Annotated in this window: 99 protein-coding genes and 8 pseudogenes (2 of these 107 cut by a window edge); 68 read left to right on the top strand and 39 right to left on the bottom strand. The window is 54.6% G+C overall.

Annotation, left to right across the window (positions count from 1 at the left end):
- Together K1718_RS00820 and K1718_RS00815 are read left to right on the top strand one after the other, a co-directional pair.
- Positions 1-746 carry the 3' portion of an asparagine synthetase B family protein gene (locus tag K1718_RS00820; RefSeq protein WP_265680059.1) on the top strand. 655 nt of this gene lie to the left of the window's left edge, so the window shows 746 of its 1,401 coding nt (coding positions 656-1,401); the start codon falls outside the window, past its left edge; it ends in the stop codon at positions 744-746.
- Positions 747-909: 163 nt separating this feature from the next.
- On the top strand, positions 910-1,734 hold the full coding sequence (locus tag K1718_RS00815) for an FkbM family methyltransferase (RefSeq protein ID WP_265680060.1): 825 nt from the start codon (positions 910-912) through the stop codon (positions 1,732-1,734).
- Between the two features lie 32 nt (positions 1,735-1,766).
- On the opposite strand, the gene K1718_RS00810 is transcribed toward K1718_RS00815, so the two are convergent.
- The 3 genes from K1718_RS00810 to K1718_RS00800 all read right to left on the bottom strand — a co-directional run bounded on the left by K1718_RS00810 (position 1,767) and on the right by K1718_RS00800 (position 5,762).
- Entirely contained in the window at positions 1,767-2,921 is a 1,155-nt protein-coding gene (locus K1718_RS00810; RefSeq protein WP_265680061.1) for a glycosyltransferase, read from the bottom strand.
- An 836-nt stretch (positions 2,922-3,757) separates the two neighbouring features.
- Positions 3,758-4,825 carry a glycosyltransferase gene (locus K1718_RS00805; protein WP_265680062.1) on the bottom strand — a complete coding sequence of 356 codons (1,068 nt, stop codon included), beginning with the start codon at positions 4,823-4,825 and terminating at the stop codon, positions 3,758-3,760.
- Positions 4,815-5,762, bottom strand: coding sequence for a glycosyltransferase family 2 protein (locus K1718_RS00800; protein ID WP_265680063.1), 948 nt, complete (start codon positions 5,760-5,762; stop codon positions 4,815-4,817). The genes K1718_RS00805 and K1718_RS00800 overlap by 11 nt, the downstream gene beginning before the upstream one ends.
- A 183-nt stretch (positions 5,763-5,945) precedes the next feature.
- Here K1718_RS00800 and K1718_RS00795 point away from each other — a divergent pair, with 183 nt between their 5' ends.
- The 6 genes from K1718_RS00795 to K1718_RS00770 are packed head-to-tail and all read left to right on the top strand — an operon-like array spanning position 5,946 to position 12,155.
- A complete protein-coding gene (locus K1718_RS00795; protein ID WP_265680064.1) occupies positions 5,946-7,568 on the top strand; it encodes a long-chain fatty acid--CoA ligase in 1,623 nt (540 codons plus the stop codon).
- Positions 7,565-8,386 (top strand): SDR family oxidoreductase, encoded by an 822-nt coding sequence (locus K1718_RS00790; RefSeq protein WP_265680065.1) that lies wholly within the window; start codon positions 7,565-7,567, stop codon positions 8,384-8,386. Before K1718_RS00795 ends, K1718_RS00790 begins: the two co-directional genes overlap by 4 nt.
- 5 nt (positions 8,387-8,391) lie before the next feature.
- A complete protein-coding gene (locus K1718_RS00785; RefSeq protein WP_265682437.1) occupies positions 8,392-8,883 on the top strand; it encodes a MaoC family dehydratase in 492 nt (163 codons plus the stop codon).
- A complete protein-coding gene (locus K1718_RS00780) occupies positions 8,877-9,863 on the top strand; it encodes an NAD(P)H-dependent flavin oxidoreductase (protein ID WP_265680066.1) in 987 nt (328 codons plus the stop codon). The genes K1718_RS00785 and K1718_RS00780 overlap by 7 nt, the downstream gene beginning before the upstream one ends.
- Positions 9,864-9,884: 21 nt before the next feature.
- Positions 9,885-11,120 (top strand): acyl-CoA dehydrogenase family protein, encoded by a 1,236-nt coding sequence (locus tag K1718_RS00775; RefSeq protein WP_265682439.1) that lies wholly within the window; start codon positions 9,885-9,887, stop codon positions 11,118-11,120.
- A gap of 3 nt (positions 11,121-11,123) precedes the next feature.
- On the top strand, positions 11,124-12,155 hold the full coding sequence (locus K1718_RS00770) for a phosphotransferase family protein (protein ID WP_265680067.1): 1,032 nt from the start codon (positions 11,124-11,126) through the stop codon (positions 12,153-12,155).
- 20 nt (positions 12,156-12,175) lie between these two features.
- Here the strand turns inward: K1718_RS00770 and K1718_RS00765 are convergent, their stop codons facing one another.
- The 3 genes from K1718_RS00765 to K1718_RS00755 all read right to left on the bottom strand — a co-directional run bounded on the left by K1718_RS00765 (position 12,176) and on the right by K1718_RS00755 (position 15,743).
- A complete protein-coding gene (locus K1718_RS00765) occupies positions 12,176-14,281 on the bottom strand; it encodes a 3-hydroxyacyl-CoA dehydrogenase NAD-binding domain-containing protein (RefSeq protein WP_265680068.1) in 2,106 nt (701 codons plus the stop codon).
- A gap of 89 nt (positions 14,282-14,370) precedes the next feature.
- The gene (tsaA, locus tag K1718_RS00760) at positions 14,371-14,844 is read right to left on the bottom strand and encodes a tRNA (N6-threonylcarbamoyladenosine(37)-N6)-methyltransferase TrmO (protein ID WP_152498939.1); all 474 of its coding nucleotides are present in this window, start codon (positions 14,842-14,844) and stop codon (positions 14,371-14,373) included.
- A gap of 17 nt (positions 14,845-14,861) precedes the next feature.
- Positions 14,862-15,743 (bottom strand): substrate-binding domain-containing protein, encoded by an 882-nt coding sequence (locus tag K1718_RS00755; RefSeq protein ID WP_265680069.1) that lies wholly within the window; start codon positions 15,741-15,743, stop codon positions 14,862-14,864.
- Positions 15,744-16,057: 314 nt separating this feature from the next.
- Here K1718_RS00755 and K1718_RS00750 point away from each other — a divergent pair, with 314 nt between their 5' ends.
- From K1718_RS00750 to K1718_RS00700, 11 genes are all read left to right on the top strand, one after another.
- Positions 16,058-16,993, top strand: a complete 936-nt coding sequence (locus K1718_RS00750; protein ID WP_265680070.1) for an ABC transporter permease subunit — start codon at positions 16,058-16,060, stop codon at positions 16,991-16,993.
- A gap of 3 nt (positions 16,994-16,996) precedes the next feature.
- Positions 16,997-18,331, top strand: a complete 1,335-nt coding sequence (gene livM / locus K1718_RS00745; RefSeq protein WP_152498936.1) for a high-affinity branched-chain amino acid ABC transporter permease LivM — start codon at positions 16,997-16,999, stop codon at positions 18,329-18,331.
- Complete coding sequence (locus tag K1718_RS00740) at positions 18,328-19,173, top strand: ABC transporter ATP-binding protein (RefSeq protein WP_152498935.1); 846 nt, start codon at positions 18,328-18,330, stop codon at positions 19,171-19,173. Before livM ends, K1718_RS00740 begins: the two co-directional genes overlap by 4 nt.
- Entirely contained in the window at positions 19,170-19,901 is a 732-nt protein-coding gene (locus K1718_RS00735) for an ABC transporter ATP-binding protein (RefSeq protein WP_265680071.1), read from the top strand. The genes K1718_RS00740 and K1718_RS00735 overlap by 4 nt, the downstream gene beginning before the upstream one ends.
- A 10-nt stretch (positions 19,902-19,911) precedes the next feature.
- Positions 19,912-20,280, top strand: a complete 369-nt coding sequence (locus K1718_RS00730) for a DUF6867 family protein (RefSeq protein ID WP_152498933.1) — start codon at positions 19,912-19,914, stop codon at positions 20,278-20,280.
- Between the two features lie 165 nt (positions 20,281-20,445).
- A complete protein-coding gene (locus K1718_RS00725) occupies positions 20,446-21,546 on the top strand; it encodes a branched-chain amino acid ABC transporter substrate-binding protein (RefSeq protein ID WP_152504044.1) in 1,101 nt (366 codons plus the stop codon).
- 323 nt (positions 21,547-21,869) lie between these two features.
- Positions 21,870-22,391 carry a ubiquinone biosynthesis methyltransferase UbiE gene (locus K1718_RS00720; RefSeq protein ID WP_152498932.1) on the top strand — a complete coding sequence of 174 codons (522 nt, stop codon included), beginning with the start codon at positions 21,870-21,872 and terminating at the stop codon, positions 22,389-22,391.
- Positions 22,388-23,566: a class I SAM-dependent methyltransferase gene (locus K1718_RS00715; RefSeq protein ID WP_265680072.1), complete on the top strand. Its 1,179-nt coding sequence runs from the start codon at positions 22,388-22,390 to the stop codon at positions 23,564-23,566. Before K1718_RS00720 ends, K1718_RS00715 begins: the two co-directional genes overlap by 4 nt.
- Positions 23,563-25,971, top strand: a complete 2,409-nt coding sequence (locus K1718_RS00710; RefSeq protein WP_265680073.1) for a SpoIIE family protein phosphatase — start codon at positions 23,563-23,565, stop codon at positions 25,969-25,971. The genes K1718_RS00715 and K1718_RS00710 overlap by 4 nt, the downstream gene beginning before the upstream one ends.
- 3 nt (positions 25,972-25,974) lie before the next feature.
- Entirely contained in the window at positions 25,975-26,520 is a 546-nt protein-coding gene (locus K1718_RS00705; RefSeq protein ID WP_152498929.1) for a slr1658 superfamily regulator, read from the top strand.
- A 31-nt stretch (positions 26,521-26,551) separates the two neighbouring features.
- A complete protein-coding gene (locus tag K1718_RS00700; protein WP_152498928.1) occupies positions 26,552-26,890 on the top strand; it encodes a slr1659 superfamily regulator in 339 nt (112 codons plus the stop codon).
- Positions 26,891-26,962: 72 nt separating this feature from the next.
- On the opposite strand, the gene K1718_RS00695 is transcribed toward K1718_RS00700, so the two are convergent.
- The 11 genes from K1718_RS00695 to K1718_RS00645 all read right to left on the bottom strand — a co-directional run bounded on the left by K1718_RS00695 (position 26,963) and on the right by K1718_RS00645 (position 43,460).
- Positions 26,963-27,370: a hypothetical protein gene (locus K1718_RS00695; RefSeq protein ID WP_265680074.1), complete on the bottom strand. Its 408-nt coding sequence runs from the start codon at positions 27,368-27,370 to the stop codon at positions 26,963-26,965.
- Positions 27,371-27,569: 199 nt separating this feature from the next.
- Positions 27,570-28,043 (bottom strand): hypothetical protein, encoded by a 474-nt coding sequence (locus K1718_RS00690; protein WP_152498926.1) that lies wholly within the window; start codon positions 28,041-28,043, stop codon positions 27,570-27,572.
- A gap of 41 nt (positions 28,044-28,084) precedes the next feature.
- Positions 28,085-29,293 carry a gluzincin family metallopeptidase gene (locus K1718_RS00685; protein WP_265680075.1) on the bottom strand — a complete coding sequence of 403 codons (1,209 nt, stop codon included), beginning with the start codon at positions 29,291-29,293 and terminating at the stop codon, positions 28,085-28,087.
- A gap of 168 nt (positions 29,294-29,461) precedes the next feature.
- Positions 29,462-30,223 (bottom strand): TfuA-like protein, encoded by a 762-nt coding sequence (locus K1718_RS00680; protein ID WP_285806054.1) that lies wholly within the window; start codon positions 30,221-30,223, stop codon positions 29,462-29,464.
- Positions 30,220-31,413 (bottom strand): YcaO-like family protein, encoded by a 1,194-nt coding sequence (locus K1718_RS00675; protein WP_265680077.1) that lies wholly within the window; start codon positions 31,411-31,413, stop codon positions 30,220-30,222. The genes K1718_RS00680 and K1718_RS00675 overlap by 4 nt, the downstream gene beginning before the upstream one ends.
- Before the next feature lie 4 nt (positions 31,414-31,417).
- Positions 31,418-34,549, bottom strand: coding sequence for an AAA family ATPase (locus K1718_RS00670; protein WP_265680078.1), 3,132 nt, complete (start codon positions 34,547-34,549; stop codon positions 31,418-31,420).
- Positions 34,550-34,872: 323 nt separating this feature from the next.
- Positions 34,873-36,660: a hypothetical protein gene (locus K1718_RS00665; RefSeq protein ID WP_265680079.1), complete on the bottom strand. Its 1,788-nt coding sequence runs from the start codon at positions 36,658-36,660 to the stop codon at positions 34,873-34,875.
- The gene (locus K1718_RS00660; protein ID WP_173005822.1) at positions 36,639-37,736 is read right to left on the bottom strand and encodes a family 8 glycosyl hydrolase; all 1,098 of its coding nucleotides are present in this window, start codon (positions 37,734-37,736) and stop codon (positions 36,639-36,641) included. Before K1718_RS00660 ends, K1718_RS00665 begins: the two co-directional genes overlap by 22 nt.
- Position 37,737: 1 nt before the next feature.
- Positions 37,738-40,023 carry a cellulose biosynthesis cyclic di-GMP-binding regulatory protein BcsB gene (locus K1718_RS00655; protein WP_265680080.1) on the bottom strand — a complete coding sequence of 762 codons (2,286 nt, stop codon included), beginning with the start codon at positions 40,021-40,023 and terminating at the stop codon, positions 37,738-37,740.
- A gap of 8 nt (positions 40,024-40,031) precedes the next feature.
- The gene (gene bcsA, locus K1718_RS00650) at positions 40,032-42,287 is read right to left on the bottom strand and encodes a UDP-forming cellulose synthase catalytic subunit (RefSeq protein WP_265680081.1); all 2,256 of its coding nucleotides are present in this window, start codon (positions 42,285-42,287) and stop codon (positions 40,032-40,034) included.
- An 18-nt stretch (positions 42,288-42,305) separates the two neighbouring features.
- The gene (locus K1718_RS00645; RefSeq protein ID WP_265680082.1) at positions 42,306-43,460 is read right to left on the bottom strand and encodes a helix-turn-helix transcriptional regulator; all 1,155 of its coding nucleotides are present in this window, start codon (positions 43,458-43,460) and stop codon (positions 42,306-42,308) included.
- A 988-nt stretch (positions 43,461-44,448) separates the two neighbouring features.
- Here K1718_RS00645 and K1718_RS00640 point away from each other — a divergent pair.
- Positions 44,449-45,792: a tyrosine-type recombinase/integrase gene (locus tag K1718_RS00640; RefSeq protein WP_265680083.1), complete on the top strand. Its 1,344-nt coding sequence runs from the start codon at positions 44,449-44,451 to the stop codon at positions 45,790-45,792.
- Between the two features lie 1,231 nt (positions 45,793-47,023).
- On the opposite strand, the pseudogene K1718_RS00635 reads toward K1718_RS00640, so the two are convergent.
- Positions 47,024-47,765 (bottom strand): annotated as a pseudogene (locus tag K1718_RS00635) (IS110 family transposase); the annotation flags it as partial.
- Positions 47,766-47,930: 165 nt separating this feature from the next.
- Positions 47,931-51,422 carry a bifunctional proline dehydrogenase/L-glutamate gamma-semialdehyde dehydrogenase PutA gene (gene putA, locus K1718_RS00630; RefSeq protein ID WP_265680084.1) on the bottom strand — a complete coding sequence of 1,164 codons (3,492 nt, stop codon included), beginning with the start codon at positions 51,420-51,422 and terminating at the stop codon, positions 47,931-47,933.
- 116 nt (positions 51,423-51,538) lie between these two features.
- Here putA and K1718_RS00625 point away from each other — a divergent pair, with 116 nt between their 5' ends.
- Positions 51,539-52,021, top strand: a complete 483-nt coding sequence (locus K1718_RS00625; RefSeq protein WP_265680085.1) for an Lrp/AsnC ligand binding domain-containing protein — start codon at positions 51,539-51,541, stop codon at positions 52,019-52,021.
- Between the two features lie 47 nt (positions 52,022-52,068).
- Here K1718_RS00625 and K1718_RS00620 read toward each other — a convergent pair whose 3' ends face one another.
- The 5 genes from K1718_RS00620 to K1718_RS00600 are packed head-to-tail and all read right to left on the bottom strand — an operon-like array spanning position 52,069 to position 57,369.
- On the bottom strand, positions 52,069-53,010 hold the full coding sequence (locus tag K1718_RS00620) for an oligopeptide/dipeptide ABC transporter ATP-binding protein (protein WP_265680086.1): 942 nt from the start codon (positions 53,008-53,010) through the stop codon (positions 52,069-52,071).
- The gene (locus K1718_RS00615) at positions 53,007-54,005 is read right to left on the bottom strand and encodes an ABC transporter ATP-binding protein (protein WP_265680087.1); all 999 of its coding nucleotides are present in this window, start codon (positions 54,003-54,005) and stop codon (positions 53,007-53,009) included. Before K1718_RS00615 ends, K1718_RS00620 begins: the two co-directional genes overlap by 4 nt.
- On the bottom strand, positions 54,002-54,874 hold the full coding sequence (locus K1718_RS00610; RefSeq protein WP_265680088.1) for an ABC transporter permease: 873 nt from the start codon (positions 54,872-54,874) through the stop codon (positions 54,002-54,004). The genes K1718_RS00615 and K1718_RS00610 overlap by 4 nt, the downstream gene beginning before the upstream one ends.
- Positions 54,874-55,794 carry an ABC transporter permease gene (locus K1718_RS00605; RefSeq protein WP_265680089.1) on the bottom strand — a complete coding sequence of 307 codons (921 nt, stop codon included), beginning with the start codon at positions 55,792-55,794 and terminating at the stop codon, positions 54,874-54,876. The genes K1718_RS00610 and K1718_RS00605 overlap by 1 nt, the downstream gene beginning before the upstream one ends.
- 54 nt (positions 55,795-55,848) lie before the next feature.
- Positions 55,849-57,369 carry an ABC transporter substrate-binding protein gene (locus K1718_RS00600; RefSeq protein ID WP_265680090.1) on the bottom strand — a complete coding sequence of 507 codons (1,521 nt, stop codon included), beginning with the start codon at positions 57,367-57,369 and terminating at the stop codon, positions 55,849-55,851.
- Between the two features lie 513 nt (positions 57,370-57,882).
- On the opposite strand from K1718_RS00600, the gene K1718_RS00595 reads away from it, so the two are divergent.
- The 5 genes and pseudogenes from K1718_RS00595 to K1718_RS00575 all read left to right on the top strand — a co-directional run.
- The gene (locus K1718_RS00595; RefSeq protein WP_265680091.1) at positions 57,883-58,860 is read left to right on the top strand and encodes a TRAP transporter substrate-binding protein; all 978 of its coding nucleotides are present in this window, start codon (positions 57,883-57,885) and stop codon (positions 58,858-58,860) included.
- Complete coding sequence (locus K1718_RS00590) at positions 58,857-59,237, top strand: cupin domain-containing protein (protein WP_265680092.1); 381 nt, start codon at positions 58,857-58,859, stop codon at positions 59,235-59,237. Before K1718_RS00595 ends, K1718_RS00590 begins: the two co-directional genes overlap by 4 nt.
- Positions 59,230-59,703, top strand: coding sequence for a TRAP transporter small permease (locus K1718_RS00585; protein ID WP_265680093.1), 474 nt, complete (start codon positions 59,230-59,232; stop codon positions 59,701-59,703). Before K1718_RS00590 ends, K1718_RS00585 begins: the two co-directional genes overlap by 8 nt.
- The gene (locus K1718_RS00580; protein WP_265680094.1) at positions 59,700-60,983 is read left to right on the top strand and encodes a TRAP transporter large permease; all 1,284 of its coding nucleotides are present in this window, start codon (positions 59,700-59,702) and stop codon (positions 60,981-60,983) included. The genes K1718_RS00585 and K1718_RS00580 overlap by 4 nt, the downstream gene beginning before the upstream one ends.
- A gap of 184 nt (positions 60,984-61,167) precedes the next feature.
- A pseudogene (locus K1718_RS00575) lies at positions 61,168-62,077 on the top strand (IS3 family transposase); the annotation flags it as partial.
- 252 nt (positions 62,078-62,329) lie between these two features.
- Here K1718_RS00575 and K1718_RS00570 read toward each other — a convergent pair.
- On the bottom strand, positions 62,330-63,418 hold the full coding sequence (locus K1718_RS00570; RefSeq protein WP_265680095.1) for a TRAP transporter substrate-binding protein: 1,089 nt from the start codon (positions 63,416-63,418) through the stop codon (positions 62,330-62,332).
- A gap of 198 nt (positions 63,419-63,616) precedes the next feature.
- Positions 63,617-64,114 (bottom strand): GntR family transcriptional regulator, encoded by a 498-nt coding sequence (locus K1718_RS00565; protein ID WP_285806053.1) that lies wholly within the window; start codon positions 64,112-64,114, stop codon positions 63,617-63,619.
- Between the two features lie 472 nt (positions 64,115-64,586).
- Between K1718_RS00565 and K1718_RS00560 the strand changes: the two are divergent.
- Positions 64,587-64,703 (top strand): annotated as a pseudogene (locus tag K1718_RS00560) (transposase); the annotation flags it as partial.
- 233 nt (positions 64,704-64,936) lie between these two features.
- On the opposite strand, the gene K1718_RS00555 reads toward K1718_RS00560, so the two are convergent.
- Positions 64,937-65,953, bottom strand: a complete 1,017-nt coding sequence (locus tag K1718_RS00555; RefSeq protein ID WP_265680096.1) for an IS110 family RNA-guided transposase — start codon at positions 65,951-65,953, stop codon at positions 64,937-64,939.
- A gap of 66 nt (positions 65,954-66,019) precedes the next feature.
- Between K1718_RS00555 and K1718_RS00550 the strand changes: the two are divergent.
- Positions 66,020-66,885 (top strand): annotated as a pseudogene (locus tag K1718_RS00550) (IS3 family transposase); the annotation flags it as partial.
- A gap of 77 nt (positions 66,886-66,962) precedes the next feature.
- Here the strand turns inward: K1718_RS00550 and K1718_RS00545 are convergent.
- A pseudogene (locus K1718_RS00545) lies at positions 66,963-67,247 on the bottom strand (helix-turn-helix domain-containing protein); the annotation flags it as partial.
- Positions 67,248-67,323: 76 nt separating this feature from the next.
- Here K1718_RS00545 and K1718_RS00540 point away from each other — a divergent pair.
- The 5 genes and pseudogenes from K1718_RS00540 to K1718_RS00520 all read left to right on the top strand — a co-directional run.
- Positions 67,324-67,641 (top strand): annotated as a pseudogene (locus K1718_RS00540) (ABC transporter permease subunit); the annotation flags it as partial.
- A 1-nt stretch (position 67,642) separates the two neighbouring features.
- Positions 67,643-68,647: a LacI family DNA-binding transcriptional regulator gene (locus tag K1718_RS00535; protein ID WP_265680097.1), complete on the top strand. Its 1,005-nt coding sequence runs from the start codon at positions 67,643-67,645 to the stop codon at positions 68,645-68,647.
- 133 nt (positions 68,648-68,780) lie between these two features.
- Positions 68,781-70,022: a Gfo/Idh/MocA family protein gene (locus K1718_RS00530; protein ID WP_265680098.1), complete on the top strand. Its 1,242-nt coding sequence runs from the start codon at positions 68,781-68,783 to the stop codon at positions 70,020-70,022.
- A 78-nt stretch (positions 70,023-70,100) separates the two neighbouring features.
- Positions 70,101-71,120, top strand: coding sequence for an SIS domain-containing protein (locus K1718_RS00525; protein ID WP_265680099.1), 1,020 nt, complete (start codon positions 70,101-70,103; stop codon positions 71,118-71,120).
- Complete coding sequence (locus K1718_RS00520; RefSeq protein WP_265680100.1) at positions 71,117-72,073, top strand: glucokinase; 957 nt, start codon at positions 71,117-71,119, stop codon at positions 72,071-72,073. The genes K1718_RS00525 and K1718_RS00520 overlap by 4 nt, the downstream gene beginning before the upstream one ends.
- Before the next feature lie 207 nt (positions 72,074-72,280).
- Here K1718_RS00520 and K1718_RS00515 read toward each other — a convergent pair whose 3' ends face one another.
- The 7 genes from K1718_RS00515 to K1718_RS00485 all read right to left on the bottom strand — a co-directional run bounded on the left by K1718_RS00515 (position 72,281) and on the right by K1718_RS00485 (position 79,348).
- Entirely contained in the window at positions 72,281-73,243 is a 963-nt protein-coding gene (locus K1718_RS00515) for an aldose epimerase family protein (RefSeq protein WP_265680101.1), read from the bottom strand.
- Positions 73,244-73,247: 4 nt separating this feature from the next.
- Positions 73,248-74,327: an ABC transporter ATP-binding protein gene (locus K1718_RS00510; RefSeq protein WP_265680102.1), complete on the bottom strand. Its 1,080-nt coding sequence runs from the start codon at positions 74,325-74,327 to the stop codon at positions 73,248-73,250.
- A 27-nt stretch (positions 74,328-74,354) separates the two neighbouring features.
- Positions 74,355-75,428: a hypothetical protein gene (locus K1718_RS00505; RefSeq protein ID WP_265680103.1), complete on the bottom strand. Its 1,074-nt coding sequence runs from the start codon at positions 75,426-75,428 to the stop codon at positions 74,355-74,357.
- 10 nt (positions 75,429-75,438) lie between these two features.
- Positions 75,439-76,329, bottom strand: a complete 891-nt coding sequence (locus tag K1718_RS00500; protein WP_265680104.1) for a carbohydrate ABC transporter permease — start codon at positions 76,327-76,329, stop codon at positions 75,439-75,441.
- Positions 76,326-77,225, bottom strand: coding sequence for a carbohydrate ABC transporter permease (locus tag K1718_RS00495; protein WP_265680105.1), 900 nt, complete (start codon positions 77,223-77,225; stop codon positions 76,326-76,328). The genes K1718_RS00500 and K1718_RS00495 overlap by 4 nt, the downstream gene beginning before the upstream one ends.
- A gap of 128 nt (positions 77,226-77,353) precedes the next feature.
- A complete protein-coding gene (locus K1718_RS00490; RefSeq protein ID WP_265680106.1) occupies positions 77,354-78,634 on the bottom strand; it encodes an ABC transporter substrate-binding protein in 1,281 nt (426 codons plus the stop codon).
- 54 nt (positions 78,635-78,688) lie between these two features.
- A complete protein-coding gene (locus K1718_RS00485; RefSeq protein ID WP_265680107.1) occupies positions 78,689-79,348 on the bottom strand; it encodes a GntR family transcriptional regulator in 660 nt (219 codons plus the stop codon).
- A gap of 238 nt (positions 79,349-79,586) precedes the next feature.
- Here K1718_RS00485 and K1718_RS00480 point away from each other — a divergent pair, with 238 nt between their 5' ends.
- Positions 79,587-80,522 carry a Kelch repeat-containing protein gene (locus tag K1718_RS00480; RefSeq protein WP_265680108.1) on the top strand — a complete coding sequence of 312 codons (936 nt, stop codon included), beginning with the start codon at positions 79,587-79,589 and terminating at the stop codon, positions 80,520-80,522.
- Positions 80,523-81,184: 662 nt separating this feature from the next.
- On the opposite strand, the gene K1718_RS00475 is transcribed toward K1718_RS00480, so the two are convergent.
- Complete coding sequence (locus K1718_RS00475; RefSeq protein ID WP_265680109.1) at positions 81,185-82,060, bottom strand: HD-GYP domain-containing protein; 876 nt, start codon at positions 82,058-82,060, stop codon at positions 81,185-81,187.
- Positions 82,061-82,333: 273 nt separating this feature from the next.
- Here K1718_RS00475 and K1718_RS00470 point away from each other — a divergent pair, with 273 nt between their 5' ends.
- The 14 genes and pseudogenes from K1718_RS00470 to lhpI all read left to right on the top strand — a co-directional run bounded on the left by K1718_RS00470 (position 82,334) and on the right by lhpI (position 95,448).
- Complete coding sequence (locus tag K1718_RS00470; RefSeq protein ID WP_265680110.1) at positions 82,334-82,945, top strand: methyltransferase type 11; 612 nt, start codon at positions 82,334-82,336, stop codon at positions 82,943-82,945.
- A 735-nt stretch (positions 82,946-83,680) separates the two neighbouring features.
- A complete protein-coding gene (locus K1718_RS00465; protein WP_265680111.1) occupies positions 83,681-83,911 on the top strand; it encodes a hypothetical protein in 231 nt (76 codons plus the stop codon).
- 108 nt (positions 83,912-84,019) lie between these two features.
- A pseudogene (locus K1718_RS00460) lies at positions 84,020-85,117 on the top strand (Tn3 family transposase); the annotation flags it as partial.
- 284 nt (positions 85,118-85,401) lie between these two features.
- Positions 85,402-86,118 carry a GntR family transcriptional regulator gene (locus K1718_RS00455; RefSeq protein ID WP_265680112.1) on the top strand — a complete coding sequence of 239 codons (717 nt, stop codon included), beginning with the start codon at positions 85,402-85,404 and terminating at the stop codon, positions 86,116-86,118.
- A 22-nt stretch (positions 86,119-86,140) separates the two neighbouring features.
- Complete coding sequence (locus K1718_RS00450) at positions 86,141-87,121, top strand: TRAP transporter substrate-binding protein (protein ID WP_265680113.1); 981 nt, start codon at positions 86,141-86,143, stop codon at positions 87,119-87,121.
- Between the two features lie 14 nt (positions 87,122-87,135).
- Positions 87,136-87,660, top strand: a complete 525-nt coding sequence (locus tag K1718_RS00445; RefSeq protein WP_265680114.1) for a TRAP transporter small permease — start codon at positions 87,136-87,138, stop codon at positions 87,658-87,660.
- Positions 87,657-88,946 (top strand): TRAP transporter large permease, encoded by a 1,290-nt coding sequence (locus K1718_RS00440; RefSeq protein ID WP_265680115.1) that lies wholly within the window; start codon positions 87,657-87,659, stop codon positions 88,944-88,946. The genes K1718_RS00445 and K1718_RS00440 overlap by 4 nt, the downstream gene beginning before the upstream one ends.
- 36 nt (positions 88,947-88,982) lie before the next feature.
- Positions 88,983-89,942 (top strand): sugar phosphate isomerase/epimerase family protein, encoded by a 960-nt coding sequence (locus tag K1718_RS00435; protein ID WP_265680116.1) that lies wholly within the window; start codon positions 88,983-88,985, stop codon positions 89,940-89,942.
- Positions 89,943-89,949: 7 nt separating this feature from the next.
- Positions 89,950-90,771: a sugar phosphate isomerase/epimerase family protein gene (locus K1718_RS00430; protein ID WP_265680117.1), complete on the top strand. Its 822-nt coding sequence runs from the start codon at positions 89,950-89,952 to the stop codon at positions 90,769-90,771.
- A gap of 516 nt (positions 90,772-91,287) precedes the next feature.
- The gene (locus tag K1718_RS00425) at positions 91,288-91,524 is read left to right on the top strand and encodes a hypothetical protein (RefSeq protein WP_265680118.1); all 237 of its coding nucleotides are present in this window, start codon (positions 91,288-91,290) and stop codon (positions 91,522-91,524) included.
- The gene (locus K1718_RS00420; protein ID WP_265680119.1) at positions 91,514-92,614 is read left to right on the top strand and encodes an amino acid ABC transporter permease; all 1,101 of its coding nucleotides are present in this window, start codon (positions 91,514-91,516) and stop codon (positions 92,612-92,614) included. Before K1718_RS00425 ends, K1718_RS00420 begins: the two co-directional genes overlap by 11 nt.
- Before the next feature lie 99 nt (positions 92,615-92,713).
- Positions 92,714-93,103: a Rid family hydrolase gene (locus K1718_RS00415; RefSeq protein WP_265680120.1), complete on the top strand. Its 390-nt coding sequence runs from the start codon at positions 92,714-92,716 to the stop codon at positions 93,101-93,103.
- A gap of 133 nt (positions 93,104-93,236) precedes the next feature.
- Positions 93,237-94,484 carry a Zn-dependent hydrolase gene (locus K1718_RS00410; RefSeq protein ID WP_265680121.1) on the top strand — a complete coding sequence of 416 codons (1,248 nt, stop codon included), beginning with the start codon at positions 93,237-93,239 and terminating at the stop codon, positions 94,482-94,484.
- The gene (lhpI, locus tag K1718_RS00405) at positions 94,477-95,448 is read left to right on the top strand and encodes a bifunctional Delta(1)-pyrroline-2-carboxylate/Delta(1)-piperideine-2-carboxylate reductase (RefSeq protein WP_265680122.1); all 972 of its coding nucleotides are present in this window, start codon (positions 94,477-94,479) and stop codon (positions 95,446-95,448) included. The genes K1718_RS00410 and lhpI overlap by 8 nt, the downstream gene beginning before the upstream one ends.
- Positions 95,449-95,460: 12 nt before the next feature.
- On the opposite strand, the gene K1718_RS00400 is transcribed toward lhpI, so the two are convergent.
- Entirely contained in the window at positions 95,461-96,390 is a 930-nt protein-coding gene (locus K1718_RS00400) for a LysR family transcriptional regulator (protein WP_265680123.1), read from the bottom strand.
- A 167-nt stretch (positions 96,391-96,557) separates the two neighbouring features.
- Here K1718_RS00400 and K1718_RS00395 point away from each other — a divergent pair, with 167 nt between their 5' ends.
- The 3 genes and pseudogenes from K1718_RS00395 to K1718_RS00385 all read left to right on the top strand — a co-directional run bounded on the left by K1718_RS00395 (position 96,558) and on the right by K1718_RS00385 (position 97,977).
- Positions 96,558-96,845 (top strand): RidA family protein, encoded by a 288-nt coding sequence (locus tag K1718_RS00395; RefSeq protein ID WP_265680124.1) that lies wholly within the window; start codon positions 96,558-96,560, stop codon positions 96,843-96,845.
- A gap of 393 nt (positions 96,846-97,238) precedes the next feature.
- Positions 97,239-97,583 (top strand): annotated as a pseudogene (locus tag K1718_RS00390) (JAB domain-containing protein); the annotation flags it as partial.
- Positions 97,584-97,752: 169 nt separating this feature from the next.
- Entirely contained in the window at positions 97,753-97,977 is a 225-nt protein-coding gene (locus K1718_RS00385; RefSeq protein ID WP_265680125.1) for a hypothetical protein, read from the top strand.
- An 85-nt stretch (positions 97,978-98,062) separates the two neighbouring features.
- Here K1718_RS00385 and K1718_RS00380 read toward each other — a convergent pair whose 3' ends face one another.
- On the bottom strand, positions 98,063-98,311 hold the full coding sequence (locus tag K1718_RS00380; protein WP_265680126.1) for a helix-turn-helix domain-containing protein: 249 nt from the start codon (positions 98,309-98,311) through the stop codon (positions 98,063-98,065).
- Positions 98,312-98,587: 276 nt separating this feature from the next.
- Here K1718_RS00380 and K1718_RS00375 point away from each other — a divergent pair, with 276 nt between their 5' ends.
- The 12 genes from K1718_RS00375 (at position 98,588) to K1718_RS00320 (ending at position 107,940) form a co-directional block, all read left to right on the top strand.
- Positions 98,588-98,854, top strand: a complete 267-nt coding sequence (locus K1718_RS00375; RefSeq protein ID WP_265680127.1) for a DNA -binding domain-containing protein — start codon at positions 98,588-98,590, stop codon at positions 98,852-98,854.
- Positions 98,855-98,976: 122 nt separating this feature from the next.
- Entirely contained in the window at positions 98,977-99,204 is a 228-nt protein-coding gene (locus K1718_RS00370; protein WP_265680128.1) for a transcriptional regulator domain-containing protein, read from the top strand.
- Positions 99,205-99,469: 265 nt separating this feature from the next.
- Positions 99,470-99,745 (top strand): DUF2285 domain-containing protein, encoded by a 276-nt coding sequence (locus K1718_RS00365; protein WP_285806052.1) that lies wholly within the window; start codon positions 99,470-99,472, stop codon positions 99,743-99,745.
- 137 nt (positions 99,746-99,882) lie between these two features.
- A complete protein-coding gene (locus K1718_RS00360) occupies positions 99,883-100,164 on the top strand; it encodes a helix-turn-helix transcriptional regulator (RefSeq protein WP_077291139.1) in 282 nt (93 codons plus the stop codon).
- A gap of 11 nt (positions 100,165-100,175) precedes the next feature.
- Positions 100,176-101,057 (top strand): replication initiator protein A, encoded by an 882-nt coding sequence (locus K1718_RS00355; protein WP_265682445.1) that lies wholly within the window; start codon positions 100,176-100,178, stop codon positions 101,055-101,057.
- A 211-nt stretch (positions 101,058-101,268) separates the two neighbouring features.
- Positions 101,269-101,922 (top strand): ParA family partition ATPase, encoded by a 654-nt coding sequence (gene parA / locus K1718_RS00350; protein ID WP_265680129.1) that lies wholly within the window; start codon positions 101,269-101,271, stop codon positions 101,920-101,922.
- The gene (locus K1718_RS00345; protein ID WP_265680130.1) at positions 101,919-102,170 is read left to right on the top strand and encodes a hypothetical protein; all 252 of its coding nucleotides are present in this window, start codon (positions 101,919-101,921) and stop codon (positions 102,168-102,170) included. Before parA ends, K1718_RS00345 begins: the two co-directional genes overlap by 4 nt.
- Entirely contained in the window at positions 102,167-102,682 is a 516-nt protein-coding gene (locus K1718_RS00340; RefSeq protein ID WP_418068103.1) for a DUF2840 domain-containing protein, read from the top strand. Before K1718_RS00345 ends, K1718_RS00340 begins: the two co-directional genes overlap by 4 nt.
- Positions 102,682-103,512 carry a S26 family signal peptidase gene (locus K1718_RS00335; protein WP_265682448.1) on the top strand — a complete coding sequence of 277 codons (831 nt, stop codon included), beginning with the start codon at positions 102,682-102,684 and terminating at the stop codon, positions 103,510-103,512. Before K1718_RS00340 ends, K1718_RS00335 begins: the two co-directional genes overlap by 1 nt.
- Positions 103,513-103,755: 243 nt before the next feature.
- On the top strand, positions 103,756-105,495 hold the full coding sequence (locus K1718_RS00330) for a relaxase/mobilization nuclease domain-containing protein (protein WP_265680131.1): 1,740 nt from the start codon (positions 103,756-103,758) through the stop codon (positions 105,493-105,495).
- A gap of 25 nt (positions 105,496-105,520) precedes the next feature.
- Positions 105,521-107,506 (top strand): conjugal transfer protein TraG, encoded by a 1,986-nt coding sequence (locus tag K1718_RS00325; RefSeq protein WP_265680132.1) that lies wholly within the window; start codon positions 105,521-105,523, stop codon positions 107,504-107,506.
- Between the two features lie 5 nt (positions 107,507-107,511).
- Positions 107,512-107,940 (top strand): CopG family transcriptional regulator, encoded by a 429-nt coding sequence (locus K1718_RS00320; protein WP_265680133.1) that lies wholly within the window; start codon positions 107,512-107,514, stop codon positions 107,938-107,940.
- A 303-nt stretch (positions 107,941-108,243) separates the two neighbouring features.
- Here the strand turns inward: K1718_RS00320 and K1718_RS00315 are convergent, their stop codons facing one another.
- On the bottom strand, positions 108,244-110,454 hold the full coding sequence (locus K1718_RS00315) for a KAP family P-loop NTPase fold protein (protein ID WP_265680134.1): 2,211 nt from the start codon (positions 110,452-110,454) through the stop codon (positions 108,244-108,246).
- 428 nt (positions 110,455-110,882) lie between these two features.
- Between K1718_RS00315 and trbB the strand changes: the two genes are divergently transcribed.
- The 5 genes in view from trbB to trbJ are tightly spaced (at most 15 nt apart) and all read left to right on the top strand, a layout consistent with a single transcriptional unit that may run on beyond the window.
- A complete protein-coding gene (trbB, locus tag K1718_RS00310) occupies positions 110,883-111,875 on the top strand; it encodes a P-type conjugative transfer ATPase TrbB (protein ID WP_265680135.1) in 993 nt (330 codons plus the stop codon).
- Positions 111,872-112,204: a TrbC/VirB2 family type IV secretion system protein gene (locus K1718_RS00305; protein WP_265680136.1), complete on the top strand. Its 333-nt coding sequence runs from the start codon at positions 111,872-111,874 to the stop codon at positions 112,202-112,204. Before trbB ends, K1718_RS00305 begins: the two co-directional genes overlap by 4 nt.
- Positions 112,204-112,485: a VirB3 family type IV secretion system protein gene (locus tag K1718_RS00300; protein WP_265680137.1), complete on the top strand. Its 282-nt coding sequence runs from the start codon at positions 112,204-112,206 to the stop codon at positions 112,483-112,485. The genes K1718_RS00305 and K1718_RS00300 overlap by 1 nt, the downstream gene beginning before the upstream one ends.
- A gap of 15 nt (positions 112,486-112,500) precedes the next feature.
- Positions 112,501-114,933: a conjugal transfer protein TrbE gene (trbE, locus tag K1718_RS00295; RefSeq protein WP_265680138.1), complete on the top strand. Its 2,433-nt coding sequence runs from the start codon at positions 112,501-112,503 to the stop codon at positions 114,931-114,933.
- On the top strand, positions 114,930-115,343 hold the 5' portion of the coding sequence (trbJ, locus tag K1718_RS00290) for a P-type conjugative transfer protein TrbJ (protein WP_265680139.1). It continues 342 nt past the right edge of the window; only the first 414 of its 756 coding nucleotides appear in the window; its start codon is at positions 114,930-114,932; the stop codon falls past the right edge of the window. Before trbE ends, trbJ begins: the two co-directional genes overlap by 4 nt.

Raw genomic sequence — 115,343 nt, 5'->3', positions numbered from 1 at the left:
GCGGTGCAATTGCTGCTTCACTGATTTTTCAAAACAAGGACTTTATCAGCGTCACCGTTGAAGGACGTGAAGACAACGACGTTGTCCGCGATCGCCTAGCCAGCGTACGTAATTCAGGAAACACCGCGATTACAATCCCCGATGACAGCTTGAACATCGATGACCTGAGGACTTGGTTCAATGAGAATGTTGAAGATCAACCATATTTCATCATCAACGACGCGGGAGAAAGGGTTGAGATTGGCAAGAGCGTGCATAGAGACAATGCGGCGTTAATCTTGGCGGGTGTCTGCGCCCGGGCGAAGGAAGAAGGAGCACTTGTATATCTTTCCGGTAGTGGAGCTGATGAAATAGTATCGGACTATGGCTTTGGCGGGCAAAAGTACTTTGCTCACAGTAACTTCGGTGGCATGTTTCCAAATAATCTGCTGGGTCGATTTCCATGGGCGTCATTCTTCGGCAGCACGCAGGCCGCCTACTTGGCGAAAGAAGAAATGGTGGCAGGCTCGTTCGGAATGGAGGCCCGCTACCCTTTTCTGGATGTTGACGTTGTTCAGGAGTTCTTGAGCTTGAGCGCTGATGTAAAGAACAAAGTCTATAAATCGGTCATCAGCGACTATCTTGATCGACGACATTTTTCAGTCAAGAAAAATGAAAAGATCGGGTTTGGTTTCAAGAAGAAGACTAAGAAAAAGTCTGTCCTGAGACGCTTTGTTAGGAAGTTGCGTTTTTGGAAACAGCGATAGTCATTGTGAGTAGTTTCTGGAATTCGGCCCGAGCCTCAGCGTCCTCCACGCGTCCGCGTTCAGTTTAGCACTTTGGAAGAATGATCGACAATTCAGCAAATGATTGTGTTATTTAGACCAAGAATTCAAAGACCCAACTAGTCGCAACCAAGATGGTGACGCATTGGAAATTCTTGAAAAACTTAAAGCCCGCCGATTGAGGCAGAGCAAGAGAGCCCTGCGAAGATCAACAGGCGCCGCTTATGCGCAATTATTCAATGAAACCTCAAAGTTACGCGGCACCTCCGCCCGAGTGGTGTGGGACGGCAGTGTTTATATTGTTTCCGACCCTGAAATGCCCCGTCGTGAATACGTTTTTCGACATGAAAAACAAGGGCTTCTGGCCTATTCCGATGGGTTGGTCGCACGGGCAGAAAATTTAGGGTCAGCCTACTTTTTGGAGAACGTGAATTTTCAAGACGGTGACATTGTTTTTGACTGTGGAGCCAATCTTGGTGATCTGTTTCTTTGGTTTGATCACAAAAATTTGGAAATCGAATATATAGGGTTTGAGCCCAGTCCGGTGGAATTCAAATGCGCCGAACAAAATGTTGCTCCGCATCTCGTTTACAATCTTGGACTTTGGAATCGCGACGATGAGCTTCAATTCTATGTTAGTTCTCAAGGCGCGGATTCCAGCCTGATCGAGCCCTCTCAATTCGACGAAGTAATTACAGTTCAAACAAAACGTCTTGATGCTCTAATCGAAAATGAGATCAAATTCCTCAAACTTGAAGCAGAAGGGGCGGAACCGGAAATTCTCGAGGGAATTGGTGATAAACTCGACCAAATTGAATACATTTCCGCAGACCTCGGATTCGAACGTGGTAAAAAGTCTGAAAGCACGTTAGTACCCGTGATGAACTATTTGCTTCGAAATGGTTTCGAATTGGAAAGCATTCGGCACGACAGGATCTGTGCTCTCTTCAGGAACAGGGCCTTTTCGTGAGAGTTCCCGATTCGGTGCCAGTCCTTAGTGATTCAGTTCCCGTTTTTTGTGTCCGTAGCTGTAAGGATGCTTTCAACATGTTCGATGAGCATTCGATTGTCCAGGTTAGTTACAGCGTGGTCCCGCGCAGCTTGAGCAATTTTGTCTGAATTTATTTCACCTGATAGCGCTGATTTGATGTGTTTGCGATAGTCTTCCATTGCCAGTTCATCGATCAGATAGCCAGTTTTACCTTCTTCGATCAGGTCAGGGATTCCTGCATGTCTGGTTGCAATGACGACGCAACCGCAGGCCATAGCTTCCTGAATGGAAGTCGGTGCACCTTCAGCGTCCCCACTAGGACTTGTAACTGAGTGTTGCAGGAAAAACTCTGCTTCTCGTACATATTTCAAGACCACATCGTGATGCTGCTCTCCGTGTAGTTTTACCTGGTTTTCCATTCCAGCTTCGTGCACGATTTTTCCGCACATATCCAGCATTGGACCGCCACCCAAAACATTTAGCACAGCTTCTGGAAAGAATTTCGCTTCTTGGCAAAATGCCCGTACGGTTAAGTCGGGTCTCTTTTTTTCAATGAGACGGCCAACGGCCACAAAGCTCCTCTCAGATTTTTCTGCGGGGCAGAATTTCTGGGTGTTGACACCACTCGGGACGACATAACTATTGGGATGTTCTAGGCCAAGCGCTGACAAATTGTCTTTTAAAAAACCCGAGACAAAAAAGACGCCGGCCATTTTGGGTAGCGTTTTCCTGATGAGGTTTTGCTGCCTCCTTGAGCGAATACGCATCGTAGCATCATAGCCTCGATAATAGGTGTAAATCGGTATTCCATAGTCTGAAATTGCTTCAGTGATGTCCACGCCGACGCAACCGAATTCACAAAGTATGACGTCAACCTTCTCGCGTCGTAGGAATTCAAGAATTTCTTTGCGCTCCGTGCCGAATATAGACTTGGCAGGCAGTTTTCGGGCCTTATTCGACATTTTTTTCAAGGGGCCAAGAAGCCGGTCCTTGATGCCGAGCTTAATTTCATTGCGCACCAGAATTGGTCTTTGAACTGTTTGATAGTCCGTTTCATTTTCAACGCAAACACACGAGTTTCCATCGAAAAGATTCTCGATGTGAAAATTCACCATCGTATGATGCTTGTGCATAAACGAATAAGTGAAAATGCACACTTTTTTCATATCTGCTCCAACAAAGAAGTTTGCTTTCCATCCAATGGAGAACGGCTCACGTGTGTAGCTTCGTGGGTTGGCTCACACTCATCGGAAGCTATAGCTTCCGCAGATCAAAATTGCGAATGATTCTCGATCTGGCAGACGAGATAGCTAGGGCAAAAAATGTCAAAAACCGATTTGATCTCAAAAGGGATCCGAACAAAGACATTCTTGGAAATTTGCCAAGGGTATGACATTTTACTTCATTCTTAACACCGTGCCTTCTCAAATATTTGGCACGATAGAAGAAAAAAATCTACTATGGTCTATAGAGAGTGACTACACTTTCTGGTCAACGTTAGACGTTATGCAGTTGAAAATGAATTTCTAGTTGAGAACACTGCATGTGGCATCTGGGAGTAAGGCCGCATAGGAGCGACAGTCTTCACTTTGGTTGCATTAGGTAAAAGCAACAATGCTATTTGTTCGATACTTCTAGAGGCAGGTTGTTGTCTGTGCATAGATACACAAACAAGCGGGTTGAGGATAACTCTAAGAGCCTAGAATTGACCTTGCAAACATTCAATAAGTAAAAAATGAAGTAGAAAAAATTGCGAGATCTGCAGTTAGACTCGCTGGTAACGATTCGAAGACTTGGCACAGACTGGTAAGCTTCTGACAAGGCTTGTAGGGACTTTCTTTCGGCGGGTAACGTTTTGCTTACTTGTGATTCCGGCACTTGGCAGGCATGTAGAAGTAGCCGATGGATACTTCTGAAAATGCGTCGTATCCATACGCCTTCATATGACAGTGCTAGGAAGCGTCGCAAATCGTTTCGATGAATAGCTAGGATGAGCGAAAAACTAAGTGGCGTTGTCACCTAGCAGTTCAACGTAGCGCCGCGAAATAGTACTTTCTAGATGTTGCTGAACTAGAGTTTTTTTTCCCTTGTTCACCAGCGTTACTCCTAAGTTTGGAGATCGTGAGATTTGACTGATTGCATCTGTCAATCCATCCACATCCCCACACGGACTGAGCAGTCCCGTCTTCCCATGTTCAATCAACCAGCTCGGGCCGGGTGACGTGGTGGCAACGACGGGTAAGCCGGCGTTCCAGCCTTCTAGGACGACGTTGCCGAGGGGTTCTTCGTCCGTGGGACAGAGAAGAATATCGGCGGCCTTCAAGAAAGAGGCCGGATCGCGTTGCCAACCAAGGAAATGGACCCGATCTGTGACGCCGCGCTTTTTGGCGAGTTCCTTCATGTCGTCCAAAAGCTCACCATCGCCGATCAGCCAGGCGTGGACAGTCTCTGGAAGTCTCGCGACAGCCTCAATGGCAAGGTCGAACCGCTTGCGTTGCACGAAGCGGCCCAGATGGATCAGCACGGTCGCATTGTTCGGCGTGTTGTAATCCGCCCGGTTCACGGGCTGGAGGTTTTCCGGCAGCGGATCGACAAAGTTGCTGATCACGTGTGCCCGTTCCTCGGGCCAGCCCATTTCTACAGCCTGGCGGACGATCTCAGGCGTGTTGCCAATGAGTTGCTCCACATTGCCGTATGTGTGAAAGCCGTCCGGCCAGTCGCCAAGACGCAGGAACGTGCGCATGTCTGGGCCGGGCTTCGGCAGCCATTTGCTGGCGGGGCTCATCCAGCCCATGGTCACGCGCGCTCCGAAGCCTTTGATCTGACGCGCGATGTTCCAGCGAATGACATGGCGCTTGATGTGTGATCGGCTGAAAGTCATCTCGCGCACCTGGCAGTGTTCTGCGAGCTCGTCCCGCCAGGGCCGATCCTTGCGAATGAAGGCGATCTGTTCGACACCCCGTTTGGCAAATGCCCGCGTAAGGCGCACGAAAAACCTCTCCGCACCGCCGTCAACGCCAAGGTGAATATGGGCAAGCTTCTTCAGTTGCAGCGGCGCATCAGTGGCCATCGATCACATCATAATAGTTGTGGGCACGGCCAAGCAGGCCACGCAAATTGCCGGACCCTTTCATCAACCGGATCAGGCCATAATAGTAAAGTTTTTCACCACGCTTCTTGGCAAAGGGTTTCAATGTGAAGCCAACAACTGTTGCCAGCGACCCAAGGAACATGCGTCTGAAGCTTTTGGGGATGAAATGCAGCGCTGCTTTCAGCCGTCCTTCGCGCAAAACTATGTTGAATGCGCCGGAGGTTGCAGCCATGTGCATGCGGCTGAGAAGCCGCCCGGTGGTGACACGTGAGGCTGGAATGTCTTCTTCCACAAAGGCATCGTCCACCCAGATCATTTTGACACCAGCTGCGTGTGTGCGGCGAAAAAAGTCGATGTCCTCGCTGCCGAATGTCAGGCGTTCGTCAAAGCGAAGGCCAAGGCCGCTGTTGGCGACAATGCGAGCGCTCATCAATATGTTGTTGGTCGGCGCCTCTGTTATTTCCGTACCGGTCGGCCGTGGCTTGAGCAGCTGCGACTTCCACCAGTGCGGCGCAGGTTTTTCGTAGATCCGGCGAACCGGACCATTGGCGACCTCAGCATCAAACGCCGTGCAAGCGGAAAGCAGTTTCTCGATCCAGTCCGGTTCGGCACGTTCATCGTCATCGATGAGGGCAATCCAGTCTGGTTCCTGCTCAAGTGCAGCTTCCAGGGCGCTGTTGCGCGCGAACGGAATGCCTTTGCGTTTCTCGGCAGAAAAATGGACAGGCACGCTAAGTTTTTCCCGCACTTCTTCTGCCGTGTTGCCGGTAAAATGCGGCTTGGTTTCGTTTTCAACGACAACCACCGACAATTCGGTCCCCGCCGGCCTGACCAGCCTTTCAAGGCTTTCAAGGCAGGACATCAGCATCTTGGGCCGCTGCGCGGTGCAAACGGCAATGACCAGTTTCTGGGTCATGAGAAAAGCGCGATCATTCCATCAGGGTTGGATGTGTTCGGGCAGGGTTTGGCGTAACTGGTGACCGCTGTCAAAGGGTTTCCGGTCTTCGCCCCTTTCTATGTGCTCCAAGCCGCGCTAGGTTTCATGTCTAACCCTTTAAAAGCACCGCGAAAATCGTGGGCGTGTTCTGGGAGGAAACACATGAAGGGCATGATGATGCACCGTCCGCTGAAAATCGCGGACCTCATCACGTTCGCAGCGGAAAATCACCCGTCTGCAGAGCTCGTTTCCGTGCGGACCGAAGGTGATATCCATCGGACGACCTACCGGGAAACTGCCGGCCGGATTGCACAGCTTGCGCATGCTTTGAAAGCGCTTGGTGTGACAGAAGGAGACCGGGTGGCAACGCTCGCCTGGAACGGTTATCGGCATTTTGAGCTTTACTACGCCATATCCGGATCAGGTGCTGTTTGCCACACCATAAATCCGCGGCTGTCGGCCGAACAGATGACCTACATTGTCGGTCATGCCCAGGATCGGGTTCTCTTTGTGGACCTGACCTTTGTGCCGATTGTTGAAAAGCTGCGCGCGCATCTGCCGGACAATCTGCAAATCGTCGTGATGACAGACCGGGCGCACATGCCTGAGACAACACTTCAAGGCGCGCTATGCTATGAAGAGCTTCTGGACGGACAACCGCAGGAAATCGACTGGCCGGACTTTCCAGAAGATCAGGCTGCCGGTCTTTGTTATACCTCCGGCACAACGGGAAACCCAAAAGGCACGCTGTTTTCGCACCGTTCAACGGTCTTGCATGCGTTAAGTCTGTGCGTGACGATCCCCAAGGTCTTGCGCGAAGGCGTTCGTATTCTGCCTGTCGTTCCCCTGTTTCATGTCAATGCCTGGGGGCTTCCCTATGCAGCGCCTCTGGCAGGCGCCAGCCTTATTTTTCCAGGAGGGGCGCTCGATGGCAAAAGCCTGTTCGATCTGATGGATGGTGAAAAGGTTGTGTCGGCCTGGGGTGTGCCGACGGTTTGGCTCGGGCTCTTGAACGAGATCAACCAGCGCGGTCACTTACCGGACGGGTTCTCGGATATTGTGGTGGGCGGGTCCGCCGCCTCCCGGTCCTTGATTGAGGCCTTCGAACAGAAAAACGTCAACGTCTGTCATGCCTGGGGAATGACGGAGATGAGTCCGCTTGGCACGCAGTGCAATCTGCCTCCGTCCATGGATGAAATGCCGCTTGATCGGCGCGTCGACCGAAAACAGTCTCAGGGCAGGCGTGTGTTCGGGGTTGATCTCAAAATCGTTGACGACAATGGCAATCGTCTGCCGCATGACGGCTCAACTCCCGGCCATCTTTATGTGAGGGGCAACACGATCACCTCCGGATATTTTGAAAACGAGGAAGCGTCCAAGCCTGTTTTTGACGCCGAAGGCTGGTTTTGCACTGGCGACATTGCATCCATTAATCCCGATGGTTTCTTGCAGATTACCGATCGTTCCAAGGATTTGATCAAGTCGGGCGGTGAATGGATCAGTTCGCTGGATCTTGAAAACATCGTCATGTCGCATCCTGGCATCGCCAACTGTGCCGTTATTGCTGTGCCCGACCCGAAATGGGATGAGCGCCCGCTGCTTATTGTGCAAGCCCGTGAGGACGCGCAGCCTCAAAAACAGGATATCTTGGACCGGCTCGCCGAACGTGTCGCCAAATGGCAGCTGCCGGACGATGTCGTATTTGTGGATTCACTTCCGCTAACCGCAACAGGCAAGGTCTCAAAACTCACGTTGAGAAAACACTATTCTGAGGAGACGTCATGAGGCCTGACAGCGTGTTCGGCCTGGAAGGACGGATTGCTCTTGTTACCGGTGGGGCAACAGGCATCGGCAGAATGGCTGCCGAAGGATTGATGGCCGCCGGTGCAAAGGTTTTTATCGCCAGCCGCAAGGAAGAAGCGTGCACGGCGGCAGCCGATGCTTTGAATGCGCTGGGGTATTCAGGAAAGGCAATCGGATTTGGTGGAGATGTCTCGAGCGAAGAAGGCATTGACGCACTTGTAAAACTGCTCGACGACAGAACGGACAGGCTGAACATTTTGATGAATAATGCGGGCACCAGTTGGGGCACGCCGCTGGGAGCGTTCCCCTATCACGCCTGGGACCGGGTGATGCGGGTCAATGTCACCGGCCTTTTCCATCTAACGCAATCGATGCTTCCGCTGCTGGAAGCCTCGGCAAGCGACGACGACCCTGCGCGCGTTGTCAATGTGGGTTCTGTGATGGGCGAAACGGCACACGGAGACAGGGCCTACAGCTACGCGGCTTCCAAGGCGGCTGTACATCATTTGACGCGTATCCTGGCCAAGGAGCTTGCCGAAAAGCGCATCACGGTGAATGCGCTGGCGCCCGGTCCTTTCATCAGCAACATGACAGCATTCGCCACTGCGGACGAGGAAATCCGCAACCGGGTCGGGGCGCAGGTCCCGCTGGGCCGTGTCGGGCGGCCGGAGGATATTGCCGCGGCATTGCAGTATCTGTGCGGGCCAGGCGGCTCTTACGTGACCGGGGCTATTCTGCCAATCAGCGGCGGCATCAATGTCGAAACGGGACCGGACCTTTTCCAGGAGGCGTATGAGTGACTGGAATGTTGTCCACTCAGGCACTCACGGTCGAGGAACTGGAAGAGAAGATCGGTCAGGAAGTCGGTGTTTCCAACTGGCAGCAGATCGATCAAGCGACGATTGATGCTTTCGCAAGTGTCACGAACGATCACCAGTTCATCCATGTCGATCCGGAAAGAGCGGAGAAAACACCCTTTGGTGGAACAATTGCGCATGGCTTTCTCACGCTCTCGCTGCTCTCCTCAATGGCGCAGGAAGCGCAACCGAAAATCATCGGTTCGCAGATCGGCATTAACTACGGATTCGACAAGGTCCGCTTTCTGACACCAGTTCGTAGTGGAGACAGCGTGCGCGGACGGTTTGTGCTTGCCGGATTGTCACGGCCAAAGACCGGCGAAATCGATGTTGTGTGGGATGCTACAGTGGAGATTGCAAACGCCCGGCGCCCGGCGCTGGTCGCGAGTTGGCTCAATCGGTTCTACCTCACGAAGGATCCGGAGGTCGCAGCATGCTGAAGGACCGGCGATTGCCAGCTGTGCTGCAAAACTTGCGATTGCCTGCAGTGGCAGCCCCTCTTTTCATTGTGTCCTGTCCCGAGTTGGTTGTTGCACAATGCACATCGGGCATTGTCGGTAGCTTCCCGGCTTTGAATGCACGGGATGAGCCGGGAGGGCCGGTGATGCTCGAGGTCTGGCTTCAAAAGATCACCGAAGCACTGGACCGACACAATCAGGCGAACCCCGACCGTCCCGCAGCGCCATTTGCAGTCAACCAGATTGTTCACCGGTCCAATGAACGATTGGCAAGAGATGTTGAAATCTGTGCGCGCTGGAAGGTGCCGATCTGGATCACCTCCATGGGCGCGCGTGTGGAGGTTAACGACGCTGCCCATTCTTGTGGTGGCATTGCCTTGCACGACGTTATCAACAACACCTACGCGCGCAAGGCAGTCGACAAAGGAGCCGATGGTCTGATCGCGGTTTGCGCGGGTGCCGGCGGTCATGGCGGGCCTCAATCGCCATTTGCGCTCGTGCGGGAAATTCGAGAGTGGTTCGACGGCCCGTTGCTCTTGGGCGGCGCTGTCTCGACCGGCGAAGCGCTTTTGGCGGCAAAGGTCCTGGGTGCTGATTTGGGTTACGTCGGATCGCCGTTTGTGGCGACAGACGAAGCCAATGCCGAACAGGACTACAAGGACATGATGGTGTCCGGCGGCGCAGAAGACGTAATGACGTCAAAGCTCTTCACCGGGCATCCTGCAAACTACCTGAAAGAGTCCATTCGGAAAGTGGGGCTCGATCCGGAAGCGCTTCCCGGATCCTGGGAAGTCAGCGTGATGCCCGATGACAGCGAGCTGCCCAAAGCCTGGCGCGAGATCTGGGGTGCGGGACAGGGCATCGGCTCGATAAAGTCCGTCGGTCCTGCGTCTGAAGTGGTCGACAGGCTGGAGACGGAGTTTCGCGCCGCCCTGGCCCGGTTGCGTGCAGATTTGATGTGAGGGAGAGAGATATTGACCAACATGGATCTGGGTATCTCTGACCGGGTGCGCCCGTTGATCGAAAACGTTCGGCTAATGGTTGAAACCGAAATTGCGCCACTCGATCAGGAATATCATGAAGAGGTCGGTCGCCATCCGAGCGGCAACCGTTTTTTGATGACAGAGCGGCAACTGGAAATCCTCGACCATCTGAAAGCTTTGGCGAAACAACGTGGACTTTGGAATTTCTGGCTCACCGACAGCGAGCGAGGTTTCGGGCTGACGACGGTGGAATATGCCTATCTGGCAGAAGAGATGGGAAAAGCCGGAATCGCGGCAGAAGTATTCAACTGCAACGCACCCGATACCGGCAACATGGAGGTTCTGGAACGATATGGTTCCGACGCTCACAAACAGCGTTGGCTGAAGCCGCTGCTGGAAGGGGAGATACGGTCGGCTTATCTGATGACGGAACCAAACGTCGCTTCCTCCGACGCCGTCAATGTGGCGCTTGAGGCGGTGCACGACGGTGAAGCGTGGGTGCTCAATGGCGAAAAATGGTGGGCGACGGGCGCAGGCGACCCGCGATGCAGCCTCTATATCGTGATGGCCAAAACTGATCAGGAAGCACAAAAGCACTCCCGTCATTCCATGTTTCTTGTGCCCGCTGATGCAGCGGGCATTGAAATCCTGCGCCCCATGCGGGTTTTTGGGGCGGACGACGCCCCTCACGGCCATATGCATATTCGTTTTACCGATGTGCGGGTGCCTGAAACCGATCTGGTCCTGGGACAGGGGCGCGGCTTTGAAGTGGCGCAGGGGCGTCTAGGTCCGGGCCGAATTCATCATTGCATGCGGGCGATTGGCCAAGCAGAAAAGGCTCTGGAACTTTTGTGCAAACGTGCCTTGGGACGCGAAGCCTTTGGCAAGAAACTGGTCGATCTGGGCGCGAATTACGACATCATCGCCAATGCGCGCATGGAAATCGAAATGGCCAGACTTTTGTGCCTGAAGGCGGCCTGGAAGATGGATACGGAAGGCACCCGTGCGGCCCAACCCTGGATCAGTCAGATCAAGGTTGTCGCGCCCCTGATGGCACTCAAAGTTGTCGATGAAGCCATGCAGATGCACGGCGCTGCCGGCATCAGCCAGGATTTTCCGCTCGCCGGCATGTGGACCAATCTGAGGACATTGCGATTTGCCGACGGTCCGGATGCTATTCATCGCCGTCAGGTTGCCCGAGCGGAATTGAAGAAACACACCAACAGCAAGGTGTGACCGGTGTCAGGCAAGGAAAGTGACCTGGATATCGATGCAGCTGCCCTCTGGCTGGAGCAGCATTTGCCAGGCTTTGCGGGTCCGGTCCAGGCAGAAAAGTTCAATCGCGGGCAATCCAATCCGACGTTTCACCTCAAAGCGTCGTCTGGACACTATGTCTTGCGCCGAAAACCTCCAGGTGAGCTGCTCAAGTCGGCACATGCTGTTGATCGTGAATTCAGGGTCCAAAGAGCGCTTGCCGGATCGGATGTGCCGGTCGCGAACATGCATATTCTGTGCGAGGATCGCGACATTATCGGCTCAGCTTTCTACGTGATGGAATGTGTCAGGGGGCGAAATTTCGACGATCCGCGTTTGCCAGAGCTGGATCGTGAAACCCGGGCTGGTATTTATGGTGAGATGAATCGGGTTCTGGCCGCCATACACACAATTGATTTGTCGGCGCGCGGCCTTTCGGACTTCGGCCCTGAAGGAAACTATTACCGTCGGCAGATCGACCGGTGGAGCAAGCAGTATCGTGCCAGCGAGACAGAACCCATTGCCGCGATGGACGCGTTGATGAGCTGGTTGGACAACAACGTTCCGGACGACGATGGAATCCGGACGCTGGTCCATGGCGACTATCGCATCGACAATCTGTTGTTTGATGAAAATGGTTCTGCCTGTGTTGCAGTTCTTGATTGGGAGCTCTCGACGATCGGGCACCCGTTTGCCGATCTGGCGGCATTGATCATGCAATGGCAGCGTCCGCCCGGTGTGGAAGGGCGCGGTCTTGAAGGCGTTGACAGGTCAGCATTGGGCCTGCCGGAGGATCAGGCCTTCATCGACAGGTATTGCGAACGCATGGGATTGCCTGGCATCCCCGGTTTTGGCTTCTACCTTGCCTTCTGCTTTTTCCGGATGGGGGCCATCTTGCAAGGTGTCAAGAAACGGGCGTTGGACGGCAACGCCTCCAACCCGGCACTTGGCCTGAAACTCGGGGCCAGTGTCCCGGATTATGCGTCTGGCGGTCTTGCAGCTGCTCGGACTGTCTGAGGGAGGGGGAGCCCGCCTCCTCAGGCCTTGCCGTTCATCTCCGCGAAAGTGCCGCCGTCTATTGCCAGTTTGCGGAGAAGCTCCGGTACCTGCCAATAATAGCTGTCTTCCAGCGCATAGGCCTCAATCCGTTTGACGATTTCTGCCGCTCCTATCTGGTCTGCCGTGTGCATTGGGCCGCCGCGGAAACGCGGAAAGCCATATCCGAACAGAAACACGGCATCAATGTCGATAGGGCGCAGGGCGATTCCTTCTTCCAAAACCCGGTTTGCTTCCAGGATCATCGCGGTCATGAAGCGGTCGGTGATTTCCTCAGCCGCAAACGGGCGTGGCGTCACACCGGCCTTGCCGCGTTCCGCGTCAATGATTGCAAGCGCATCCGGGTTGGGGTGTGGACCTTCGGGCCCGTAGAGATAGAAACCCTTTCCGGTTTTTCGGCCAAACCACCCTTTTTCGCAAAGACTGTCGGCAATCGGGATGTATCTTTCCTCGGATGGACGTGTTGCCGCGCGACGTTTGTTGGCTGCCCAGCTGATATCAAGGCCGGCAAGATCGGCAACCTGGTAGGGGCCCATGGCAAACCCGAAACCGGTCATGGCCTTGTCGATTGCGTCAGGTGCAGCGCCATCCATCATCATGTAATCGGCCGCTTTCTTGTAAAACGTCATGATGCGGTTGCCGATAAAGCCGTCACAAACACCCGAACGTACGGCGATTTTCTTGAGTTTCTTGGCAAGGGAGAAACCCGTCGCAGCCGTTTCGGCACTTGTCTTGTCGGCGACGACGATTTCCATCAGTCGCATGATGTGGGCCGGTGAAAAGAAATGCAGTCCGAGAACGCTTTCAGGTCGCCGGGTCGCGGCAGCAATCTGGTTGATATCGAGATAGGAGGTGTTGGAGGCCAGAACGGCCCCAGGTTTTGCGACGTCGTCGAGCCTTCCGAATATGTCCTGCTTTACGCTCATGTCTTCAAACGCGGCTTCAATGACCATATCGGCATTGCTGAGGGCTGCGTAGTCGGTGTCGGTTTTAAGTTTCTCCGCAAAGATCTTGTCTCGTGCCTCGGCTGAAAGCTTGCCGCGTTTGACCGCGCCTTCAAGATTTCCGGCAATCGTCGTTCTGGCTCGCTCGAGCCCGGCTCCATCTCGTTCTGTCAGTGTGACCGGAAACCCTGCAAGCAGCGCGGCGGTCGCAATACCTGAGCCCATGGTGCCACCACCAATCACGCCAATTTCGGTGATCTCTGATGGTGTCGCAGCGGCTTCCGGAACCTTTGCGACGGCGCGTTCTGCGAAAAAGGCATGGATGAGCCCGGCGCGTTGGGGACTGTCCATGCATTGATTGTAAAGCCGTCGCTCTTCCTTGAGCCCCTGTTCAATTGGCAGCAGGCAAGCGGCGATGGCATCGACGCATTTGTGCGGCGAAAACAAGTGAGGCTGTCGTTTGCGAAGGGTTTCGCGCATGTCATCAAGAGCCCTGTCGTCTGCTTCAACGGCCAACGTTCCTGTTTTCCTGGTTTTGAGAATATTGCCGACAATCTCTTCAGCAGCTTGCATAGCAACTTCGTGCGGATCTCCGTCCTGAATTCGGTCGATGAGCCCGATTTCGAGAGCTTCATCGGCTGAAATGGGTTTGCCGCTGGTCACAAGGTTTAAGGCCGCGCCGATACCGGCCAGACGAGGGGCGCGTTGGGTGCCCCCTGCGCCTGGCAGGATGCCGAGATTGACCTCCGGAAAGCCAACCCTTGTCCCTTTCAGCGCAACGCGCGCATGACAGGAAAGCGCGACTTCCAGGCCGCCACCCAGAGTGGTTCCATGGAGAATACAGGCGATCGGCACCGGACTGTTTTCGAGAATGTTGCAGACTTCGGGCAGCCAGGGGTCTTGAGGCGGTTTGCCGAACTCTCTGATGTCAGCACCTGCGATGAAAGTCCGGCCCCGGCCGTAAATGGCGATCGCTTTTATGTCCGGCTCGTTTTGAAGCGTTGCAAGTGCTTGACAAAGACCTGACCTCACGGCGTGCGAGGCCGCGTTTACCGGTGGATTGTGGATGGCAATCAGAGCGGTCTGTCCATGCCGCTCGATTGAAACAACGTCATTCACACCGGTCTGCGAACCTGACTGCATAAATACCTCCCGTCGCCGCTCACCCGAACGGCTTTTGGCGGGATTGTCGGTCCCGCGTGAAACTTGTCAAGTTGACCAAAGGGAATCGCTTAAGTTGCTGCAGGCTTTGGCGAAGCTTTGGGTGAGAAGGCGCATCGGTCCGGTTTCAGATCCAGCAATGGTGTGCCGTCGAGACAATCAAGACCCCGCACAACCAAGGTTGCTCCGTCAACTGATACGAGTTTCGCCAGGACCGTACCTATCGGATTGGGTCTTACTGGAGATCTGAGGGCAAACGTGCCGAAAACACTGTCACTATGGCCCGGATTCTGTACCACGAGGTCACGCCGCGCCTTGTCGAGCCAATAAAGGATTTCGATCCGGTCGTAGTCCTCAATGCCTTTCAGTGCCGGAACCCAAGGCTCAAAGATCTCGATCCGGCATTCCGGTCCATCGATCTTTCCCTGCCTTGGACAGTCCTTGCGATCGCTCCAGGGTGTGTGGATTTTACCGATGAAACGAAGTCGGGCATCATCGGGGGCGGTCGTGGGAACCATGATTTCGTGGGGACGGACGTCGCTCATCTTGTATTGCCTGTTTGTTATGCCGACAGCCAGCGCACGGTACCCGTCTCTTCAAGGGAATACCCGCCAAGCGCTTCAGCCTTGTCTTGAAAGTCCTGCGAGCGTGCAAATGCGAAAAGCGTCTGAACAGGCGCGGTGAAAAAAGAGCGCCTGTCGATGAGAAGATCAAATCGTTCGTCGATCAGCGGTATGAAAGCAAGCTTGAATTGCCGAGCCATGGACTGGAGCCCAAGGGCGGCGTCTGCCTCCCCGGCAGCCACCATGGCCGCAGCCTCGTTTTCCGTGTGAGCGTAATCCTTGCTGCAGGCAAGGTCGTTTTCACTCAGTCCTTCATCGTCAAGAAGTCTGGAGAACAGCAATGCAGCGCCTGCCCCTGGTTGCCGCATGGCAAATCGCTTGCCCCTTAAGCTGGCGATGGACGGAACACTGGCTTCGTCGTCGGTCGAAACAAGAAGACCACGTTTTCGTACAGCCCAGGCGATCAGAACGGTGTCGGAAACGCCAAGTGTCTCCACCGAAGCAATGTTCCAGCCATTCTCTTCCGGCAGATGAATGCCTGCGAGCGCGGCTGTGCCGGCCTCGAATTTTATCAGGCCGTCTCGGCTTCCGTTGCACAGCGTTGCCAAACCGCATCCGCAGGCCCGGATTGCCCAATCCAAAAGGGGGTCATGAGATCCTGCCAGCACATCGGGCCGCACAGCAGGCTTGATTTCGCCGGATCCTTCGATCCAGGCATGAAGTTCGACAGATGGAAACAAAAGTTTCCCGGTGATCCGCCGGTGGGGAATTTCATCTGCAGCTGCAAGATCATAGACCTTGCGCTCTTTGACCCGCAACAGGTCGGCCACTTCCTTGGTGGTCAAGAACTGGGGGGCGGAGGGTTCGTTTTCCGGCAACATCTGTCCTGCTTTTTGTCGGAACACTAACGGTCAATCAGCGCATCGCACAAGCCTAACAGCGAAGGCAGCCTGTGTTGTGAGGTTGCGCAGCTCAGACCTTGCGCGGCACCGAGCTGGGCTTTTAAAGGCAAGAATGGGTCTTTGCCGAGAAAATTTTCCTGATTTGCGCAAAAAACGGAGAAATGTGTTTTTCTCAAGCGGTTATCGCGAGAGGAATTGTCACGCCAAATTGGTCTTGGTAATGATTTCTTCATGAAGGCAAAAAAGGCCTCGCTAAAAAAGCGGCAATAGCCTCCGGGGGTAACAAGAACAATATGGAATACTTTCTTCAGCAGCTGATCAATGGCGTGACGCTGGGTTCGATCTATGGCCTGATCGCCATCGGTTACACGATGGTGTACGGCATCATCGGAATGATCAACTTTGCTCATGGTGATATCTTCATGGTCGGCGCGTTTATCGCGCTGATTTTTATTGTAACCCTCGGCATTACGGCATCCTTGCCCGTGGCGCTTTTGATTCTGGCACTGATCGGTGTCCTGATCGTATCCATGGCGCTGACGGCTGCCTGGGGCTGGACGGTTGAACGCATTGCCTATCGGCCCTTGCGCGGCTCGTTCCGCCTGGCGCCGCTAATCACCGCGATCGGTGCGTCCATTGCCCTGCAAAACTTCGTCCAGATCTCTCAAGGCGCACGCAACAAGCCGTTGCAGCCGTTGATTTCCGGCGGTTTCACACTGACTGATGGCGGTGCCGACGGATCCGGTTTTATTGTTCAGCTGTCTTATACCCAGATCCTGATCATTGTTGTCACCGTGGCTCTGATGATCGGTTTCACGCTGCTCATCAACAAAACGTCTCTCGGGCGCGCGCAGCGGGCTTGCGAACAGGACCGCAAAATGGCGTCCTTGCTTGGTATCAATGTTGACCGCACGATTTCGCTGACCTTCGTCATGGGGGCTGGCCTCGCCTCGGTCGCCGGCTTGATGTTCCTGCTCTACTACGGTGTGATCGACTTCTACATTGGCTTTCTTGCAGGCGTTAAAGCCTTCACCGCAGCGGTGCTTGGCGGGATCGGATCGCTTCCTGGTGCAATGCTGGGCGGTTTGTTGATTGGCCTGATCGAAACGTTCTGGTCCGGCTACTTCTCGGTCGAATACAAGGACGTCGCCGCTTTCTCCATCCTTGCAATCGTTCTGATCTTCATGCCCGAAGGTCTGCTCGGCAAGCCGGAAGTGGAGAAGGTCTGATCCATGTCAGTGAAATCCGATAACTTCTTCATGGATTCGGTGAAGGATGCAGCGGCGGGTGGTTTGATTGCGCTCGCACTCTTTGCAGTCCTCATCGGCATGAAGGCTGAAGTCGCCAGCGGCCTTGGGGGTCAGCTCGGCATCGTCTACCGCTGGGGAGCTGTTGCAGTTGCGGTGGCCATCGTTTTTGGCGGTCGTCTGCTTCTGAACCTCTTCGTCTGGAAAGCGGAAACACCCGTGACTCAGACGGCCGGCAGCCTGATGCCGAATTTGCAGTCGCTTGCGCCGCTCGGCAAATACGCCATGCCGATCTTCCTGGTGCTGGCGGTGGTTCTGCCGTTCCTGCTGATGTCCGCTTATGGCGCACGCGGCTCAAGGCAATATCTCGACCTCGCCATTCTGGTGACAACTTATGTCATGCTTGGCTGGGGATTGAATATCGTCGTCGGACTGGCCGGGTTGCTCGACCTTGGTTACGTCGCATTCTACGCAGTCGGAGCTTATTCGTATGCGTTGTTGGCGGAGTACTTTGGCTTCTCCTTCTGGATCTGCCTCCCGCTCGCCGGCATTCTGGCGGCATTCTGGGGCATCATTCTCGGGTTTCCGGTGTTGCGATTGCGCGGTGATTATCTCGCTATCGTAACCTTGGCATTCGGTGAAATTATTCGGGTCGTGCTGCTCAACTGGTATGAGTTCACCGGTGGTCCTGACGGCATCTCCGGCATCCCGCGCCCGAGCTTCTTCGGCATCGAATTCACACGAGGGGAAGGCGGGTTCGCGGACACGTTCGGACTGGAATTCAGCTCGATCCACCGCATCATCTTCCTTTATTACCTCATCCTGCTGATGGCGCTGATCACGAACTTCGTGACGATGCGGCTTCGCAAACTGCCGGTTGGACGCGCCTGGGAAGCTTTGCGCGAAGATGAAATTGCCTGTCGCTCGCTCGGCATCAACACCACCAACACCAAGCTGACCGCATTTGCTCTCGGTGCGATGTTCGGTGGTTTTGCCGGATCTTTCTTTGCGACACGCCAGGGGTTCATTTCCCCGGAGAGTTTCACCTTCATCGAATCGGCGGTGATCCTCGCAATCGTCGTGCTGGGCGGCCTTGGCAGCCAGATCGGCGTTGTCATTGCCGCGATCGTGATGATTGGCGGGTTTGAGTTTTTCCGCGGCCTGGAAGAATACCGCATGCTCGTTTTCGGTCTCTTGATGGTCATCATCATGGTCTGGAAACCTCGCGGCCTGATCTCCACCCGTAATCCTTCGATCACGTTGAGTGGCAAGAAAGGCAAGGGGATCAGTTCCGATCTGGTGCAGGAGGGTCACGGATGAGCTCCTGGGACAACAACCCCGTCCTGACAATCGAGCACCTGACCATGCGCTTCGGTGGATTGGTTGCGGTGGACGATCTGTCCTTCAATGTCGGCCGTGGGGATATCACGGCCCTGATCGGACCGAACGGCGCCGGCAAGACGACGGTGTTCAACTGCGTCACGGGCTTTTACAAGCCGACGGAAGGCCGGGTGGTGATGAACCGTTCCAACGGGGAGCACTATCTCCTGGAGCGCATGCCCGATTTTCAGATCTCCGCGCGTGCAAAGGTTGCCCGGACGTTCCAGAACATTCGCCTATTCGGCGGGATGACGTTGCTGGAAAACCTGATGGTGGCACAGCACAATCCACTCATGGTGGCTTCGGGGTATTCGGTGGCGGGCATCTTCGGCCTGTCATCGTTCCGGAGCGCTGAACGCGAGGCTGTCGACAAGGCTCGCTACTGGCTGGAAAAAACAGCTCTGATTGATCGTGCCGACGCGCCTGCAGCTGATTTGCCCTACGGTGATCAACGCCGTCTTGAGATCGCAAGGGCCATGTGTTCCGGTCCGGAACTACTTTGCCTTGACGAGCCGGCCGCCGGCCTGAACCCCAAGGAAAGTGCTGAACTGAATTCCTTGCTTCAGTATATCCGAAAGGAGCACGACACCTCGATCCTCCTGATCGAGCATGACATGAGCGTTGTCATGGAAATTTCCGATCACGTCGTGGTGCTGGATTACGGTGAAAAGATTTCTGATGGCACAGCGCCAGAAGTGAAGGATGATCCCAAGGTGATTGCCGCCTACCTCGGCGTTCCGGATGAAGAAGTAGATGCAGTGGAAGAGGAGGTCGGCATATGACAGCTCCGAGCCATTTGCTTGAAGTCCGCAATGTTGAAACCCATTACGGCAAGATTATCGCTCTGCGCGGTGTCGACCTGACGGTTGACAATGGAGAGATCGTCTCCCTGATCGGAGCCAACGGGGCGGGCAAGTCCACCCTGATGATGACCATTTGCGGAACGCCTCATGCCTCGTCAGGCGAGGTTCTTTATGACGGCGAAAACATTACACACATGCCGACGCATGAAATCATGCGAAAGTCCATTGCGCAGTCACCTGAAGGCCGCAGGATTTTCCCGCGCATGAGTGTGATGGAGAATCTTGTCATGGGTGCGGAAATGGCCGGCAACGAGGACGTTGACGGCAGCCTGGACCGGGCATTTGACCTGTTTCCACGCCTGAAGGAAAGACGCAACCAGCGCGGCGGCACACTATCGGGTGGTGAGCAGCAGATGCTCGCCATTGCGCGGGCACTCATGTCCAAGCCGCGTTTGCTTCTGCTCGATGAGCCTTCCCTGGGTCTGGCACCGATCATTGTGAAGCAGATTTTCGATGCGATCAGGGATCTCAACCAGAGCGACGGTCTGACGGTGTTTCTGGTGGAACAGAATGCCTATCATGCCTTGAAACTGGCGCACCGTGGATATGTGATGGTGAACGGCAAGATCACCATGTCCGGAACCGGCAAGGAACTGCTGGCGCGTGAAGACGTGCAGGCAGCTTACCTTGAAGGCGGGAGGCACTAGGAGGCGCGACATGGGTATTCTCTACGAAACGAACATAGGCGTCTTTTTGATCCTGCTGTGCGGGCTCGGAGGCGGTGCGGCCTGGATGACGGGACGTGCCTGCGCCAACACCTGGCGTCCGATTTTGGTGTTGTTGTGGTTCCTGTTCCTGTTGACGCTGGCAATCAGGTTCCTGACCTTTGCCCTTTTTGAAGGCTCGCTGTTGTCCGTGCACTATTTGATTGTGGACTATCTGGTTGTGCTTGCCTTCGGTCTCGGGGGCTGGCGCTATACGCGGACTAACCAAATGACAACACAGTATGTTTGGCTTTACCAAAAAACAGGTCCGTTCACTTGGCGGTTGCGTGAAGGACAATCTGACCGCTACGCTGAGGGCTGAAGAATTCCAGGGGCGCATATTGTGTGCCCATGGGGAACCGGCTGGGTTTTGGGCGAAATAAGATAAGAATCGTTCTGACCGCGGCCAAAATTGAAGCAGGCGTTTTGGGAAGCGCAGGCTTCGTGTCCAAAATGGTCCAGAAAACTGGAACCAGGGGAGTTAATGATGAAAAAATATCTATTGGCGAGTGTTGCTGCTGTTGCCGGTGTGGCCATGTCCACTGCCGCTATTGCGGACATCGTGATTGCAACAGCCGGTCCGATGACCGGTCAGTACGCGTCCTTTGGTGCGCAGATGAAAGCTGGTGCCGAGCAAGCAGTTGCTGACATCAATGCCGCCGGTGGCGTCAATGGCGAAATGCTCGTTCTGGAAGTGGGCGACGATGCCTGCGATCCGAAACAGGCCGTTGCTGTTGCAAACCAGATGGTCGGCAAGGGTGTCGTGTTCATGGCGGGTCACTTCTGCTCTGGTTCGTCCATCCCGGCGTCCGCTGTCTATGCTGAAGAGGGGATCATTCAGATTTCTCCGGCATCTACCAACCCGAAATTCACCGATGAGCGTCCTGGTCCGGGTGTCTATCGCGTGTGCGGTCGTGACGACCAGCAGGGTCAGGTCGCAGGTACTTATCTGGCTGAGGAATTCGGCGACAAGAACATTGCCGTTGTTCACGACAAGACTGCCTACGGCAAGGGCCTGGCCGACGCAACCAAAGGTGTGATGAACAGCCTTGGTAAAGACGAAACTCTTTACGAAGCCTACACCGCTGGTGAAAAGGACTACACCGCGCTGGTCTCCAAGCTGAAGCAGGAAAACATCGACGTTCTTTATGTCGGCGGCTATCACACGGAAGCAGGCCTGATGAAGCGTCAGATGGTTGACCAGGGTATGGACACCATCCTCGTTTCCGGCGATGCACTCGTCACCGACGAGTATTGGTCAATCACCGGCCCGGCCGGCGAAGGCACATTGATGACCTTCTCTCCGGACCCACGCAAGAACCCGATTGCGGCACCCGTCGTGAAATCGCTTGAAGATGCCGGCAAAACCGCAGAAGGCTACTCTCTGTACACCTATGCGGCGATCCAGGCATGGGCGGCTGCTGCAACGACTGCAAAGTCCACGGACTATGATGCTGTCGTTGGTGCTCTGAACGCCGGTGATTTCGCAACCGTTCTCGGCGACCTGTCCTTCGACGACAAGGGCGACGTCTCTCTGCCTGGTTATGTCTGGTATGAGTGGAAAGACGGTCAGTACGACTACAAGTAAGTTGCTGACACACTGTTCGGGGTGACCCGATTGAGCCCGTCCGGATATTTCCGGGCGGGTTTTCTTGTTTTCGGGTTTGATGATGACAGGCGAAGCAGCAACTTGGAACCTTGGGAGAAAACCAAAAAGGCTTAACCTCGTGATTTCATGAAACCTTCCACGCGATTGCTGTTGCTATATCGCCGACAATGAGCGAAACCCTATTATTAAATAAGTGAATTACTGATGACACACGTGTCACCAGAGCGTTTTTCCGTGCAAAGTGTAAAACAGCGAACACTCCGCATAAGGGTGCAAGGGACTATGCCAACGGGGGAATAGAAATGCAGGCGACTTCTGAAGGCATGTCATTGAATTCCGACGTGCCGCAGATGCTCCATATGGATTTGGATATCAAGGATTTTTGCTCTGACTGGGCGCATTGCGATCTGATGTCGGGGTATCTGGCTCGAATGGTCAGCCACAATCGGCTGGATTCTCTGCTTTTTTCAAATCTTTATTCATCCGCGTTGAACGAACTCCTGGAAACTGTATTTCGCGTTCATGGAGAAGACGGCAAGCTTGAATGCGCCGTGCACCGCCAGGGCAACCACGACCGGATAGAGCTGACCTTTCCTGCAGATCAACCAACATTCGAGACTTACCGGAAGGCTATCGAAAAGGTGCAGGCCTCTGATGCGGAAGCCCTTTATCTGGAAGCTTTGTTCACAGAAGACGAACCGGATGCTGGCCTGGGGCTGCTGGAGCTGGGCGTCGACTACGGTGCGCGTTTGACAATCGACAGGCTTGAAAATGGTCGCATGTGTCTGGTCGCTGAATTGGCGCTTGAGGACGAAACAGAATGATTGCTGACAGTATTTCGCAAGGGTTTCAGTGGAACTTCAACGAAAACGACCAGGAATTTTCATTGCACGGCAGCTTGAGGCCGCAGCGCAGCGAGGAAATGAACAGCTGCATTTCCGCGCTTGAAAGCTCCGTTTCCAGCGTCAGTGGGCGCTTCTATGTCAATGTTCGCCGCTTGGTGCGCATGAACAATGTCGCTTTTCATGCCTTCGCCGGCAAGATTCTGGACCTGGTGCGCGGGCGCAGCGATCTGAAAGTTCACGTGACAACCTCGAGCGTGGTCGGTTGGGCCACCCGCAAATTCGCGGTGCTTGAGACCATGTCCGAAAATATCACCGTCGGGGAATACGATAACGAGTTTTATCCAGGCCAGACATTCCTTGAAGAGGGTGGCTTTATCCCGATTTTGCGCACGCAGACCAAACTGACATGGCGCCATGAACGGGCCATCTTGCAGCGCCATGGCCTGGAACCCGGATTGCAGGTGGCAGACATCTGCTGCGGTATCGGGGATTTCGCGGTTCTCTTGCAAAAGGAATTTCAGCCCGATCGGCTGGTGGCTCTGGATCACAGTCGGTCCAGTCTCGACTATGCGCGCAAGGTCGCGACGGATTTCGGCATTCGCGGCATCGACTATGTGTTTGGTGATGCGTCCGAAATGCTGTTGGAAAGCGACCAGTTCGACTTCGTCACCTGCCGCCATTCCCTTCAGGTGTTCGATCGGCCTGAACTGATCCTTCAGGAGCTGCTGCGTATCTGCAAGCCGGGCGGCCGCATCTACATCACCAACGAGAAAAACTCCCATTGTCTGGGTGAGCCGAGGTCGGAATCAATCCAGCGCACCTACAATGAAGTTGCGCGGCTTTGGGCCCATTTCAACATGGATATCGAGCTTGGCCCCAAGAGCCGGCGATACCTGATCGATGCAGGCCTTGAAGACATTCAGATGGAATCGTTCATGGTGACCAACCTGGACGGCGATCCCCAGGATTTCGCCGATATTATCCAGTCCTGGGAAGATGTCTACGCCGGCAAGATGGCTGTCGAGCGTGGTGACAGTGAAGAGCAGATCCGCGAATTCAGGCAGGGTTTCCAGGACCATATCTTCGCGGCCAAGCATCCACGGGGATATGCAGGCTGGCCGATTTGGGTCGCTTCGGGACGGAAACCAAAATGAGTGTCACGCATGTAGGGACCGAAACTCCGGAGCCGCAGGACGGGCAGTCAGTTGGCCGGTTTTCGAGGCACAGTTTTCGGGCCAAATTCATTGCGGTCGTCGGCGCGGCGGTTCTGTTCGATCTCATGCTGGCCGGCGGCGTTGCCATCTGGAATGTGCAACGTTTGTCCAACGACGCGACCGAGAAGGTCGCGACCGGTCTCACCAGCGCCACGGAAGAGTACCTGAGGACATATATCGACACGACGGCGCTCAGAACCGATCTGCTGCTCGATCAGGTATTTTCCGAAGTTGAAGCGCTTGGCGGTGCCATGCAGACTTTGATTGACAATCCTCAGACCGGCACCAATGTCGGCAGGACTGTCGAAGCAGACCCCAAGCTTGGCGACAAACTTGTTTTTAATCCGCAAGCTGGCTGGTCACAGAATTCACCGGGAGAATCCGTTGTCAGTGTCTGGGGGTATCTGCTGGATGACGACGGCAATCCGCTGCCTGAGGTCGAGGCACAGATTTCTGACAGCTCCGCTTTCAACCTGATTGCACCCGGTATCCTCAAGACCGGGTCGCCGAAACTGCAGATGTATTATGTCGGCCCAAAAGACAAGCCGATCATGCGCACGACGCCTTATACGGATCAGGCGCAGACATTCGACAAGCTTTATCCCGGCCACAACGAAGACAACTTCTGGGATTTCTTCTTTCCTGGCGTCTATGAAGGCTGGCAAAGCTGGATCAAGGACCCGGCCAATCGGCCGGTTGACCGCGATATCGTTGGCACGGATCCATATATCGATGCAATCACCGGCGCTCGCATAGTCAGCTTCTTTTACCCGCTCTGGACAGCTGACCGTTCGGATGTCGCAGGCATGGCGGCTGTCGACATCACGCTCGATCAGCTCTCCAATCTGGTTGAGAATGTAAAGATCGCTGAGACCGGGTTCGGCTTTCTTACGTCGTCGGCAGGAAACGTCATTGCCGTGAGTGAGGCCGGTGCCGAAACGCTTGGTCTTGTCTCTGTAGGTGGTGAAGGTCAGGGTGTGACCGGGATCGATCGGCTCCTCGGGAAGAGCCGTTTCCCCGAGGTCGCAAATCTTGAACTGCCGCACAATACAGGCACAGTAATCGATTCCATAACGCTCGGCGGCGATGGCGATTTCAACGAAGAAACGGGTGAAGGATATATCGTTGTTCTGAAGGAACTTTCGCCCATCAATCTTTGGAATGGCGAAACGATTGTCTCTGAAAATCTGACCCTTGGTTTCATGGTTGCCAAGGACGAAATCTATGCACCGTTGACGGCTGTACAGCATGAATTGTCCGAGGCGACGGAGCGGATCGTTTATTGGCAGATCGCGGCGCTTCTGATCAGTCTGGTAATCGTGACTGTTGCCGTTTACGCCATTTCCGGTCGGATCACCAAAGGCCTGTCACAGCTGGCCGGCGCAGCACGTGCGCTGCAGAACAAGGACTATTCCGTCCGGGTTGATATCCCGACCCGCGATGAGGTGGCAGCTGCCGGTCTTGCGTTCAACCGCATGGCCGAAGAAATCAGTTTCCATACCGAAAACCTTGAGAACCTGGTCGAGGAGCGAACGAAAAAGCTCGAAACCGCGAACAAGGAAATTGGTGCGCTTAACAAGCGGCTCAAGTCGGAGAATGTGCGTCTGGGCGCAGAACTGGATGTCGCCAAACGCATTCAGGAGATGGTGCTGCCACGTCGCAGCGAGCTCGAGATCATTCCGCAAATCGAGATTGCCGCCTTCATGGAACCGGCCGATGAGGTGGGCGGCGATTACTACGATGTTCTCTTTGATGGTGAACACATCAAGGTGGGTATCGGCGATGTGACCGGCCACGGCTTGGAGAGTGGCGTGCTGATGCTGATGGTTCAGTCAGTTGCCCGCGCCTTGCAGGAAAAGGGTGACAAGGACCCGATCGCGTTTCTGGATGTGCTCAACCGGGCCGTCTACAAGAACATCACGCGGACCAAATCCGACAAACATCTGACCCTTGCATTTGTCGACTACGTTGATGGCAAGGTGACGTTGTCCGGTCAGCATGAAGAAGTGCTGATCATCCGATCAACCGGCGAGACCGAACGCATCGACACTATGGATCTCGGGTTCCCGGTCGGTTTGGAAGCAGATATCTCCGCATTTGTCGCAACATTGGATTTGAGTTTCGGTCCGGACGATATTCTGATCCTTCACACCGATGGTATCACGGAAGCTGAAAACGCGGCCGGAAACATGTTTGGCCTGGACCGGTTGAGCGACAGTGCCCACAGCAATCGCCACAAATCGGCCAAGGGCATCGCTGAAGCCGTCATCGATGACGTCAAGATGCATATCGGGGAATACAAGGTGTTTGACGATATCACGCTCGTGGTTTTGAAGCACAGGTAGGTCATGGCTGAAGATTTTGGACATACTCACTCTTCAAACGGTGGCGACGCGACGCGGTTTTGCCTGACGCTGATGGCCGAGCCATTGGAACTCAGCTGGCATCATTGCGGCGTGACATCGGATTTCATTGGCGAGTATTTCAGCCGGGCATGCCCCGGAGAAGTTGATCCGGTGGATGCACGCCACAGCATCAGCTACATGATCAACGAGATCCTCGAGAACGCGGTCAAATTTCGATATGGCGGTGACATTGCCATCGACAGCAGCCTCCAGGGTGAAACGTTTGAGATTCAAATTATCAACAAGATCGACAAAGAAACCGCGTCTCGTTTCCAGGAGCTTCTGCGCGAACTTCTGGAGCGCGAACCCGGTGAGCTCTTGTTGGAGAAAATCGAAGAAAATGCCCTTAATCCCGACTCGACCGGCTCAGGCCTGGGCCTGCTTACGCTCATGAGCGATTACGAAGCCAAATTGGGCTGGTCTTTCCACCGCGAGCATGTAAGTGAAGGCGTAAAGCTGACTACGTTTGCCTCATTGCGACTTTCCTGATCGCTGACTTATTCCAAAGGAAGATACCAACATGGAAATCAGCACCAACGATTACCGCGTTTGGACTGAAGGTGCGTCCATCCACTATGAAGGCACCATGCGGCTTTCAGGCACGGAAGCCTATGCGCCGATACTTGAAATCATGAACTCCGTACTCGGGTCCAAACCCGATCTCATCACGCTTGACCTGACCGGACTTGAGTTCTTGAACAGCTCCGGCATCAACCTCTTTGCGAAATTCACCATCGAGATCCGGAAACAACCGGAAGTCGGCGTCCGCGTTCTTGGCTCCAAGAGCATCCCCTGGCAATCCAAGTCCCTCCGCAACCTTCAACGCCTGCACCCCGCGCTCGAACTGACGATTTCCTGACAGCAGTCCGGCATTTGACCGACGGAGCGCAATGCAACACCGGTCAGTTTCCGTCCGCCCTGGTGAGCGTTCTTACCCCTCGCTGCCTTTTTCGCAATGGAAACGGACGTAAAGACGGCCTGGGGCTAGAGACAACTTATCCGCACGCATCTTGACGGACATTTCGAAAGCGTCTTCGACTGTGAAGGCTGCTTTGACGTCTTCAGTTGCCCAATAGCTGGTGTCGCTTTGTAAGAGCAGCTTCAGGTCCTCGATATGAACGATCCTGTCACCTGAGCTGTTGAAGGTCGCAAACTCCTCGATGGAAACGTCGAGAGCGGTTTCGTCAGGGGTGTTGGGTACATAGGAGAATTCAGCCGACGTCACGGTCATCTCGCCTGGCACAACGCCTTTGGCAAGGCTTTCCTGGCCGTCGAGTGCCGTGATCCTGATCTGACCGACTTCATAGGTTCCGCAAAAAGGCTTTTTGTCATCGGACATCGCGACTTGATCCTCCTCGTCCTCAATGCTTCTGGGCCGGTGCGGGCGGTAGTGTCAGCGTCAAAGAGCACACGCACTTACCAGAAGACGTTTTTGGCATTGCTATCTTGTTTGCCGAACAGCCATCGGTAGCCATGCCCTTTGGGCTTTCTGCGATGACCTCAGCGCGATTTGGCAATTCGTGTCTACAGGGCAGGGCTTATGACGTCAGCCTTCCAGATTTATGCGCCATTTGCATGTTGGCGGCATAGGAATTTGGCGACCTTCGACCAGGCATGTTGGCTTCCAGAACAAGTGTTTCAAGCAATCCGTCTTCTACCGAGATTTCCGTCGTTCTGTTGAGCTTGTTCATACGCCAGAACTGAAGCTTGCGGTTTTTGGGAACGTAGTCGCCTGGGATATCGGTTGCGTCACCCGTGACCACCATGATCTTAGGCTTCGGCAACTCGTAATAGTTGCCTTCATAAACATAGGCCCGTATCAATGCGATCTGCTGATCAGCGCCCGTGTCCATCAACTGGATGGTCAGCCGACTATCCGGGCTGCCGCCGGACTCGATCTTGACCTCGGCCACCGTCTTGCTGCCGCTGCCGGCAATGTTGCTTCCAATGAGAATAATTTCCGCAGGATCATACGGCGGTATGGATAGGATGGTCGGCAGTTGATCGCTCATTTATCTTCCCCCCTTTGGGAATTCAGGTTGTCGACGGCATGTCAGGTTCTCACCAGAATTTCCCGCCATGCCAGGTTTTCCATCAAGATGTCCCCGGCAGCAGAATTGCCAAGCGCATCCAACTGGTCGGCAATTGCAGCGCCGGCCAGTGCATAGTTGAGTGTGTCGGGATTGAGTGCGCTCCAGGATCGTGCGATTGCGGATCCCATGAGGTCTCGCGCATTTGCAAGCGCGGATTTCAGCAAAAATTCACGTGCGTTGAAGGCATCGGCAAACCGGTGTCCAATCAGCTCGATTTCATGATGGCCGAGCTCGAACAGCCGGTCATGCGAAATACTTTCCGGAAGATCGACCAAGTTTCCGTCTACGGCATTGTGGTGATAGATCTCTACAAGGGTATCGAATATCGCGCCGGTAAAGGGCTTAGACAGATCGTGCACGGCGTCTGTGACGGTGCTCATTTTCCGGTCGTTGCTGGCAGTCCGAATCTGTCGGTCACCGGACAACTCCGCTATCCGGTTTAGTTCGTTCATGGTCAGAAGGTTGCCGCGGGTCGAGCGCAGCAGCCGGTCGAGCACGCTGTCGAAATGAAGAAGCGAAATGAGTGCGATCAGGTCCGATACGCTCTCGTGATAACCGAAATATTCACGGTTGGCGTTCCCGCCGACGGGTGTCCCCATTTCCGCAAAAATGAGCGCATGACCGAATTCATGCGCGATGACATCGAAGTTCAAGGCATATGGATAGACCGTTTCCCGGTCACTCAACTCGGTACCGAACTCCATGTAGCCATATCCCGACTGGGCATTATTCCAACTTACGAATGGAATGATCTCAAGCCGTTCATAGGTTTGCGAGAAATGCCAGACAACCTCATGCCCGAGATAGCTTTCCCAGATGTCGAGCACGCGTCTGAGTGAAGCAAACACATGGGCGCAGACAAATTGGCGGCTTGATGGGTCCAGATGATCGAAATGTCCGTCTGGCCCCGCTTCTGCCGGCGGGTGTTGTTCGCCCGTAAAAGGAGGCTGGAAGGGATACTCGTAAACAGGCTTTTCAAAAAGCGGATCTGCCACATACATGCGGCGGTCAGCCGGTCCTGGCTGAATCTCGTTCGGCGACGTGCTGATCCAGACGGTTTCCGGTTTTTCATAACCGGCCAGGTGCGGCACCTGCGGATACAGAAGAAACCGGGTGCCGAGACGGCCCGTTTCAGGTGAGATGGTTTCCTGGTCGAGATAGATACTCAATTCAACCTCTGAAATCCGGTATTTTTACAACCGGCCTGGAAACCGGTGTTGGTCACAATCTCTTGTTGCGCGCGCGCCTAAATTGTTTCTCCACTTCCCGCACAGCATCAAAAAAGATGTTTTTGCCGTACTGTTTGAACCTTCCGCAGGGGAATTATTAAAAGACTATCAAGCACCTGAGAAGCTGTCCAATGAAAATCCCGCGTCTGCGAGATCCTGCAGAAACGCGTCTGTTGGCACGAACGCCGCTCCAGGTGTGGGAAGAGGCCAGAGGCCGGATTTCTGGCGATCAGTAAGTTCATCTAGTAGAAGTTGCGCATCAAGTTGCTTCTGAGTGCAATCGGGCTTCGCCAGATCTGAAATCGTAATGTTCGCCCCATTATCCCGAGCGGTAGCCAACACGGCTTTCAGGTGCCGTTCCGTGTAGTGAAGCTGAAAAGCCGCAGTCACCAGAGCGCTTTCCTGACACGCTGTGATTTGGCCTTCCTTTCGCGATTGCTTGAAACGAATGCGCAAATCGACAAGGGAATCGGTGATCGCGACCGCACCGAGTTCTTCTGGCGTGTGAAGGACCGCGACCGCGTCATCTGGTGCAAGGGCATTTCGCCGGAACCACCGATAGATGAGCCCTCGCCCGTGCATCCCAAAGCTCGATAATTCAGCGGCTCTGAGAGCGCCCATGCTGGCCGCACCAAAAATGGTGGCGCCGCGATCGATCGCCCAGAGGATCTCCTTGTGCCTGACGGCCGGAGCTCCTTGAAAGACACCGTCGATCAGAGCAATGACGCAGTCCTTTGCCTCAAGCGATACGGCAGCAATGTCTCCCTGGGCTGCCGGTGGCCGTACATCGGCCTGGAGTGCCTCAGGAAGGCCTTCGGGGGGTAAACTCGGGCCGATGAAAACGACGAGAGGACGCTTAGCCTGCATCATGCCCTCCAACGCTGGCCGACCAGCGGCACCACCCGGACGATGAACAGCGGAACGTCTTCAAGAGCAAGGACGGGCACAATAGCCGAGGTCAAACCTGCCTCTGCCAGCGCTTCGGTAAAATCCTTCACACTCACTGCTGAATTGTTCCCGGCAAATGATGGACTATTGGCAGGCGTCTTACTCATTTGCCGCCGTTCGAAGGCGATCAGTTGATCATCGTGATTTCTTGGATAGGAACGGCGGGTTATGTCTTCGCGGGAGCCTGATATCACTGACGCGCGTGTCTGAATGCTTTCCAAAAGCGCTGCTCGCAGTGCTCCGCTAAAGGTGGGGCGGCAGGCAAAACCGTCCGCGGCAAATGGAAGAGAAGTTGCTGAAGCACGCTCATCGAGAAGTCTGACCCAGACGACGGGAAAGCGCCCAACCGGTGGGCACTCATAGGCAGCAAACAACAGACCGGCATCTTGAACCTGCATTATGAGCTCGTCTGTGCAGGCGTCGACATTCGTGTCGGGCGCAATGCGGTTTTTCTCAAAGAACCCATGCGTTGTCATGGCCTTTTCGGTGCTTATCCGCTCCAGAACCTCGAGGAACCCATGCTGAATTGCTTCCTCCAGACTTCCGCCACCCCCCAGTCCGGTCGTGGTGCGGACGAAAGGCGACACTGCATGAGATGAGGATGGCGTATAATCCGTACTGATCAGGGCAGCGGGCACGCTGACGATATCCTGCGACATCGGTTCAATTCCGCGCATAAACGCAATTGGGTTCTCCATCCACTCTTCAGCCATCTCTGGCGGTAAGTGACAGGAAAGCTTGTGGATTGCCGCGTGCCCATAAATCTCGTTTGGAGATGCTCTGCCACCGATTTGATCAGGCGATTCGCAGGCAAAGGTTTCAAGAGCTTCGATGATTGCGCTGACGGCAGCCTCCGAAAGGGTCAAACCTTTGCCCTGGTTGACGGCGTTCGATCGCGCCAACGGTCGGACGGCCTGGACAACCGGAACACCAATACGATCAAGACCGGTGACGTCTGCCAGCCGCGAAATGCCGAAGGACGTCAGATGAGGCTTTAAACGGGAGAGATACTCGTCAGCGCTAAAGCGCCGCGAGAGCTTCGAAGTCGGCGAATTGCGGCATATCGCGCTGATTTCGTCAAACAGTTCCAGATTTGGGCTGACTTCATCCATCCCATCAGCTCAGGCGGCTCGCCAAAAGGGCTGATATGCGAGCTTTTTCGCTACCTTGTTCCAATTCCTGCAGAATGCGCCGCGCCCGCTCCAAATGTCCTGGTGTTGCTTTGTCAGGCTGCAGCATCACCAAGTCTGCCAAGGCCCGTAAGACCAGTACTTTTGCATTCTGGTTCAAGGCGACATCTTCGGCCTTGGCGAGGTCTGTCAGAATCTGGTCTGCTCCCGATCCGGCTCTGGCGCCAAGGCGGGCGCGGCGCCTGTAGAGTTCTGCAAGCCAGAAGGCATGGCCCGTTGCTTCAGCGCGTTCAATCGCGGAGCTCAAAACGGCCAAGCCGTTGTCAAACCGGCCCAGCATTGCGTCGAGTTCGCCTGCCATCTCAAGATAAACGGGAAAATCTTCTTCCGTGCCGATTTCCTGTTGTATGGACAAACCTTCTGTCAGGTTGGCGCGACCACGTTCGGGGTCTCCCGACATTCCCTGTGACCAGCCTGCAAAGATCAGGCTCTTGGCCTCCAGTGATTTGAGGTCGTGCTCCACGGCTGCTGTTTTCATACGCCTTGCAAGACTTGCCACCCGGTCGACATCACCCCTGTAACGATGAAGCATGATGCCGATATCAAGCGCGTGACAGTTGCTGCCGACATGGTCAATGTGCCTGGCCCAGGCGTCCGATTGTTCCATATGAGAAACGGCAGATTCCGTTTGCCCAATGAACCAGGAGGACAAGGCTTTTTCGCCGAGACCACAAACTCGGGCATCGTGGCCACCATATCGGGTTCTGTGTTCCAGCGCTTCATCTTCGCTATAAAGATCAAGCCCTTTGGATATGGCCTCCAGGCAATCATTGTGATTGCCAAGATTGAACGCGGTAGCCCATCGGCAATGGTGGGCCTGTAGCTCGATTTCCTTGTCGTTGACACCCGTCAGATCGCTCAGAATGGTTTCAGCCCGTTCGCGTTGTTCCTTGAAATTTGCGGCTGTGAACCACCAACCCCAATAGAGCGGAAACCCGGTCGCACGATGGGTCTCGGGCGTTTCATGCAAAAGCTCCACGCCGCGTTGGTAGAGAGCTGATGCTTCCTCCGAACCGGTTCCATCCATCGTGGCAACAACTGGACCGAGCAGTTTGACGATTTCCAGCTCAAGCTCAGCGGCAACGGCCTTGTCACTGATCTTTTCCGCAATTGAGCGGGCACGGGTCAAATGTGTTCGCGCTTCCTTGAGTGCAGACTGGGAAGATGCAGAGCGGGCGGCGTCAATGTAGTGCCGGGCCGCCGCGACAGGCATTCTGGCTTGCTCTGCGTGAACCGCAAGCTCAGCACTGGTAAACGGTTGCCCGCTGGCTTCGTTACCTGTCGCAATTCTGTAGAGCGCTGTGTGCAATGTGCGTCGGTTCGCGCGCAACAGTCCGGCATATGCGGCCTGCTGCAGCAACATGTGCCGGAAACGGTATGCCGGTTCCGCCTCGTTTGAATGCTTTTCGATGAAACCGCCCGCCATGAGCTGGTTGAGGCTTTCGTCCGCAGAAGCCGGTGTGCCGGTAGATGCCAGCAGAGCAACAAGCGTCAGAATATTGAAACTTCTGCCGATCACGCTTGCGGCCTGGGCGACGATCTTGGCTTTGCCCAACGCTGCTAGCCGCGCAGCCAGCAGATCTTGAAGGCTGGCGGTCTCTTCTGAATCAAAGAGGGACTCCCAGGCACTCTCGTCCGACATTTTTTCCGCGCCGCGGTCTACCACGAAGCGCGTCAGTTCTTCGGCAAACAAGGGTACGCCCTCACAACGCGCAGCAATGGCGTGGGCCAGGCGCGGTGACAATGCTGCAGCCCCTGCAACGTTTCCGATCAATTCAATGATGCTGTCTTCACCCAGTCGCGACAGGCGCAGCTTGGAAAAGTGAGGAAGTTCGGTCCACTTGGTTTCGGGCCGCTCGCGCGATGTCACCACGATGAAGACCGGAGCTGATGCAATCCGGTCGAGGAGGTGTTCCAGCACCTCAATCGTCTGGCTGTCGGCCCAGTGCAGGTCTTCAAGTTTGATGACACAGGGCTTTGCACTGGCAATGGCCATAACTGCATCAACCAGCGTGTCGACAGAAGAGGCAGGATGCGGGTCAGCATCATCTTGCTGAGGTGAAGGCGACAGCAGAAACGCAAGTGCTTTATAAAACTCTGGCGACTGATTTCCTGGAAGGGACAGAACGTCTGCAATGGCCTCAGCTGAAGGCGTTTCAAAATCAAATGAAGGGTCGTACCTTCTGATTTCGGCACGCAGACTTTTGACAAAGGGCGAAAACGGAATGTCACGGCACTCAGGTTCGCACTGGAAATCCAGAAGATGTGCTCCTTCATCCCGGGCCTGCTGTGCAACCTGAAACGACAGCCGGGACTTTCCAATCCCGGGTTCGCCATGAACGTAGAGCACCTGGCCCTCGCCGTGGGAAGCTTGTTGCCACCGGTCGGTCGCTTCCTCCAGCTCATCTCGTCTTGCCAGAAATGGTTGTCCGGCGTCCCGAAGTTTCTCAAACCGGTCAACTGTCTCGCGGCGCCCAAGAGGTTGCCAGAGGCTTTGCGGTTGATCGAACCCCTTCAGGGAATGGGCACCGAGACTTTCATAATGGTAGATGCGCCGCGTTGCCCGGTAGGTGGCGTTTGAAACGGCTACGGTCCCAACTTGTGCGATGCCTTGAATGCGGGCGGCAAGCGTGGGCGCAATGCCGATGATTTCCTCCCGGTCCGCCAGCGCCCCGCTTCCCGCGGGTCCTGAAACAGCTGGTCCCGTGGCGACACCAACCCTGACCTGAATATCGCAATCAAAGCGTTTTTGGATGTCGGCACGCTCTTTCAGGATCGCGAGACCCGCAGCCACGGCGCGTTGAGGGGCGTCTTCGTCTGCAATCGGATAGCCGAAATAGGCCGATCCGCCATCGCCCATCAAAAGATCGAGATGGCCGCCATGCCCTGCGATGGCATGGTGGGCAGCCTGGTGCAGCGCCTGCTGCACTTCCCGGTAGTCTTCCAGGTCCATATTCGTGACCATGGAGGTCGAACCGACCAGATCATAGAAGAGGGCAGTGAGCTGGCGGCGCTCCCCCTTTTGTATCCCAAGATCCCCTGCGTTGTTCTGGGTCATGATCTGCCTTTGACCGGCCCCTGCTGTTTGACCGATAGAACGCTTTCGGTTCCACTATGATGGAAGGGTTGCACCGACCTTTGCCATAAAGCAAGCAACCTATTTCTTTTTAATGTAAACCGAATGATAGGCAATCAACAACTTGTTGAACTTAAGGGCAGATTGAAGAACCGCCTGAAAATTGCGCGGACATTATTGTGCGCGATCAGTGTTGCATCGAAGATGCCGCAGAAGAGTTTTTGAAAAGCGCTTCCTTGAAGTAGAAAGTCCCCGGGTAACAGTACCCGGGGAGGAATTGGCAGGCGCAGGGAAGCAGTCGCTACCTACTGGTACTTGTACATCTTCTTTTCGGAGAACCATTTGCCTTGCCGTGTCTCTTTTGTGGACCGAGCCTTGTCTGCCTCAGCAAAGAGCCTGTGAGCTTCCTTGCTCTTGCCGGTGTGATATAGCGACCAGGCCCGCATGAGCTTTGCCTTGCGGCTTTCCCTGCCGCCGGCTGCGTTTCTTTCAAGATAGGTGAGCGCACCGCGCCAATCACCATCACCCATTTCACGTTCCGCAGAACGGATAGCAGAGTTTGAACGGGACGCCGTTGGCCGTTTCTTTCGGCTGGTTACTACGGTTGATTTACTGCTTTTGGTGGCAACTGTTCTGAGTGCAGGAAAGTCACCCGACCATTCAGCAACAAGCTGCCGTTCACGGATTTTTTGCTTCGTGCGCTGGGCGACGACAACAAGGCCAAGCACCGCTGCTTCATTGGGCTGGTACTGCATCGACTTGTCGAACCAGATTTCCGCTTCTTCGAATTCGTGCATCTCATAGAAGTGCCAACCGAGAACCTGTGCGGCAATTGGCGATTCAGCATCCTGGATAACGTTGGCAAAGCGTGAAAGCCGCTTGAATTCCATTTCCTCGCCGTATCCCTCGATAAGCGCAATCGCAACCACTTCAAGGTAGGCCTTGAGGATGAGAGGATCTCTCCTGCGGTTTTTGTAGGCCAACTCTTCCGCTTCCTCGTAGCTCCCAGCCTCCTTGAGAGAAACCACTATTCCTTCAATGGATTTGACCGTGGGCTTCATCTTGTGGGCGGTGCGGAACCAGGTTTCGGCGACTTTGTAGTCTTCTCTTGAATAGAAGTACCAGCCGAGAAGTTCAGCATCTTCCGGGTTCTTGAGCGATTTGGCCGCGCGGCCGAGCGCCTCCAGGTCAGAGGTGTCAACGAGCGCAGTGATGTCTGCTGCTCCGTTGCCAATTTCTCCGCGCAAAATGTTCAGATAAACCTGATTGAACTCCGATTGCCCATCCAGTCGGGTTCTGCCCATCTGTACCAGTTGCTCGACGGCATTGCGCGGCAACAGTTCAGCTGCCTTTTGAACTGTTGCGATGCGTTCTTGTTCATCGCTGCAATTGGCCAGAATGTACTTGTAGGCCTCAAGGGCCTTCAGCTCCTGACCGGCGTTCAACAGCGCTTTGGCGGTCCGCCAGATGACATCGATCTCGCGGCATACGAGCAGGTCAGGGTTCTCCACTGCAAGTCTGATCACTTCTCCATTGTTTTCGTTGTTTGACGCCTGAATCAGCGACTTGCGCACCTCTGCGTTGACAATTTGTCGGCGCAGTTCAGGGGAGGGTCCATAACCAGGATACAGCTTTATGTACTCTCGGATCTTGGCATAAAGCGCCTGCGTTTTTTTGGCAGCAAACAGATCCCAAAGAGGTTGCTCGTTTACTTCGATCCGATTGGTGTCGAAGATATTCTCCGGTGGTTCCCATTCAGGGTGAAGGCTCTTGAGCCTCTTGATTTCCGCCGAGACACGTCCGATTTCACCATTCTTGGCATAGTAGCGTAGCGCGGACTCATCCACCTCCGGCTCAGCGGTGACGATGGCCTGCCCGTTCGAAGGCACAGAGGCCTGGTCAACTGTGAGTGAAAAGGGTGAAACGCTCGCCGATTTCACTGTAGGTTGATTGTCGCTTTGCAGATTGAGCGTTAGGGGAAGGCTTCCGGGCGTTTGGCTCGGCGCGGCTTCCCATGGGGCGGATTGCGCATCGACGCCCTTTGTGGCGAGCGTTAGCGCAAGGGTAGCAATCACCATTCTGGAGAAAGACATTTTGGGTTCCTCTCTGCAAGTGCGAGAACTGTAAAAATTTGAAGTGTTGAGGAGTAATAAGAGTCTGATCCGAACTGCAGCAGTGAGGTCGGAAAAGGTTCAGAGGTGTCGATACAGCGCGACAATGCGGCGATGGATCGAAATCCGGTCTCACTCATTGTCGACTGTATCGCGCCGGTCACAACATGAGTGACCGCCGGCCCTTCTGGATTGCTGAAACCGTGCAGTGTTGAAAAATCGGCTGCTTTCTTCTCGCGAAATGCATTGTTGGAAAACGCGAGATAAAGCGGAATGCGAACGGCATTGTACCCGAACTCCGGCGGGAATTTGTCAGAAGGCACGAGTTTGAAACCGCTGATGTCAACCCAGTCTGGCGGAAGGTAGGTGGGGGCCCTTTGGGAAAGATCCAGAATTTCCTCGCCGACAACAGCGATTTCTGCCCAATTGGCCGATCTGTCGAATTGGGCAATGCTCTCCAGGGCGGGAAACACCCAATAGGATGGGTTGACCGTCAAGGTCTTTCCATCCTCGTCAACAAACCCCTTCGCACCGGGCAGAAGAACCGGACCTAGGCCTGTTTCGTGTACGAGAAGAGTGGCAACGTCCCGCAGGATTTTACGTGCCGAGGCTAGGTTTTCAGGATCGTTCCACTGCTTGTAGGCTTCTAAAAGCGCCCAAGCAACGAGCAGATCCCCATCCGTTGCATTGTTCATATCCGCAATGCTGGGACCTTGGTCCGTGTGTTCGACTTTCCAGGCGAAAAGGCTGTCGTTCCGGACCTGAAGCGTTTCAAACGTGTAGTCACGAATGAGCCGAAATGCGTCAAGATCATCAGCCGCAACAGCCAGAACCATACCGTAGCCCTGGCTTTCACTGTGACTGATGCCCTTGTTGGCGTCGTCAATGACAGCACCAGCATCCGTGACGAAGCGGCTCTTGTAGTCACGCCATGCTGAACGCAGCCACAGCGATAGGGCATCTTTCTCGCGAGCACCGTCTCCGAACACCGGTTCGGAGACGGCGCCGCTTGAGACAACAACAAGTGCAAGCAGTGCCGAAATGAGCGTTTTCAACATCTCAACGCCCTGATTTTCTGAGCGCAACATAGTAGCTGAACGCCAGAACGACGCCGAACAGCACCATGAAAACAACAAAGTCGAGCATGTTGTGTGAAATTACACCGGCAACAACCAAGCGGCTGTTTCTGAGTTCGGAAGGATTGGCGAGCGACGCAAAATAGTTCGCTTCAGAGAAACGGTCGGACAAAACGGTGTTGTCAGACGTTTTGTAAAGCGACGTGTCACCGCCGAGCCAGGCCAATCTGCCTTCCCGAAGAAGCGTGTCAACTCCGGACTTGACATCGTCGCCCGTCAATCCTGTCACGACGGTCCAAACGTCCTGCTTCACAGGTGCTCCAAAAAACGCAACCCAACTCTCTTGCGATGAGAGATCGGTGGTGCGCTGTGAGAAGAGAACATCGTTCTTTTCAAGCTTGAAGCTTTGCTGTGCCTGGAATTCAGAACCTAATTTGAAGCCCATGTTGCGCCAGGCCGAGTTGGCATATCTTCTCAGATCAGCCCAAAGGCCCGGCTCATTTGCATCAGGAGTTTCAAGGCCCAAGAAATTTGCGACATGGCCACGAGCGGCGCTGCGACGGGTATCTTGAAGCGTGTCCGTATAAGCTTGCTTTGCCGGGCCGGAAAGACGATTGACAGGTGCCACGATCAAGCCTGGCTGTGAACCGACGTCGCCGGCGCCTAGGACAATTGAGACAGGCTGGACAGTCTGGTTGATTGCTGCTGTCGCGACGGCAAGTTGTGCAGCGGCTTCGAGGCTGCTGCGGTCATTTGACGGCACCTGAATGTAAGTCGGCCGATTATCCGCAGTGCTTTGAGGCAGCAGATTACCCGGTGAGACGCTTGGCGTGACACGCATTCTGGCCAGAGAGTCAAATTCAATCGTGGAGGTGCTTGCCTCGAAGGCCAAACGATCTGGACCGTTGAGCGATGAAACATCGCAAACCTCATCCTCGGAGGTCAAAGAGGACACTTCAATTCGAAGCTCGTTGAAACCCGGCGAAAATCCACCGAGCGGAATGTTCACCGGTGAGCGGGAAGTGATCCCGTCTCGGGTCAACTCCGCTGAAGCAAGCGCAGCGCCATTTGCAAACACCTGAAGCCGGTTCGCATTCGAAAGGTCTGCAAGAGCTTCAATATCAAGGCTCAATGTCGCCTTTCCATAGTCACCAACGAAATAATCTTCCGGCAATTTGATGGAAAAGTCCCTTTGCATGAGACGACCGTCGAAACGTTGGCTGCTGACCCCCAGTTCCGCAAGTGAAACGGGCGTTCCTGGCGTTATCTCGTAGCCAAACTTGTTCGTGAAAACCTGAATCCCGCGCTTCGTGCCGGTGGTTGGCAGCTTTGCCAGTGCCTCTTGCAATTGAGCGATGGCATGATCCAATGCCGGTCGACTGTCTGCGGCGATCAAAAGCGACAGACGACCTGTCTCCGGATTGCGCATGAGCGCAAGCCCTTGAATTCCGGACCGGGTTCGCCCGACTGCATAGCCGGCTTTCGACAGTTCCGCGCGCGTGCCGACAATAATGTCCATCCCGGCATTTGTGCCCGGTTCTGGCCGGATCTCGATATTCGGGTTCTGGTACTTTCCGAAAACCGCGACTGTCTGTGCCACGGCGAGAGACCGATCCAGATTGGACGTGCTCATGTTTGCAGGCTGGACCAGCCGGAAGTTTGTCGACCCAGTCACGTCGTTGGGAATTGCTCTTAGAACCTCAAGACCGGAAACGAGTTTTGGTGCAGTGTCGGGGCCAGGGTCGAAGACAAGCCCAGTGTTGGCCGGATTGAGCACCGTCCAAAGCTCATAGGTTGCCGGGATAGTGCAATCGACCCGGTGCTTGTGTCTTGCAACAAAGCGGACTTCGTTAAATCCCTCGACGATCAGTCCGGGTGGAAGATCGAAGCTACGCAAAGAAGCCTGCTCGCCGGAGGTCAGTTCAATGTCACCAACAAGCTGTCCATTGATCATGACGCTCAGGTTGGAATATTCCGGCGCTGCGGAGACGGCCGTCAGATAGTCGACCTGCAGCTTGCGATAAAGCAGAGCCTCGTCACGTGGCGCATAGAGGGCAAGACGCAATTCTGAGAACTCACCTTCAAGGCGCATCTGGTCTGCCGTGGCGGTGAGTCGGCGTATCGTGCGTCGTTCTTCCTTTTTTGTTTCCAGAACAGACAGATCGAGCTGTTGGGCATTTGCTCCCAAGGGAACTGTGAGTACAGCTGCCGCCAGAAGCGCTGATTTCAGACACATGCTTCCAGTCGACACGATTGAATTCTTCATCATGAGGGACCTCACTCTGCAGGAGTCATAAAGGTTTCGGGAAGGTCGTTCTCAACGCGCGCGGGTTTGCGACGCGCACCGCTGCCAAGGAGCGAAAACATTGCGATCACCGGAATACGTACGCCGTAGTGTACCGACCAGCGCACAAGCCGGAGCATGCCCCCAACAGGCGAGGCTCCGGTTAGTTTCCGGTTGTGCAGTGCTCTTGGAATGGAAAGGTCTGCAAACACCAGATCGCTCGACGCCTGGGCACACTTGGCAACTGTGTCGATGTAACCAGCCCCCACGAGAAGGCCTGTGGAACTTGCCCGTTGAGAAGCAATATTCACGCTGATGCCTTCTTCCGGGCCAAAGTCACCCATGTCTGTCGATGTACTGGTGTTTCGGCCTTGTTTTTGAGCCGGAAGCACCTTCAGGAGCCCCCGTTCGCCTAGCATGTTTCCGCTATGCGGCACCTTGTCGAAATGCATCAGAACACCGTTGGTGTTGGCCTCCACCAAAGTGACGGGAACAGTATCTTCGCCAAGTTTCAAAATGCCTTTGCGTTGAACACGTATACGAGGTGCTGTCCTAACTTCCTTGCGTTCCAGAATGGCTCCCAACGCTGCTCCGGTAACAATCAGGTTGAAGACATGCCAGATGCCCACCACGGACAGGAGAGCTGTTTGGCCAGGGTCATTTTCAAGGCGCCAAAACAGCACACCTGTTGTGGCCAGCATCAGCACAAACACGACGACATAAGGCCATGCCAGGACCGACAGTTGTTCCTTTTCAAGCGTTTCGCCTTTTGTGGTCACGTTGAATTTCGGGCTACGGGGATTGAGCAAAACCGAAATGATTGCCGGGAACAGGAAGATCGACTGGATGTACTCATAGAGTTCGGAGATCCAGGGCCATCTCAGCTTGCCGTAGAGGCCTGACTGGATGGTCACAACTGCCAGTATGTAGGTGAGCGTATAGGCGAGAAATTCCTGAGGCGAGGCAATGTAGATCTTCATGCTGAATAGGATGAAGAGCAAGGGTGCCAGCAGGAAGACGAGTCTCGGAAAGGGAAACAGCCAAAAAAGTGCGCTTGAAACATACGCGACGCGCTGCATGAAGTTCAGGCCCGGCTTGAAAAGCGGGTTCTTGAGAAGGAGTATTTGCAGCATTCCCCGGCACCAGCGCGACCGCTGACCGATGAAGGAAGCAATCGTGTCTGGTTGAAGGCCGGCGATCATTGGACGGTCTACATAAGCGCTCTTCCAGCCACGAGAGTGCAGTTCCAATGCGGTTTCGCAGTCTTCCGTGATCGAGACACCGGAGAACCCGCCGACCTCATTGAGAGCAGACCGGCGCAATACTGCCCCAGATCCGCAGAAGAACGTGGCGTCCCATTTGTCCAGACCCTTCTGGATCATGCCGTAGAACATATCGTTTTCGGACGGCATGAAGTTGAAGGTGCGCAAGTTGCGCTCAACGGGATCGGGATTGAGGAAAAAGTGCGGTGTCTGAACCAGAAAAAGCTTGGGATCGGAGAAATAGGCCACTGTCTCGCGCAGGAATTCACGAGCCGGTGCATGGTCGGCATCAAAGACCACAACCAAATCACCCTCGGAACGTGACAAACCGTAGTTCAGGTTCCCCGCCTTTGCGTGTTCATTCCTTTCACGGGCCAGATAAGTTGCGCCGAGTTCGTCGCAAATGCGTTTCAGTGTTTCCGCCCGATCCCGGGCTTCGCGCGCAGCAGCTGGGTCGTAGGCATTCAGTTTCTGGTCCGTTGCACCGTCATCGAGCAGAAAGACCCTGAATTTGTCCGCCGGATAGTCCATGTTTTTGGCCGCAGCGATCGTGCAGGCCACCAAGCCGGGATCTTCATTGTAACTTGGAATGAAAACATCAACGCTCGGGGCGTCTTCATCCCTTGTCAGAACCTTGCGTGGCCGTTGATAGCGATCCGACACGATAAGCGCGGACAGAAAGAACATGAGAATGCAGAAAAGCTCGGCGGCCAAAAGCAAAACGCCGGGCACGAAGTCTGCCAGATTTTCGATTGGTGGTACCGTTTGAGTAACGCGCCAATAGACGTAGCGGCCAACGATAATGCCGCCCAGGGAGAGAAAAATGACCCTCCCAAGAGTGCCGGGAATAGCCTTTGTAAATTGCATCGCGAGCAGTAGGAACAGCCCGAGAAACAGCTGCACCTCTACGGACAAAGGTAAGGTCGCAATGAAAAACATTGCAATGGTAGCCACAGTGGCGAACAAATACGCCAGAAACTTCAGCATTGTCCTAACTCCATACTTTTATTGTTTAATTTCGAGTTCCGGGGCGATGGAAATTGCCCTTTGAACGACGTTGATCAGCTCAGCCTGTGAACTGACTTCAAGTCTTTGCTGCGCCATTGCGATGTGATTGCGCGCAGTGTTGTAGCGAATGCCGATTTCCTCGGCGGCCTGCCGGACGCTCCTGCCGGCGATCAGTTGCTGTATGAGGCGCGCCTGTTGCAGCGTCACACCGGCGGTTGCCTTGATCAGCAACGGATCCGCGTTGATGGGACTATCAGTCGAGGCAACGAGAATTTTTTTGGTGAAGTAGTTTCGAACCGGGTCGTCGTGTTTGTCTTCATCAGAAAATGAAGGCACCGGCTCTAACAAAAACTGCGTTCCTGTCGCCGTATGCAGAATGTGCCGCTGGGTTGAAGGCGAGCCTCGCAAAAGTCCGCGGACAGCCAATGTGTCGACGCTTGTTGCTGGGGAGAACCGGGCAAGAAGGTCAGCGGGTCCTGAGATCCTTCCATCAATGACCCTCAGGTCTTCACCGCTTTGCAACAAAGCTTCTGCAGCAGAGTTTTTTGTTAGAAGATATCCATTGCCATAGATGACCAATGCAGCATGCTTGATGTGCTTGATCCAATAATCAGAGCTTTTCAGGTCTATCCTGTTGAAGCCGAAAACGAGTTCTTCGGCATAACTGCGAAAGCCCCCGAAAATATCTCCCATATAGGCAATAACACCTTGGAAGAGCTGCTCGGAGAAGCCGCAAGGAATGTGCGCAGTCAAAAAGAGCTGTAACCCGCTACCAAGATCGACGGAAAGGGCCGCAGCCCGATCAGTCTCCAAAACCGATTTTGCCGGGTCTTCGCTGCCATTTTCCTGGATACAGCGCAGTACAACCGGATCGTGATATACCGGTGCGCAGATATCCCGTTTCAATGCAGCCAGTGTTTCTTTTTCTTGTTCAATGAGGAAACTTGCATCCCAGAGCCGTCCCGGGTCGTCTGTCGTAAACTGTGCTTCCACTGATTTTCGCAAGGAGTCGAAAACAAAGACGCTGAAGACGAGATACTCAAATCGTCTGGCGAGCATGTAGGGAAAGTCGAGTTTTTCGCGTGAACGGCGGTCCTGTAAAAAGCCGCCATAGGCAATGTCTTCTCCGAAATGCCGAGAACCGAAATACATTTGGTGCCCCCACCTAAGTAAAGCTGCCGTAGTCTGTTGTCTGTCTAAGTGGTCGCTTCTGTATGGCGACTGATAATTTTTGTTTTTGAATAAGTACGCCCCAGATGCCGGAGCGTTAAAAAAGTATTAACAAACTAATAGATCAAAGCTGCAGCTCTTGTCTTGGTGCAGTTGCATCAAAATTTGGGCATAGATGTATTATGGTTTACAAGTTTGTTTGATTTATTTGCATCAAAAGTGCTGAAATCTTCAGGAAAAGGACTTGTCTAGTTCCCAGTTATCTAAAGAAAATTCGAATACAACCACCACTTAAACTCTGAGCTGCAGGAGGGGGTGTCGAATTTTGCAGTAATGCTGCAGTGCAATGCGAGTGTTATTCTTCCAAATATACGATGGCCCAGTCGAGTGTTCGGCAATGGATGAAATACTTTCGACAACAATTGGTACCGGCTACAAAAATAGTCTTGTGAACAAAAGAAATAAATTCTGCCCAAAAAGCATGCAGGGTTGAGTAAATAAAACACACGCTCCTACTATCGCATAAGTTTAAGTCGCGATTTCGTGATCATTTTTTTGAGAAACCCCGACCCCAGAGTTCAATTTCACCCGATTTCGCACCTTCCGACCAACATTTTGCACCAACTCTGGCAGGAGGCAGTTCAAAAACGTGATGGTTTCAAGTAAGACATGCAACCTGTCAACTCTCGGGAAGGTGGCATTGCCAGACAACGGTGTTTTGAATCTTGGAGATTTGGCGCACCCGACAGGATTCGAACCTGTGACCTCTGCCTTCGGAGCGCGTCTGGGCGGTCTTCGCTGTTGTTTCTAATTGTTCGCCATGGCACGCTAAGTCATTACGTAGATTAGATTTTTCTAGATCTACACACCGAAGTCAGTATCCAGGAACACGTCGCAGTTTCCTTCCGGATGCTTCCGTGGTGCTTCCGAAATAGCGCCTCCGGAACCACTCTTGTTCAGGAGAAATGACGTGCCGAAACTCACCAAGCGCATTGTCGACCAGGCAAAAATGAGCAAAGCCGACTACTTCATTTGGGACGACGACCTCCAAGGCTTTGGCCTCCGGGTCTTCACCTCCGGAAGACGAAGCTATGTCGTTCAGTACCGTGCCAAGGGGCGCACCCGCCGGTTCACCATCGGTCCGCATGGTGTCTGGACACCCGAGACTGCCCGCAAGGAAGCCCGCGTGTTGCTTGGGCGTGTCGCACAGGGCGAGAACCCAGCTGAGGAGCGTGAGCTCGATCACAAGGCGATCTCTGTCAAGGAGCTCTGCCAGCGTTATTTAGAGGATGCTAAGGCTGGGCTCATCCTCGGAAAGAAGCGCCGCCCTAAAAAGGAATCTACGATCTACACCGACGAGGGACGGATCAAACGCCACATTGTCCCTCTGCTTGGATCCCGCAGGGTCAAGGACCTGACATCTGCGGATATCACGCGCTTCATGCGTGACGTTGCTTCCGGGAGGACGAAGATGACCGAGAAAACCAGAAAGCACGGCAAAACGATCGTGCGAGGTGGCGTAGGTACGGGTACGCGCACATTGGGTTTGCTCGGTGCTATCCTTACCTATGCGCGCGAGAATGGCATTATCGACACCAACCCGGCGCATGGAATCCGCAAGGTCGCCGATCAGAAGCTCAACCGCAGGCTTTCTGAAGATGAATACCGGCTTCTTGGTCGATTGCTCAGTGATGCCGACCAGGACGCTCAACTCTCGACCGCAGCTGCAATGGTTCGCGCTCTTGCGCTCACAGGCTGCCGACGTGGGGAGATCATCAATCTCGACTGGAGGGAATTCGATGCCGCCAATAGCTGTTTTTGGCTACGCGACAGCAAGGAGGGAGCGTCTGTTCGTCCAATTGGATTGCCGATTGTTGAACTCCTTGAAGCTCGTCACGGTGATGCGATTGCCGGTGCCGTGTTTGAAGGAACGGTCGAAGGAAAGCCTTTCATTGGCTTCCCCAAGCACTGGCGTAAGATCCTAAGAGACTCGCCACTTGCTGATATCACGCCTCACGTGCTGCGTCACAGCTTTGCCAGCATTGCGAATGATCTCGGATTTACGGAGTCGACCATCGCGGCACTTCTGGGCCACGCGCAGGGCACCATCACTAGCCGCTACATCCACTCGGTCGATACGGCGCTGATCATGGCGGCAGACACGATTGCCGGTTACATTCAGGGCCTTCTAGACGGAGTGCAGTTCACGCGCACAACTTATGCAATGGATCGCCATGCTCGTGCAGCTGCAATGAACAGGATACTGGCGGAACGCCTTGATGGTGGTCAGGAACATAGTTTCAAGGTTTCATAACCGAATCCTCGGCCATAGGAAGCCACTGCTTCGTTAGGGTCGACTTGATTGATCAGTCAATCCTTCCAAGACGGTAGCGGCTTTCGGCTTAATCGCTTGGAAATGAAAGGACTGTCACCCTTTCACTTGCGCTGAAGCCCGCTGGCCCGCTTCTTCAGTTTGCAGTCATGTAAGCGAGTTAAGAAGAACTTGGAAATCTCAGATTTTGGCACTGAGTCATTGTCCAAGCTGTCGCAATGGTGCCGTTTGCCGGGCGCGCGTAAGTGCACTTGCGCGGCGACCACTCTGGAATTCTTACGCTTTCCGTTCAAACGAGGCGCCCGATTGCTGGCCAATGCAAAGATGGTAGCGAAGGAGCGCTGCCGCCGATCCACACATCCACCGGATATACGCTACAGGCTCCGATTGTTCTCTCTGCTGCTGGCAGCATAAGTCGGTGGCTAGTCTGACGGATTTGGGGCCGGAGACAGACCGTCGGTTTCCGTTCGAAAAGTCATTGAAGCGGACGTTCACACAGCACAAGTTCGAAGCTGTTTTCGTCCCAGATCTGCCCTTCACTGATCGGCGAAGATGCTGTAGCCGCAGCTTGCATAGCCGCCGTTCACTGCGGTGGCAAATTCTTCGTTTTGCCGAACTTATAGTTCGGGGGCAAAACCCACTTTTCGTAACACAAATAGACAGGCCCATTTAAGGTGACGCACTTTCGGTCGTTAGGGTTTTGGCAAACAAAAATCTGTCACCAGACAATAGCTTGGAATTGGCTTTGAATGATGCAGGGATTCCTGGGCCAGTTACCGATTCAGTAGCCACGTCCCTTGCTGCCACGGTTTGGTTGAGATCGAGAAGGAACTCTAGCGGATCATCTGACTTCGTCATGCCCTGCGCGTGACGCACGGCTTTGTCGAGTTTCTGGTGCGCATCCTTGAGCGGAGATCCGTTTCGAAGAAATTGGTTCTTGGCGGAAAGTTGTCTTTCGTGACCACGTCGCAAAGAGCGCCACGCCGGGAAGAGTTGTGAACGCGAAATGTAACACTCACCATATCCACGACCGCCGTTGCATCACCTCTGATGCGCTCATTTACGGTGGGAGCGGGGGACTTTAGGTCGCCAAGCCCAACGGGCTTGAAGCTGATCCAAATTTGGCAGCCAGTGGAAACAAGACGATGGACAGAACAATCAAAAACGTCGGCAACAGCATACCGTAGGCAAGGCGAATTTCGCGTTTGGCCACCCTCCGCACGATCGCGGTTGCCCCAACCACCAGCAGTCGTCTGAGATACCCGTCTCCTTGTTTGCTGATGCCGCCAAATCGATCCTTTCCTCCTGAGCTGTTGGGGCGCGGCGTCAGGCCAAGCCAAGTACCGAACTGACGACCCGTCCGGAATTGTCCTGGGTCCGGGTCAGTTGCTGCAATGGCAGAAGCCGTGATCGGTCCGATGCCTGGTATAGTAGCCAATCGGCGGCTGGTGTCATCGGAGCGATGCCAAGCCAGGATTTGCTTCTCAAATCTTTCGATCTCCTCAGCGAGCTTTTCAAGTTGCTCGATGATCGAGAATAGAGCGGTGTACGCATGGGACGGGAGATCGTCCTGCAGCTTGTGCACAAACCGGTAAGTGCTCTGACGCCACCAGGTCCAGTAGCAGTGTCCAAGCCCAATTGGGCCAGATGAGCACGCCCTGTTGCTGTCGGCTTTTGACGGCGACGAACCTCATCGTCGGCCTTGTTACCGTTTCACTGATCGCTTCGGCGAAAGCTGCATCTGTCTTCTCTCGTATCACATTGGGTTTGACCTATACTGGTGGCATCGACCGGACCTTATGGCCGAGAGCAATAACCTCCCGACCCCAGTGGTGTGCACGGGCACAGGTCTCCATCCCGATAAGGCATGGTCGCAGCGCAGAGAAGAAGGGGACGATTTCGCTTCGGCGTAACTTGCGTTTCGCGACGACTTTTCCGTCGGCGCTGAATAGCATGAACCTGAAAAACCCGCTTGGCGAGATCGAGACCGACAACGGTAATATCCTGATGCATGGAAATGCTCCTTAGACCTGGCTCAACGGCCAAATCATCGCACACTGCGCCAATGCGGAGGCCGTCCACAACCTCAGGTCAATATGAAGTCGGACAAAATATGCCTTCTACAACTGAGCTGCGAGAAGCGACGCGTTGCCGCCGGAGGCCGTCGTATCGATGCACAGATGACGCTCCAACACGCAAAAATCAGCCATCGCGTCCGAAGCTATAAGCGGAATTAGAGGCCCTTTCCGCCGCGCAAGCGCCCTGCGGGCTTCGGTCAGATCTGAAAGGTCAGACCAGAGAGCGACTGCATCGAACCCTTCTAGGGTGGCCAGCGCACCGCGGTCCAGAAAGCCAGAAACGCTCAGATCTCCGGAGGCCTCCGGCACAACGACGACCGCCGTACAGCCCACTTCACGGGCGATCCGAGCCTGCTCCAAAGCATCCGCCAAACTTGGTCCGAGGCACAAAACAGTCCCGCGGCCATAGGTTGACCAGCGATTGGATTCTCCTGTCGGACCGGGCATGTCACGGGTTTCCAACGCAATAGGAGGCTCCGCCTGAACAGACGACAACACCGACTGGACAATCTGGAAATCGGCAGTCTCGCCACTTACGACCGCGTTGAGCGGCAAGTTCAGCTTCTTGAACCGTTTTACGTAATGTGGTCCGCCGGCCTTGGGACCTGTCCCTGAAAGCCCCTCGCCTCCGAAGGGTTGAGACCCGACAATTGCGCCGATCTGATTGCGGTTTACATACATATTGCCGACATTCAGCTTGCTGGTGATATGCTGTACACGATCATCGATCCGCGTATGCAGTCCAAAAGTCAAACCATAGTCGCTGGCGTTGATGGACTCGATGATCCGGTCGATTTCATCGGCTTCGAACAAGGCGACATGCAACACCGGACCAAAAATTTCCTTTTCAAGGTCCTGGACACCAGAAACCTCAATCACGGCGGGCCCGACGAAGTACCCCTGACCCGGGTATTTCACCTGCTTAAGCAACTTTCCGTCCCTTGAAGCCGTGTCCACGTGCTCCTGAATTTCCCGGCGCGCTTTTTCTGTGATGATAGGACCGACATCGACGGCAAGGTCCCAGGGATTCCCGAGCCTTAGTTCGTCCATCGCCCCAAAAAGCATTTCCAGAAAGGTATCGGCGATGTCCTTCTGCAGATAGAGCACCCGAAGCGCCGAACAGCGCTGCCCCGCAGACTGGAACGCAGAGTTCACGATGTCCTTGACCGCCTGTTCGGGCAATGCAGTGGAATCGACGATCATGGCGTTCAACCCGCCGGTTTCCGCAATGAAGGTGGCATCCGGTTCCAGCCGCTCTGCAGAGTCCCGGCTGATTTTCTGGGCGACTCCAGTCGAACCGGTGAAACAGATGCCGTTTACCCGAGGGTCGGTGGTTATCCGGGCGCCGACAACCGAGCCCGCTCCAGGAACCAGTTGCAATACAGACAAGGGAACTCCGGCTTTGTGCAACAGCCGAACTCCGATGGACGCAACAATGGGTGTCGGATCGGCCGGTTTTGCCAACACTCCGTTTCCAGCCGCGAGGGCTGCAGCAATTTGGCCGGTAAAGATAGCCAGAGGAAAGTTCCACGGTGAAATACAGGAGATGACACCGCGCTCTTGAAAACCGCCCAGGCGCACCGCCTCTGCACCATAATACCGTAGGAAATCGACAGCCTCCCGGATTTCGGCTATGGCATCTGGCCCGGATTTACCGGCTTCGCGGCTCAGGGCGGCGAAAATCTCACCGGAGGATTTCTCATAAAGATCTGCGGCCCTGTTGAGGGTATCTGAGCGCTCCTGTGCACTGGCACCGGCCCAGCTGCGGGCGCTCTTCAGTGCGGTTTCCACCTGTTCCGGCGTTGTGTGGGAGACATATCCAACAATCTCTGAGGGATCAGAGGGCGAGTGGACCTCCCTTGCCTCCGCGGCCCAGACCTCGCCCGCAATAGTCGGGGTGACCACCCACTGATGTGACTTGAAACGATTACGGGCCGCATGAAAACCATCCAGGTCTGTCCGATGGCGCAAATCCCAGCCTTTGGAGTTCACACGTTCTGGCCTAAAGAGGTCTGGTGGCCGGACAACCGCCTTGTTCTGTGCGGATCCGATCTTTTGAAGTGCAACAAAGGGATCCGAGGCAATAACCTGCGGGCTGATTTCCTTATCGACAATCTGATTGACGAATGAACTGTTCGCGCCGTTTTCCAAGAGCCGTCTGACAAGATAGGCCAATAGATCGCGGTGTGCGCCGACGGGTGCGTAAATGCGGCAGCGTGTGTTTTCTTCATCCTTCACCAGCTGATGCAATGACTCTCCCATACCGTGCAGGCGCTGAAACTCATAAGCCTGACCGTCCCTGGCCATCTCAAGAATGGCGCAGACCGTGTGGGCATTGTGTGTGGCGAACTGCGGATATATCCGATCGCCATAGTTCAGAAGCTTGCGGGCACAGCAGATATAGGAAACGTCGGTTGCCGGTTTATGTGTGAACACAGGAAATCCAGCCGTTCCGTCCACTTGCGCCTGCTTGATCTCCGTGTCCCAGTACGCACCCTTTACAAGACGCACCATAAACGTCCGGTCGAGCTCCTCCGCGAGAGCATAGAGCCAGTCAAGAACCGATGAGGCCCTTTTTCCGTAGGCCTGCACAACAACACCGAAACCGCTCCATCCGGCAAATTCGGGCGACCGGACAACGGCTTCAATCACATCAAGCGAAAGATCGAGTCGGTCGGCCTCTTCCGCATCGATGTTGAGACCCATGCCCGCATTCTTCGCCAAAAGAGCCAGTTCTTTGACACGTGGAACAAGTTCGTCCATGACCCGCGCGCTCTGGCTCACTTCATATCGGGGATGCAACGCCGACAGCTTTATGGAAATTCCGGGATTGTCGCGTGGCTCAGGATGCGTGGCCTCCCTGGCGAGGGTTTGGATCGCATCCGCATAAGAGTTGAAGAAGCCTGCCGCATCCGTAGCCGTCAATGCGGCTTCACCGAGCATGTCGTAGGAATATGTATATCCCTTCCGCTCATTCGCCTTGCCGCGCCTCACAGCTTCCGCGATGGTTTGGCCGAGTACGAACTGGTGGCCCATCTCCTTCATGGCCCGCTTGACCGCTGTCCGGATGACGGGTTCCCCGAGCCGTTTGACTGCTCCGCGTAAAGTATCGGCGAGATTGGTTGTTTCGGGCTGTTTCAGTACCTTGCCTGTCAGCATCAGCGCCCAAGTCGACGCGTTTACAAGCGGCGAGCTAGAGTTTCCTAGATGAGCTCCCCAGGAGGATGGCGCGATCTTGTCTTCAATCAGATCATCAACTGTGGGCGCATCAGGGACCCGTAACAATGCTTCGGCAAGGCACATGAGCGATACGCCCTCGTCGGTCGAAAGTCCGTATTCGGCCAAAAACACGTCCATCAACCCAGGACTTGCTGTGTCTCTTATTTTTTGGACGAGACCAGCCGCTTGCTCAGACACCCGGATCGTTTCGTCATGGCTCAGCCCGTCTTTTGAAACAAGTTTTGACAATACCTCCTGTTCTTCCGCCAGATGCAGGTCGCGGATGTGCCGGCGAAGGGTGGAAAGTTTGGTCATGGTGCAGCTCCAACAAAACAGTTGAGTAATCATACCATTGCCCACAAAGTGACTTTGACTTAAAAATAAAAATTCACAATTGGAAAAAACTAAAAATACCTCCTTCGGCGTGTGAAATGGCGATCAAATTTAAAAAAGATAGTGAATTAGACCGATTCGATCGGAAGATTCTTGAAATTGTTGCCTTGGATGGCCGGATTGCCATAACACAGCTCGCAAAAAAGCTCGGGATGTCAGCAACTCCTTGTACTGTACGGCTTAAACGTCTCATTGAAAGCAACTACATTCTCGGATTTCGTGCGCTGCTCAATCCGCAAAAACTCGATTTGACCCATGTTGCGTTTGTAGAGGTGAAGTTGCACGACACGACCGAAGCCGCACTGAGCAATTTCAACGCCGCGGTGATGACCGTGCCGGAGATTGAACAGGTCCACATGATAGCCGGTCCTTTCGATTATCTGCTCAAAGTGCGAACAACCGATATTCAGTCATACAGAAAGGTCCTTGGAGAACGGATCTCCACACTCCCTCATGTGGCGAGTTCTTCGACCTATGTAAGCATGGAGGCGATCAAAGACGGAGGGATCACAGGCAGCTGATCTGCGGGTAGAAATGCATCGCCGCAGCACCTGCAGGGCCAAAGGGGCTACTGCAGGTGACAGGCAACCATTCCAGACTTCTGCCGCTTCAGTTCTGGTGGTTTGGTTTCGCAGATATCAGATGCATTTGGACAACGGGGGGCAAACGCACAACCCGGTGTTTTCGCAAAGGGGTCCGCCGCCGCGGTGCCAAGCGGAACATCAGGCAGGTTCTGCCGTGAGGTCGGTGACAGCATCGCTGACAAAAGCGATTTCGTATAAGGGTGTTGCGGGCTAGCAAAAAGATCTTCCGTGCCCGCCTCTTCGACTTTCTTGCCCAGATACATCACGGCTGTCCTATCGGCCAGATGCTCGACCACGGACAGGTCATGGGTTACAAAAATCATCGTCAAATCAAGGTCACGTCTAAGATCCAGCAGCAGGTTTATCACCTGTGCTTGCACCGAAACATCCAACGCGGACGTCGGCTCGTCGCAGATCAACACTTTCGGACGAAGGATAAGCGCACGTGCAATTGCGACACGCTGGCGCTGCCCACCGGACAACTCACCCGGATACGCACTCGCTAGACGTGCCGGAAGCCCGACACGTTCCAGCATTTCATCTGCCTTCCTGCCCGCACCGGAGCCTCCGTGAAGTTTCAAAGGCTGCGCGACCAGATCACGTATGGAGCGGACAGGATTGAGTGAGGCGTTCGGGTTTTGAAAAACCGGCTGGATCAGACGGACACGTTTTGAAACATCTATCAGGTCAACATGCTGCCCGGCGATCTGGATGCTACCGCCATCAGCAGGAGAAAGCCCAAGTATCAATTTCAAAGCCGTGCTTTTGCCGCAACCCGATTCACCGACCAACCCGAGTGTTTCGCCCTCGTTAACATGCAGCGTCAGATTGTCGACGGCGACCAACTCTTCCAACGGCTTGAACATTCCGCGGCGCAGATGGAATGACTTGCGTAAATTGTCCACTTCAATCAATGGAGAGGTCACGCCAGGGGTCCTCCTTCAACGCGGTGGCATTCGAAGCTTCGCTCGGATTTACCGATCGACTGAACCCGATGCAGGGGAACCGAACCTCTTTCGCAATCGGCTCCTGCGCTTGAACAGCGCTCGCGAAATGCACATCCCGGCATTTCACCTATCAGGCTGGGAACGCGACCGGGAATGGCTGGCAGGTGGCTGCCGCGAGGAGTGACACCCGGAACCGGAATGGCGCGCATCAGTCCCTGTGTATAGGGGTGAAACGGAAGATCGAACAATGCATCACAATCGGCGTGTTCGACTATGCGACCCGCATACATCACCGAAACCTCATCCGCCACTGCGGCGACCACACCGAGATCATGCGTAATCAGTAAGATGCCCAGGCCCAGTTCATCCTGCAGTTCCTTGAGCAGAACCAGAATTTGCGCCTGAATGGTCACATCCAAGGCTGTTGTCGGTTCATCGGCGATCAACAATCGGGGTTGGCTCATCAAAGCCTGCGCGATCATAACCCGTTGTCGCTGCCCCCCTGAAAACTCATGCGGATATCGTGCAAGGCGCGTTTCTGCCCGCGCAATTCCGACACGCTCCAGCAGATTGATGGCACGCGTGTCGGCTTCTGCATGCGACAGCTTTTCGCGAAGCATGACGGCTTCGGTCAGTTGTTGACCTATGGTGAGCGTCGGATTGAGCGCCGCTGTCGGATCCTGAAAAATCATGGCCATTGCATCGCCGCGCAGGCGTTTCAGAGCCGGCGAATCAACGTCGGTGATGTCATTGCCGCAAACGTTATAGCTGCCCGCTCTCGTCCTTGCGTAGCGTGGTGTCAGGCCCATCAAGGCACTTGCTGTCAGAGACTTTCCACAACCGGATTCTCCGACAAGACACAAGGTCTGCGCAGGTTCAATCTTCAGGTCCACACCGCGCACCGCATGAAGGTCACCTTGTTCAGTGGGCAGGGTGATATGCAGATTGCGCAAATCCAACAGCGTCTCGGTCATCTTCTTTTAGGCCCCGTAATGTCGCGCATACCGTCACCAAACAGGTTCACCGCCAGCACCAGCACACAAAGGAGGCTCCCAGGCAGAGCGATCAGCCACGGATCAAACAAAATGTTATCTCTGCCTTCCGCGATCATAAGACCCCAGGACGGTGTTGGTGGCCGGACGCCAAGCCCTAAAAACGAAAGCGCCGCTTCAAGTAGAATGACATTTGCCACTTCCAGCGTGACCACAACCAATATCGTGCTCTGGATGTTGGGGAGAATCTCAAGGAACAAAATTCGGATACTTCCGGCGCCGATTGCATGGAGTCCCATGATGAATTCCTGATTTCTCAGGCTCTGGGTTGCCGCCCTCGTCACGACAGCGAACCGGTCCCACAGCAAGAGCCCCATGACTGTCACAAGCGTTTGCAGGGAAGCCCCGCCGACGGCAACAGCGGCGAGTGCGACCAGCACGATCGGCAAGGAAAGCCGGGTCGTTATGATAAAGCTGATCACTATATCGACACGCCCACCGAAGTAGCCGCCCAGAAGCCCCAATGTGATGCCGATTGCACTTGCAATAGCGATTACGCCAATCCCCACACCGAGCGAGACCCGAGCGCCGTAGATCAGTCTTGATAGATAGTCGCGACCAAGGTGATCCGTGCCGAGCAGATGCTCCGGCACCGACCTCTCTTGCCAGAAGGGAGGCAAAAAACGGCGGCTCAGGTCCTGGGCGAATGGATCATGCGGAGCAAGCAGAGGTGCAAAGACCGCCATGACGACAAACACCAGAAGTATTGTACCGCCGATGGTTATGCCGGAGTTCCGCAGAGCGCGGCGGCGGAATGCCGTAAAGCTGTTGGGCAAGGCTGCGTCGCTCATCAGGAAGTTCCTCTAAGTCTGGGATCGAGCAGCGCATTGACGATATCGGCGGCTGTGGTGAGGACCACATAAAGCAAGGACAGCAGAAGAATGATCGCCTGAACCACCGGCAAGTCGCTGCGCAAAAGGGATTCCCAGGCAAGGCGTCCCATACCGTTGAGCGCAAAGACACTTTCGATCACGATTGAACCGGATAGCAGCAAGCCAAGCTGAACAGCTGCGAGCGAAACCAGAGGGAGAACCGCGTTGCGCAAGGCGTGTCCCAAAATGACCCGATGCTGCGGCAGCCCTTTTGCAATTGCGGCCCTGACATATTCGCTGCCCAACACGCCGATCATCCCGGAACGCGTGATCCTCATCATCGCGGGAATTGCATAATAACTCAGTACAAGAACCGGAAGGATGTAGCCCTGCCACTTCTGGGCACCTGAAATCGGCACCCAACCGTACCAGACACCAAAGACAACAATCGCCATCAAGCCCAGCCAGAAGCTTGGGATAGCCTGACCGGTCACAGCGATGACAAGCGCCATCCGGTCGATAAGCCCATTGGGCTTCAGCGCGGCGGCAATGCCAAGTGGAACTGCAATCACCAGGGCGACAAGAAACGCGGTAATCCCGAGTTTCAAGGTAACGCCGATGCGGTTGCCAATCACTTCTGAAACAGGAATGTTGAAATAAATGGACTGACCGAAGTCCCCCCGCATCGCCGACCAGACCCAATCCAGATATTGGATCGGAATAGGCCGATCAAAACCATAGGCGATGCGTATTGCTTCGGCATCCTCGGCACGGCCGCCCGATCCGGCGATGGCAATGGCCGGATCACCTGACAAGAACATCAGTGCGAAACTGATAGCTGAGACCGCAACGCAGACGCAGAGCGCTACAAATAGACGTTTCAAAATGAACTGGATCATTTCGGCATGGACTCCATCAGACGGGCAGGAAATCCTGCCCGCCAGTTCCAGAGTTTATTTCCAGCTTGCCTGCCACCAGCGGGCAAACTCATCAGGATGCGGGGTGAAAGACAGGTCTGGTGACAGTCCGTAATTCACATTGAAATTGTACATCGGCATCCAGTAGGCCTGCTCGGCGATACGTTTGACGGCCTTGGCATAGAGATCCTCCCGCTCGGCTCTATCGGATGCGGTGTCGGCCTTGTTCAGCCAGTCCGCAAGCTCTTGATCCTGAACCAAATCATCCGCACCGCCGCCAAAGAAGTTGGACAGGATGAAAACTACATCACCGATGCCATAACTGCCCCAGTTTGAGTAGAAAGAAGGAACCTCCTTCTTGCGCCATTGACCGACGCCGGCAGCGTACTGCTGTTCATTGAGGTTCAGCGTGACACCAACATTTGCCAGGTCGGCCGCAATCGCTTCCGCAGTTGGTCTCGGCATAGCGGCGAAGATCATTTCCAGTTCGAAACCATCACCGTATCCCGCCTCAGCAAGGAGCGACTTTGCTTTTTCCGGATCATAGTCGTAGCTCACGACGTCCTGCGTGCACCCGAATTGCGCCGGATTGCATGGTGTGTTGAGCACCTTGGAGGCCCCGCCAGCAAAAGCCTCTACAATGGCACCGCGATTGGTCGCATGGATCAACGCCTGGCGTACCTTCTGTTGGGCGATCGGGCTTTCTCCACCAAGGGAATCCGGCGCGAACCCGACATAACTGATCCGCATAATGGGAGCGCTGAGGATTTGCGTACGGCCCTCAAGACGCGACGCCTGATCGGGTGGAATACGCCAGATCCAATCCAGATCGCCAGCCATCAATTCGGCATATTGAGTGTTCATCTCCGGGATCGCACGAACGACAATCGTGTCGATGCTTGCGTCACCTTTGGGGCTTTCGGTGTAGTGGTCGGAAAAACGTTCCAAGACGTATCGCACGCCCGGTTCCTGCTCGACCAACTTGTAGGGACCCGTGCCGATCGGGGTGCGAGCTATACCGGCCGAACCCTCGGCTTCAAAGAATTCATGCGGATAAATCGGCAGCGCATCGGCCAGCATCTCCACGGCGCCGGCGAAAGGTTTGGCCATGTTGATGCGGACTTTGAAGTCATCCAGTTTTTCGACGCTTTCAATCCAGTCAACCGAAATGGAATACCGGGTCCCGTATTCCGGGCCGATGACCTTGTTGAGCGTGGAAACGACATCGTCGGCCGTAAAGTCCGCACCATTGTGGAACTTTACCCCCTGACGCAAGTCGAATTCCATGGTGAGTGGGCCTGTGAACTCCCAGCTTTCAGCGAGAGCCGGTTTAAACTCGCCGGTATCGAGGTCTTTGTAGAGCAGACCATCATAGATATGACGCGCCAGTATAAGTCCTTCGCGACCGGCAATTTTGTAAGTGTCGAGGGGTTCAGGTTCAGCCGCAAAGGCGACATTCAATGTGTTCTCTGCCTTGCCGGCAAATGCGGGATCAGCCAAACCAAGAGCAGCAGCGCTCACGAGGGCCACTAGGCCGCTCAGTCTTGTAATTCGCATTGTTTATTTCCTCTGGGTAATCGTATTAAAGCGATCACGCTCCGATATGCTTCGGTTTCAGCGCCCGCTCTACGTAAATGAGAGTGCTCGCAGGTGTTACGGTCAAATAGCTGCTGACTATGGAAGTCATAATTTTGGCGGAATGCTGCCAGGATTTCGAGTATTCTGCCGGTGTCAGTCGCGCGCTGAAACATGGGCTGATGCCTATATGGGCGAACTGCCTTTGATTGAGGCGCTCGAACCGGAGAGCATCTACTGTCAGCAAAGCTTGAAAGTTAGATAGCGTTAACATGACCGATACGGCCAAGAGCTCGGCGGGAAACCATAGTAAAAGAATGTGAAGATAGTCGGCGAAATAGAAAAATAAGATTACAAGCGTGGGCGCAATAGCCTAAAACTGCATCAACAACGTCGAGTATTGCCAGTCGTTCTAAAAGCCATAGCCAAGGCCTATTTGCAGGAGAGGTTCCAAGTGCCTTTTCATTGATCCGCAAATAAATCCGGAGGTTTGAAATGGTAAATACCTTACGTAGCTTCGCTCTGACGGCAGCCGCGCTGGCACTTTCTGCAACAACGTCGATCGCAGATGTCTCGATCCGCCTTGGACACGTGCTGCCGGAGGCGCATAGCTGGCATGAAGCCGCGACAGGCTTCGCGAAGGACGTTGCCGACAAAACAGAAGGCCGCGTCACGATAGAGGTCTTTGCGGACGGACAGCTCGGCAGCGAAAAAAACGTAATCGAGGGTCTCCAATTCGGGTCTGTGCAAGCTGGGGTGATCGGCAGCGGTTCCTTTCAGTCGGTTGAACCCAAGATGGGCATCATTGAAATGCCCTATGCCTGGACGTCCCGCGAGCAGGCATTCACAGCCCTTGATGCAGACTTGGGCGATGCGCTTGAGGCGTTGCTAGAATCGAAAGGTATTGTCGTTCTTTCCTGGTGGGAAACCGGCTTCCGCAACATCACCAACAGCAAACGGCCGATTGAAAAGCCAGCGGACCTTACAGGTCTCAAGATCCGTGTGACACCGGACAAGGTGCGGCTGGCTGCCTTTGAGGGTCTCGGTGCAGAGCCTGCACCGCTGTCCTTCGGCGAACTCTATTCAGCTCTGCAGCAGGGTTTGTTCGATGCACAGGAGAACCCTTTGTCGATCATCGACGCGGCTTCCTTCTATGAAGTGCAGAAATACATTTCGCTCAGTCAGCACATCTTTGGCGCGGCAAGCCTTTCTATCTCCAAATCGACTTGGGACAAAATCTCGGCTGAGGATCAGGCCGTAATCAGGGAAGCAGCGCAGCATTGGGCCGAAGAACAGAGGGCAATGGCGGCTGCCGTTGAGGCTAGACTTGTTGAGGAACTCGAATCCAAAGGCATGCAGTTCAATGAGGTCGACAAGACCGCGTTCGTCGAAGCCGTGGCTCCGGTTTGGGAACAACAAGCCGAGGTGTTTGGTCCGGAGTTGATTACGATTTTGGACAGTTACCGTAAATGAGCCGGCAACGACCAGAGCTGAAACAAGTTGCATCGGTTACACCGATGCAACTTTACGATTTCAGCCAGAAAGTCCTGTTTTCACCGACTGAACGTGGCGAGGGCTTTCTCAAATTAGCTGTAACAACCGGGAAGAAGGGGGCGCGCTCCCGCCCTCACAGTCACCCCAGGGACGAAGTCACGCTCACACTGAAGGGGCAGGCCGTCTTGCGTGCCGATGGCAAGGAATACGTCATGACCGAGGGAACAGCCCTGCGATTGCCGCCCGGACTTGAACATGAAGTTGAGGTGTTGTCTGACGAGTGGGTGGTGGTCGCAGTTTACTGCGACGAATGCATGCTGTGTGGCAAGCTTGACGGTGGATCCGGTAGTGGCTGAGCCTGCAACCGTTTCTATCATACTGCGAAGACTCGACCTTGCAAATCGCTGGATTGGTTCTGTCCTTGTCGCGGCATTTTCCACAATAGTCGTCTACGTGGTTTTTTCGCGCTATCTGCTCGATTCCACACCACGTTGGGCGGAAGAACTGCCACGACTTCTCCTGGTTTGGCTGACTTTTATCGGTTCCGTTTCGGCATTTGTGCGTGGAAGCCATTTTCGCGCAGGGCTCGCTGATCTGGTTTTCGGAGACTCAGGTCTGCGAAAACTTATTCGAGTTCTGGCCGTTTGGGCCACCTCCATTTTTTTGATTGTGCTCGGTTTAAATGGAGCGACGCTGACCCAGCTTACCTGGTCACATAGCACAACAGCACTGTCCCTCCCGGTCGGAATTTTTTATCTCTCGCTTCCGGTCTGCAGCGCTCTTTCACTGCTCGTCCTGGCGCTTGGAGGTTGGCGGAAATGACCTTTACGCTGTTTCTGCTCTTAGCAGTTTTCGTTGTGCTCGTCTTGATCGATGCTCCGATAGCTGTCGCGCTGGGTCTGTCCGCAGTTGTCTATCTGCTTGTGGCAGACACGGCTCCAATGATCGTCGTGGCCCAAAGATCTGTAGCCGGTATCGACAGCTTTACGCTTCTTGCCATTCCTTTGTTCGTGCTTGCCGGGCTTTTGATGGTGCATGGAGGGCTGGCTCCGCGCATCATTGCCCTGTGCTCTGCCATCGTTGGCAAGAGAACGGGAGGCATGGCGATCGTCATGGTTGTTGCCTGTTTGTTATTTGGTTCGTTGTCCGGATCGGGTGTGGCCGACGTCGTTGCTATCGGAACGATGATGGTGCCTGCAATGCGCGAACGCGGTTACGATCCGGGTTTCAGCGCTTCGGCCCTGGGCTGCGCAGGTTCACTCGGGACTGTGATTCCACCTTCCATTGTTTTGATTGTCTATGGTACGGTGACCGGAACGTCGGTCGGCCAGCTTTTCGTGAGCGGTATCGTACCTGGCCTTCTGCTTGGTCTCGGCCTTATGGCTGTGGCATGGCTGCAATCCTATCGAAATGGCTGGAGCGGCGGCGATCCATTTAGCTGGATGCGCCTGAGAAAAACCTTTCGCGAAGCTTTTCTTGCGTTGCTCGCGCCGATCATCATTGTCGGAGGCATCCGCACGGGCCTGTTCACGCCAACAGAGGCGGCGGGCATAGGCGTGGCCTATGCCTTGTTCATCGGCCTTTTTGTATATCGTGCTCTTGACTGGGCGACGGTTGCCAAACTGTTGAGGGAAACCACCGAAATCACCGGCGCCATTCTTCTAGTCATTGCCGCGGCGTCTATTTTTGGATGGGTCCTGGCTGCCGAACGCGTGCCCCAGTTGGCCGTCTCGGGCATTACTCAGGCGACCGACAGCACCACTGTCGCGCTCTTGATTATGATGGGAATTCTGCTGGTGCTTGGAACGTTTATGGAGTCGATTGCGATCATTCTGATCCTCGCACCGGTTTTTCTACCAATCCTAGGCCATTATGGGGTGGATCCGGTCTATTTCGGTATTCTGATGACTGTAAACCTTGCGATCGGAGCAAACACACCACCGCTTGGTATAGACCTGATGGCGGCCTGCCGCGTCGCCCGGATATCGCTCGCCAGCGCATTTGGTCATCTGGTGCCGTTTTTGGCGGTTATGATCGCGGTCCTAGTTCTGATGATCTTGTTTCCCGGTATAGTCACGGGATTACCAAGTATGTTTCAGTAAGATCAGGCTCAAATAATACGGCGGCCAAGACAAATGGATCTTGGCTGCCGCTTCACTCAACGGTCTCTCGTCAAACGGGCGTGTCGCAAAGATTGTCATGTTAACCACACCATGAGATTTGGCTGTTGAAAGCACGCTCCTGTGTTTGGAGTTCCGCTTTCTGGTTCTAAGTGTCATCGTTGAAAAACTGAAACGCCTTGTGGCCGATCTGACGCTGGACAAGACCATGCTTCAGGATGCCTTGAGAAAAAAGTGGTGAAGCCTGTCCGCCGCCCAGAAGTCGTGAGCCACTATCAGGATGTCTTTGAAGTGTCTGAACGACGCGCTTGTGACGCCATGGGCTTTGGGCGGGCTTCCCATCGATATCGTTCCAGGCGAGACCCGGCAGTGGAATTGCGGATGCGCCTGAAGGACTTGGCGGAAAGCCGGGTTCGGTATGGCTATCGCCGTTTGCACATCCTTCTGAAGCGCGAAGGGTGGCATGTAAACCACAAGCGCCTGTATCGGCTGTATTGCGAAGAAGGCCTGTCGATCCGCACCAGAGGCCCAAACGCCGTCGGGCATGCCGATATCGGACAGGTCGCTCCGCCGCAGATGGCATGAACGATGTCTGGGCAATGGACTTTATGTCCGACAAGCTTTTCGACGGAAAACCGTTTCGGATTCTGACCGTTGTCGACTGTTTTACGAGAGAGGCTCTCGCGACTGCTGCGAGGACCAACTTCCGAGCCTATCAGGTCATTGATGAACTGGATCGCCTCGCGCGGGTCCGAGGAAAGCCCCGGAGCATTCGTGTTGACAACGGCCCCGAGTTCGCTTGCCGGCTACTTGACCAGTGGGCCTATCTGAACAAAGTCGAATTGGACTCCTCCAGGCCGGGAAAACCAACGGATAATGCTTACATTGAAGCCTTCAACAGCCGTCTGAGGCAAGAATGCTTGAACGCTTCCTGGTTCCTGTCCATGGCAGATGCACGGGCCCAGATCAATGAATGGAGGATCGACTACAACGAAAACCGGCCGCATTCATCGCTCGGAAACTTGACGCCGAGCGACTTTGCAACCCAACAGACCAAAACCCGAAAAGTTGCATGAAAACCGGACCAGAAGCGGGGTGAGCTCCAGCAGAGCATGCACTAACAATCAAATCGGACCACTCAAGTGGGGCAGGTCAAACCTACAAATGGTTCAGTTCAGCAGATCACGTCGCCAATCGGTCAGAATGCCCAAGGACTTGCTTACGGAAATGGTTGAGTCTTCGAAATAAAAATCGGCGAGCCTTAGACTCGCCGATAAGGTAGGGGCCCGCTGATGACCCCAGGGGAGTTTATCAAAATTACTTAGAGGTTATAGGCCTAATACTCTGTTTCGCTGGTTGGAGTAGGCTATTTCTGCTCCCATCCTAAACGTTCCGAGTTCGGAAAGCGCTGCGCGGTAGTGATCATCAACTTCAGCTACGAGCGCAGATTGGCTTCTCGTCTCTTCAAACACCTCTGCAGCAGCCTCACCAAAGGCGTCCCACGTTTCGTCATTAAACTGCTTGAGAACTGTGCCGTGATCATCAACGAGCTTCTGAAGGTAGAGGCCGTTGTTTGCCAAAAACTCTTCATTCATAGCGGCGTTTTCTTCCATACATGCAGCCTCAATTATGGCCTGCTCCCAGTTGGAGAGGCTACTCCACCAATCTTTGTTCATGCCGAACGCGTTGCCTCCGCCAGGTTCATGCATGCCAGCCATATAGTAGTATTTGGCTGCTTCGTAGAATTTCATGAAGTAGTCGTTGTAGGGCCCGACCCACTCTGCTGCTTCGATCGCCCCGGCGACAAGGTTCTCGTAAATCTGTCCTCCGGGCAGCGACACGACTGAAACGCCGAGTTTGGTCATGACCGTACTGCCGAGTCCTGGGATCCTCATTTTCAGACCCTTGAGATCGTCAACGGACTCGATTTCGACGTTGAACCAGCCGCCCATCTGTGTCCCTGTGCCACCACAGGGCAGAGCCTTCAGGTCAAAATTACCGGAGACTTTATCCCAAAGTTCCTGGCCGCCCTTGAACTTGATCCAGGCGTTCCACTCCGGCATCGTCATGCCGAACGGCACCGAGGTGAAATAGGCAAAGGCAGGGTCTTTGCCGATCCAGTAGTAGTCTGCAGAAATGTAGGCCTGTGCGTTTCCTGACGCGACTTCGTCAAACACGTCGAACGCGCCGATCCTTTCACCGGCGGCAAAATATTCGGTTTGTAGACGTCCGTCCGACAGATCGGTGATCCGTTGCGCAAGCCGCTGCGCAGACATGCCGAGACCCGGAAAGTCTCGGGGAAAACTGGAAACGATTGTCACTGTTTTGCGCTCTTGCGCAATGGCAGGTGTAGCCAAGACTGCCGCGCCCGCAGAGCCAGCGACGCCTGCGCTTTTTAGAAATGAACGGCGATTCATTGTGGTCCCCTCAGTTTATTGAAATTCGGCAGGTCAGGATAGTCTCCTGCCATGCTGCAATATTCCTTTGGGGCAGGCTATGGGGCAAATAGCCCTGATCTATGTCTCCGATAGACAAAAAGGACTTACCCGAATTTTTTACAATAATCGATCTTTCAAAAAAGCCGCAAAACGCTCACATGCAACGCCGATATGGGCTTACATCAAGCGAACTGTCAAATTGACGTCCTTACGTCGATAGGCTTCCAGAATGGCGCGGTGCTCTTCCTGGGTCTCCGCCTCATCCTGGGTCAGGCACATATAGATGTGCGTATACCTGTGAGCGACCGTGTGGGCTCTCGTGATTATCTCCCGCAGTTGCTCCATTCCGGTCGGAGCGTAGAGCGCCAAATGCAGTTTCAGGTACCAGTGGCTCGACACCATCGGATCCGTCAAGGTTTCGAATTCATCGATTATGGCTTCGATTTGTGCCACGTATTCCGGTGTCGAGAGCAGCACCGATTCCCGGACCGCGAAGAGCTCAAGCATCTGACGAAGCTTGAAGCACTCGATCATTTCCGCATAGGACGTTTCTTTGACGACGAAGCCTCTGTTGGGCACGAAATAGACCAGGCCCTGGTCCTCAAGTTCCCGTAGAGCTTCTCTGACCGGGATCTTGCTGGTGTTCAGTTCCCTCGCTATCCGGTCCTGGTTCAAAGCCTTTCCGCTTGAAAAAGCACCTGTGACGATGGCTTCCCGCAGTATTCGGACGACATATTGGGGGGCAGTTACGCGATCGTAAGAAATACGCTCGGCAAAAAAGTCAAAACACCAGATTGCCCCGAAGGTTCAGGTTTTGGGTTTAGCTCAAGCTCTCTTGTCACAGTATATCCCTAGCCAATGGCACCTATAGAGCCGGTCTATTAGTTTGCTTCGATCCGGGCAATCATAGATCTGTTCGATTCTATATCACTACTGCACAATACTTCATCAATTCCAAATTTTATTCGACAGTCTGTTGACAGACCTAAAAAGCTGTGAGGTAATCGGTCTCGTCAGAGCCTATGCGATATACGATTATACAGAAATATCCAATTTTTTGGAGATCCAGATTGGTCTTGACTCTTGAAACTGATCCGAATTGACTGTGAATTTTTGGGTACATTCCTAGTGAGAGAGGAGTGTGCCGATGCCGAAGAAACGGTTTTCAGATGAGCAGTTCGCGTTTGCGTTGAGGCAAGCGGTATCTGGTACGACAATTAGCGAGATTTGTCGGAAGATGGGGATTGCTGAGGCAACGTTCTATCTCTATTGACGGCTCTCCGATTGCAAGTCGATTTTGAACTGATCAGCTTGGCCCGTTGCAAACATCTATCCGGCGTCATCCGATCTTATCGAAGCGCCCAAATGGGGAATCCGCTCGCGCATGCCTCTATAGCTGGTAGGCCTCGAGGGCCTCGATAAAAGTCAGGCTCGTTGCACGCCGGTCCGACCTATGCTTCTCATTTCATCGTCGTCTCGCAAATTCTGGGCAAGTCTTCAGAAAGCTCCGCGGTTTGGTCCGCCAGTGCGCAGCACGGCCCAGGTGATCCGTGCATTCTTGTTGGCGACCGCAACAGTTGCGCGGTTGTAGCCGCGTCGCTCTCGAAGCTGGTTGACCCATTGATTGTGGGGATCTGATTTGTTTAAAGCCGTTCGCACCACGGCCCGGGCTCCGTGTACGAGCAAGCTGCGCAGATGCTGATTGCCACGCTTTGATATGCCCATCAGAACCGTCTTATTAACACTAGAGTGTTGTTTTGGAACAAGACCGACCCAAGCAGCAAGATGACGACCGTTCTTGAACTCGGCCCCATCGCCGATAGCTGCGACGATTGCGGTTGCCGTCTTCGGACCAACACCTTTGATCCTGGCAATGCGCTGGCAAGTCTGGCTCTGGCGGAACACACGGTCGATCTTTTTGTCAAAGTCCGAAATCCGACGATCGAGGTCGCGGAACAGATCATAAAGCTCGGCGATTGCATCACGCGCCATGGGCGTTAGTTCATTGTCCAGATCAGCCAGGACATCGGGGATCAAACGGCGCGCCCTGGTAATGCTTTTGGCCATAGCAAAGCCGCGGTCGAGCAACAGACCGCGTATCTGGCTGACGACGGCTGTGCGATGATTGACCATACGTTGTCTGGCGCGGTGAAGCGCCTGAATATCCTGCTGCTCGATACTCTTCTTCGGCACTAGGGGAATATGCGGCTGGCGCGCTGCAGTACAGATCGCTTCGGCATCGTTGCCGTCATTCTTTTGGCGACGCACGAACGGTTTCGCATACTGTGGGCTGATGATCTTCACCTGATGTCCAATTAACTCGAACTTGCGCGCCCAATAAAACGCGCCGGTGCAGGCTTCTAAAACGACCGTGCAAGGCTCGATCTGGGTCAGGACTTCGATCAATTGATCGCCCATCACACGGCGTTTCAGAACAGGCTTGCCGTTTCGGTTCGCGCCATGCAGCTGAAACACATTCTTAGCGATATCGATGCCGAGGGTATCTACAGTCATAACGGTTCTCCTTCTTGTCACAGGCTTCTAACCTGCGCTGTTGGAAGGAGAGCCGTCCATCCCATTAGGTGGTATGACCGATATCTGACAGGTGGTCCGGAAGCGCTGGAGGATCGCTCTCCAAAGCCATCACGGGTGTGGAACCGCATACCAGATGATGTTCGCAGACGTATTGTTGAGATGGCATTGGCTGAACCCGAGCTATCACCGCGGGAGTTGGCTGTGCGGTTCACCGATACGCAGCAGTACTTCGTGTCCGAAGCCTCGGTGTATCGTCTGCTCAAGGCCCATGACCTCATCACCAGCCCGGCCTTTGTGGTCATCAAGGCTGCGGATGAGTTCCACGACAAGACCACAGCCATTAATCAGATGTGGCAGACAGACTTCACCTACATCAAGATCATTGGCTGGGGCTGGTGTTACCTCTCTACCATTCTGGACGACTTCTCGCGATATGTTGTCGCCTGGAAGCTGTGCACGACAATGACTGCTGGTGAAGTCACCGACACGCTGGAACTGGCCCTTGAAACTTCCGGCTGTGATCAGGTCGATATTCGGCACAAACCACGACTGCTATCGGACAACGGCGCGAGTTACATATCTGGTGAACTGGCTGAATGGCTCAACGACCAAGGCATAGGTCATGTTCGAGGCGCGCCATAACATCCACAAACTCAGGCAAAATCGAACGCTGGCACCAAACCCTGAAGAACCGCATCCTGCTGGAAAATTACTTCCTGCCCGGTGACCTCATCGCCAGCATCGAGCGCTTCGTCTTCCACTACAATCATCACCGATACCATGAGAGCCTCGGCAATCTCACCCCTGCCGATGTCTACTTCGGACGTGGCGAAAACATCCTGCTCGAACGCGAAAGGATCAAACGAAACACAATCAATCAACGGCGTTTGCAAAACCGCAATCAAGCCGCTTATATTCAACAAACAAGATGGGCTAATCTCTCCGCTAAATCACGCGGCTATCTGTTCCAAATACCCTTATGACGGACACGCGCCAGATACCAAACGATGCGCATGGGGCCAAGATGATATTTGCTTCGCAGATGGAGAACTTTCTCCTCGATCTCGATCGGGGTTCTATTGGCATGCCATTTGGCAATAGGTGGGTGGTTCACCAATCCGGCTTCGCCGTGTTTGCGATAGGCTTCACGCCAGCGGTAGAAACTACTGCGACCCAACCCGAAATATCGACAGGTCTTCGCAACATGCCCAATCTCTTCTGCATGTCTCAGAATGCGTAGTTTGCACTGAATCTCGCGTTGATCCTTGCTCATCTGCATCTCCATCGTCCGAAAATTCGGAGGTTAATGGAAATGTCCCGCAAGCACCGACACATCTACAATGAGAAGCATATGTTTGTTTGTATTTTCGGGCATGTTTGCAGCGTTAGCGGGTATTTGCATCTTGGGTTATTCCGGTTCTTCCTTCGCGAATGTCGGGGACCGATACGTTCTTTCATCAATAATTGCGGTGGTTCTGGGGGGGACGGCTCTTGCGGGCGGAAGTGGTGGCTATACTGGAACCATGGCAGGAGCATTTTTGCTGGTTCTAATGCAGTCAATTTTAACCACTCTAAATATGGGAGAAGCGGGACGTCAGGTTGTTTTCGGTGCAACCTTATTGATTTTGCTCCTGTTTTATGGCCGCAGCAAAGCATTGAGAGGGTGAAGTGAGTTCAAAGGTCAAAATCAAAGATATTGCGGTTAAGGCGGGTGTCGCGCCGGCTACTGTTTCTCGAGCCTTAAGTAACTCTGGCTTGGTTGCCGAGCCAAAGCTTTCGCATATTCGAGAAGTTGCAGCCTCATTGGGATATCGCCCAAACGTCGTTGCTCGAAATTTACGCACTCAAAAGACTATGTCAATTTTGGTGGTAGTTCGTGACATAGGCAATCCATTTTATTTGAATGTATTTAAGGGAGCGGAAAGTATCGCACGTGCCGCCGGTTATTCTCTTCTAATGGGTAATACAGAGGACGACCCAAAACGAGAAGAAGAGTACTTTGAAATGCTGAACGACGGTCATGCTGACGGCATGATATTAATGACTGGAAAATTACCGCAAGATTATGAATTGCCCAAGGATATTTCAGACAAGGTCGTCGTCGCACTTGAAATGATCGACGGTTCGAATCTTTCTCACGTCGTCATCGATAATGAAAAGGCCGCATTTGAAGCCGTAAATCATCTAATCTCACTGGGTCATACAAGAATTGGGCACATCACTGGTCCGATTCCAGAAGGTATGAGTGTGAGAAGGTTGGAAGGATATAATAAGGCGATGGCTGCGGCTACCCTGCCGGTTCACCAAGGTTACATTCAAAACGGTGATTTCTCATATCAAAGTGGTGAAGAGGCTACCTACAAGCTATTAGATTTGCCTCATCCACCTTCAGCAATCTTTATTGGAAACGACGAAATGGCATTTGGAGCCATTCGCGCTGCAAGGAATAAAGATATCGGTGTGCCGGAGGACATATCAATCGTCGGATTTGATGACATCTACTTGGGGCAAGCGTTTGTTCCAGCTTTGACCACTGTAAATCAACCATGCTTGGAAATTGGGCGGCAGGCAATGATGCAGCTGCTGGCGCATCTATCTGGTGAAAAGAATTCGACAGAAACCATGATCGTGCCAACACATTTTGTCAGTCGGGAAACTACTGCTCCACCTTAGGGTGATTTTGGCAGTATTTAATAAATACTGCAAATACTGAATAGAATCTCTAAAAATCTTTCAATACCAAGCACTCGAATAAGATTTTCCGGGTGATGGCCAACTATGTCTTGACGAGGGGAAAATATTCGTAATGACTGAAAAAAACGCTCTCAACATCGGTATCGTTGGTACCGGCTTCATTGCTGAGTTTCATCTCAAGTCCATGATTGGTGTCCGGAATGTCCGCATAGCCGGTATTTTTAGCCGGAACGCTGAGAACCGTGAGCGTCTTAAGCTGCTTGCTGACGATTTGGAACTCGGTCCTTGTACGACTTTTGATACGCTAAACCAAATGCTGGAATCCGACGAAATCGATGCAGTTTGGATCCTTTCACCAAACCATACCCGTTTGGATGTGATGAGGCAGATTCACGATGCCGTCGCTGAGAAGCGTAGCAAAGTCTTTGCGGTTGCCTGTGAAAAACCCTTAGCCAAAACAATAGCAGAAGCCAGGGAAATGCTGCGTTTGGCAGAAGATGCGGGGCTAAATCACGGATACCTTGAAAATCAAATTTTTTGCACCCCTGTTCTAAGGGGCAAGGAAATAATTTGGCGCCGTGCAGCTTCAACAACAGGCAGACCATATTTGGCGCGTGCGGCTGAAGAGCACTCCGGCCCTCATGCTGCGTGGTTTTGGCAGGGAGACAAACAGGGGGGAGGAGTTCTTTCCGATATGATGTGCCACTCGGTGGAGGTGTCCCGTCACCTGCTGACAGATCCGAACAAGCCACGGAGCTCGCTAACAGTCAAAGCCGTTAATGGTACCGTGGCCAACCTCAAATGGACGCGCCCAAAGTATGCACAACAACTCTCCGACCGATTTGGCGGGAAAGTAGATTACAAAAATCGACCGTCTGAAGACTTCGCACGGGCCACTATCGTGCTTGAGGATGAAGAAGGTAACGAGCTCATGATTGAAGCCTCGACATCCTGGGCATATGTGGGGGCCGGTCTCCGAATTCAACTTGAACTACTAGGCCCTGAATACTCGATGGAATTTAACTCGCTTTCAACTGGCCTAAAAGTCTTCATGTCACGAGAAGTAATGGGGCAAGAGGGGGAAGACCTAGTCGAAAAGCAGAATGCGGAACAGGGTCTTATGCCGGTTCTGGAAGACGAAGCCGGTGTTTACGGTTACACCGACGAAAACCGTCATATGGTCGATCGTTTTCGCAAAGGTCTTAAGCCGGACGAAACATTTGAAGATGGATTGGCCGTCGTTCAGATGCTCATTGGGTTATATCGATCCGCGGAAATTGGCCAGACGGTAACCTTTCCAGCTGAAGAGCTTGAAAACTACGTTCCCGTCGTCGCGCGCGTGGCATCAGACTAAATCGCAAAAAGCCGAATAGGGTTAGGAAGCCCCATGGGCTGCCGACCAAATTGCCACTGAATAGCGACTGGATTGATCATGACGAAAATGGCCGAGGAGATAGCCTCAATTCCGGAAGTCGTCGCAAGACAATTAGACCGGGCATTGGACCTCTATCTGGAACAAGGAGAGCGACTACGAAAACTGGAACCGAATTGTGTGGTCACTTGTGCCCGAGGCAGTTCCGATCACGCAGCGCTGTATTTTAAGTACATCGTCGAAAGTACATTGGGCGTGCCCGTATGTTCGATGGGGCCCTCAATAGCTTCGATCTATGACAATCAAATACGCACAGAAAATGGAGCCTTAATTGCGGTGTCGCAATCGGGAGGGAGCAAAGACCTTGCCGCTTTGTGCAGCCAAGCCGCTGCCTCTGGCTTGTCTACAGTTGCGCTTGTAAACAATACTGAGTCTTTGTTGGCGCGATCTGCTTATGAAGTTCTCCCGGTTTACGCTGACAGTGAGAAATCCGTCGCTGCCACAAAGAGTTTTGTTTGCTCGTTGGTCGCCTTGGCGTCAATTGTTGCTGCCTGGAAAGAAGATATTGAACTCGTTTCTGCAATCAAGTCGCTTCCAGAAGCGCTCGAAAGGGCATTGAAAATTGACTGGATGCCACAGATCGGACGACTTGTAAAAAACAAAAGGCTCTTTGTCATATCACGTGGTCCGGGTTATGCGATCGCAGAGGAAGCTGCTCTTAAGTTCAAGGAGACTTGCGCTGTACACGCAGAAGCCTTTAGCTCCGCGGAAGTGCGTCATGGGCCAATTGCATTAGCTGTTTCAGAGTTTTCCGCTCTTTGTTTTTTGAGCCGGGACAAGGCCGCGATAGGTATCGAGGATACTGCGTCACACCTGCACCAGGCTGGGGCTTATGTGCTCAAAACAACATTTTCGGAACAGGGCGACAGTAATCTGAGAAGCGTAAAGGCCCCTCACGTCCTTCTGGACCCAATCTGTCAAATCACAACATTCTACCTTGCTATTGAAAAACTATCTTTGTCGCTCGGTTCGAACCCAGACAATCCGGCTCTGCTTTCCAAAGTCACGGTGACCGTATGACCAATGTCTTGTGCGATCTTGGTGGAACCAACTGCCGCTTTGCTCTTTCTGACGTCAACAACATGCAGCCAAAATACATTGCTTGCTACTCGAATCAGAAATACGACACATTTGAGGAAGTTCTCACCGATTACATCCATGAACAACAAATAGCTGAAGTTCAGAGCTTGGTTGTTGCGTTGGCTGCCCCTGTCGAGGGAGACAGCATAAAATTGACTAACCGAGATTGGAAACTCGACAAGTCGATCCTGAAGGAACGCCTAGGCGTCAAGCATATTCACTTCCTGAATGACTTCGAGGCACTTGGGTATTCATTAACGGTTGCTGATGAATTGAGTTTCAACACTGTTTTGAAGCCATCTGTCGTCCAATGCGGGGGACCAAAACTGGTGTTGGGTGCTGGAACCGGGTTCAACTGTGTCCTTCTTACACCAAAAGGAGAAGTTGTTTGTGCCGAGGCTGGACATAGCACTCTTGTTACGGAAACCCCCCTCGATCGTCAGCTGCAAAGAGAGTTCATTGTCAAATATGGGCGGTGCTCCATAGAACGTATCCTTTCCGGGAACGGTATTGTGGAAATATACAACGCCATTTGCAGTAACAATCATCAACGCGCAATCTTTAACACTAGTCACGAGATCGCTGAAGCTGGTTGCAATGAGACTGACATTTTTGCTTTCGAGGCATGCAAGGAGTTTTCGCGGATACTCGGCCGTACAGCCGGAGATCTGGCGCTCCTTACTTTGCCCTATTCCGGAATATTTCTAACAGGGGGCATCACACGTGCGCTGAAGCGGTTCATTGGCGAACCGGGTGGTTCTTTTTCAAGTTCATTTTTCAACAAAGGCAGGATGCGCGAACACATGAGCCAGTTCCCGGTCTTTTTACTAAGCGACGATCATGTTGCTTTGTATGGTTGCGGCGAGTTCCTGAGCTCTCAAAACCAAACCTAATGAACGCACAACGTTTGCGATGTTCCTGGTCAGCATCTTTGAGGCAGATCTGCGAACTTACTAAGATTTTTAACTGCCAGGAAACGACGGGGTGCAGCCACCAGCATTCGTGATGCACGTGATCAAACTTTAAAAGCAAGGTCTTGAAATTGATTATTCCAATCATCGTCACATCCGCCGTTAACAAATCTGACTGCACATTAAAAATTACGCAATGTTTGTGAGCCGAGTTTGAAATCGGTATTCGTTCGTTTGTTCATATCGCTCGCCAGCTGAAAGTAGAGTGGAAGGAAATGAGGCTTCATTCGGACTGTTAGGCCAGCCTTGGGGTTCCAGACAGATGCCAGAGCAAGGTGGGTAGGGTAAGCCAAGATGCCCTATATGGTGGCGATGAAGTTTATAGCCGTTGTATAAATGCAGTCCCGGCTGTGTTGTCCAAAGATCCATAGATATGCCATTGCATGACAGCCGCGCAGCTTTTTCAAAAACTCCCGAATTCCTTTGGTTCAAACAATAGGTATTGTTGTAGGAGATCCTCGACAGTGGGCGTCCTTTCCTAAAGTCGAAAAGCGTTTCTTCGACTGGTGCGATTTTCCCGGTGGGGATCAGCGCATTAGACGAAGGCAAGTAGTGGTGTGCGTTGATCTCTAGTCGGTGCTCGGCAATTGAGTGTGTGCCGGAAAAGTTGAAGTACGGATGGTGGCATATGTTCAGGATCGTATCCTTGTCAGATTCCGCGGAACACGTTAGCCGCAGCGTTGCCGGCGAGACAATTTCGTAAGAAGCAGAAACGGTGAGTCGTCCGGGAAACCCAGCGTCGCCATCCGGACTTTCGAGTTTGAAAGTCACTGACGTTGTTGACTGCTCTGCCAGGTCCCATTCGCGGTTCCAGAACCCGTTGCGACCGCCATGAAGATGTCCCGTCCTGCATTCGTTTTGCTCTACCGTGATCAACTGATCATTAAGTGTGAACTGTCCTCCCGCAATGCGATTGCCATATCGGCCTATCACGGCACCCATAAACTGCCCGTCGAGTGGATAGAGGGCAGGATCATCATACCCAAGCACAAGAGGGGTGGATTTTCTGCTGAGGCGTAAATCGCTAAGGCTCGCACCATAAGGAATAACTCGTGCCATTAAGTTGCTGTTTTGTATGGTTAGCGCCTGCAATGGTTCATCTCTTGTCGTTGAGCCGTTTGCCGGTCGCTGAACTAAAGAAGTGGAAGTCATCGCCAGTCGCTGACAATGGGACAACATCATGAGAGTTGAACACACACCGCGTGCGGTCCAACACATGCATGGGTTGGCTCAGCGCATCCACGAAGAGCAGTGTTTCAGAGCCCGTCGGCTCGACAACACGGATGTGTGCATCTCCGAGTGCAACTCCATCTTGCCCTATAGATATGTGTTCCGGTCGGATACCGAGGACAACATCCTGTCCCCAAGCGTCTTGCGGGGAAAATTTTGCAACATCAATGATCGTTCCTGAGGTTGTCGCGAAGCGACCTTGCGGCAATAGCTTGCCTTCAATCATGTTCATTGCTGGGGAGCCAATGAAGGAGGCAACGAAGCGCGTAAGCGGTTTGTCATACAGCTCCATGGGGGTACCGGTTTGTTCTATATGTCCACTGTTCATTACCACGATCCGGTCCGCCATCGTCATGGCTTCCACTTGATCGTGAGTGACATAAACAGTGGTTGTACTGAGCTGTTGATGCAGCTCCTTGATTTCGGACCGCATCTGCACCCTCAACTTTGCATCCAGGTTCGAAAGTGGTTCGTCGAACAGGAACAGTTTCGGGTTCCGAACAATGGCGCGGCCCATTGCAACCCTTTGACGTTGACCACCGGACAGTTGCCCGGGTTTGCGATCCAAAAGGTGTTTCAGGTCCAGGACCTCAGCGGCCGACAATACTTTTTCGTCAATCTCCCGCTTTGGCACTCCCGCCAGTTTTAATGAAAACCCCATGTTTTTGCTCACGGTCATGTGCGGATAGAGAGCATAGGATTGGAAAACCATCGCAATATCACGTGCGCGGGGTGGCAAATGATTGATGACAGATCCATTAACTGCGACTTGGCCTTCAGAAATGTTCTCGAGGCCAGCAATCATGCGCAGTAAAGTTGACTTTCCGCAGCCCGAAGGTCCGACAAGGATGACAAACTCCCCGTCATCGATATCCAGAGACACACCATGAATTACCTCGAGCGGGCCGTAGGATTTCCGGACATCTTGAATTGCTATGGATGCCATATGTCTTTCTTTCGGTGTTGGATGTGCTTAGCGGCTCTTTGCGCCGGTCACTTCCGCGACCGCGTCAAAAAATGAACGCTTGGATGGTGTGTTAATTGCCCAGTTGACCGGCACTGACTGATAACCGTCACGGTAGTTGTTTTCACCTTGGTCGTAATAACCCCAGGGGGCATATTCCTCCACGGCCGCGAAGAGGTTGGTAACGGCAATGGAATCTTCGTTGATCACAACAGGCATCGGATGAGCCTTGTAGGCCTCTCGCGCTCTGGTGCGACGAACCACTTCGCGCGTATTGGCCATGTTCATTTCATTGGTATGAACCAATGCAAAGTCTGAGGCCGCCAGAACGTCTTCGGTTGGAATGCCGATTTGCAAGCTGTCCATGTCCTGGAGATCAAGCACGCCGTCGTGTCTCATGTGGTAAGCGCCACCGGCAAACGAAGTGCCTGCGAGAAGCCTGCGTCCATTCTTCGATTGCTCTTTGGCCAGGGTGACAAGCTCGTGTACCCGCGCCGGCTTCAATATGTCATGGGTATAATGAGGAATGTCTGCCTCGTTGTTGATCTCAACGAGTATGTTTTGGTAACCGCTTTCCAGTAGCCAGTTGCAGGCATTGACAACGCCCTGTTTCACAGCCGCTTCGTCGGTCAGATACTTGTCCTGCCCAAAGTAATAGAGTCCGACAATGACGATGACACCGGCATCGTCTGCAGCTCTCAAAAGTCTATAAAGACGATCCATATAGCCAGGTTTCAGATTGCCCTCTGGATCAATTGCGGTGTTAAGCCAGGGTTGAACGGTCTCCGTTTTAGTAATTGGCATACCGCCCTGAAGATTGATGGTGACAGCGTCACACCCATGGGCCTTGTAGTTAGGCAGAACTGCGCAGAATTCAGTCAGATTGCGTTCCGGATCCCAAACGCCGGTGTCAGGATAGGCCCACTGATGACGGGTTTCCGGGTTTTCATCGTCAAAGATTGCTTGAACAACCCTGTTGTTGAACAGGAGGCCCTCAACTTTGTGTCCCTTCCAGCTACGGCCTTGATGAGTGGGCCTGCCGTCGATAAGAAACTTTTCGCCCTGAATCGAGATCTTTGTCATTGCAAACTCACTATGATTTGACGGCGCCGGCGGTCAGGCCACCCACCAGCCATCGTTGGACGAAGAAAAACAAAACCAGAGCGGGGATGGTCGAGGCTACGCACGCGGCCATAAAGGCATTCTGATATTGACCGGCTCCGTCCTCAGCGGCAAAGGTGCCGATGCCGACCTGGATCGTCTGATAGTCGCCTGAAGAAAGCAGCAGACTGGCCCACAGGAAGTCATTCCAGGCATTGAGGAAGGTGAATACGGTGACGGCCGCAATGCCGGGCAGGCAGATCGGCAGGATCACTCTCCAAAAGGCGCCGAAATAGGTGCATCCATCCATCATTGCGGCCTGCTCCAATTCTGGAGGGCATGCCGATTGAAAGTAGCCCCTTAGAAGCAGAACTGCATAAGGAATGGAAAAGCCGACATAGGCGAAAATCAGTCCGCCATAGGTGTTGAGCAGCCCCATCTCCTGCATGAGAAAATAGACCGGAAACACACGCGTTATGGGTGGAATGAGCTGCGTTAGGAGCAGTGTCACAAGAATGAGTGTGGCACCTGGAAACCGGAAGCGGGCAAGGACATAGGCTGCCATGCAGGACACAACGCTGGCGATGAGTGCGGCGATCGTGGAAACAAACAAGGAGTTGCCGATAAAACGTAGCAGCGGAATGATTTGGTTTGCGATCCAATAGGGCTCGAATGAGGGATCGTCCGCCCAAAATTTGGGAGGGATGGCATTCACTTCCGCGGTCGTTTGAAGCGAGCTTTTCACCATCCAGAATATCGGCAGAAGAATGAACACCAGCATGGAGGCAAGCGCGACGAAAATCGCTATGCGGGTGATCCAGTCGCCAAACCTGAAAGAGTTGACATGTGTGTGTGGAACCGGAGCGGTGGCGGCAACACTCATGAGCGATTGTCCTTGGATTGGGCCCACAGGTAAAAGACGGATATGATAGAACACATGACCAGAACGATGCCGCCGGCTGCGGCCGCCTTGCCGTATCGCAGGAATTGGAAACCTTCCTGATATGTCCAGACAGCCAGAACATTGGTCAGATTTCTGGGGCCGCCGCCCGTCATGATGTAGTTCATTTCAAAATGCCCAAAGCCGCCCAGAAACAAGAGAGCAAACAGAACCATCAGGACAGGCTGCAGCATTGGCAGGGTCACATAGCGGAATTTCGCCCAGACACCGCCGCCATCCATTTCAGCGGCTTCGTAAAGACTCTTCGGGATCGACTGCAGCCCAGCCAGCAAAAAGATGATGATGATCGGCAGGCCGTTCCAGCAACGCACTGCAACGATTGAAAGCATCGGTATGCTGAATGGTCCGATCGTATCGCTGTCGGTGAGAAATCGGATCTTGCGTTCGATCAGGCCGGCGTCGAGCAGAATGCTGTTAATCGGGCTCGTATTTGTTTCCAAAAGCCACAGCCAGATTGCTGATGCAACGACAGGGGGGACAAACCATGGGCTGAGAATGATCGTCCGAAGCACCGATCGACCGCGAAATTCAGCATTGACAATCTGTGCAAGAAACAGACCCATTGCAACCGAAATACCGACTGCAAGGACAGTGAATATCACGGTCTGAGATATCGTCTGGAGAAACTTTTCGTTTGCCAGGATTTCTCGATAATTGTCCAGGCCAATCCACCTGGTTCCTTCGTTCTGCAGCGTAAGGAGGTCGTAGGATTGGAACGAAATCAGCATTGTGTCTATCATCGGATAAACACCGAGAACGATCGTGATCGCCAGGGCAGGGGCCACCATGACATAGCAAAATATGTTCTTTTCGTTCATGTCGGGCTACAGGGTTTGAATTTGTGGTTGACCGGTTCGCGGTCACACGTTGCAGGCGCAAGTGGATGAGTAAGCGATCTGCCCCCCACTGGAGAGAGGGGGCAGACGCCCGGGAGGGCTGGATCGCTTCAGCGATCCAGCTGGTCCTGCATTAGGTCCTGAGCAGAACTGATGGCTTCATCCATATCTTCCTGCTCGATCACGACGGAATAGATCATGTCATAAAGGATGCCGCCGGGCTCAGAGGTAGAAATGGCCGACCAGGACGGCGCCGGATGCTGGGAGGTGTGTGCATCTTCAAGCGCCTCGGCCACAACAACTTTGTAAGGCCGGTCGCTCCAGAAGTCAGTCGCCATAACAGCAGGCTTGGTCGCGACAGTTCCCGCTGCCTGGGACAGTTTCAGCATGTTATCGTCCTTGGACAGGTAGGCGAGCCAGTCGACACATTGCTCAACTTTTTCAGAACCGCGCAGGACGCCCAAATATCCCGCTCCTGAAAAGCTTGCACGATTGGCCGGACCTGCGGCACTTCGCGCAAAGGACCATTTCCCGTCCATTTCCGGGTTCTCCGTTTCCAGACGGTTGCCCCACGCTTGCTCCGCGCTTCCGATCATCGCGACCTTGCCAGCGACAAATGCGGGTCTAGCTTTGTACCCTTTCTCGAATGCATCCGGATCGGCGACCTTATGAACATTGACCATGTCGTGCATGAAGGTCAGCGCTTTGCGCATTGCGTCATTGTCGATCGTTGCAGTCTTGCCGTCGTCGGTCATGAATTCGCCGCCTGCCTGCCAGTACAGTGGCATCAGCCAATCGACGACCTTGGCCGCGGACCCGAAGCTGTAGCCCCAGGTTTCAACCTCGCCGTTATCACCGCGTTTTGTCATCTTCTTGGCGGCATCAATCACCTCGTCCCAGTTTTCCGGTGCCTGGGTCACGCCGGCTTCGGCCGCTATGTCGGTGCGATAGAGCTGCGCACGAATGTCGCCTCGCCACGGAACTCCATAAAAGTCTCCTCGCCAGGTCGAATCCTGCAAAGCGCCTTCATAAAAGTCTTCAACAGGAAACTTGGACTTGAAATCATTGATCGGCATAGGGCCGAATTTGTCTCCGCCGATAGCGGAAAAGGAATGAAGCCACCACATGTCGGCACAATCAGGCGCTGCGCCTCCTTGGGCGACTGCCAACCAGGTTTTGCGTGAGGAGGACCAAGGCACGATCTCGTGGTTCACCTTGACGCCGGTTTCTGCTTCGTAGGCTTCTGTCAGCTCTTTGATCGCAGCGGTCCATTTGATCTGGTCACCATAAGTTTGCGTCCAGAACTCTATGCTTTCCGCGCCGGCTGGAGCAGTTGTCAGAAAGCTTGCTGATAGCGTCAGTACAGCTGTGGTCAGTTTCAGCTTTTCCATGGTGTCATTCCTCCATTTCACCAGAAAGGCCGCCCACGCAAGTGTGAAGCGCGCCTAGTTCGCCTCTTCGTCGGCAATTCTGAGACGAAGTAATTCAATGGTTTTTCGGATATGCTGGATCATCAGGCGCTCCGCCTGATCAGGGTTCTTGGCTTCCAGTGCGTCGATGATCGCCAAGTGCTCGGGATGAGTTTCCGCTGGTGAGCGCAAAATGCCTTGCGACAAGGACATGCTCATGATGGCATGAACCGAATCCAGCATTTTGATGAGATTTCCCTGGGTGACCAGCTTGGTCAAATAGGTATGAAACTCGACGTCAGCATCACGGTAAGCTTGCGTATCGCCCGTTTCGACAGCTGGCTGTGCGGCCGTGATAACGGAGCGAAGATACAAAATATGTTTCTGTTCTATCGTCGGCGCCAACAAGCGGCAGATCAGGCCTTCCAAGACGGCGCGCACTTCAAACAGGTCTACGATCTGACGCGTTCCGAATTCAGCCACATAAGCCTCGCTGCGTGACGACATCCGAACGAAGTCTTCGCCTTCCAGTTTTGCAATGGCACTGCGAAGGGGCGTGCGGCTGACACCGAGGCGTTCAGACAGGTCTTCCTGAACCAGTTTTTCGCCGGAGACCAATTCTCCGGCCAAGATCATCTCACGCAATTGGAGATAGACCTCATCCTCCAAAGAGGCCGTTTTCGACCTAATGCGCATAAAACACTCCTGAGAAAGTCTGATCTGCTAGCGACAGTCCGGTTCCCTGTGAGTCGTCAAACGGTGCAATCCTTGACTTTGTCACACAGAATTTCGTCACTGTATTTATTGTATACAGTGGACTCAGTATATACATTGTGCAAGTGTTTTTTTGTTGGCGTTCGGGAAAAGTTCAAGGTTTCTCGGATTTAGAATTCAAGAAAGCGACTTTTTTCAATGCATTAGCGAGGTGTGAGGAATGTCAAACTGGACGACAGTCAACTGTAACGGCGAGCCGAGTTGCCGTCATGAAAACGGCTTTGCGGCATTTGAGGGCAAGCTCTATCTTTTTGGCGGTCGCCGAGTTCAGCCCGTGGATATATTTGATCCAGTAAGCGCAACCTGGACGGCTGCTTCTCCGCCGCCAATGGAAATTCACCATTTTCAGCCCGTTATTGTAGGCAAGGAAATATGGCTGCTCGGCACAATGACGGGCGAGTTTCCGCGCGAAACGCCATTAAGCCATGTGCTGGCATACGCACCGGAGACTGATGAATGGCACTTTCGACATGAAATCCCACCCGCACGAAGGCGCGGGGCGGCAGGGTGTGTGCTGCACACCGACGGCTGGATCTATTTGGTCGGTGGCATCGTTGATGGGCACCACTCCGGAACGCAGGCCTGGTTTGACCGGGTTCACCCTGAAACCGGCGACTGGGAGATCTTGCCCGACGCGCCAAACAAGCGGGACCATGCCCCCTGCGCAATCCTAGGTCACAAGTTGTATTTCTTCGGCGGGCGGGAAACCGGCAGGCACAATGGCATGGACTATGACGGGCTCTTTAAAGCGACGATCGCCGATGTTGATGTCTATGACTTCGAAACCTGTGCATGGTCGGTACACCCGGAACCGTTGCCAATTGAGACCGCCGCTGGAGGGGCCGCGTCAATCGGAAAAAGCATCTACTACGTGGGCGGCGAAGCACATCGGCTCGAAGTATTCTCAGAAATGCAAATTTTTAGTGAGGCAAATGAGAAATGGTCACTTGGACCTGCATTGAACCGAGCTAGGCATGGAACCAATTGCTGCGTCCACGATGGCAAAATCTGGATAGCGGCCGGGAGCGGCGCCAGAGGTGGGGAGCCGGAACTAACCAGCCTTGAATGCATAGAGATCCCTTTGGGCTCGCAGTGAAGCTGGATTTTTTTTGGCTATAGGCGTGAAGGAGGCGAAGCGCTTAGCTGTGCGTCATCGCCTCGTCTTGCCAGGAATCGTATTGCCACCTTTTACGGTTTCAAATGCGGCATTTCGTGAAAGACAGAAGTGTTCCGCCCTGTACAGGTTGCGCGAGAAGTGCTGCTCAAATGCTGGAGCCTGGCTCGTCTTGCCAGTTTGAGGGCACAGCGTTGGTCTCCCGCCAAACAACGTTAAGCTGATACAAAGTAGGAACATCTTGCACGAGCCATTTTTCGCTAAAAGTCCCCAGCAATTGGATAATTTTTGCGATGGAAATCGTCGAATGATTTCCGCTAGCGCCTTTCTGGGGCCAGAACAAGGTTTGTAAAAAAGTCTGCGCTTAGATTGAACATATCAAGAACATCTTTTTTACGAATTAATATGCCTTAACTGGCGATTGACACCACCATGAAGCGCATTTCTGGAAATAATTACTTATGGTTCAAATTTGCACCTTAAGTAATGGCCGCACAACCTATGGCATGTCAGTGGTTTTACAGTAAGCTAGTCTTAATTGTTATTTAACGCCGGGTGAGTTTGAGTGAGATCGCGACCTGAATTTGAACTGTTATGTTTATGTCTAGCCGCCCGAAATTGAAACTCGATAGTCTTGCTCGCAATCAGCACTGAGCTGCCTGTGTATAACCGGATCCGTCCAAAATTTCGTGATGCGAGACAGCCATTTCAAATATTTCGGTCGGTACGCCATTGCATTTACGAAGGATGTTCCTGCTATGGATCGGATGCTTGTTGATCAGGTTGCGTTCGCCAGATGACAGCTTAGCCGGTTTGTCCAGGATCGAGAGTGGGATCTTTATCTTTCCTAGATCGTGAACGAGGGCGCCAACGGTGAGAAGAAATTGCTCATCAGAGTCCAGGTCGAGGGCCATCGATAAGTGGGCCGCATGCCCCGCCACCATCATCGTGTGACAGAAGGTGTGACTATGGTGCAGTTCAACGGCGGATAGCCAGGCGTTTAGTCCTTCGGCTTTGATCGCACTTGCCAGTTCTTCCGCGCCATTCTTTAACTTGGCGAAAGGTAGATCCGCTCCGATCAATGCAGCAGTCGAGAGTTGCGCAAATGAAGAGCAAGCGGCCACAACAGCTTTTTCCATCTCGACGGAACATTCGCTCGAAATCTCCGCATGAGAATAATCCCCGAGGAGGGGACGTAATTCCAAGAGAAGGGCGGCAAACGGTTTTGAGCGATCGATGACCTTTTTGCATTCGAGGGATCTTGCTTGAAGGATGTGTTGTCTGTTTTTGGTGTCCAGGACGCCAATCAGTGAGAACTTCGTGCGCGCGCTCAGCAATTTGAGGTGCTGAATGTGTTTCGTTGTAAGCCCAAGGAAGTCGACAATAACAAAGTCTGAGTTCCGCACCTGCGCATCCAAATTATCGACTTGGACAAGTTGCGCCGGATAAGTTGAAGAAATCTCGAAATACAACCGGCTTGGCTTTCTGAATTCCGCCGCCACCAAATAGATCTGCCGCAATTTCAGCTGCCCTGAACGAATATGCAAATAGGGGGCTTGGCCCCCTCGTTTCCCATCCGTCAAGAATGTGAAGATGTGAGGCAAACCCATGCTTAAGAGCCGACTTGACGCTTTCAGAAGCTACGATTTTCCGAATGCCATTATGCGCATTTATCCAAACCGCACCGTGAAGAGGTTCCCGAAATGGTGCCTAATGATCTCAAAAGACATCACCCGCAGCGAAGCCGCAGACTGTTTGCAACAGCTCAGACGCTTCAACAAAGGGCAAGACCAATGAAAAAATCCGTCTATGCCCGCCCCAATAAACCGATGTTCATTCCCGTCCAGTACAGGAGCCCCGGGGCCACGCCCAAACGGACGCAAATCGATGAGCCGCTGATCATCGACAAAGCCAGCGAATGCCATATCACACCCGCCGATGTCGCCCACCGCATGGTGGGCTATCTCGGGCCAACTGGCGACTACAACACTCTGGAACCGAGCGCCGGGACGGGCGCGCTTGTCTCCGCGCTGCTCGCTTCCGGTCATAGCCCGTCCGGAATCACCGCCATTGAGCGCCACCACAAGCTTGCGGCCAAAGTCGCAACCCTCGGTGTGCCGGTCATCCAGTCCTGTTTTCTGGATTATGCAGAAGAGGCGAAAGGCAAGGCTGCGTTTCCCCGTATCCTGATGAACCCACCCTTTTCAGATGTGCGTAAGCATATCCGCGGCGCTCTGTCGCTCCTGGGCCGGAACGCTCACGCGGAACCGGCCACACTTGTTGCGCTGGTCCCCATCACCTACAATCATGAGGAAGCGGACACGCTGGAAACCCTGCCCATTGACACTTTCTCAAGCTGCAGGGTGCACACCAAGATCATTCGGTTTAAGACATCGAAAGACTGATTCAGTTTTGAGCGGCAGAAGCAGCAGCGCCGGTCCAGCGGCGCGACCGGACCAGATAGGCTAGTCCGGCTGCGGCAACAGCCTTGCCGCTCAAACGGAGAGAAATGTGATGTGGTTTTTACCAATTAGCATTTCCCTTAGCATCAAAAAGACCCGCACCACCTGGACAGTGACGTTGCGGGTCTCAATGATCGCTTAAGGAAAGGGGTGGCGGGGAAACCTGCCATCCCACTCCGGAACCAAATATAAGACATTTTCCCGAAATCGCCAAGCCGCGGCCGTTTTTCAGGCGCATCGAACGCCCGAAAAACGGATCGAGGGGCGCCCCCATGCGGCCCCGCCCCTCAATACTCCCCAACCTACGTATGAAGAAGACCACCAGGAGGGCGGCCTCTGCGGTTAGCCGGTTTTGGTCTTTCGTGTTGTGATTGAATCAATATGAGCAAGACGCCGCGCCCGCGAATACCGAAGATCATCGGCAGCCCGATTGAGAAGCCGATACACCTGGGCCCGCAGCCTTTCTTCAGCAGCTTGCTCAGCGGAAGCGGCCGTTCCGTCTGGTCCGTTTTCCGAGGAGAAGACTTTCAGGCATCTCGTTTGTTGAAGACTTTGATGATTTGCGGCGCGAACATACGCGTCTTGCAGACTTCAGCAACCCTAAAGGGTCCTCCACTTCGTTGCGGCCGCAAGCGGTGCATATGTCTGCTATCCGCCGCGTCTGGTTGCTTTGCAATCATGCAAATTCAACAAAACGGAGACACCCATGAAAAAGATCTTCTCTTACCTGAAATGCACCAGCCGCAACGTCTTTGCCTTTTTCAGCAAGCTGCTGAAAAAGGCCGCAACAACGGCCAGGTCAGCATCAGTGTCGCAATCGGACTACCGCCACTGTTCAGCATTCGCTTCGGATCCAGCGTTCCGCAGCAATCCGACAATGACAACACGAAAGACGCCAAAACCGGCTAACAGAAGCAACCCCGTATCCCTTCCGGTGATCTGCCCCATCTAAGTGGTCCGTTTTGATTGATAGTGCATGACTGGGCTTTGGTCCATCCGGACGATGGTTTCTGGTGCCGGTCGTCGGTAGCCAGTCAGGGTGTGACCCGGGACCAACTCATCTGGACGCAGGACGCCTATGTTCGTGAGGACACCTATCGGCAGGCGCTTGCGACCATCATCAACGCACAGCATCGTTTGCCGATTTCCAGCATCTGGGGCGACGGAACGACATCGAGTTCCGACGGGCATTTTTTCCGCGGAGCCAAGCGCGGTGCCTCGGGCGGCGACATCAATGCCCGTTACGGTGTCGATCCCGGCTTCAACTTCTACACCCACGTCTCCGATCAGCATGGGCCTTTTCATATCAAGGTGATAACGGCCGCAACGCATGAAGCACCCTATGTACTGGATGGCCTGCTCCACCATGGCAACAATCTGTCCATCCTGGAGCATTACACCGATACGGGCGGCGTTTCCGATCATGTGTTTGCCCTGTGCGCCATGCTCGGATTCAGGTTCTGTCCGCGATTGCGCGACTTCCAAGATCGGCGCTTGATCCCGATTTCACAACCTTCCAACTACGGCTCACTTGCACCGCTTCTTGGCAAACGCGTCCGCGCCGATATCATCCGGGATCATTGGGACGACGTGGTCCGGCTGGTTGCCTCGCTCAAGTCCGGTCACGTCGCGCCATCGGTGATCTTGCGCAAGCTTGCAGCCTATGAGCGTCAGAACAAGCTGGACATCACGCTTCAGGAAATCGGCAAGATCGAACGGACCCTGTTCATGCTCGACTGGCTTGAAAATCCGCCCCTGCGCCGCCGGTGCCAGGCCGGGCTCAACAAGGGAGAGCAGCGCCATGCACTGGCTCAAGCCATCTACACCTTCCGTCAGGGGCGCGTCATCGACCGTAGCCGGGAAGCCCAACAGTATCGGGCTTCGGGCCTGAACCTCGTTATCGCGGCGATTGTCTACTGGAACTCGACTTATATGGCGGATGCCATCGAACACCTGCGCACCGAAGGTCATCAGATTGATGACAACTATCTGCCCCATACATCACCGGCTGGATGGGAGCACATTGCCTTTTCCGGTGACTTCCTTTGGGACCGGGCCGCCAAAACATCAGGACGGAAACCGCTTACCCTAACTGGAGATCAACGGGTCGCGTAGGATGTTCCACCTTTGTGCCCGCTTAGCGTAGTCTGGCGGGAATTCAACGCTATGCCCTCAGTTTAAATGTCTCGCTTGAACGGGTGCGAGATATTCAAAATAAGTTCGTTTCTTCAATAGATTAAGTTCTTGACACTGATTTTGGGAAGCTCGCTTCCCGTTCTTTACTTCGTGCGTTTACGAAAGCGCCAGACATACCAAAATTAAAAAATCTCAGCTAATATATTAGATGATACTTGACTTAATCTATTATCTAATAAATCCTGAGCGCAGGAGGAGTTGCCGTGCAGAAGATCAAAGCGACGATTGAGGGGAATGCGTCTTTGGCAGATCAGGCTTATGCCGTTTTACGCGACGCGATTCTAAACAACGTGCTAGTGCCAGGCTTTTTTGCCTCGGAACGGGAAGTGTCCGAACGCTTCAAGCTCAGCCGTACTCCCGTCCGGGAGGCATTGCTTCGCTTGCGAGATGAAGGGCTTGTTGAAGTGCAGCCGCGCCGTGGTGTGCGCGTGCTGCCACTAAGTGTCAAAGACGTCCGGGAAATCCACCAAGTTGCGAGAGCCTTGGAGCTGGAAGCAGCTCTTCTGCTATGCGAGCACGGTGATGCCGGAGCGTTGTCTCAACTGCGAGGACATGCTGCTGACATGCAGAAGGCCATCGAGTTGGAAGACCGTGAAGCCTGGGTGAACGCTGATACCAAGTTTCACCTCAGCATCGTCGCGAGTTCCGGAAACGACCGCCTCGTCCAACAATACAACAGCCTTCGGGTCCTGACCGACCGCGCTCGGCTGTTTGTTCTTCATCTGCGGCCCTTGCCCGAAAAGTCGACCAAGGAACACGTTGAAATGCTTGATGCCATCGAGGCGGGGCAGCAGGCAGAGATTGCGAAATTGTATCGCGCTCACTGGGAGCGAACGACCAACGAAATGATTGAAATAATTGAACGTTTAAACAGATCTCGCTCGGGCGACATGCCTGCGAACGAAATCTTGGTGCCTTGAGTAAAATAGAGGGAGGAATAACATGAAACACATTCTGCTTGCGGCTGCTCTTGCCGCGACCACGGCGCTGACTGCCCCCGCTATGGCTGCCGACGTGACGGTGAAGATTGCAACCGTCGTATCGGGAGATCATCCTGAAAATGTCGGAGCACAGGAGATCAAACGCCTGGTTGAGGAGCGCTCAAACGGCGAGATCGAGGTGCGTGTTTTCACAGACGGACAGCTGGGCAATCAACGCGAGCTCGTCGAGCAGCTCCGTAATGGTAGCCTCGAAATGACATGGGTTACCACTGGGTTTTTCGGATCCTGGGAACCCGTTATGAACACGCTGGAAATCGGTTATCTGTTCGATGACCGCGAACATGCTTTTCGCGCCTTTGATGGTGAACTGGGGAAGGAAGTTGCCGCTCTGATCGAAAAACATGACGTCAAACACCTTGGTTTCTACGAAGCCGGTATGCGTCATGTCACCAACTCCGTCCGCCCAATCAACTCGCCCGACGATCTTGAGGGAATGAAGCTTCGCACTCCAAATGCGAAGTATCACTTGACCTCCGTGGAAATGATGGGCGCCAGCCCGACGCCGATGGCATTCGGCGAACTTTACGCTGCAATGGAGCAGAAAGTCGTCGACGGTCAGGAAAACCCTCTGTCGAACATTCATGCAGCCGCCTTCTATGAAGTGAATGATCATTTGGCACTGACAGGACACCTGCATCTCACCCACATGGTCATGTACTCCGAAGACCAATGGACCAAACTTTCCAAAGAACATCAGGACATTATCGAACAGGCGGTGATCGATAGTCAGCAAGTTCAACGCGATAAGGTTGCGGCCGACGATGCGAGCTTGCTGGCGGTGCTTGAAGAAAAGGGCATGCAGGTCACCCGTCCAGATCGCGCGGCACTTGCGGAAAAAGTCGCTCCACTCCGCGAACAGGCGGTTGAAGAATTCGGCGATCAGGCCAACCGCTGGATCGAACTCATCGATCAGACCCGCTGATTTGAGAGCGCAGCATGGCTGAAAACAGTTTCCAAAACGTGCTCGACCGGTTGTCCTTTCTTGAAAGGATCACCTTCGCTGTGCTGCGCTTTTTGCTGATTGCCATAATCGCAACCATGGTGATTGCCGTATTAGCGCAGGTTTTCTCAAGGTATGCACTCGACTTTTCTTTGACGTGGAGTGAAGAGTTGGCTCGTATCTGTATGATCGGCTTGGTTTTTCTCGGTGCGGCCGTATTAAGCCGAAACAACGAACACCTCTCGGTTACGACCATTATAGAGCTGTTTCCTAAACGTGTTTATCACCTGTGCGTCGCCATGGCCCAAGCAGTTGGAATCTACTGTTCATGGTATCTGGCACAAGGAGCCTGGGCGGCTCTCGGCCGGGAGTGGGACCAACTCACTCCTGCCCTTCAGATACCTTTCGGCCTGATCTACTCGACAATCTTTTTCGCAGTTGTGCTGATGATATTCTGGCTTGCCATAAATCTTGTTCGCGAAGTGCTGATTGTTACAGGAAAACAGGACGCGATCAAATGACGGCACTCGCACTTCTAGCGGGCGCATTTTTCGTCCTGTTACTGCTCGGCGTACCCATTGTGTTTGCGCTGATCGCCGCCTGTATCGTGGTTCTCACGCAAGATGGGCTGATGTCTGCGCAGCTCGTGATGCAACGGGTATATGCCGGCATCGACAGCTTTCCTCTGCTTGCCATTCCGTTTTTTCTGCTGGCGGGTAAGCTCATGGAAGCAGGAGGAATTACCCGTCGGCTGATAGGTTTCGCGTTTCATCTGGTCGGCTGGATACGTGGGGGTCTCGCGCACGTGGCAGTCCTGGCAGCGACCATGTTCGCAGGCGTGAGCGGCTCTTCCGTTGCAGATACCGCGGCAATTGGATCAACGATAATCCCGCGAATGAAAGAGCGTGGGTATGACCCGTCCTATTCGGCATCAGTCGTTGCGGCTTCAGGCGTCATCGGATCAACCATTCCCCCCTCCATTCCGCTGGTTTTGTATGGCGTCATCTCTGGAGTTTCCATTGGTGGGCTTTTCATGGGTGGCATTATTCCGGGGGTTTTGATGTGCCTCGGCTTGATGGGATACATCTACTTCAGCGCGAAACCGGCTCCCAGTGACCAAACCGTTTCCGCCACGCAACAACGAAGCAGCTTCGCAAGTGTGTTTCTCCAGTCTTTGCCAGCATTGTTGCTGCCGGGCATTATTGTCGGGGGGATCCGAACCGGTGCATTCAGCGCAACCGAAGCGGCAGCGGTCGCAGTCGCCTATGCGTTTTTGATAGGTGTTGCATATCGCGAACTCCGGCTGTCGCAGGTTCCTGAAATTCTCTATCAGACCGCGCGCGATACGACGCTTGTTATGGCGATTGTCGGGGCAGCTAGCCTCGTTGGCTATGTGTTGACGATTGAACAAATACCCTTTGCGATCGCTGAATGGTTCACGGACAACGTGAACCACGTTCTGGTGCTCCTGCTGCTTGTCAATTTGTTGCTCCTGATCGCCGGTTGTTTTCTCGATGGAGGATCGGCGATTATCGTCTTCACCCCGGTCTTGCTGCCGGTCATCAAGGCATTTGGTATCGATCCGTTGTTTTTCGGTGTCCTCATGTCAATCAACCTGATGATCGGCACGATCACGCCACCTGTCGGACTATCCCTTTATGTCGCCGGCGGGATCGCAAATGTGAAAATCGGCCGGATGATGAGGGCAATTCTCCCGTTCCTGTGCGTCCACTTGGCCTTGCTGTGCATTCTCATGGTGTTTCCGCAACTTGTGACCGCGATCCCAAGCCTTGTTTACAACCGATAGGGGGTGTGCCCCTGAAACCGTAAAGAAAGAAAACTAATGGCTTTCAAGAACTCAATATTGCTCGGCACAATTGGCCGGTACAATGATCGCTTTCATGTCTATCAGAAACATCGCAGTTTAGAAGAGCGGCTCGAACTGGCGCTAAAAATTCCGCGGACCGATGGCGTCGAGCCCGTTTATCCGCAGGATTTGGGACATAACGGTGATTCTGTCGGTCTGGTTAAGAGCAGCGGGTTGGGTGTTTCCGCTGTCAATGTAAACGTCAAGACCGAAGACATGTACCGCAAGGGTTCATTCACCTCTCGAGACAAACGGGTCCGCGATACTGCGATTGAATACCTGAAAACTGCAATGGACATGTCGGCTGAACTCGGCGCGAACATGATATCTGTATGCCCGCTGATTGATGGTTGGGACTACCCGTTTGAGGTGGACTATCAGGACCAGTGGAAATGGCTCGTTGAAGCATTCGAGGCAGCCGCCGTCCATCGTGACGACGTACGCATCTCCATTGAATACAAGGCCTTTGAATCCAAAAACAGAATTATACTTCCAACCATGGCCCGCTCGCTTGTTTTATGCGAGAAAATCGGCGCGCCGAACCTTGGTGTGACCATGGATGTCGGGCATGCACTTATGGCTAATGAAACCCCAGCAGCGGAAGCGGCGCTTGGGCAGGATCTGAACCGTCTCTTCTATGTCCATTTCAATGACAACGACCGTGGCGCCGATTGGGACATGCTGCCTGCGTCTGTGAACCTTTGGGAAACGCTTGAACTTCTCTATTACATTGAACGAATGGGATGGAACGGCTGGTTCGCCTACGACGTTTTCACAAGAAATGGCGACAATGTGGAAGCCATTGCGGCAACATTTGAGATCATGGAGAACCTGGAGAATTTACGCGAAAAAATATCGATGCAGGAACTTGACGCGATGGTGGCGGATGGTGTCCCGGCGCGTAATATCAATAAGTTAATCGCGTCGCTTCTGTGAGGTTGCTGTGCTTGGTCTTGGTAGTTTTTCTTATCGCTGGTCATGCGGGTTTAAGGACAGAATCCCCGAAAAGCCACTAGGTCTGCTCGATCTGCTTGACCGAGCTGAACTAGCAAACCTTTCTCTGGTTCAATTTGCTGACAACATCCCGCTTCACGAGCGTGATAATGGCGAAATCGCGGAGTTGGCCACCGAGTCGAAAGCAAAAGGAATATCGGTAGAGCTAGGGTTAGCCGGAGCGACAGACACAGCAAGTCTGACGACATATTTAGGGTATGCAAACCAGCTTGACTGCGAACTGATCCGGGTATCGCTGGACGCAACCGATCTTCAGAAAGGGCAGTGCCAACTAGTTGCTGAGCTAAAGGAAATAGAGCAATCCCTCGTTGACCAGAGTGTGCGGATTGCATTTGAAAACCACTTCGCAATCTCCTCACCCGAATTGGCGTCTCTTGTGCAGAGACTGGACTCTGACCGATTTGGAGTATGCCTTGATGTGGCAAACTCGATCTGTGCAGGAGAATGGCCGCTGGAGACAGTAAATATACTGGCCCCATTTGCGATCAATCTTCACCTCAAAGACTGTCGATTTGTACCAGATCCATATGGTGTTGGTTTCAAAGTTGAAGGTGTGCCGCTGGGAAAAGGCATCGTCGACATTGGTGCGGTGTTTGATCGGTTGAGACCAGATGAACGCGGGATCAACATCATTTTGGAACACTGGTTGCCATGGGAGTGCGATCAGGCAGCTCTCAGCAAGCGAGAAGACGAATGGGTGCTCGAGAGCGCTTTGATAGCGAGGCGAGTGTTGGAAACATTTAATCCCTAAACCCGAGAAAGCTGCCCCATATTCAAACGATAGGAAAATGGAAGTTCATTCCATCGCCATTCTGATGCATTCTGCATCGGGGGTGTGGTGCCAGGACCCTTAGACGTAGTTGGTGAAGACTCAACAAGGGGTCGACCCAATGGAAATCGCCCACGGTGAACAATGCCAAGATCACTGTGGAGTTGGTCTTTCTCGTCTCACGTGTGAAGGAGCTTACTGTCATAGACGGGTCTACCGCAGAAACCATTGCTGCGATGGGGCTATTCCCCAGCCGCAGTTCTATATGAGATCGATAAGCGTCTGGAGCTCCTAGTTTCCGAGTCGAGCCTGGGCCGGGCAGGGCAAAATGTTGGACAAGCTCAGCGAAGACGAGCAGCCCCCGGCTTTCAATGGCCTGGAGACAGCCGTCGCCGAGGTTGAGGGCAGTCAGGACACACCACTCATACCTAAAGGCAGAACTCTTCATTCTACGCCCAGTCGTTGAAGAGGAACATGCGATGCTCTCGCAATTGCAGAGTGGCGCGAAAATTCGATGAGGATCGTGCGGAGCGGCTGAACATAGTACCTGCGCAGCTGCGGGTGATCGTCACGGTTCGCGCCGAATATCCGGAGCTGGTGTCGGCAGGAAACACCGCAATGAACCAGACCGGTCAGGCAATCGAACTGATCGCGATTTACATGCTGTTTTACGTCAGCATCAACATCGTGATCACCAAACTGTCTCACATCCTGGAGGCGCGCTATGAGTGGTGACCTCGCAACCATGGACCAGGAACAGCACAGTCCGGTCAGACCAGGTAGAACCTGGTTCTCGAAATTCCGGCGAAACTACTTTGGGACCCCGATCAGTAGTGCAATATCCATCCTGCTGATCGCTCTTGTTGTTGCCACAGGGCCTGCAGTTCTGCGTTGGCTCGTGCTTGACGCGACATTTACTGGCACCGCAGCCGCCTGTCGGGAAAATGGAGGACCTTGCTGGGCATTTATTGGCGCAAAACTGAACCTTATACTGTTCGGTGCCTATCCTGACGAGCAGCTTTGGCGACCTGTCCTGTTTCTTTCCACCGTCGCGGCGATTGGTGTCTACGGATACATGTTTCCGCGCAGACAGACCAAGGTTCTGCTCGCTTGGCTCTTATCCCTGCTTCTTGGGATGGCGCTGATGCGGGGTGGATTCCTTGGACTCGCCCCCGTCGACAATGCCCGGTGGGGCGGATTGCCGGTAACGATCATCGTGACAATTGCCGGCCTCGCCGGGGCGTTTCCACTTGGTGTTCTGCTAATGCTCGGAAGCGCGTCGAAGAACATTGCCATCCAGATCCCGTGCAAGGCTTACATCGACGTGGTTCGTGGAATACCCGCGATCACCCTCGTATTTATGACGTTTGCCATCATTCCGCTTTTGACACCGCAGGAGTTCATTGCCGACAAATTGTTAAGAGCGTCGACGGGATTAATGCTGTTGACGGCCGCTTACTTTGCCGAAGCCCTGCGCGGGGCGCTTGAAGCCCTGCCGAAAGGGCAGGACGAAGCTGGCAAGAGTCTCGGTTTCCGATATTGGAAACGGCAGCGGTTGATTATCCTGCCGCAGGTGATCGGCAATTCGCTGCAGCCAATTGCCAATATCTCGATTGCATTCGTCAAAAACACGTCGCTTTTGATCATTATCGGGCTTTTTGATCTTCTGGGCGCTGCGCGATCCAGCCTTTTTGACGGCGACTGGCAGGGATTTTATCGCGAGCTCTATCTTTTCGTCGGAGCCATCTACCTGGTGATCTGCCTGTTTATGGACGCTTATGTCACCAGTATGGAGCGGGAACGTAAAGAGCGGATCTCAAGGTGATGCACTGGTGTGGGTAAGGCTCGGCACTTGCAACATTTGACCTGACTTGGATCAGACAATTTCGAAGACCCCAAAACGACACAACGGGAAAGAACATCTATGAAACAGGTTGTGGACTTGCCGCAATTGAACCAGGCATTCGGCCAACTCGGAACGCCGACCTCACTTCTCGTCAAGGGAGGTGGACTGCATTACAGCTGCGGAATTCCTCCGCTCGATTCGCTCACCGGAGAAATCGTGCAAGGAACAATTGAAGAGCAGACAGAGGCGGTCCTGAAGCTGATGAAGGTTGCGCTCGAGGGCGCGGGATCCTCTCTGGCCAAGGTGGTCAAAACAACGGTCTACATTACCGACAACAGCCATTTCGCAGGTGTGAACGCGGTCTATAAGAAATACTTTCCGGATCGTTTTCCAGCCCGGTCCTTCGTTGCCGTGACTCCGTGGCCGCTTCCCTTCAATATCGAGATTGACTGCATAGCGACAGAGTAAGCCATAAGGCCACGCTTTGCGACTTATAGCTTCCGGCTATTTGCCAGTGTCAGGCCTCACCGACAAAATAATTTTTAAAGAGAGCCGATTGCGTCTCCAGTCATGTAACTGCAAGAAAAATCAAGAGGAAAAAATGTCCGTACCTTCCGACATGGGCGTCAATATTGACCGGTTCTGGAGCACGATTGAAGCCTCTGCGGAAATTGGTCGGGGACGCCCAGGAGGTCTCTCTCGCCTCACGCTGAGCGATGCGGACCGGCAGATGCGAGATGTCTTTGTCGGCTGGTGTAAGGAGGCAGGCCTGAGCGTAAGCGTCGATGAACTAGGTAATATTTTCGCGCGCCGCGACGGCAGTGACAATTCGCTGCCGCCGATCCTGATCGGCAGCCACCTGGATACGCAGATCAATGGTGGTCGGTTCGACGGAATTGCAGGGGTACTCGCCGGGCTTGAGGTGCTGCGCCGTCTCAACGACGCGGGACATACAACCAAGCGGCCGATCATTGCAGTCAACTGGACAAATGAAGAAGGAGCCCGGTATTCGCCGCCGATGGTTGCCTCCGGATGTTTTGTCGGAAAATACACTGCAGATTGGGCGAAAGACCTGGTTGGCGACGACGGAAGCCGGTTCGGAGACGAGTTGGAGCGTATTGGATATGGGGGAGCCACCAAATGCGCAGCTGGTGAAATCGACGCGTATTTCGAACTGCATATCGAACAGGGTCCGATACTTGACGCCGAAGGACGCAAAGTCGGTATCGTTACCGGCGGCTATCCTAGCCATGGTATGCGCGCTTCGTTTTCAGGGCGCACTGCTCATACTGGGCCGACTCCGATGGATCTACGGCAGAACGCTCTGGTTGCAGGGGCGCGGTGGCTGACAGCGGTTGACGATATCGGCTGGGATTTTGCTGTTCACGACGGTAAGGCGACGGCAGCGCGACTGACCGCCTGGCCGAACAAGGCGGGTATTCTCTCCGACACGGCAGAAGCGGTTTGTGATGTTCGTCATCCCGACCCGACCACAACAAAGGTTATGGCCGAAAAAATGCGCCGCGCTCTCTTTGAAAGCGCTGCGAAAGCTGGATGCATCGCGAAAATCGAAGACGAGTGGCAGTGGGGCGGTGACATTTTTGATCAGGAGCTGGTCAACCTACTGCGCAATCAAGCTACCCGAATAGGGGCTAATTGGCGCGAAATTCAGAGCCAGGCCGGTCACGATGCCTATCACCTGGCTTTGTGCTGTCCAACGGCAATGATCTTCACGCCCTGCAAAGGTGGCGTCACTCACAACAACGAGGAGCACTGTGAGCCGGAGGATTTTGTCGAAGGCCTGAACATCCTGTTCCATGCGGTGATTGAAAGAGCCGACCGTGACTGAATTTGTGGCCCACGAGACAGTCGAAAACAGCCTGGAATGGTCGACTTTAATCGAACAGTTGCGGGGCTGGTTCACTGAAAATGGCGTTCAGGCACCACCACGTCAGGTTCTGACCATACCAGCGCCCCAACAGGCTGCATCGAACGACGCCGGCTCCTTGCTGATCATGCCGGCCTGGCTTCCGGGCAAGAATATCGGGGTGAAGGTCGTCACCTTCTGTCCCTGGAATGCCGAGAATGGGCAATCGACGATCAATGCGGGTTACATGCTTTTCGACGGTGCAACCGGTCAATTGAGCTCCGTCCTGGACGGCGATGCGCTGACGGTTCGGCGCACCGCCGCAACATCCGCTTTGGCGGCCGATTACCTAGTCCGAAAGGATGCAAGCAGACACCTCATTGTCGGCACCGGTCAGCTAGCGGTTGCAGTCGGGTTGGCGCATGCCAATGTGCGGCCAATGTCGAAGATTTCGGTTTGGGGACGCCGACCAGAAAAGGCGGAAGGTATAACGCAACAACTTGCTCAGGCAGGTTTGAATGCCGAAGTCGCTGAAGATTTACAGGTTGCTTGCGAAAACGCAGACATCGTCAGCACGGTAACAGCCTCGAAAGAACCCTTGGTCAAGGGAACATGGCTAAGACCCGGAAGTCATCTCGATCTCATTGGGGCATTTAGGGCCGACATGCGCGAGAGCGACGATCAGTCGATGCGTCAGGCAGAAATCTTTGTAGACGGGCGCGACAGTGCACTCCTATCCGGAGACCTGTTCCAGCCGCTGGAATCTGGGATCATTCAAAAGAAAGACATAAAGGCTGACCTTCACGAGCTGTGCGCGGGCGAACATCCCGGCCGTAGGTATGACGGTGCCTACACTGTTTTCAAGTCTGCAGGCCTGTCTTTGGAGGATCTTGCCGCGGCCGTTCAGGCGCAGTCCGATCTGGAAGAAAACAAAGGCCGTGATTGACACAGGAGCGGCCTAGGCCAGATCCGGGTAGAGCTCTTTCAACTCCTTCACGAGTTCCACGAATTTGGTTTCGGAAGGTTTGAGATCCTGCTCGGATGCATGCACGAGATAGACATCGGCGCCGATGGCTTCGTCGGCTATTTCGATTGGCCACAAAACTCCGTTTTCAACATCGTCCTTCACGGCCGGGTAGGGGAGGATACCAATGCCTAGCCCGGCAACAATCATGCGCCTGACTTCTTCAAAGTTGGTGCTTTCTCCAGTGGTCCGTTGGCCGATCTTGGCGCGGTTGCGCAGGTCGGTCATCGGTTCAAGCCCGCTGGCATCCGTTGCACAGCTGAAAGAGATAAACGGTTCGCGGCGCAAGTCCCTCAAGCTGATTGGCGATTGCCCGAAATAGGCATGCTCTGCGCCGCAAAACACCTTGAATTCTTCTCGAAACAGACGAACCGAAGGAAGATTGACGACAGGTTTGGGCAAGAGGCAGATGCCTATGGAGACGTTACCCTTCAATATGCTTTCCAGAATGTCTTGGCTGTTTTGAACTTTGCCTCGAAACATTACCGACGGATAGCGCTGGTGATAAAGCCGGAACAGCTCATCCAATAGGGGCGAAGTCAGATTGCTGATGATGTGATAGTTGAGTTCGCCCTGTTCCTCGTCGGTCGCATCGCGCACAAGCGAATGGATACGTTCGGTTGATAAAAAGATCTCTTTGCATTCCTGATAGACTTTTTCGCCGCGCAAGGTTAGTTCAAAACTGCGGCTGTCGCGAAATACCAACTGACATCCGAGTTGGGCTTCCAGTTTTTGCAGGGAGCTGCTGACAGAGGGCTGCCGTAGCCCGAGTCGGGCTGCTGCTTTCGTTATGCTCCTTTCCTCGGCAATAGCGAAGAATGTCCGTAGAAGGTTCCAGTTTAACTCTTGAACGGCGGTTTCCATTGCTCGTGTTCATCCCGTATGTCGGTTTGGCTTACGGCAATCATAAGCTGCTTATGATAGAAAATCAGGATGTTAAGAATAGTTTTTGTCTATGTTTAGTTATTGGACAAGCAATCCCTGCCGACGATAGAACACTCTTGAAATTACCGATCGAAAGGACAGGGATCATGGACCCGAAATACATGCATTCCGGCAAGCGGATGAGCCAGATCGTCATCCACGGCAATACAGTCTATCTGGCTGGCCAGGTTGGGAACGCGGGTGCCGATGTCGTCACGCAGACCAAAGATGCGCTTGCCGAGGTCGACCGCTTGCTGGCTGAAGCCGGCACAAGCAAATCCAGAGCCCTGCAAGTCATCGTTTGGCTCACGGACATGACTGACTTTGCAGCAATGAATGAGGTATACGACGCCTGGATCGACCCTGCAAGTCCTCCAGCACGCGCCTGCGGCTAAGCGAAACTGGCAACGCCGGAAAACCTCGTCGAGTTTATTGTCACAGCAGCCGCATAGCAATTAAGTTGCTGAAAATTTGCTTGTTAGCTAGCTCTGAGAAGTTAAGCTATTCCTGCAAAAAGCGTGATAAAGATTAGCGGTTCCCTTTACGCAGAAAGGCGCAAGCGCTACCACTGGTCCGGCTATTTTTGCGTAATGTTCCCCGTCAGCGCCTATGGGTCCAGATAGTCTGATCGGATAAGAGAGAGAATCCGTTTCATCTTCACCATTCAGGAGTGAAGCATGAGACAGAAGCGAGCGTCATCGGGATGCAGCTGATCGCACTGATCCTCCCCCTTTGAAGTGATCCTCCGTTTTTCTAAACATAACGGCGGATCACTTCAAAGGGGGAGGATCAACTATTGCACCCTCACCATCCGCGGCGAGGTGGAGCGGTTTCATGTGCTTTATCTCGACAAGAAGAACCGGCTCATCTCGGATGAATGCCTTGCGACCGGAACCGTCGATCACGTTCCGGTCTATCCTCGCGAAGTTTTGAAGCGGGGCCTTGAACTCAACGCTACCGCCCTTATCCTCGTCCACAACCATCCCTCCGGCAACCCGGAACCTTCACGCGCCGACATCAAGATGACGAAGGAAATCCAGACAGGCTGCAAGGTCCTGGGTCTGATGCTGCACGATCACATCATCGTCGGCATTGGCCAGGAGGTCAGCCTGAGAACGCGCGGTCTACTCTGATTGTGTTCTTCCGGCCTGGCTGTGCCGGGCGTGCCCGCCAGAATGCAGGGCCAGAGTTGGGGGGCAAACAGAGAAGCAGCCCGATCAGGTGGCCTGATTTCCGCGGAGCCGGAGACACGGCTTTCCGTGTTCCCGGTTTTACGCGTCTAAGCTTGATGAGATCGAGCCAATGAAGCTGGATGATCCGGAAATTCCAGAACTGGTTGCGGAAGCGTACGCGTTCATTGTTGAAGAGGTCCCCTTTATTCCGCTCGTTCAAACGCCGCGCATCATGCCGTTCAACACAACGCATTGGACGGGTTGGCCTTCGGCGATGGAACCGGAAAGCGGAATTCCGATGCACAGTTGGAGCACGACGCACCAGATGATCCAAGCGCTGGAAAAGACTCAATAGAGACAATTACATAATCAGAAATCTTCTTTCCTAACGACGAGTTTGCACATATCCATGCGCCGAGGAAACGCGGTTGCGTACTTCTCTAAAAGTCAAAGTCAGATTTCGATTCTTTCATCTCAGCTGAAGGTCGTTTCAGCAATTCCGCAGCATCCACTCCGAGCACCTGTGCCAATCTGTCAACGACATCAATGCTGGCGTTATACACATTGCGCTCCAAGGCGCTGATGTAGGTCCGATCAATCCCCGCCTCGTGCGCAAGTTCCTCCTGTGACAGGCCTTTAGCCTGCCGCAACGCTCTCAGGTTTTGTGCGAACACCTCTCGGATTTCCATAAATCGGAGAGCAACGCCTTGAAGAGTATTTCACCACGGAGTATTCTCTACAAAAACACTTCCAGGAAGCTTGATCCTCGGGTTGGATGTTCACACCCGTGGAAAAATATCCACGCAACTGATGGTTTTTGCAGGTCGAATTGGGCGTTTTTTGCGTGTTTCGATGTGCTGTGTGCATCACGCGATGCATTGGGCGAACCTTACAACCGGTCTCAAACATTGTTACAAAGACATGGGCATCGCTTCAAAGCGGCAAATGGCTAAGGGGGACGTGCGATGACGAAGTCGGGAATTCTCGATCAGGCACCGGACACAGATCAACTCACGGACTACGACAAAAAGCACTTCAAGCTCTATATGCGCCTCCTCGACGCCAAGGCGGATGGTGCGGACTGGGCAGAAGCCGTTCAGGTCTTGTTTGGTATTGATCCAAGACAGGAGCCAGAGCGGGCTCGGGGTATTCACGATAGCCACCTGGCACGCGCGCAATGGATGACGGAACACGGTTACCGGCAACTCCTGGCGGAAGGCGAGCGGAATTGACCACATTTGGCAATGCGTGCCGCGCATCACGTTCTCCCGCCTCAAGGGGTTCCCATCGTCACTGCAACTTATGATGGTTCCGGCCTCCAATTGCATTTTTCCTGCATTTCAGGAGGTTGCCGATGGTGCCGGATGTCTCGCAGTGGCGATCTGCTGCAGCGTACGATTACTTTGACAATTCGAGTGTCCCCGATCTTGCCTGGGAATGTCTCAGACGAAATACCAGCTATCAGCAAGAGTTCGCCGAACTGGCAGCCGAAGGGAGGTCTCCTGACGAGATGGACGCAGTGCTCCGGGTTCGTTGGGGGATCTCGTTTCGCAACAAGTCCGGACCTGACGGCTCTGGATGAAACAATTTACTGGGAGCCTACAACCGATACGTCGAAGGTCATCCTGAAATCAGCGGGAACCGGCCTTATACCGGACCAACCCGGCCTTCTCAATTTTCAAACCCTCCGCAGCGGGATCACCCGTCAGAGCCCTGAAGGGCTGCATGTCATCCTCGGAAAAGGGCTAAAAACAGTCCATCTTCTGTTTCAGGGCACCCATCTCCCCCAAAGTCGTCTCGCAGTCGTAACTCCACTGGACGATGGAACTCGCGCTCGGCACAAGGCAATGGGGCGGTTATTGGATTTCCTCGAAGGCAGAGAGATGGGTGCGGACAGCCGTCTCACCGCGCAAAAACGCCTTAGGTTCAAAGCCATGTTGAGGGCGGTTGATGGCCGCTCAAACGGTGCCTCCTTAAGAGAGATTGCCCAAAGCTTTTTCGGGGCCAGTAGGGTTGCTTCAGAGCCCTGGAAAACCTCTCCGCTTCGCGACACGACAAATAGGCTTGTGCGGGACGGATCCACCATAGTTTCCGGTGGCTATCTGGATCAACTCCGCCGTTAGAAATCCTGGATGTATCAGAGGGGTGCGATTTTCGTAACCGCATCTTCGCACTCCCCATTCGCGTCGCCACTCCGCCATCGTGACCTCCATCGGCCGCTGCTGACCAGCGGTACTCGCCAAACCCTGGAGGTTCGACCATGCCCGATCCGCTCGCCGGAATGCCGCCGCGCTTTCTGCGCACTCCCGAAGCTGCTCGTTTTCTCGGCCTTTCCGGTCGCACGCTCGAAAAGCATCGCACCTATGGGACAGGGCCTGCATACCGCAAGCTCGGCGGCCGTGTCGTCTATTCGCTCGAGGACTTGCAGGCCTGGGCCAATCGGGGCGCCGTCACATCGACTTCCGACCCGAGCGGGCAGGTACTTCCGGCCAAGCGCCATAATGCGCAGCAGGCAAGCGGTTCCCGCCGCGCCGTGCGGTGAGTCGCACCGTGTTGGACCGCAAGTTTCATTCTCCTCATGATCAGCTCGGTCCTTTCCGGGCTCTACCCGGAGATCTTGCCCCGCGCGATGCGCAGGATCTGATGGCCTATCCCTTCTTCTCGCTTGCCAAATCGAGGCGCTTGAAGCCGATAGATTTCAAGGCGGGGCAGATCGTCATTCGCGTTGAAGCCGCCGCCGAGCACGGCATGGCGACCATCTGGGACGCCGATATCCTGATCTGGGCCGCTTCGCAGATCGTCGAGGCACGCGATGCAGGTCTTCGGACCTCGCGCCTGATGGTGGCTACTCCTTACGAGATCCTGACCTTCATCGGTCGCGGTGTCAGCCGGAGGGATTACGACCGGCTCAAATCCGCTCTGGACCGGCTGCAGTCAACGACAATTGCGACCTCGATCCGGCAGCCGACCGAACGGCGCATGCATCGCTTCTCTTGGATCAACGAATGGAAGGAGAGGGCGGACCATCGTGGTCGTCCTCTTGGCCTTGAGCTGATCCTGCCCGACTGGTTCTACGCCACCGTTCTTGAAGATGCCCGCGTGTTGACCATCGATCGGGCGTATTTCAGCCTGACCGGCGGTCTCGAGCGGCGGCTCTACCGGCTCGTGCGCAAACATGGCGGCCGCCAGGAACACGGCTGGAGCTTCTCGCTCAAGCACCTTCACGCCAAGTCAGGCAGCCTCTCGCCGCTGAAACACTTCACCTACGATCTGCGCGACATTGTCCATCGTCAGCCTCTGCCGGGCTATCGCCTGAAACTGGTGCGGGCGTCCGATGCTCCACCACGCCTGTCCTTCGCGCCGGCCGAGAGGGCCGCAGTTTCCCGCGCGCGCCATCAACGCCGCGCCAACACTTACTCTGGGGGAAAGCTGTGAATTCACTCGTGCTATCAGGGACCCAAACTATCGTGCCTTCAGGGACCCGAACCTCGTGCTATCGGGGACCGAAATCGCCCAATTTCGACGCTGTGCCAATAGGTTATGCGCCCCGTAACTTTCCTAACCAGAATTCCTTCGGAATTCTTCTAACGCCGGCGCGGTTTTCAAGCTCTGCGGATAAGTTCCCTAAGTGTCGTGGAGCAGCGTCATGATCGTCGCGCTGCTCAACCAAAAAGGTGGTGTCGGCAAGACGACGCTGGCGCTCAATCTCGCGGGAGAATGGGCAAAACGCGGTAAACGGGTCACGCTCATCGACGCCGACCCGCAAGGCTCGGCCCTGGATTGGTCGGAAGCGCGCAACTGGGAAGGCCTGCCGAGACTGTTCGGAGTAGTCGGGCTTGCCTGCGACACACTTCACCGGGAAGCTCCGGAGCTTGCCCAGAGCACCGATCATGTTGTCATCGACGGACCGCCCCGCGTTGCCGGACTGATGCGCTCGGCGCTGCTTGCCGCCGACCTGGATCTGATCCCGGTGCAGCCATCGCCGCTCGATGGTTGGGCATCCGCGGAGATGCTCGCCCTCGTCAACGAAGCGCGGATCTACAGGCCACAGCTGATCGCGCGCTTCGTTCTCAATCGTTGCGGCGCCCGCACCATGATCGCCAGAGATACAGCTGAAGCTCTCTCCGAAAACGACCCACCAGTTCTTGCCCGAACCATCGGCCAGCGTGTTGCGTTTGCGAGCGCCGCGCAGTTCGGTCGCCTTGTCGGCGAACTGGAAAAAGACACACCTGGAGCTCGGGAAATCGCAGCCTTAGCATCGGAGATCGACAGGCTTGGGATCGAAAGGTCCGGGCTATGAGCAAACAGTCCACGAGCCAAGATTTTGCCTCACGGCCGGTCGATCCTGAACGTTGGATCAAGTCGGCTGTGAGCAAATCAAATGCCACAGCCTCGAACGGCTTTACCGCCCGCCTTGCGATCGACGTGACACCCGATCAGCGCGCCCGGATCAAGATCGTGGCCTTCCAACGCGGGGTCACCGTTGCCGATATGCTGCGCGATCTCTTCGCGCGCGAATTCCCGATCACCGACGGAGAGAAGCCATGAACGAGAAACCGCGCCGCAGATGGATGGGCCATCCCTTGCCTGACGATGTCACCTCGGAGATGACCTTGGTCGAACTCACCTGGGAAAAAGGCAAGATCGAGCACTGGATCCGCTTCGGTCGCCAATCCTATGAGCACATCCTGAATGGCAGCGATCGTATCGTCGGCTTCACGCCCGGCTCGATCTTCTGTTTTGTCCGGTGGGCGGCGAACGGTTACGGCACCGTGGTCTCGCGCATCGATATCTTGAGTGCGGTCGGACGCGACGCACCCTACCAGACGCTTCCCTTCGTGCGTCCCGGTGGGGAATTGCTTCTGAAGATCCATGGTTGGCCAAAGGTCGAGCGGGTGCTGCAGGCGATCGACGCGATCGAGGCGCTCGCCATCAATCCAATGGATGTCTCTCCGGACTACTGGCGGCACCTTCACAACCGTCTGACCGTTGGGGAAGAAGCCCATCCCTATACGCGGCCTGAGCACCATGCCTGGCTCAAACGGCGGCGGGTCCAGTGATGCGCGGGCGCAGGTTTATCTTCGCGGCGACAGCCCTGACCGGGGCACTCACCCTAGCGCCGGTCTTCTTCGATTGGCAACCGCGCTTCATCTGGAATGCCTCGGCCAGTGTGCCGGTCGGGCTCTATTTTGCGAGGCCCTTGGGTACACTGAACGTCGGTGACCTTGTCGCAGTCGCGCCGCCGCAGGATCTCGCCGACTTCCTCGCGAAGCGCGGCTACCTTCCGCGTAGTGTGCCGTTGATCAAGCACGTGCTCGCCTTGCCGGGTACCGAAGTTTGCCGCAAGGGGGCGACGATCTTCGTCGGGGGCAAGCCGTATGGACAGGCGCGGGAACGTGACCGATTGGGTCGTTCTCTGCCGCGCTGGCAGGGCTGCCGCGGGCTTGGTGAGGGCGAAATCTTTCTCATGAACCCGGACGTGCCAGACAGTTTTGACGGCCGGTATTTTGGTCCGCTTCCGGTCACCTCGGTCACCGCGGCGCTCTCGCTGCTCTGGACTGAGGAGTCTGCCCACATAGGGCTATCACTGGACCGACGCCGCATCTCCGGTCGAGCGGTGAGGAGTAATGCCGTGAGCAGTGTCCTCCTCCCTCTCCTCACAGGCCTGTTCCTCGATAGCGTCTCAGCTTATGCGGAGCCGGCGGGAACCGCGACGTCCGCGCCGCCGGAAGCAGGTGATTTTTTCACTGCTCCTGTCGCAGAAGCTTCACTGCATTTTGGTGTTCTCGATGCGGGATCGAATGCAGCTGGAACGGGCCGCAAGTACACCCGTTTAGGGGCGACTGCTGCTGTGTTTTTCCCGGAAGTTTCTGGAGAAGGTTTTCCATGAGCGCGGTCGGCGGAACCCGCAACCTCGAGTGCTCTCGTGAGGGGCGGAGGGAAAATGGGACGGCGGCGTGTAACGCGGCCGGGGGATGGCGAGATAAAAGGGCGCAAGGTGCGCTTGGGTCGGTCGGTTGTTTTCGCTGGATTTTTTGTTGCGCATCGCAATGTATGGCCGTAATCCGCAATGTGCGCCTACTGCTTATCACACTGACCTTGCTTGAACTTTTGCACATTGCGGCGATGTCCCATGTCCGATGAACGCGATTTCCGTATTCGGGCCGGGCGCATCCGGTCATCGCGTGCGCAGCGGGCCCGCCCGTTCATTGCCCAGGCGTTGGCGGCCGCCCAGAAGGCTGGCGGACATGTGTCGCGCACGGGCCGGATCAGCACCGGCAACCGTTCCCGCTTCGGACGAGGTCGGAGGGCGAGCGTTCAGGCCAACCGGTTGCTGGCGGGACGGTCCCGCATCGTCGTCATCAAGACGCGGGTTGTTCGTCATTCGGCACGATCCGCACCGCTTTCTGCACACCTTAAGTATCTTGGCCGGGAGGGTGTGACCCGTGACGGGGAAAAGGCGCGGATGTTCGGTCCCAGCGATGATGCTGTCAGTCCGAAGGAGTTTGCTGGACGCTGCCAGGAGGACCGACATCATTTCCGTTTTATCGTCTCGCCAGAAGACGCCACGGAACTTGCGGATCTCAAATCCTTCAGCCGGGATCTGATGCGTCAGGTGGATAAGGACCTTGGCACCAAGCTCGACTGGGTTGGTGTCGATCATTGGAATACGGACAATCCCCATGTCCATATCATCTTGCGTGGGAAAGCTAATGACGGTCAGGACCTGGTCATCTCCCGGGACTACATCAAGGAAGGCATGCGCGCCCGCGCTCAAGATCTGGTGACGCTGGGGCTTGGACCGCGCACCGACCTCGATATCCGAAACTATCTGGTGCGCCAGGTCGAGGCCGAGCGCTGGACCCAGCTCGACCATCAGCTTGTTCGAGACGGCCTCAGAACCGGTGTCATTGACACGGCACCAGACACAGACCGGAAGCCGGATGAATATCACCATCTGAAGGTTGGACGCTTACGCAAACTGCAGGCTCTCGGCCTTGCCGATCAGGTTGGTCCCGGTCAATGGGTGATTGGCGACGATGCGGAAGCAACATTGCGCGAACTGGGCGAACGTGGCGACATCATCAAGCGGATGCACCGCGCGTTGACTGATCGCGGTTTGGAACGCGGGTCGGCAGGTTTTGTTCTCGCCGCCGAAGGTCTGGACACGCCCATCATCGGCCGGCTGGTCGAGCGAGGTCTCGATGATGAGCTGAAAGGATCTGCCTATGCGGTTGTCGATGGTGTTGAGGGGCGGACGCATCACATCAGACTTCCTGATATTGATGCAGCTGGCGACAGCGCGCCGGGGTCAATCGTTGAACTCCGGAAATACGATGATGCACGCGGGCAGCGGCGCGTGGCGCTCGCCGTCCGCTCGGATCTCGATATCGAACGGCAGGTCACGGCCTCGGGAGCCACATGGCTCGATCGTCAGAATATTGCCCGTGACCTTGATGGGCTTTCGGAAGGTGGTTTCGGAGCCGAGGTCAAGGATGCTCTGAATCGCCGAGCAGAGCATCTGATTGAAGAGGGTCTTGCCGAGCGGAAGGGAGAGCGCGTCACCTTTTCCCGAAACCTTCTCGAGACGCTACGCCGCCGCGAACTTGATGCCCTTGAGACGAAACTCACGGGTGATGCCGAACTGCCGATTACTCGTGTGAGCACTGGCGAATATGTCGCCGGCACTTACCGTCAACGTTTTGACCTCGCCTCTGGACGCTTCGCCATGATCGATGATGGGCTCGGGTTCCAGCTCGTGCCGTGGACACCATCGCTCGATAAACGACTTGGGCAGCATGTCTCCGGCGTCACTCGCCCGGACGGCAGTGTGGACTGGAGCTTCGGGCGCAAGCGAGGACTCGGACTTTAAAATCTAATCAACCTGGAGCGCCACAATGTCTGCGACAAAAATCCTTTGGGGGCAGCTTTTAGCGGTCTTTCTCATCGTGACGCTCACCCCCTGGTGCGCAACGCAATACGTTGCCTGGAGACTGGGTTATCAGGGGCAGCTCGGAACTCCCTGGTTCGAAGTGACCGGTTGGCCAATCTACTATCCGCCTGCCTTTTTCTGGTGGTGGTATTTTTATGAGGCGTACGCGCCGAACGTCTTTCTGCACGGCGCCGTCATTGCCGCTTCCGGTGGATTTTTGTCCATTGCATTCGCCATAGGAATGTCAGTCTGGCGGGCGCGTGAAGCAAAACGTGTCGAGACCTACGGTTCTGCACGTTGGGCCGAAAGGCAAGAGGTGAGTGCGGCGAACCTTTTCAACCCTGATGGGGTCGTTTTCGGCTGCTACGAGCAGGACTATCTTCGTCACGATGGGCCGGAACATGTGCTCTGTTTCGCTCCAACCCGGTCGGGCAAGGGCGTCGGTCTGGTTGTGCCCACTTTGCTGACCTGGCCGGGCTCGGCCATCGTTCACGACATCAAAGGGGAAAACTGGCAGCTTACCGCCGGCTTCCGCGCAAAACATGGTCGGGTGCACCTGTTCGATCCCACCAACCCGAAATCGGCTGCCTACAATCCGTTGCTCGAAGTGCGGCGGGGCGAATGGGAAGTACGCGATGTTCAGAACATTGCCGACATCCTGGTGGATCCGGAGGGGTCGCTCGAAAAGCGGAACCACTGGGAGAAGACGTCCCACGCGCTTCTCGTCGGAGCGATCCTGCATGTTCTTTATGCCGAGGCGGATAAGACACTGGCGGGTGTCGCAGCATTCCTGTCCGATCCGAAACGTCCGATCGAGTCGACCTTGGCGACGATGATGAAGACCGCTCATCTGGGGGAGGCCGGCTCGCATCCAGTGATTGCCAGCGCGGCGCGCGAGTTGCTGAACAAATCCGAGAACGAACGCTCCGGGGTGCTCTCGACGGCCATGTCGTTCCTCGGGCTTTACCGGGATCCTGTGGTGGCTGAGGTGACACGCCGGTGCGACTGGCGGATCAATGACATGGTGAATGGCACTCTGCCCACAACACTCTACCTTGTGGTGCCACCATCGGACATCAATCGCACCAAACCGCTGATCCGCCTGATCCTCAATCAGATTGGCCGCCGTCTTACGGAAGACCTTCGGGCGAACTCGGGCCAGCACCGCCTGCTTTTGATGCTCGACGAATTCCCGGCCTTGGGACGATTGGATTTCTTCGAGTCTGCCCTCGCATTCATGGCCGGCTATGGCCTCAAGAGCTTCTTGATCGCACAGTCCCTGAACCAGATCGAGAAGGCATACGGGCCTAACAATTCGATCCTCGACAATTGCCACGTTCGCGTCAGCTTCGCCACGAATGATGAGAGGACTGCCAAACGCGTTTCCGATGCTTTGGGCACTGCGACGGAGATGAAGGCGATGAAGAACTATGCCGGTCACAGGCTGAGCCCTTGGCTCGGTCACCTCATGGTATCCAAGTCCGAGACCGCACGCCAATTGCTGACCCCTGGCGAAATCATGCAGCTTCCTCCCAACGATGAGATCGTCATGGTCGCGGGCACGCCGCCGATCCGGGCGAAAAAGGCTCGTTACTATGAGGACAAACGGCTCAGCGAACGCATCCTGCCGCCGCCTGAACCGGCTCCGCCCCTCCAACGACAGACTGATGATTGGAGCGAACTGCCGCTTCCAGCGGGTTCCGGCGTCAACCAACAAGTGGAGGAAACGGTGGGAGAGGACGAGGATCCAACCGGATCAGAGCGCCGGCACCAACCGGAACTCAGCAGATTTGAACCTGCCGAACAGAGGGAGCCGATCAAAAACGAATTCGAGATCGATCTGACAGACGAAACCGAGGATGACAATGCCCGAACTAGCCGGATGACCCGGGTGATGCAAGGTGTGGCACGGCAAGTCTCGCTTGATTCCGGCGATGGCATGGAGCTTTGACGGCTGTGACGGCTCGCAAGAAAAAGACGCAAATCTCTGCCTACCTAGACCAGGACGTCATGATGATGCTGGCCGACTATGCGGCTCGCCGGGATCTCTCGCAGTCACTGGTTGTCGAAGCCGCCGTCGCCTCCTTTCTGTCGCCGGATGCAGATGAACGACGCGAGGCAGCTGTCACCAAACGTCTTGACCGGATTGACCGGCGAATGACGCGGCTGGAGCGGGATCTCGGGATTGCTGTCGAGACCCTGGCCATCTTCGTGCGTTTCTGGCTTGCGACAACGCCGGCGCTTCCTGAGCCTGCTGCACAAGCTGCGCGCGCCAAGGCCGGTGAACGCTATGATGCTTTTGTCACGGCGTTAGGGAGAAGATTGGCCAAGGGGCCGAAGCTGAGGCAGGAGATTTCGGAGGATGTACCATGGGAACCAGATTAGGGCTGTTCAATAGAGGTAGCCGTTTTGTGTCTGAAAGAGTGTTGGCGTTTTGGTTTCGGAACGTCCTTGCTGCGCGCGCGTGTTCCGACTTACGAAGGGCAGATGCTTAAGCTGACAGGCAGCAATGCGCCCCCAAAATTGGGCGTTCGGCCCCCATTTCTTTGTTCCCGAAACCGACCGTGCACTTCGTGGAACCGCGGTGGACGTAGCTGACCTGGCAGCCGGGCGATCCGGAAAGTCTCCTAACCGGCCGAGTGCAACTTTAGCTGCGCTTTGCTTAATCCTGCACGATTAGGAAAGGCTTTAAAAGCCATCGTCTTCGTTAAATGCACATGCCAATGCCGTCGCGCGAGCTCCTAGCGCATTATTCCCCATGCGCAAAGCTTCAATCCGCTGACGAGCTTCGTCGAAATCCAGGAACGCTTCGAGGTTGTTTCTGGTGAGGACAGAATATGAGCCACGATCACTGCTGGTACGAATGGTCGTCAATTTCTCCAAAACGTCGATGAGGCCTGAGTCAGTCTCGATGCTACTTCGCAACATTTCCCGAGGACCAGCTTCATCGCCAGCCTGCTTCCATGCGAACAGGATGTCGAGCGGGCATACCGCTGTATGCAGTTCGTCGGTGGTCAGTCGCCGAATCCTTCCCAACATGAGCTCGAAAATTTCGTCCAGCTCCTCATTCGTAAAGAACCACTCGGAATCGGGCTTCTCTCTATTCCCATATCGACCATGCGCGAAAGTTTCTTTGCGCATGAGCGTGGTCAACCATCCCAGAGCCCGCCCTTCTCCAAAGATATGCTGGATAAGCCCTGCCCGCGTATCGGCGTCCAATCGGGCAACCATGCGCGCGACCAAGGCTGTTGCTCGATCCCACAATGAAACGATCCACCCATGATCGAATGGCCGCGCGCGATAGGCGTCGTCCATTACATTAGCGAAGCCAGCCAGGATATTCCTACATCGGTTTGGCGTCAGCGTTTCGTCACCCACGCCCTTCAATCTTTCCAAAAGCAAGTCGGCCTTGCTGAGCGAGCCGGTAAGTTCGAGGGCGTGCAAATGCAAGAGGACTGCCGCGACACGGTCGGGCGAATTATCGGCGGCGGCCCAAAATGCGTCATGATCGTGATGTTTCAGCGCATGTGATGGCCCCGACAGGGCAAAATACAAACGGTAGTGATCGGGGCTTGCCAAGCGACCACCCGTGATGGCCGCATTACGCTCCACATCGCTCACGCGTTGGAACAGCGTGAAACCATTGCCTTTCTCGGCAAAATCTACACTGGCGGCGGGAAGAGGCTCAGCAAAAAAGTAACGGTAATGATGGTCGGCGAAATGCTCTGGCGCGACGGCTGCATGCAAGGCGTTAAGCTGCTGCGCACGCTCAGCGTCATCGACGCGCACCGTTCCGAGGTTTAATAGGGCGGCGGTGGCGCAATAATCCTCGATCCACCGATAGAGAGCTGGGTTGCCGTCTTTAATTAATTTAAGCCATACTAGGTCTGCGAGATCGCCCCCGCCGTCACGGATCGGCGGCCAGTAGAAGCGCAACGAATCGAGCGACCGGACAACTGACCGAGGTGTTTTGAGCTGTCGTCCGCCCTCAAAATCCACGACGGAACGCAGCCGTGACAACTCGTCATCTGATCGCGTGGATGAGAACTGGCGCAATTCGTCGCCAAACCATTGTCTGAGCCGAAACGGCTCCGGCTGGGGCACCATCACGGCAAGTTGAACGATCTTTTCAAGGTACGCCCGCCCATCTTGCACGCGCGAAGCCTGTTCGACGCTGTGTGCGAGGATGTCACTGTCGTAGCAAAGCAGATAGATGACATTGGGGAGATCAGCCACGGAACGGGCCAGCCGCAGAACTTCGATCACTTCAGCCGGTTCGAGCCGATCCACGTCATCGATGGTGATGATGAATCGATGCCCCAGGTCACGGAGCGATTTGACCAACCGGTCCTTGAGAACGTCCAGCGGCGGATCGGCTGATTTACCTTTCGCCCAGCTACCGGCCACACGCAGACCTTTTCCGATCCACTTCAGTGGAGCGAAAGCTATTGCGTCTCCGGCTAATTCAACTGCCGACCCTGCACTACCCAGGGCCGACACGAACTTTCGCAACGCTTCACCTGCGGCTTTCGCCTTCTCCTTGGATATGCCACTGGCATCACCTGCCCGGAGCGCAACAAGGTTTATCTCTTTGGCCAGGGATTCAAAAAGATTGGCCAGCAACGCATCACGATTGCCGACAAGCCAGGGACGGAAATTGATAACAGATGGACGTTGCGCTTGCGGCAGTTTGGCCAATTCGTCTTCGATCAGGAAGAGCAGGCTTGATTTCCCGGAACCCCATGCCCCTTCAATCCCGATCACCAATCCTTTGTCCGAGGCATGATCCACAAGCGATTGAGCTATCCGACGTGCAACATCACGAAAGCCGAGCTTATCCTCGCCGCCTGCCCCCAGCGGGCGGTCCCCAGCCACACTGTTATGTTGAGTTGATGCCATGATTTCAGATACCGTAGCGTTAGAATCCAGTCAGCATAAAAGTGAAAGTTGCACATATCCATCGACGAGGCTGGTGCGCAAGTGGAGCAAGTGCGATCGAGTGGAGCCGGCTGACCGGACTGCACATTTCAAGCCTTTTGGTTTGGTGATTGGAATGACTGCTTAGTCGGCGGCAACCGTCACCGTTGCTTCGCACTCAGGAAGGGCAGCTATCTCAATCGCTGCTCGGAACTTGCCGTTCTCCTTACGGCCCCAAAACTGTCATTCAATAGAGTGTTAATTGAGCTCTGTGAGAGTTAACCGGACCGCCTTTTCCCTGTCTTTCTCCGCCACATTGCGACGCCTTCAATTATCTATTGAACCCCCCCAGAATCAGTTTCTTTTAATCATCCCTATCCGGGAGCGTCCCCGGTATCAACGGGGATCCCATGGCAACAATACATCAAGATCCGGAAGGACATGCGCGTAGCGCACGAATGCTCCGCACTGCGCTCGGGTCGGCGATCACGCGTCTTCTGGAAGATCCTGCCGTGATCGAGGTGATGCTGAACCCGGACGGACGGGTCTGGATTGACCGCCTCTCCGAAGGCCTGTCGGACACTGATGAGTGGGTGTCGCCGGCCGACGGCGATCGCATCGTACGCCTCGTCGCACACCATGTCGGGATGGAAGTTCATAGCGCTGCGCCGCACGTTTCGGCCGAACTCCCAGCGACGGGGGAACGGTTCGAGGGGCTTCTGCCGCCCGTTGTCACCGCTCCGAGCTTCGCCATCCGCAAACCTGCCGTCGCTGTTTTTACCCTTGAGGACTACGTTGCCGCCGGGATCATGACGTCGGCACAGGCCGAGACACTCCGCTTAGGCGTCGCGGCACGCGCCAATATTCTCGTTGCCGGGGGAACCAGTACCGGCAAGACCACCTTGACCAATGCCCTGCTGGCTGAAGTCGCCAGGACCTCCGATCGCGTGATCCTCATCGAGGACACACGCGAGCTTCAATGCACCGCCCCCAACCTCGTCGCCATGCGCACGAAGGACGGCGTCGCCTCCCTATCCGATCTCGTCCGATCGTCGCTGCGTCTGCGCCCGGACCGTATTTCGATCGGTGAGGTGCGCGGGCCTGAGGCTCTGGACCTCCTGAAGGCCTGGGGAACGGGTCATCCCGGCGGCATCGGCACGATCCACGCCGGATCCGCCATCGGGGCCTTGCGCCGGCTCGAACAACTCATCCAGGAAGCCGTCGTCACCGTTCCACGGGCTTTGATCGCGGAGACGGTCGACCTCATCGCCGTCCTCGCCGGCCGCGGCTCTCAGCGGCGGCTCGTGGAGTTCGCCCGCGTTGAGGGCCTCGATTCTGACGGTGACTACCGCATTTCCCCCGCCGTTCCCGCAGCTCCCTCCCATTCAGGAGATCCTTCATGATCCGAACCATCCTTCGGTCGCGCCATCCCATCGCGACTGCCGTCGCTGTGCTTCATATCAGCCTGCTCGCGGTTCCTGCTGCGCACGCTGCCGGGTCTTCCATGCCCTGGGAGGCGCCGCTTCAGTCGATCCTGGAATCCATCGAGGGTCCGGTTGCCAAGATCGTCGCGGTGATCATCATCATCGTGACGGGACTGTCGCTGGCCTTCGGGGATACCTCTGGCGGGTTTCGACGGCTGATCCAGATCGTCTTCGGTCTCTCGATCGCCTTCGCCGCCAGTTCCTTCTTCCTGTCGTTTTTTTCCTTCGGCGGCGGGGCGCTGATCTGATGGCGGAGACCTTCGAACAACGTGATGTGGTGCCGGGGTTCACCGTGGCGGTGCATCGGTCGTTGAGCGAGCCGATCCTGCTCGGTGGCGCGCCCCGAGCCATTGCGATCCTGAATGGTACGCTCGCCGGCGCCGTGGGGCTCGGCCTGCGCCTTTGGTTGGTCGGCCTCGCCATCTGGCTGATTGGGCATCTTGCCACTGTCTGGGCCGCCAAGCGCGATCCTCTCTTTGCTGAAGTTGGACGCCGGCACCTGCGTTTTCCCGCGCATCTGAGCGTGTGAGCGGAGGCCCTGTCGATGATGAACCTCTCCGAATACCGAACGCGCAACAGCCGCCTTGCCGATTATCTGCCGTGGGCTGCCCTGGTCGAGAAAGGTGTGGTGCTCAACAAGGACGGCAGTTTCCAGCGCACGGCCCGATTCCGCGGGCCGGATCTCGACAGCGCCGTTCCGGCCGAACTTGTCGCCGTCACCGGCCGTCTCAACAATGCCTTCCGACGTCTCGGGTCCGGATGGGCGATCTTTGTCGAAGCACAGCGTCATGCCGCCAATCACTACCCTGACAGTACGTTTCCGGATGCGGCTTCCGCACTGGTCGATGCAGAACGCAAGGCAAGTTTTGAAGAAGCGAGTGCGCATTTTGAATCGAGCTATTTCCTGACCTTCACCTATTTGCCGCCGGCCGAGGAGGCCGCCCGTGCGGAACACTGGCTGTTCGAAGGCCGGGAGACCATTGGCCTCAACCCGCAGGAGGTGCTGACCGGTTTCATCGATCGGACCGACCGCATCCTTCAGCTGATCGATGCTTTCATGCCGGAATGCGAATGGCTCGATGATGCCGGGATGCTGACCTACCTGCATTCGACGGTCTCGACCAATCGGCAGAGAGTCCGCGTGCCGGAGACGCCGGTTTATCTGGATGCGCTTCTCGCAGACCAGCCGCTTGCCGGCGGTCTGGAGCCACGGCTCGGAGACAAGCATCTGCGAGTCCTGACCATTTCAGGGTTTCCGTCTGTAACGACTCCGGGCCTGCTCGATGATCTCAACCGGCTGGCCTTTCCCTATCGCTGGTCGACCCGGGCGATCCTGATGGACAAGACGGATGCAACAAAACTCCTGGCCCGGATCCGCCGCCAGTGGTTCGCCAAGCGCAAATCCTTAGCTGCGATCCTGAAGGAGGTGATGACCAACGAGCAATCCGCGCTCGCCGACACCGATGCGGCGAACAAGGCGGCCGATGCAGACCTGGCGCTTCAGGAACTCGGCGCGGACCATGCCGGCATTGCTTATGTCACGGCGACCGTCACGGTCTGGGATATCGACAGCAAGATTGCGGACGAGAAGGTGCGGCTTGTCGAGAAGGTCATCCAGGGCCGTGATTTCACATGTCTGCCGGAAACGATCAACGCGGTGGATGCCTGGCTCGGCAGCTTGCCGGGGCACGTCTATGCCAATGTCCGCCAGCCACCGGTCTCCACCCTCAATCTCGCCCACATGATCCCCTCAAGTGCGGTGTGTGCGGGGCCGGAGCGGGACGAGCATCTTTCGTCTCCTCCCTTGCTCTACGGCAAGACGGAAGGCTCGACCCCGTTCCGGTTTTCCCTTCATGTCGGCGATGTCGGCCACACGCTGGTCGTCGGGCCGACTGGCGCAGGCAAGTCCGTCCTTTTGGCGCTGATGGCGCTGCAGTTCCGGCGCTACAGGAACTCCCGGGTGTTCGCCTTCGATTTCGGGGGATCGATCCGCGCAGCGTGCCTCGCCATGGATGGCGACTGGCATGATCTCGGTGGCGGCCTCACCGAAGACAGCAGCGTGTCGCTGCAGCCGTTTGCCCGGATCGATGCCGCCGCCGAGCGCTCCTGGTCCGCCGACTGGATCGCCGCCATCCTCATGCGTGAAGGCGTCACCGTCAACCCGGACGTCAAGGAGCATATCTGGACGGCGCTGACGTCACTTGTCTCAGCACCCGCAGAAGAGCGGACCCTCACGGGGCTTTCCGTGCTGCTTCAGTCCAACGATCTCAAACAGGCCCTGCGTCCCTACTGCATCGGCGGTGCCCATGGCCGCCTGCTCGATGCGGAAAGCGAGCACTTGGGGTCAGGCCGTGTCCAGGCCTTCGAGACCGAGGGTCTGATCGGCAGCGGCGCGGCGCCTGCCGTGCTCGCCTATCTGTTCCACCGGATCGACGATCGCCTCGATGGATCGCCCACCCTCATCATCATCGATGAAGGCTGGCTGGCGCTCGACGACGAGGGGTTCAAGGGCCAGCTTCGGGAATGGCTGAAGACCCTTCGAAAGAAGAACGCCTCCGTCGTCTTCGCCACGCAGTCCCTGTCCGATATCGATGGCTCGGCCATTGCACCCGCGATCATCGAGAGCTGCCCGACACGTCTCCTGCTGCCGAACGAGCGCGCAATCGAACCGCAGATTGCTGGCATCTATGGCCGCTTCGGTCTCAACGACCGCCAGGTCGAGATCCTCGCTCGGGCAACGCCAAAGCGTGACTACTACTGCCAGTCCCGGCGCGGCAACCGGCTCTTTGAACTGGGCCTTTCCGAAGTCGCGCTGGCTCTTTGTGCGACCTCCTCGAAGACCGATCAGACAGCTATCGCCCACATCTTCGCGGACCACGGACGTGAAGGTTTCCTCGATGCCTGGCTGCGGCACCGTGGCCTTCGCTGGGCGGCCGATCTCATCCCCGACCTCACAAACCTGGAGACCTCCTCATGACGTTCCGCCGATCCCGCGCGCTTGTCGCTGCCGCCGCACTTCTCACCGTTCCCACATTGGGCACTGTCGCCTTTGCCCCACCCGCACATTCCTGGCGGGTCGTGTTCGATCCGTCGAACTATGCTCAGAATGTGCTGACGGCGGCTAGGACGTTGGAGCAGATCAACAACCAGATCGTCCAGCTTCAGAACGAAGCGCAGATGCTGATCAACCAGGCGCGCAATCTGGCGAGTCTTCCCTATTCGGCTTTGCAGCAGCTCCAGCAGTCCGTGCAGAGGACACAGCAGCTTTTGCAGGAAGCCCAGAACATCGCCTTCGACGTCCAGCAGATCGATCAGCTGTTCCAGCAGCAATACGGCAACATCGACCTGAGCGCGAGCGAACAGCAGCTGGTCGCCGGCGCGCGCAGC

The organism is Roseibium porphyridii (assembly GCF_026191725.2).
In the GTDB taxonomy this organism is placed as follows: domain Bacteria; phylum Pseudomonadota; class Alphaproteobacteria; order Rhizobiales; family Stappiaceae; genus Roseibium; species Roseibium porphyridii.
This window is presented reverse-complemented; position numbering and strand designations above follow the sequence as displayed.

What these genes read in the sequence shown, in the direction of transcription:
- K1718_RS00810 (WP_265680061.1), bottom strand. Translation starts at nt 2,921, where the DNA reads ATGAAAAAAGTGTGCATTTTCACTTATTCGTTTATGCACAAGCATCAT.
- K1718_RS00805 (WP_265680062.1), bottom strand. Translation starts at nt 4,825, where the DNA reads ATGGCCACTGATGCGCCGCTGCAACTGAAGAAGCTTGCCCATATTCAC.
- K1718_RS00800 (WP_265680063.1), bottom strand. Translation starts at nt 5,762, where the DNA reads ATGACCCAGAAACTGGTCATTGCCGTTTGCACCGCGCAGCGGCCCAAG.
- K1718_RS00795 (WP_265680064.1), top strand. Translation starts at nt 5,946, where the DNA reads ATGAAGGGCATGATGATGCACCGTCCGCTGAAAATCGCGGACCTCATC.
- K1718_RS00790 (WP_265680065.1), top strand. Translation starts at nt 7,565, where the DNA reads ATGAGGCCTGACAGCGTGTTCGGCCTGGAAGGACGGATTGCTCTTGTT.
- K1718_RS00785 (WP_265682437.1), top strand. Translation starts at nt 8,392, where the DNA reads ATGTTGTCCACTCAGGCACTCACGGTCGAGGAACTGGAAGAGAAGATC.
- K1718_RS00780 (WP_265680066.1), top strand. Translation starts at nt 8,877, where the DNA reads ATGCTGAAGGACCGGCGATTGCCAGCTGTGCTGCAAAACTTGCGATTG.
- K1718_RS00775 (WP_265682439.1), top strand. Translation starts at nt 9,885, where the DNA reads ATGGATCTGGGTATCTCTGACCGGGTGCGCCCGTTGATCGAAAACGTT.
- K1718_RS00765 (WP_265680068.1), bottom strand. Translation starts at nt 14,281, where the DNA reads ATGCAGTCAGGTTCGCAGACCGGTGTGAATGACGTTGTTTCAATCGAG.
- tsaA (WP_152498939.1), bottom strand. Translation starts at nt 14,844, where the DNA reads ATGAGCGACGTCCGTCCCCACGAAATCATGGTTCCCACGACCGCCCCC.
- K1718_RS00755 (WP_265680069.1), bottom strand. Translation starts at nt 15,743, where the DNA reads ATGTTGCCGGAAAACGAACCCTCCGCCCCCCAGTTCTTGACCACCAAG.
- K1718_RS00750 (WP_265680070.1), top strand. Translation starts at nt 16,058, where the DNA reads ATGGAATACTTTCTTCAGCAGCTGATCAATGGCGTGACGCTGGGTTCG.
- livM (WP_152498936.1), top strand. Translation starts at nt 16,997, where the DNA reads ATGTCAGTGAAATCCGATAACTTCTTCATGGATTCGGTGAAGGATGCA.
- K1718_RS00740 (WP_152498935.1), top strand. Translation starts at nt 18,328, where the DNA reads ATGAGCTCCTGGGACAACAACCCCGTCCTGACAATCGAGCACCTGACC.
- K1718_RS00735 (WP_265680071.1), top strand. Translation starts at nt 19,170, where the DNA reads ATGACAGCTCCGAGCCATTTGCTTGAAGTCCGCAATGTTGAAACCCAT.
- K1718_RS00730 (WP_152498933.1), top strand. Translation starts at nt 19,912, where the DNA reads ATGGGTATTCTCTACGAAACGAACATAGGCGTCTTTTTGATCCTGCTG.
- K1718_RS00725 (WP_152504044.1), top strand. Translation starts at nt 20,446, where the DNA reads ATGAAAAAATATCTATTGGCGAGTGTTGCTGCTGTTGCCGGTGTGGCC.
- K1718_RS00720 (WP_152498932.1), top strand. Translation starts at nt 21,870, where the DNA reads ATGCAGGCGACTTCTGAAGGCATGTCATTGAATTCCGACGTGCCGCAG.
- K1718_RS00715 (WP_265680072.1), top strand. Translation starts at nt 22,388, where the DNA reads ATGATTGCTGACAGTATTTCGCAAGGGTTTCAGTGGAACTTCAACGAA.
- K1718_RS00710 (WP_265680073.1), top strand. Translation starts at nt 23,563, where the DNA reads ATGAGTGTCACGCATGTAGGGACCGAAACTCCGGAGCCGCAGGACGGG.
- K1718_RS00705 (WP_152498929.1), top strand. Translation starts at nt 25,975, where the DNA reads ATGGCTGAAGATTTTGGACATACTCACTCTTCAAACGGTGGCGACGCG.
- K1718_RS00700 (WP_152498928.1), top strand. Translation starts at nt 26,552, where the DNA reads ATGGAAATCAGCACCAACGATTACCGCGTTTGGACTGAAGGTGCGTCC.
- K1718_RS00695 (WP_265680074.1), bottom strand. Translation starts at nt 27,370, where the DNA reads ATGTCCGATGACAAAAAGCCTTTTTGCGGAACCTATGAAGTCGGTCAG.
- K1718_RS00690 (WP_152498926.1), bottom strand. Translation starts at nt 28,043, where the DNA reads ATGAGCGATCAACTGCCGACCATCCTATCCATACCGCCGTATGATCCT.
- K1718_RS00680 (WP_285806054.1), bottom strand. Translation starts at nt 30,223, where the DNA reads ATGATGCAGGCTAAGCGTCCTCTCGTCGTTTTCATCGGCCCGAGTTTA.
- K1718_RS00675 (WP_265680077.1), bottom strand. Translation starts at nt 31,413, where the DNA reads ATGGATGAAGTCAGCCCAAATCTGGAACTGTTTGACGAAATCAGCGCG.
- K1718_RS00670 (WP_265680078.1), bottom strand. Translation starts at nt 34,549, where the DNA reads ATGACCCAGAACAACGCAGGGGATCTTGGGATACAAAAGGGGGAGCGC.
- K1718_RS00665 (WP_265680079.1), bottom strand. Translation starts at nt 36,660, where the DNA reads ATGTCTTTCTCCAGAATGGTGATTGCTACCCTTGCGCTAACGCTCGCC.
- K1718_RS00660 (WP_173005822.1), bottom strand. Translation starts at nt 37,736, where the DNA reads ATGTTGAAAACGCTCATTTCGGCACTGCTTGCACTTGTTGTTGTCTCA.
- K1718_RS00655 (WP_265680080.1), bottom strand. Translation starts at nt 40,023, where the DNA reads ATGATGAAGAATTCAATCGTGTCGACTGGAAGCATGTGTCTGAAATCA.
- bcsA (WP_265680081.1), bottom strand. Translation starts at nt 42,287, where the DNA reads ATGCTGAAGTTTCTGGCGTATTTGTTCGCCACTGTGGCTACCATTGCA.
- K1718_RS00645 (WP_265680082.1), bottom strand. Translation starts at nt 43,460, where the DNA reads ATGTATTTCGGTTCTCGGCATTTCGGAGAAGACATTGCCTATGGCGGC.
- putA (WP_265680084.1), bottom strand. Translation starts at nt 51,422, where the DNA reads ATGACCAAACTTTCCACCCTTCGCCGGCACATCCGCGACCTGCATCTG.
- K1718_RS00625 (WP_265680085.1), top strand. Translation starts at nt 51,539, where the DNA reads ATGGCGATCAAATTTAAAAAAGATAGTGAATTAGACCGATTCGATCGG.
- K1718_RS00615 (WP_265680087.1), bottom strand. Translation starts at nt 54,005, where the DNA reads ATGACCGAGACGCTGTTGGATTTGCGCAATCTGCATATCACCCTGCCC.
- K1718_RS00610 (WP_265680088.1), bottom strand. Translation starts at nt 54,874, where the DNA reads ATGAGCGACGCAGCCTTGCCCAACAGCTTTACGGCATTCCGCCGCCGC.
- K1718_RS00605 (WP_265680089.1), bottom strand. Translation starts at nt 55,794, where the DNA reads ATGATCCAGTTCATTTTGAAACGTCTATTTGTAGCGCTCTGCGTCTGC.
- K1718_RS00600 (WP_265680090.1), bottom strand. Translation starts at nt 57,369, where the DNA reads ATGCGAATTACAAGACTGAGCGGCCTAGTGGCCCTCGTGAGCGCTGCT.
- K1718_RS00595 (WP_265680091.1), top strand. Translation starts at nt 57,883, where the DNA reads ATGGTAAATACCTTACGTAGCTTCGCTCTGACGGCAGCCGCGCTGGCA.
- K1718_RS00590 (WP_265680092.1), top strand. Translation starts at nt 58,857, where the DNA reads ATGAGCCGGCAACGACCAGAGCTGAAACAAGTTGCATCGGTTACACCG.
- K1718_RS00580 (WP_265680094.1), top strand. Translation starts at nt 59,700, where the DNA reads ATGACCTTTACGCTGTTTCTGCTCTTAGCAGTTTTCGTTGTGCTCGTC.
- K1718_RS00570 (WP_265680095.1), bottom strand. Translation starts at nt 63,418, where the DNA reads ATGAATCGCCGTTCATTTCTAAAAAGCGCAGGCGTCGCTGGCTCTGCG.
- K1718_RS00555 (WP_265680096.1), bottom strand. Translation starts at nt 65,953, where the DNA reads ATGACTGTAGATACCCTCGGCATCGATATCGCTAAGAATGTGTTTCAG.
- K1718_RS00530 (WP_265680098.1), top strand. Translation starts at nt 68,781, where the DNA reads ATGACTGAAAAAAACGCTCTCAACATCGGTATCGTTGGTACCGGCTTC.
- K1718_RS00525 (WP_265680099.1), top strand. Translation starts at nt 70,101, where the DNA reads ATGACGAAAATGGCCGAGGAGATAGCCTCAATTCCGGAAGTCGTCGCA.
- K1718_RS00520 (WP_265680100.1), top strand. Translation starts at nt 71,117, where the DNA reads ATGACCAATGTCTTGTGCGATCTTGGTGGAACCAACTGCCGCTTTGCT.
- K1718_RS00510 (WP_265680102.1), bottom strand. Translation starts at nt 74,327, where the DNA reads ATGGCATCCATAGCAATTCAAGATGTCCGGAAATCCTACGGCCCGCTC.
- K1718_RS00505 (WP_265680103.1), bottom strand. Translation starts at nt 75,428, where the DNA reads ATGACAAAGATCTCGATTCAGGGCGAAAAGTTTCTTATCGACGGCAGG.
- K1718_RS00500 (WP_265680104.1), bottom strand. Translation starts at nt 76,329, where the DNA reads ATGAGTGTTGCCGCCACCGCTCCGGTTCCACACACACATGTCAACTCT.
- K1718_RS00495 (WP_265680105.1), bottom strand. Translation starts at nt 77,225, where the DNA reads ATGAACGAAAAGAACATATTTTGCTATGTCATGGTGGCCCCTGCCCTG.
- K1718_RS00490 (WP_265680106.1), bottom strand. Translation starts at nt 78,634, where the DNA reads ATGGAAAAGCTGAAACTGACCACAGCTGTACTGACGCTATCAGCAAGC.
- K1718_RS00485 (WP_265680107.1), bottom strand. Translation starts at nt 79,348, where the DNA reads ATGCGCATTAGGTCGAAAACGGCCTCTTTGGAGGATGAGGTCTATCTC.
- K1718_RS00480 (WP_265680108.1), top strand. Translation starts at nt 79,587, where the DNA reads ATGTCAAACTGGACGACAGTCAACTGTAACGGCGAGCCGAGTTGCCGT.
- K1718_RS00470 (WP_265680110.1), top strand. Translation starts at nt 82,334, where the DNA reads ATGAAAAAATCCGTCTATGCCCGCCCCAATAAACCGATGTTCATTCCC.
- K1718_RS00465 (WP_265680111.1), top strand. Translation starts at nt 83,681, where the DNA reads ATGCAAATTCAACAAAACGGAGACACCCATGAAAAAGATCTTCTCTTA.
- K1718_RS00450 (WP_265680113.1), top strand. Translation starts at nt 86,141, where the DNA reads ATGAAACACATTCTGCTTGCGGCTGCTCTTGCCGCGACCACGGCGCTG.
- K1718_RS00445 (WP_265680114.1), top strand. Translation starts at nt 87,136, where the DNA reads ATGGCTGAAAACAGTTTCCAAAACGTGCTCGACCGGTTGTCCTTTCTT.
- K1718_RS00440 (WP_265680115.1), top strand. Translation starts at nt 87,657, where the DNA reads ATGACGGCACTCGCACTTCTAGCGGGCGCATTTTTCGTCCTGTTACTG.
- K1718_RS00435 (WP_265680116.1), top strand. Translation starts at nt 88,983, where the DNA reads ATGGCTTTCAAGAACTCAATATTGCTCGGCACAATTGGCCGGTACAAT.
- K1718_RS00420 (WP_265680119.1), top strand. Translation starts at nt 91,514, where the DNA reads ATGAGTGGTGACCTCGCAACCATGGACCAGGAACAGCACAGTCCGGTC.
- K1718_RS00415 (WP_265680120.1), top strand. Translation starts at nt 92,714, where the DNA reads ATGAAACAGGTTGTGGACTTGCCGCAATTGAACCAGGCATTCGGCCAA.
- K1718_RS00410 (WP_265680121.1), top strand. Translation starts at nt 93,237, where the DNA reads ATGTCCGTACCTTCCGACATGGGCGTCAATATTGACCGGTTCTGGAGC.
- K1718_RS00400 (WP_265680123.1), bottom strand. Translation starts at nt 96,390, where the DNA reads ATGGAAACCGCCGTTCAAGAGTTAAACTGGAACCTTCTACGGACATTC.
- K1718_RS00395 (WP_265680124.1), top strand. Translation starts at nt 96,558, where the DNA reads ATGGACCCGAAATACATGCATTCCGGCAAGCGGATGAGCCAGATCGTC.
- K1718_RS00385 (WP_265680125.1), top strand. Translation starts at nt 97,753, where the DNA reads ATGAAGCTGGATGATCCGGAAATTCCAGAACTGGTTGCGGAAGCGTAC.
- K1718_RS00380 (WP_265680126.1), bottom strand. Translation starts at nt 98,311, where the DNA reads ATGGAAATCCGAGAGGTGTTCGCACAAAACCTGAGAGCGTTGCGGCAG.
- K1718_RS00375 (WP_265680127.1), top strand. Translation starts at nt 98,588, where the DNA reads ATGACGAAGTCGGGAATTCTCGATCAGGCACCGGACACAGATCAACTC.
- K1718_RS00370 (WP_265680128.1), top strand. Translation starts at nt 98,977, where the DNA reads ATGGTGCCGGATGTCTCGCAGTGGCGATCTGCTGCAGCGTACGATTAC.
- K1718_RS00365 (WP_285806052.1), top strand. Translation starts at nt 99,470, where the DNA reads ATGGGGCGGTTATTGGATTTCCTCGAAGGCAGAGAGATGGGTGCGGAC.
- K1718_RS00360 (WP_077291139.1), top strand. Translation starts at nt 99,883, where the DNA reads ATGCCCGATCCGCTCGCCGGAATGCCGCCGCGCTTTCTGCGCACTCCC.
- parA (WP_265680129.1), top strand. Translation starts at nt 101,269, where the DNA reads ATGATCGTCGCGCTGCTCAACCAAAAAGGTGGTGTCGGCAAGACGACG.
- K1718_RS00345 (WP_265680130.1), top strand. Translation starts at nt 101,919, where the DNA reads ATGAGCAAACAGTCCACGAGCCAAGATTTTGCCTCACGGCCGGTCGAT.
- K1718_RS00340 (WP_418068103.1), top strand. Translation starts at nt 102,167, where the DNA reads ATGAACGAGAAACCGCGCCGCAGATGGATGGGCCATCCCTTGCCTGAC.
- K1718_RS00335 (WP_265682448.1), top strand. Translation starts at nt 102,682, where the DNA reads ATGCGCGGGCGCAGGTTTATCTTCGCGGCGACAGCCCTGACCGGGGCA.
- K1718_RS00330 (WP_265680131.1), top strand. Translation starts at nt 103,756, where the DNA reads ATGTCCGATGAACGCGATTTCCGTATTCGGGCCGGGCGCATCCGGTCA.
- K1718_RS00325 (WP_265680132.1), top strand. Translation starts at nt 105,521, where the DNA reads ATGTCTGCGACAAAAATCCTTTGGGGGCAGCTTTTAGCGGTCTTTCTC.
- K1718_RS00315 (WP_265680134.1), bottom strand. Translation starts at nt 110,454, where the DNA reads ATGGCATCAACTCAACATAACAGTGTGGCTGGGGACCGCCCGCTGGGG.
- trbB (WP_265680135.1), top strand. Translation starts at nt 110,883, where the DNA reads ATGGCAACAATACATCAAGATCCGGAAGGACATGCGCGTAGCGCACGA.
- K1718_RS00305 (WP_265680136.1), top strand. Translation starts at nt 111,872, where the DNA reads ATGATCCGAACCATCCTTCGGTCGCGCCATCCCATCGCGACTGCCGTC.
- K1718_RS00300 (WP_265680137.1), top strand. Translation starts at nt 112,204, where the DNA reads ATGGCGGAGACCTTCGAACAACGTGATGTGGTGCCGGGGTTCACCGTG.
- trbE (WP_265680138.1), top strand. Translation starts at nt 112,501, where the DNA reads ATGATGAACCTCTCCGAATACCGAACGCGCAACAGCCGCCTTGCCGAT.